Here is a 114,360-nt window from a genome sequence, read left to right as displayed (position 1 = left end):
GGGTCGGCGCGGGGGCCGACGCCGGGGCGTCGGCGCGCCCGCGGGGGCGGGCGAAGGGGTTGTCGGCGACGTGGGCTCGGGGCTGCTGCGGCTGCGGGTTGTCCATGATGGGTCCCAACCTACCCGGTGGCCGGGACAGGACCGGAGGGGCCGCTCACCTGCGGGCGTGGCATGATGATGGTCATGTCTGACTCCCCGGCACCCGACACCTCCCCCACCGGCACCGACGACCCGCTCTCGGACGCGCAGATCCAGGAGTACCGCGCGGAGATCAACCGGCTCGACGAGGAGATCCTCGCCGCCGTCAAGCGGCGCACGCAGATCTCGCGGGCGGTGGGCAAGGCCCGCATGGGCTCGGGCGGCACCCGCCTGGTGCACACCCGCGAGGTGGCCATCATCAACCAGTTCCGCGAGGAGCTCGGCGAGGAGGGCCCGGAGCTCGCCGCCATCCTGCTGCGCCTCGGGCGCGGCCGCCTCGGCTAGGTTCCGCGGCCGGCGCCGCGGAGCCGGGGCCGAGCGGGACCGGGACCAGCCGAGGACCCGATCCCGGTGAAACCGGACTAACGGGCTAACGGGGCACCGAGATGAACTTCTCCTCGAGGTACTCGTGGATGCCCTGGAAGCCGCCCTCGCGGCCCAGTCCGGACTCCTTGACACCGCCGAAGGGGGCGGCGGGGTCGGAGAGCCCGCCCTTGTTCAGGGCGACCATGCCGGCCTCCACCCGCTCGGCCAGCGCCAGGGCGTGGGTGAGGTTCTCCGAGAAGACGTAGGCGGCCAGGCCGAAGGGGGTGGAGTTGGCCTTCTCGACGGCCTCCTCGTCGGTGGCGAAGGTGTCGACCGCGACCACGGGGCCGAAGATCTCGTTGTGCAGTATCTCGGCGTCCGCCGGCAGGTCGGTGAGCACCGTGGCCGGGTAGTAGTAGCCGCCCTCGGGCAGTCCCTCGGGCAGCTCCCCGCCGACGAGGCGACGCGCGCCCTTGTCCAGGGCGTCGTCGACGAGCCCGGAGACCGTCTCGACCTGGTCGGTGCCCGAGAGCGGGCCGTAGTCTACGCCCGCGCCGGTGCCGGGGCCGATCTTCAGCGAGCCCATCAGCTCGGCGACCTTCGCCGTGAACTCCTCGGCCACGGACTCGTGGACCAGGAAGCGGTTGGCGGCGATGCAGACCTGGCCCGCACCGCGCATCTTGGCCACGGCGACGGCCTGGGCGGCGGTGTCGAGGTCCGCGTCCTCGGCGACGATGTAGGGCGCGTTGCCGCCCAGCTCCAGCGAGACCTTCATGGAGTGGCCCGCGGCCTTGGCGGCGAGCTGCTGGCCCACGGAGGTGGAACCGGTGAACGTGAACTTGCGCACGCGCGCGTCGTCAAGCAACGCGGAGACGTTCGACGCCTTCTTGGCGGGGACGACGGCCAGCACGCCGTCGGGAAGCCCGGCCTCCTTGAGCACCTGGGCGAGGTAGAGCATCGTCAACGGCGTCTTGGACGCCGGCTTGACCAGCATGGTGCACCCGGCCGCCAGCGCCGGGGCGATCTTGCGCGCGCCCATGGCCAGCGGGAAGTTCCACGGCGTGATCGCCAGGCAGGGTCCCACGGGCTGCTCAGCGACGAGGATGCGCGAGGAGCCGTCGGGGCTGACGCGGTACTCGCCGCGCGGGCGCACGGCCTCTTCGGCGAACCAGCGGAAGAACTCGGCGCCGTAGCCGACCTCGGCGGCGGAGTCCTTCAGCGCGCGGCCCAGCTCGAGGGTCTGCAGCAGCGCCAGCTCCTCGGAGCGCTCGCCGAGCAGCTCGAAGGCGCGGCGCAGGATCTCGGAGCGCTCGCGCGGGGCGGTGGCGGCCCAGGAGTCCTGGGCGGCGCAGATCGAGTCGAGGGCGCGGCGGGCGTCGGCCTCGGAGCCGGCGGCGACCTCGGTGAGCACGGAGCCATCGGCGGGGTCGAAGACCTCGAAGGTCTCCCCGCCCTCGGCGTCGACGAACTCGCCGTCGATGAACAGCCCCTTCGGGGCCTTGTCGATCAGCTCCCGCGGGTCCACGGAGGTCGCCTGCGCGGTCCCGGCGGTGTTTTCGGTGTTCTTCTCGGTGTTGTCAGCCATGACCCCACTATGCCCCCACCGACGTGGCCTCCGCCACTGTCCGCGCCAGGTGACGGCCCCGCCACCGCCGGGCGTGGCGGGGCGGGCGAGCCGGGGCGTGGCGGGGCGGGCGAGCCGGGCGTCGCGGGGCCACACCCCAGCCCGTGCGCCCGCTCACGTGCGCGGCGCCGGGCGCGCGGCCGAACTATCGTGGTGGGGTACCACCGAACCTCCCAGATAAGGAGCGCAGATGACCGCCGACATCACGGCCACCACCGCCTGGAAGAACCTCGAGGACCGCTACGAGGCGACCCGGGAGGTGACGCTGCGCGAGCTGTTCGCCGCCGATCCCGACCGTGCCGGGAAGTTCTCCTTCGACGCCGCCGGGCTGCACGTCGACCTGTCGAAGAACCTCCTCGACGAGGAGACCCGCGACGCCCTGGTCGCCCTGGCCGAGGAGATCGGGCTGAAGGACCGCGTCGAGGCGATGTTCTCCGGCGAGCACATCAACAGCACCGAGGACCGCGCGGTGCTGCACACCGCCCTGCGCCTGCCCGCCGAGGAGCACCTGAAGGTCGACGGCCAGGACGTCGCCGCCGACGTGCACGAGGTGCTCGGCCGCATGCGCGACTTCGCCTCGAAGCTGCGCTCCGGCGAGTGGCTCGGCCACACCGGCCACACCATCAAGAAGGTCGTCAACATCGGCATCGGCGGCTCGGACCTGGGCCCGAAGATGGCCACCCTGGCGCTGCGCGCCTACGCGACCGCCGGCATCAGCGGCGAGTTCGTCTCCAACGTCGACCCGGCCGACATGGCCGCCACCCTGGACCGCCTCGACCCCGAGTCGACGCTGTTCATCATCTCCTCGAAGACCTTCACCACCCAGGAGACCCTGGCCAACGCGCACGCCGCCAAGCGCTGGCTGCTCGAGCACTTCGACGGCGACGAGGCCGCGATCGCCAAGCACTTCGTCGCGGTGTCCACCAACGCCGAGAAGGTCGCCGAGTTCGGCATCGACACGGACAACATGTTCGGCTTCTGGGACTGGGTCGGCGGCCGCTACTCCGTCGACTCCGCCATCGGGCTGTCCCTGATGTGCGTGATCGGGCCGATGGACTTCATGCGCTTCCTCGAGGGCTTCCGCGCCATGGACGTCCACTTCCGCACCGCCAAGTTCGCGGAGAACATCCCGGTGCTCATGGGCCTGCTCAACGTCTGGTACTCCAACTTCCACGGCGCCCAGACCCACGCGGTGCTGCCCTACTCGCAGGACCTCTCGCGCTTCCCGGCCTACCTGCAGCAGCTGACCATGGAGTCCAACGGTAAGTCGACCCGCCGCGACGGCGAGCGCGTCAACTACTCCACCGGCGAGATCTTCTGGGGCGAGCCCGGCACCAACGGCCAGCACGCCTTCTACCAGCTGATCCACCAGGGCACCCGCCTGATCCCGGCGGACTTCATCGGCTTCGCCCGCCCCAAGGAGGACCTGCCCACGGCCACCGGCGAGGGCTCGATGCACGACCTGCTGATGGGCAACTTCTTCGCCCAGACCAAGGTGCTCGCCTTCGGCAAGACCGCCGAGGAGATCGCCGCCGAGGGCGTCGACCCGGCGATCGTGCCGCACAAGGTCATGCCGGGCAACCGCCCGACCACCACGATCCTCGCCGAGGAGCTCACCCCGGCGGTGCTCGGCGCGCTGATCGCCCTCTACGAGCACATCACCTTCGTCGAGGGTGCGGTCTGGGACATCAACTCCTTCGACCAGTGGGGCGTGGAGCTGGGCAAGCAGCAGGCCAACGATCTGGCCCCGGCCGTCGGCGGCGAGGTCGAGCCGGACACCGGCGACGCCTCCACCGACGCCCTGATCGGCTGGTACCGCACCCACCGCGGTTAGCCCGCCGGCACGCGGCCGAGCCGGTCTCACTGAGCCGACGATGCCGCGCCGGTGACACTGAGCCGACGACGCTGAGCCGCTCCGCCTGATCCGCGACACGTGATCTTCGCCGCGCGCGAATCCCCCGCCCCGGGGATCGCGCGCGGCTAATCTTTTCCCCATGGGCGAAGCCGTCTCCACAGACACCTACACTCCCCGCCAGCGCACCGAGTACCGCCGGGCTCTGGCACACGACCTCGAGATCTTCGACCGGCACCTCCAGCACGCGGAGTTCGAGGACGCCGGCACCGTCGGCCTCGAACTCGAGCTCAACCTCGTCGACGAGGACATGGACCCGGTCACCTGCAACCGCGAGGTGCTGGCCCACCTCGACGACGAATACCAGCCGGAGCTCGGCGCCTACAACGTCGAGCTGAACAACCCGCCGGTCGACCTGACGGGCCAGGGCCTGCGCGACCTCGAGCACAGCGTGCTCGGCCGCCTGGACCGGGTGCGCGACGCCGCTGCCGAGACCGGGGCGAAGGTGGCGATGATCGGCACGCTGCCGACGCTGACCACCGAGTTCCTCGAGTCGCCGGGCTGGATGACCCCGGAGAACCGCTTCCGCGGCCTCAACAACGCGATCATGTCCAGCCGCGGCGAGATGGTCCGCATCGACCTGACCGGCCGGGAGCACTACGGCCACGACTTCGCGGACATCGCCCCGGAGTCGACGTGCACCTCGGTCCAGCTGCACCTGCAGGTCCCGCCGAACCGCTTCGCCGACGCCTGGAACGCCTCGCAGGCCATCGCCGGCGTCCAGGTCGCCCTGGGCGCGAACTCGCCGCTGTTCTGCGGGCGCAAGGTCTGGCCCGAGTCCCGTATCCCGGTCTTCCGCCAGGCCATCGACACCCGCACCCCGGAGCTCGAGGCGCAGGGCGTGCGCCCGCGCGTCTGGTTCGGCGAGCGCTGGATCACCAGCGTCTTCGACCTCTTCGAGGAGAACGTGCGCTACTTCTCCCCGCTGCTGCCCGAGGGCCGCCAGGCCTCCGGCACCCCGATGATGCAGGGCGACACCCCGGCCGTGCACTACCTCAACCTGCACAACGGCACCGTGTGGCGCTGGAACCGGCCCATCTACGCGCCCGGGTCACCCCGCGCCCACCTGCGCGTCGAAAATCGGCTCCTGCCCGCCGGGCCGACCGTGGCGGACACGATCGCCGACGCCGCGTTCTACTACGGCATGGTCAACCACCTCACCGAGGAGAACCGGCCGGTCTGGTCGCGACTGACGTTCCCGCAGGCGGAGGAGAACTTCATGAACGCCGCGCGCAACGGGCTGACCGCGCGGATGCACTGGCCCACGCTGGGCACCGTCGACGTCGCCCACCTGGTGCGCGAGCACCTGATCCCGGAGGCCCGCGCGGGCCTGGAGCGCCTCGGCGCGGACCGCGACGTCATCGACCACTACCTCGGCATCATCGAGGGCCGCGCGCGTACCCGGCAGAACGGGGCGCACTGGCAGGTGCGCACCCTCGACGCGCTCAGCCCGCGCAGCGCCGGGCCGGACACCCCGGAGCGCGCCGCAGCGATCCGGGAGATGCTCCGGCTCTACCTGGAGCACCAGGCGACCGAGGAGCCGGTGCACACCTGGAAGGTCGGGCGCTGAGCCGCCGGCTCACATCCGGACCATCGGCTCCCAGCCGGCCGGCACGTGGTCGCTGTCGACGACGCGCTTACCGAAGGGGAAGCAGGTCACCGGGATCATCTTGACGTTGGCGATCGCCAGCGGGATACCGACGATGGTGATCGCCTGCGCGGCGGCGGTGGTCAGGTGGCCGATCGCCAGCCACAGGCCGGCGACGAGGAACCAGATGACGTTGGTGACCCCGGACAGGGAACGCACGCGCCCGGTCTCGCGCACCACGGTGCGCCCGAAGGGCCACAGGGCGTAGTTGGCCATGCGGAAGCTGGCCACGCCGGCGGGGATGGTGATGATGAAGATGCAGGCGACGACGCCGAAGACGAAGTAGACGATCGCCAGCCACAGCCCGGCGAGGAAGAACCAGATCAGGTTGAGCAGAAGCTTCATGGCCCCAGGCTAGCGGGGAATCTTCTCCTTGGCCTTGCGACCGGAGCGGTTGACGAGGAGGAACACCGCCGGGCCGACGATCGGCACCAGGACGATGACGGCCGCCCACACCCACCGACGCAGCCCTGCCGCGTCACCGCGGAACAGCACGACCAAGGCGGCGCACATCAGGGCCACCCCTGCCAGGACGAGCACATAGAAGAACACGTCTACCGGGGCGGGAACCAGAGGCGACTCCTCCGATGCCAAAATCACTTCCCCTTTCATCGCCGACTCTGCCGGCAGCATACCCGGCGACGGTCAGTCCGAACCGAGCATCGGCTGGCAGTGCGGGCACCACCAGATCACGCGCTCGAGCTCCGTGGCGTCGCCCGGGGTGCGCGTGCGCCCCCGCTCGTCGCGGCGCCCGCCGCCCGGGGTGCCCGCAGGTGCCGGCGGCCCGCCGAGCCAGCCGGAGCGGATCGGGGTGCCGCAGCGCCGGCAGGGCCTGCCCGCCCGGCCGAAGACGTACGAGCTCTCCCCCGCCCGGCGCACGCCGGTGGTCACCCGGATCGGCGAGTCGCGGTTGGCGCGCATGAGCCGGTGGGTCAGCGCGAGCAGTCTGTCCACGTCCACCGCGCGCACGGGCGTGGCCGGGTGGACGCCGAGCAGGAAGCAGATCTCGGCGCGATACTCGTTGCCCACCCCGGCGAGGTTCCTCTGGTCCAGGATCGCGGTGCCCACGGGCCGGTCGGGCCGGGCGAGCAGGCGGCGACGCGCCTCCTGCGCCCCGCCGCGCGACCAGTCCGCGCCGAGCACGTCGGGGCCCAGGTGCCCCATGCGTGCGGACCACTCACGGGCCGGGAAGACCTCGACCAGCCCGAGCGAGTGGCCGACGACCTCGATGTCCGGGTTTCCCGGGGTGTCGGCCAGCCGCAGCACCACGCGCGCGGTGTGGCCGGGTTTGCGCCAGCGCTCGCCGGCGCGGTGCACGGACCAGGTGCCCTCCATCTTCAGATGGGTGTGCAGCACGTCGTCGTCGAAGAGCATGAACAGGTGCTTGCCGTAGGGCCACACGCGCCGGCAGGTGGTTCCGGTGAAGTCCGCCAGGGCGTGCCGGGGCACCCGCAGCGAGGATTCGGTGACCGTGCGTCCGGCCATGAACTGCAGGCGGCGGGCCAGCTGGAATACGGAGTCTCCCTCGGGCATGACCCCTTCATGCTACGCGGCGCCGCGGCGCCCTCCTCCGGTGCCGGCGTCCCTGCCGGGCCTCCTGAACCCTCCCACCGGTGGGGTCCACGCCGTCGCCGTGAGGCCGTGAGACCGCCGCGCCCGCGCCCCCGCCGCCTCCCCGTTCTCCCCCGGAGGCGGCCGCGGGCGCTCCCCCTGGCGACCCGTCCCGCGGTGCGCGGTCGGGGTCGACTCGCGGTGGTTCGACTCCCGTCGGCGACGGAGCTGGATCCCCTGGTGGCGCATCCTCGCCCCGCTGCACCACGGACTATAAGTGGGGTCGAACTATTTCCTCCGTACACATACGCCCACCGCGGTGGGCAGGTGTGTCAGCGGCCACGTCTCCCGCCACCGCCGCCACGTGGACCCCATCCGCCCCTGCCGCCACGGCGCCGGCGGCCGAAGCCACCCCCACGCGGGGGTTGTTCCCGGCCGCCCTCCCAGACGGTGGGGTCGGGCTCGCCGCCCCAGGGCAGCTCGTCGTCATCGTCGAAGCTGAGCTCCTCGAGCGCCTCGCCGAGGCTGCGTCCGCCGTGCGCGGGGCGTTCCGGGCGGGGCTGGTTCCCCCTCGATTGACGACGTCCCGCCCCGCCCGCGTGCGCGGTCACGCGCAGCCCCCGCGGGGTGACGCGCGCGCCTGCGGCGCGCATGGCGTCGGCCAGCGGGTGGGTCAGCGCCGGCTCGCCGTCGACGTGCTCGATGACGAAGCCGCGGGCCCGCCCGGAGGCGACGAGCTCGGCCAGGGCGCGCACGACGAGCCCGGCGAGCTCCTCCTCGCCGACGCCGAGGCCGGCCGGGAGGCTGCCGGTGAACAGGCTCAACCGGCGTCCGCCGCGGGTGACATGCGCCAGCAGCAGGCCGTCGACGAGCACGACGAGCGCGCCGGCCGAGCGGGTCGGCCCCTTGCGCGGCCAGGGCAGGGCCGCGCCGTAGGGGTTGGCCGGGTCGCAGGCGGCCAGCACGTGGACCTTCGGCTCACGGGTCCCCGAGGGCCAGCCCTCCAGGTCCGGGGTGTCGGCGTAGCCGCGCAGGCGGTCGATGATCGCCGGGGCGGAGAACTGGGCCGCGCCCAGGCCCTCGACGAGGTAGCCGCGCAGGGCCCGGCCGTTCTCCTCGAATCTGGAGAGCACCTTGTATGCCAGGGCGAAGCCGCCGGTGACCCCCTCGTCGACGACGCTGCCGCGGGTGAGCACGCCGTAGCGGTCCAGCCAGGCCTCGCCGAGGGCCACCGAGCGGGTGGTCGCGTCCTCGGTCGGGGCGACCGCGAGCGCCCAGCGCCCGCGCATGTCCGGCGGGACGCGGCTGCCGCCGGAGTTGCCGAAGGCCCCGGCGCGCTGGGACTGCGCGAAGCTGGTGCGTCCCATGCGCAGGCGGGTGCGCCCCGGGGTGCGCTTGGCGCGGTGGGCCGAGCCGGAGGCCGGCCCGGAGGCGGCGAGCCGGGCGCGCAGCGGGGCGAAGCTCTCGGGGGCGACCCGGCCGGCCTCGACCAGGCCCCAGATCGCCTCGCGCAGCTCCTCAGGGGTGACCTGGCCGGTGACCAGGCCGAGGTCCTCGCCGGTGACCTCGGCGAGCAGGTCGGTGAACAGGAACGCCCCTCCCCTGCCGAGGACGCCGAGCACGGACTCCTGCAGGCCGCTGAACGTGGCGACGGCTTCGCCGTCGCCACCGTCCTTCTGCCTCGTGGTGCCGACGAAGTCGGTGCCATCCGCGAGCTGGGCCGCGTAGTCGGCGGGCAGGAGCGTGATCCACGGGTCGCGGGCCCCGGCGGTGCCGGCGCCGCGGATGAGCACCTCGCCGGAGGTGGTCAGCTCGTCGAGCCAGCGCGGCTCGTAGCCGTCGACGCGCGCCGGCAGCACCAGCGACTCCCACGCGGAGGCCGGCAGCCGCACCCCGGCGAGCTGCTCGACGACGGCGAAGACCCCGTCGACGCCGTGCAGGCCCGGCCGCTCGCCGACGGCCGCGACCTGCTGCCACTCGGGCAGGAAGCGGCCGAAGGCGGACTGGCTGACCGGGCGGGACTCCCGGCGCGCGGCGGCCAGGCAGCGCCGCCGGATCACGCCGAGGACCTCGGCGTCGCAGTACTCGGCGGTCTCCACGCCCTGGCGGAAGCGGCCCTCGACGACCTTGCCTGCCCGCGCGGCGGTCTCGAGCACGGAGTGCGCGGCCGACACCGACAACCCGAAGGCGCCGGCGAGGTCGCGCAGGGTGAACGGGCCGCGGGTGCGCGCCCAGCGGGCCACCAGCTGGTCGAGGGCGTCGACGACGGTGTCCACCTGGGCCGGCACGCCCGGCGGGACGGGCACGCCCAGGCCGTCGCGCAGCAACGCGGCGTCGGGAATCTGGGCGAGGTGCTCGCGCCCGGCGAAGCGCACGGACATCACGCGCCCGGCAAGCTCGGCGCGCGCGACGCCGGCGGGGTCGGCGAAGTCGCAGTGGTCGCCCAGCTCCTCGACGGGCACGGGACCGAGCAGGCGCAGCACGTCGGCGAGCTCCTCGGGCCCGCGCGCGCGGCGGCCGTCGGCGGTGCGCTGCAGCTGGGCGTGGGTCTCGGCGATGATCTCGGGGTCGAGCAGCTCGCGCAGCTCGACGGTGCCCAGCAGCTTGGCCAGAAGCGCCGGGTCCAGGGCGAGGGCGGCGGCGCGCTTCTCGGCGGCCGGGGTGTCGCCCTCGTACATGAAGGCGCCGGTGTAGTTGAACAGCAGCGAGGAGGCGAAGGGGCTGGGCTGCTCGGTGGTGACCTCGGCGATGCGCACGCGGCGCAGCGCGACCGCCCGCAGCACCTCCTCCAGGGCCGGCAGGTCGTAGACGTCCTGAAGGCACTCGCGGACGGTCTCCAGGATGATCGGGAAGGACGGGTAGCGCCGCGCGACGTCGAGAAGCTGCTCGGCGCGCTGGCGCTGCTGCCACAGCGGGGCGCGTCGGCCGGGGTTGCGCCGCGGCAGCAGCAGGGCGCGGGCGGCGCACTCGCGGAAGCGGGCGGCGAAGAGCGCGGAGTCGCCGACGCGGGCGGCCACGGTCTCGCCGACCTCGTCGGGGTCGAGGGCGAACAGCGCGCCGGAGGGCTCGGCGTCGGCGTCCGGTAGGCGCAGCACGATGCCGTCGTCGCCGGCGACGGCCTGGGCGTCCATGCCGAGGGTCTCCTCGACGGCCGCGCCGACGGCCAGGGCCCAGGCGGCGTTGACTCCCCTGCCGAACGGCGAGTGCAGCACCACGCGCCAGTCGCCGAGCTCGTCGCGGAAGCGCTCGAGGACCAGGGTGCGCTCGTCGGGCACCACGCCGGTCGCGTCGCGCTGGTCGCGCAGGTACGCGACCAGGTTGGCCCGCGCGTCGTCGTCAAGCCCGGCGGTGCGCAGGCGCTCCTCGGCGCCGCCCGCGCCGACGGTGACGCCCACGCCGGCGTCGGTATCGGCGCCCGCGCCGGGGTCGGTCGAGTCGGCCTCGGCGAGGATCTCGCGGCGGAAGGCGCCGAGCGCGCGGCCGAGCTCGGCGGGGCGGCCCACCGCGCCGCCGTTCCAGAAGGGCAGGCGCCCGGTGTGGCCGGGTGCGGGGGTGACCAGGACCTGGTCGCGGGTGATGTCCTCGATGCGCCAGCTCGTCGCGCCCAGGGTGAACACGTCGCCCACGCGCGACTCGTAGACCATCTCCTCGTCGAGCTCGCCGACACGCCGCGGGGCACCGTTCTCGCCGCCGCCCTGCAGGAAGACGCCGAACATGCCGCGGTCCGGGATGGTCCCGCCGCTGGTGACGGCCACCCGGCGCGCCCCGGGGCGTGCGGAGAGCACGCCGGTGGTGCGGTCGTAGACCACCCGCGGCTTCAGCTCGGCGAAGTCGGCCGAGGGGTAGACGCCGCTGACCAGGTCGAGCACGGCGTCGAAGACCTCGCGCGGCAGCTCGCGGTAGGGGTGGGCGCGGCGCACGGTGGCGAACCAGTCCTCGACGTCGAGGTCGGCGGCCGCCACGGCGGCCACGGTCTGCTGGGTGAGTACGTCCAGCGGGTTCTTCGGCGGGTGGATCTCCTCGATCGAGCCGGTGCGCATGCGCTCGACCGTCACGGCCGTCTGCACCAGGTCTGCGCGGTGCTTCGGGTAGAAGGAGCCGTGCGAGACCGCGCCGACTGTGTGCCCGGCGCGGCCCACGCGCTGCAGGCCGGAGGCGACCGAGGGCGGCGACTCGACCTGGACGACCAGCTCGATGGCGCCCATGTCGATGCCCAGCTCCAGCGAGGAGGTGGCCACCACGGCCTTGAGCGTGCCCTCTTTCAGCATCCGCTCGGTGGCGGCGCGCTCGTCCTTGGACACCGAGCCGTGGTGGGCCCGCGCGATGACGGGCGCGGCGGAGCCGGCGGTGTCGACCGACTTCATCAGCTGCGCGGGGTCGCGCCGGGTGGGCGCGGCCAGCGACTCCGGGTCGTGCTCGGCGGCCCACAGCTCGTTGAGTCGGCTGGTCAGCCGCTCGGCGGTGCGCCGGGAGTTGACGAAGACGAGCGTGGAGCGCGCGGCGGTGATCTCGGCGTAGAGCTCGCGCTCGATGAACAGCCAGATGGACTTCTGCGCCGGCAGGGCGGACTCCTCGGGCACCCCGCCGGTCACGCCCACGGTGTCGTCGACGACGGCCGCGCCGATGGTCGAGCCCTCCTCGGGCACGGGCAGGTCCGCCATGTCCTCCACCGGCACGTGGACCTTGAGGTCCCAGCGCTTCGGGGCGGCCGGGGCGATGATCTCCACCGGGCGGTCGCCGCCGAGGAAGTCGGCGACCGCGTCCAGCGGGCGCACCGTCGCCGACAGCCCGATGCGCTGCGGGTCGCGGCCGGTCAGCCGGGAGAGCCGCTCCAGCGAGAGCGCGAGGTGCGCGCCGCGCTTGGTGCCGGCCAGGGCGTGGATCTCGTCGACGATGACGGTGTCGACGTCCCGGAGGATCCCGGCCGCCTTCGAGGTGAGCATCAGGTAGGCCGACTCGGGGGTGGTAATCAGGATGTCCGGCGGGCGGCGCAGCTGACGGGCGCGCTCGGCCTGTGGGGTATCTCCCGAGCGCACGCCGACGGTGATGTTCGGCACCGCCTGTCCGGTGCGCTCGGCGACGCGGGCGATGCCGGTCAGCGGGGCGCGCAGGTTGCGCTCCACGTCCACACCCAGGGCCTTCAGCGGGGAGATGTAGAGCACCTTGACCCCGTGGCCCTTCTCCGCCGCACTCATCTCGCGCGCGCCCTCGCCCGGGGCCGTGAGCACCGCCTGGCCGGCCGGTTCGACCAGCGAGTCGAGCGCCCAGAGGAAGGCCGCGAGCGTCTTGCCGGAGCCCGTGGGCGCGACGACCAGGGCGTTTTCGCCCCGGGAAATGGTCGCCCAGGCCTCTTCCTGCACTTTCGTGGGCTTCTCGTAGACCTCCCGGAACCACTGCGCCACCTGAGGGCGGAAGTCGTCGAGGATGCGGGAGGCCATGCCTCGATCTAACCAAACGGATAGAGTGGTCACCATGACAGCTGAGCTTTCCGACGCCCGCCTCACCAAGAGGCTGGCACAGGGCACCGGTGAAATTCTCAAGGGCGTGCGCAACGTCGGCCTGCTGCGCGGACGAAACCTCGGCGACGCCGGCGACGAGCTCGCGCAGAGCTGGATCGCCCGCGTGCTCGAGCAGCACCGCCCCGACGACGGCTTCCTCTCCGAGGAGGCCGCGGACAACCCGGACCGCCTGGGCAAGGACCGGGTCTGGATCATCGACCCGCTCGACGGCACCAAGGAGTTCGCTACGGGCCGCCAGGACTGGGCCGTGCACATCGCGCTGGTCGAGAACGGCCGCCCGACCCACGCCGCCGTCGGCCTGCCCGACCTCGGCGTGGTCTTCCACACCGGCGACGTCCGCGCGGTCACCGGCCCCTACTCGATGAAGATCACCATCTCGCACAACCGCCCGCCGGCCGTGACCGAGTACATCGCCGAGAAGATGGGCCGTACCACCGTGCCGCTGGGCTCAGCCGGCGCGAAGGCCATGAACGTGCTGCTCGGCGACTCGGACGCCTACATCCACGCCGGCGGCCAGTACGAGTGGGACTCCGCCGCCCCGATCGGCGTGTGCCGCGCAGCCGGGCTGCACTGCTCGCGTCTCGACGGCAACGAGCCCACCTACAACCACAAGGACACCTACCTGCCGGACATCCTGATCTGCCGCCCGGAGCTGGCCGACGAGATCATGGAGCACGCCGCGACCTTCCTCGAGGAGAACGGCAGCTACCTGTGACGTCCCGCCACCGGTGACGTCAGGTGGCCCGGCCCCGCGGTAGGGTGACGCCCATGAGTGCAGCACCGGTTGAGACCCCCTACGAGGACCTGCTGCGCCGGATCATCGAGACCGGCGCACACAAGGACGACCGCACCGGGACGGGCACGACCAGCCTGTTCGGCGCGCAGATGCGCTTCGACCTCGCCGAGTCCTTCCCCCTGCTGACCACCAAGAAGGTCTACTTCCGCGGGGTCGTCGGCGAGCTGCTGTGGTTCCTGCGCGGCGACTCCAACGTGCACTGGCTGCAGGACAACCGGATCAGGATCTGGAACGAGTGGGCCGACGAGGACGGCGAGCTGGGCCCGATCTACGGGGTGCAGTGGCGCAGCTGGCCCACCCCAGACGGGCGCCACATCGACCAGATGCAGCGCGCCCTCGACCTGCTGCGCGAGGACCCTAACTCCCGGCGCAACATCGTCAGCGCCTGGAACGTCGGCGAGCTTGAGAATATGGCGCTGCCGCCGTGCCACCTGCTGTTCCAGTTCTACGTCGCCGACGGCAAACTCAGCCTGCAGCTCTACCAGCGCAGCGCGGACATGTTCCTCGGCGTGCCGTTCAACATCGCCTCCTACTCGCTGCTGACCCACATGGTCGCCCAGCAGGTCGGGCTGGAGGTCGGCGAGTTCATCTGGACCGGCGGCGACTGCCACGTCTACGACAACCACCGCGAGCAGGTCGCCGAGCAGCTCTCGCGCACCCCGCGGCCGTACCCGCAGCTGAAGCTGCGCAAGGCCGCCTCGCTCTTCGACTACGACTTCGACGACGTCGAGCTGGTCGGCTACGACCCGCACCCGACGATCAAGGCCCCGGTGGCGGTCTGATGCTCGGCGCGATCTGGGCGCAGTCGGTCGACGGGGTCATCGGCGACGGCGAGACGATGCCCTGGCACCTGCCCGAGGACCTGGCCCACTTCAAGGAGACCACCCTGCGCTTCCCCGTGATCATGGGGCGGCGCACCTGGGAGTCGCTGCCGGCGAAGAACCGCCCGCTGCCGGGCCGGGAGAACATCGTCGTCTCCTCTCGCGAGCCCGGCGAGTGGTCCGCCGGCGCGGAGGTGGTCAGCTCCCTTCCGGACCTGACCGGCTTCACCGGCCTGCCCGGCCGCGTCGGCCGCCAGGGCCTGGTCGGCCACGAGCAGCGCGAGGGCCACGACGGCTGGATCATCGGCGGCGCGCGCCTCTACGCGCGTGCCGTCGAGGTGGTCGACCGCATCGAGGTGACGCTTGTCGACGCCGTGCTGCTCCCCGTGCTGCGCGAACGTGCGGTCTCCGCGCCGGACGTGCCCGAGGACTTCTCGCAGGTCTCCGACAGCGGCTGGCTGGCCTCCGAGCGCGGGCGCCTGACCGTGGGCGTCAGCGAGATGCCGCTGCGCTACCGGTTCCTCAGCTACGAGCGCAAGCGCCTGGCCTGAGCGCCTGGCCTGAGCGCCGGGGTCTGCGGGGCGTCCGCGGCCGGGAGGACCGGGGCCTGCCGCCCTGCGGCCCGGCATTACCGGCAGGACCGGGAGGGTTTACGGGCGCCCGCGCCGGTGCGGTACCCTGGTCGGGTGCCCGCCTGAGGCGGGCGCCGGCCCCAGTAGCTCAGGGGATAGAGCACCGCTCTCCTAAAGCGGGTGTCGAAGGTTCGAATCCTTTCTGGGGCACCCCGTGAAAACCCGGGCCACCGTCTCTTCGGTGGCCCGGGTTTTCCGCGTCTCCGGGCTCGCTTGAGCAGAGGTCCCACTTCCACAGATCAGCTCGACTTGATTGCGGAAGACAAGAAAACCGCCACGCCAGGCAAGTGCGTAACTCCACACACGCCAAAACACGAAAAGCCACCAGATCCGCATAGGAAGCGGATCGGGTGGCCTAGCCTCCGGGGCGACTCTGCTGGCCCCTTTCGACGTCTCTACCGAACCTTTATCTGGGCATACGCATTCGGATCGGACGTATCCTCCACTTCAAGGTCTGTCGGCTGCTTCTCGCTCGGCATTATAGAGACCCATGTCATCTTCTGGGTCTCACCTGGTTTGAGATGATCCTCGCAGGACGGGTTACCTGGCACCCGCTCCAGGTACCCAACGTTGCCCCACGACTCGCCGTTGGAAAAAATACGGACGTCCAGGTCGAATCCGCAGGCAAGGTCGATCTCCTTCGCGCCATTGTTGGTCACATCGGCAGACACAGAAACCTGCTTCATCCCGTCGTAATCGGGCATCTCGACTTCCGCGATTTCCGAGGGGTCCCCGAGATCAGTCACATGAATCGTGAAATCGCCGACTTCGCCCGTGAAACGATCCGCCGCTTCCACCCCGGAAGAGCCCGACCCGTCAGCGCTCGCCCCCGACCGCTCATCGTTCTGGCCCGAGCATGCAGCCAAAGCCAAACATGGAATCATCACCATGAATGCAAGTCTTTTCTTCATAACGGCAACACTAGCAGTTAGCCGATTTTCCCTCCTGGCCCAGCTAAAACCGCATCAACCCCGCTACCCCCTCCGTGCGACACATACGTAAATAGATCTCTTTTCCAGAGAGTGGCCTCCAGCCCCAACGACGTTCGCTCGATTGCCAATCCATCCAACAGACCCCGAAAGCCCCTCAGTGCGCAACCGTCAACAGACCGCCACGCACTCGACCGCGCGCACATCTCGGTGAAAGCATGACGCCCCGCAACCGACGTGTCCGCCGAAGCCGGAACCCATGGCATCTATCCCGAAGGTGGGCAAAGGGCGACAACGCACGGCACACCGCCGTCCGGCCCTCCCGACACCTTGCTGTTATAGTTACGCTTGTTACTCGTGTGACTACTGGGATTGTTGGTGTCCGGCTCGGACTTACGCTTCCTACACCGTCCGCCACCTGCCTTCCCTCCCAAGGAGCGACCATGAACCTGAACTCCCCGATGAACCGCCGCAGTCTCTTCCGCGTCGCCGGCGCGGCCCTCGCCCTCGGCGCCGGCGCCGCCGTGCTGCCGCAGGCCAACGCGCAGGGCCGCTCGCTCGGCACCGTCCTCGACTACTCCGGCGGCGTGCCGAGCGCCCAGGCGATCAAGAGCGCCGGGCACCTCGGCGCGATCCGCTACATCTCCGAGCCCCGCGAGGCCTGGATGAAGGGCAAGCCCGTCAAGATCGAGGAGACCAAGGCCCTGGCCGCCGCGGGCCTGGCGACCGCTTCCGTCTACCAGTACGGCAAGGACCGCACCGCCGACTGGCGCGAAGGTGCCGCCGGTGCCGCCAAGCACGCGCCGAAGGCCATCGCCCTGCACGCCGCCGCGGGCGGCCCGACCGGCAAGCCGATCTACGTCGCCATCGACGACAACCCCACCCGCAACGAGTACGAGACGCTGATCAAGCCGTACCTCAAGGGCTTCTCGGCCGCGCTGGCCGCCGCCGGACTCAAGACCGGTGTCTACGCCAACTACCCGACCATGGACTGGCTGATCGCCGACGGCATCGGCGAGTACTTCTGGCAGCACGGCTGGGGCTCCAACGGCAAGATCCACCCGCGCGCCAACGTCTACCAGCGCCCCGGTGTCACCGCCCGCGTCGGCGGGGTCGACGTCGACATCAACGACGTCTACACCCGCGACTGGGGCCAGTGGACCCCGGGCACCACCTCCCTGCCGGCGCTGCAGCCGAGCGGCACGAACGCCGAGCCGAGCGGCGGCAACGGCCGGACCGGGAACGCCGGCGGCACCGGTAACGGCAGCAATGCCGGCAACGGTGGAAACGGCGGCGGCCAGGGCGGCACCCGCGGCAACGGCGGCGGCCAGGGCGGAGGGCTACCGCTGGGCAGCACCGAGAACTTCACCCTGCCGAGCCTGGACAAGGTGACCATCAACCTGCCCGGCGGCATCTCCGTCAACGGCGCGCAGCTGCGCTCGATCGCCGAGCAGGCCGCCCGACTGTCCAGCTAGCTCCAGCTGGCGGCCATTTCCCCGCAGGCGGCAACTCCCCCCGCCGGCGGCCACTCCCCCGCCGGCGGCTACCTCTCGCCCTTCTTCGCCGAGGGCTCGGCGGAGGACTTCTCCGGGGATTTCTTCTCCCCGGACCGGCCGGAGGACCTGTCATTCGACTTGTCCTCCGGCTTCTTGCCGTCCTGGGACTTCTTCTCGTCGGGCTTCTCCTCGTCGCGCTTCTCGCCCGACTTCTTGTCGTCCGACTTGTCGCCGGACTTCTTCCCGGATTCCCCGGAGGACTTCTCGGCGGACTTGTCCCCGGACTTGTCATTCGACTTGTCCGCGTCGATGTGGTCGACCGCGTCGTCGCCGATCCAGGAGCCCATGCCCTTGATCCGGTCCTCGACGAGCTCGGTGAGATCCTCGCTCGAGCCGGTCACCGCGGCGGCGACGACGAAGTTCTCGCTGAAGGAGACCGAGGAGTGCAGCTCCTTGTCATTCGACCAGCCCCACTTCGTGCCGATCGTGCCAGGCAGCAACGCCGTGCCCCAGTTCTGCTCGTAGCCGTCCTCGGCCACGTCCGCCGCCCGGGCCATCGCGACCAGGATCGGCGAGGTCGGGTCAGCGTCGAGCACGCGCGCAACGAAGGTCGCCACGTCATAGGTGGAGGTCAGCGCGTAGCCCCAGTCCTCGCCCGAGCGGGTCGACTCGAGCCCGTACTTCTCCGCGGTCGCGTCGATCGAGTCCGGGTAGGCGGTGTAGAGGTCCTTGGCCGCGGCATCCGAGGAGTCCGAGATCATGTTGATCGCCTCCCACCGCTGCGAGACCGTCCCGTGGTCGAGCACGTAGTCCGCGATGTAGAGCTTGGCCAGGCTCAACGCCGGACGCGCATAGCGCTCCGAGGCCGTTCCGCGACGCTTGCCGTCGCTCAGCCGGATCACGCTGACCTGCGCGGCCGTGGCGTTCTCCACCGGCCCGCCGTGCAGCCCGTCCTGGACCACTCCCCCGTCGCCGACGACTCCCTCGCCCGAGGCGGCCTCCCCGCCGCCGGGGCGCGAGAGGTTGACGAAGGCAATGACGAGCACGAGCACGGCCACGGCGAGCACCGCGCAGATTCCGACGAGGACCCGGTTGACCGTGGCCACCCCGTCACGGCCGGAGGATTCAGACATGCGCAAGATCCTAGTACCGGCGCCGCGCAGGCGGCGCCGCGGAGGCGGCGAGGGGGCACCAGACGGGCGACGCCCGCCCCTGGGTGATGGGGCGGGCGTCGGAAATCTCGGTGCGGGGTGCCGGTCAGTGGCTGACCGGGGCCTCCACGCCGACGCCGGTCAGGGAGCGGACCTCCATCTCGTCGGCGAGGTCGTCGAGGTTGTCCGGCTTGCCCAGGTAGGTGCCGATGATCGCGGCCAGGAATCCCAGCGGGATCGAGACCAGGCCGGGGCTGGTCAGCGGGAACCAGGAGAAGTCGACGCCCGAGAACATCGAGGTCGGGGTGCCCGAGACCGCCGGCGAGAAGAAGATCAGCAGCAGGGCGCTGCCCAGGCCGGTGTACATCGAGGCCACGGCACCGGTGGTGTTGAAGCGGCGCCAGTACAGCGAGAACAGGATCGTCGGCAGGTTCGCGCTCGCCGCGATGGCGAAGGCCAGCGAGACCAGGAAGGCGACGTTCTGCTGCATGGCCAGGATGCCCAGGACGATCGCGACGATGCCGAGCACCACCACCGTGATGCGCGAGACGCGGACCTGCTCCTCCTCGGTGGCCTGGCCGTCGCGCAGCACCGCGTGGTAGATGTCGTGCGCGATCGAGGCCGAGGCGGTGATCGCCAGGCCCGCGACCACCGCGAGCACCGTGGCGAAGGCGACCGCGGAGACGACGGCCATGAACAGCGGGCCGGCCAGCTCCAGGGCCAGCAGCGGCGCCGCGGAGTTCGCCCCGCCCGGCGCGTCGAGCACCTTGTCCGGGCCGACGAGCGCGGCGGCGCCGTAGCCCAGGATCAGGGTGATCAGGTAGAAGGAGCCGATCAGCACGATCGCCCAGGTCACGGACTTGCGCGCCTCGGTGGCCGTGGGCACGGTGTAGAAGCGCATCAGCACGTGCGGCAGGCCGCCGACGCCCAGGACCAGCGAGAGGCCCAGGGAGAGGAAGTCGAGCTGGCTGACGAAGTCGGCGCCGTACTTCAGGCCCGGCTTCATCACGTCCTCGGCGGCGTAGCCGGCCTCGGCGCGCGCCTCGGAGTCGCGATGCATCTCGATCGCCCGGTCGAAGAGCTCGGAGGCCCCGCCGCGCACGGCGACGAAGACCATCACGGTCATGAGGACCACCGCGCCGATGAGCAGCACGGCCTTGATCATCTGCACGTAGGTGGTGCCCTTCATGCCGCCGATGAGCACGTAGGCGATCATGACCAGGCCGACCACGCCGACGACGCCGGCCTGGACGGTGGTGTCGTGGATGTTCAGCAGCACCGAGACCAGCGAGCCGGCACCGGCCATCTGGGCGATGAGGTAGAACAGCGAGACGAACAGCGTGCCGAAGGCGGCCGCGGTGCGCACCGGCTTCTGGCGCAGGCGGAACGAGAGCACGTCCGCCATGGTGAAGCGGCCGACGTTACGCATCGGCTCGGCGACCAGCAGCAGGGCCACCAGCCAGGCGACGAAGAAGCCGATCGAGTAGAGGAAGCCGTCGTAGCCGCTCAGCGCGATGGCGCCGACGATGCCGAGGAACGACGCGGCCGACAGGTAGTCGCCCGAGATGGCCAGGCCGTTCTGGGCGCCGGAGAAGGAGGCGCCGCCGGTGTAGAAGTCCGAGGCCTCCTTGGTGGTCTTGCCGGCGCGCATGACGATCGCCATGGTCACGACGATGAAGGCGACGAAGACCGAGATGTTCAGGATCGGGTTGCCGACGTCCGCGCTCGAGTCCTGCGCCAGGATCTGGGTGGTGTTCAACGAGTCCATGGTGTGGGCCTACCCTTCCATCTCGGTGCGGATCGCGGCCGCGCGCGGCTCGATGTTCTTGTTGGCGTAGCGCACGTACACCCAGGTGATGATGAACGTCGTGACGAACTGCAGCACACCGAGGACGATGCCCAGGTTGACGCTGCCGTAGACGTTGACGGCCATCAGGTCGGGGAAGAACGTCGCCGCGACGACGTAGGCGATGTACCAGAGGAAGAAGGCGACGGACATCGGGAAGTTGAAGGAGCGGTACTTGCTGCGCAGCTCCTGGAACCGGGCTCCGGCGCGTACCTCCCGGAAGTCTTCGGCCGTCGGTTCCCGGCGTACCGGGCGCTCGGCGACGGCCGCGGGCTCTGCGGTGCTCATGGCGGGTGTCCTCTCTGTTTCGCGCCGTGGGGATCGCGTCGGAGGGGACGGGGTCCCACGGCGTGGTCAGCTCAGCGCGTGGACGTCAGGTGGAACACCAGTACCCGGGGATCACCGGATCCCTGGGAGCACGCCACGCTTGCGTGCTAGAAGTTACCTGTTTCACAGCGATTGCGGATAGTGAATGGGGAGACTTGTTTATAACCAATACGAATTCCACCCCCGAAGCCGCCCTGACCTGGGGTGGTCGGGCGGCCCGCGTTACCCCCGGTGGCCCTTCCGAGGGTCCCACCGGCCCCCGAGACACGAAAAAGCGCGGCCGTGAAGACCGCGCCAGGGTACGGGCTCGCTGCGGAGCACCCGCCGTAGATGGCCAGGCCCACCACGAGCCCGCCCGCTGCAACTTCGCCGGCAGGTCACCCCGCCTCCGCCGACGGGTGATCCCACCTCCACCGGCGGGCCACCCCGCCGGGGACGTCACTCGGCGACCGCGATGAGGTCGATGACGAAGACGAGCGTGCGACCCGAGAGCGGGTGGCCGCCGCCGGCCGGGCCGTAGGCCTTCTCCGGCGGGCAGATCAGGCGACGACGTCCGCCGGCGCGCATGCCGGGGATGCCCTCCTTCCAGCCGTCGATCAGCCGGTCGAGGGGGAACTCGATGCTCTGCTTGCGGTCCCAGGAGGAGTCGAACTCCTCGCCGGTCTCGAAGTCGACCCCCACGTAGTGCACCTCCACGGTGTCGCCGGCCTGGGCCTGCGCGCCGTCACCGACCGTGACGTCCTCGATGACCAGGTCCTCCGGTGCCGGACCCTCGGGCACGTTCACGTCGGGCTTCTCCATGGGTGATGCATTCTCCTTCATCGGGGACAGTGTCCGGCCGCTCGACGCCGCGGGGAACGCGGCGGAGGGCCATCGGCGTGCATTATATGCGAAACGATAGATCATGCGCCTGTCTGGCGAGCCTAACTTGCGTCCCGCCCGGCGCGAAAACCGCGGGGCGAACGCCGCGGCCGACACCCCACGCCGCGGCCGACATCCCACCCCGCACCACCCGCCCACGCGAAAGCCGCGCCACCCGGGGCGGGTGGCGCGGCCGTCGGAAATCTCAGGGCGGTGTCAGCCGCCCGCCGCAACTAGCGCTGGTCGCGCGGGGTGACCTTGCGCAGGGTGTGGCCGGTGTAGATCTGACGCGGGCGGTTGATCTTGGAGTTCATCTGCAGCTGCTCGCGGTAGTGGGCGATCCAGCCGGGCAGACGGCCGATGGCGAACAGGACGGTGAAGAAGTCCGTCGGGAAGCCCATGGCGCGGTAGATCAGGCCGGTGTAGAAGTCCACGTTCGGGTAGAGCTTGCGGGAGATGAAGTAGTCGTCCTTGAGGGCGATGTCCTCGAGCTCCATGGCCAGGTCCAGCAGGTCGTCGCCGCCGAGGTGCTCGAGCACCTCGTGGGCGGTCTCCTTGACGATGGCGGCGCGCGGGTCGTAGTTCTTGTACACCCGGTGGCCGAAGCCCATCAGGCGGACGCCCTTCTCCTTGTTCTTCACGCGGTTCATGAAGTCGGTCGCGTCGCCGCCGTTGTTGTTCTTGATGTCCTCGAGCATCTCGAGGACGGCCTGGTTGGCGCCGCCGTGCAGCGGGCCGGACAGGGCGTTGATGCCGCCGGCGATGGCGACGAAGAGGTTGGCCTGGGCGGAGCCGACCATGCGCACGGTCGAGGTGGAGCAGTTCTGCTCGTGGTCGGCGTGCAGGATGAGCAGCTTGTCGAGGGCCTTGACCATGACCGGGTCGACCTCGTAGGGCTCGGTCGGGTAGCCGAACATCATGCGCAGGAAGTTCTCGCGGGCGTTCAGCGAGTTGTCCGGGTACATGTACGGCGCACCCTTGGAGGCGCGGTAGGCGTAGGCCGCCAGCATCGGGACCTTGGCCATCAGGCGCACGGTCGCCTTGTCCAGCTGCGCCTCGTCGAGCGGGTCGAGCTGGTCCTGGTAGTAGGTCGACAGGATGTTGACCGAGGAAGCCAGCACGGCCATCGGGTGGGCGTTGCGCGGGAAGACGTTGAACTGGGCCTTGAAGTCCTCGTCCAGCAGCGTGTGGTGGCGGATCTCGTTGGAGAAGTTGCGCAGCTGCTCCTCGTTCGGCAGCTCACCCTTGATCAGGAGGTAGGAGACCTCGTTGAAGGTGGCGTTCTCGGCGAGGTCGGCGATGTCGTAGCCGCGGTAGCGCAGGATGCCGTTGGCGCCGTCGATGTAGGTGATCTTCGACTCGGTGGAGCCAGTGGAGACGTAGCCGGGGTCAAAGGTGGTGAAGCCGGTCTCGCTGAGCATCTTGCCCAGCTCGATGCCCGAGTTACCCTCGGTGGCCTGCTTGATGCTCATCTCGTACTCCCCGCCGGGGTAGTGGAGCACGGCCTTGTCGTTTTCAGTAGCCACTGTGAACCTTTCTCGGTTTTGTCGTTGACCTTCACGGACCCGTCACCGGGCCTTCTGGCGGAACTTCAGCGGTGTCCGCCACGGCGCCCCGGCCGGGAGCTGGACCCGACCGTGAGGCACCGTCACCGTCACGTCCCACCCTAAAGGCGGGGTGTCGCGTGGACCACCGTCGCGGCCCCGCTGAGGGCTGGGCGACTGTAACGGCCTCACCCGAAACAGTACACGCGTACCGCGGCGCACACCCGGGGTCGGGGGCGTCCCGGACCACGGTGCTCGACCGTCGTCCCGGCACACCCGAAGGCACCCCGGAGATCGGGGTGCGGACCTGTGATGAGCGCACCCACAGTGTACGTATCGCTGTGACAGACACAATATTTCCGAGCGTGCCGGGGGTGGCGCACTCCCCCCGTTTTCGGGGCCCGCGCCGTCGTCGTCCACTCCCCCGCCGCCGGTCACGCCCACCGCCGTCCCCCTCGCGGGAGGCGGGGCGATACAGTGAGATCCCCGGGAGCCTCCCCGGCCGAGAAGGAAAAAGCCCAGAGCACACCCAGAGAAAAGGTGACCTCAATGTCCGAGACCCCGTTCACGCTCGCCCCCGAGCTCATCCCCTCCGACGGCCGCTTCGGCTGCGGCCCGTCGAAGGTCCGCCAGGAACAGATCCAGGCGATCGTCGACGGCGCGAGCACCGTGATCGGCACCTCCCACCGCAAGCCCGGCGTCAAGGATGTCGTCGGCTCCGTCCGCTCCGGGCTGGCCGACCTGTTCTCGCTGCCCGAGGGCTACGAGATCGTGCTCTCGCTCGGTGGCGCGACCGCCTTCTGGGACGCCGCGACCTTCGGGCTGATCGAGAAGAAGTCCGGTCACCTCTCCTTCGGTGAGTTCTCCGGCAAGTTCGCCAAGGCCTCCGCCCAGGCGCCGTGGCTCGACGAGCCCGCGGTCCTCGAGGCCGAGCCGGGCACCGCCCCGACCCCGCAGGCCTTCGAGGGCGCCGACGTCATCGCCTGGGCCCACAACGAGACCTCCACCGGCGCGATGGTGCCGGTCACCCGCCCCGAGGGCTCCGAGGACTCGCTGGTCGTCGTCGACGCCACCTCCGGCGCCGGCGGCCTGCCGGTCGAGATGGACCAGGCCGACGTCTACTACTTCTCGCCGCAGAAGTGCTTCGCCTCCGACGGCGGCCTGTGGCTGGCCGCGATGAGCCCGGCCGCCCTCGAGCGCATCGAGCGCATCAACGCCTCGGACCGCTTCATCCCGGCCTTCCTGAACCTGCAGACCGCGGTGAACAACTCGCGCAAGAACCAGACCTACAACACCCCGGCCGTGGCCACCCTGCTGATGCTGGACAACCAGATCCGGTGGATGAACGCCAACGGCGGCCTGGCCGGCATGGTCGAGCGCACCACCGCCAACTCCTCGGTCATCTACGACTGGGCCGAGTCCCGCCCGGAGGCCACCCCGTTCGTGACCGACCCGGCCGCCCGCTCACTGGTCGTGTGCACCGTCGACCTCGACGACTCGGTCGACGCCGGCGAGGTGGCCAAGGTGCTGCGCGCCAACGGCATCCTGGACACCGAGTCCTACCGCAAGCTCGGCCGCAACCAGCTGCGCATCGGCGCCTTCCCGGCCATCGAGAAGGACGACATGGTCACCCTGACCCGCGCCCTGGACGCCGTGCTCGACGCGGGCGTGGCCGCCGCGAAGTAGCCGCCGACCCCACCCGCCGCGGGGACTGCCCCGCTAACACACCGGCGCGCCGTGACCTCCCAGGTTGCGGCGCGCCGCTGCGTTACAGTGGAAAAGGACATCCTGGCCCCGTCAAAGGAGAGCGCATGCGCGAGCTGTACCTCGTTCCCGGTGAGTCCTCGGACACCTCCCTGGTGCTGTCCGACGCCCCGGAGCAGTCGGAGGAGGCCGCCCGCTTCCGGGTGACCGTCACCGACGAGCTGCGCGCGCTCCTGCACCCCGACGGCGCCGACGACGCGATTGACGACGCCGCGCCGGCCGACGCCGGCGAGAACGGCACCGCGGGTGCGTCCCCCGCCACCCCGCTCTTCGCCGCCGCCGGGGACGCCGACGACGACCCCGCCGCGGAGACGGACGGGCCCGCCCACGACGGCGCCGCAGGCGCCGGCGAGCCCGCCCACCGTGCGGGACACGCGACGGTGAGCGACGGGGCGTCGGCAAGCAGCCGCGGCAAGGAGCCGGACCCGCGCCTGTCCGCGCCGCTGACCATGCGCCCGCGCGAGATCCAGGACCGCGTGCGCGGCGGCGCGACGATCACCGCGCTGGCCGACGAGATGGGCGTGGCCGAGTCCCGCGTCGAGCCCTTCGCCCACCCGGTGCTCCTCGAGCGCGCCCGCATCGCGGAGCTCGCCCGCGGCTCGCACCCGGTGCGCGACGACGGCCCGGCCAAGCTGTCGCTGGCCGAGGTGCTGGCCACCGCCTTCGCCGCCCGCGACATCGACCCCTCCGGCGCGGTGTGGGACGCGCTGCGCGACCACGACGGCCAGTGGGTCGTGACCGTGTCCTGGCAGACCGGCATGACCGACCACCGCGCCGAGTGGACCCTGCAGGACCACATGACCAGCTCCTCGACGACGGTCGCGCGCAACGCCACCGCCGCCGAGCTGACCGACCCTGAGTCCGCCCGCCCGGTGCGCACGCTGACCCCGCTCGACGGCGGGGCCGCCGACCAGGACTTCGACGACCACGAGGACGCCGGCGACGCCCCGGAGGCCCGCGGTGCGCGCGACGCCCGCCCGGCCGACGACGCCGAGGGCGCGGAGGACGGGCCCGCGGAGGCCGAGGGCGAGGAGGACTCCTTCCTGCGCCACCCCGACGCCGAGGACAAGCCGAGTAAGCGGCGCCGCCGTGCCGTGACCCCGCACTGGGAGGACGTGCTGCTCGGCGTGCGCACCAACACCAAGCGGCCCCGGAAGTAGACCGGGCCGGGACCACGGGACAGGCGGAAACCACGATGACGATGTTCGGAGTAACCCCCGGGGATCCCGGGGACGGCTACGCCGAGGCCGGCGGCGACCGCTACGCCGGATTCTTCGACCAGAAACCCATCAGCGCGGCGGTGACCCTGTGGTTCGTCGCCGAGGCGGAGCCCGGCCACGTCGCCCGCGTGCTCGCCCCCGAGCCCAAGGCCGACCGCGGCTTCGGGCGCAAGTACCTCGCCCAGCTGCGGCCCTCCTGGCCCGTGACCTCGATCGGGCGCTTCCCGCTGCACCGCTCGGCGCCCGCCGGCCGCGGCGAGTTCTACATCGCCGCCTTCCCCGGGGTCACCGTGGTCCAGACGCTTCTCGACGGCGTGCAGAAGATCTCCGCCGTCGACCCCGAGCTGCGCGCCAGCCGGCCCGCCCGCGACATCTACGCCTTCGCGCGCAACGCGGACGCCGACTTCGGCGGCTTCGCCCACTGGCGCGACGGTGAGATCGTGCGCGCCTTCTCCGCGCTGCGCGAGGGCGTCATCGAGGACATCGGGCTGCCCGAGCCCTTCGAGGGGCCCTTCTGGGCCGGCGAGCACGGCGAGCAGCTCGGCGGCATCGCGTTGCCCTTCGACCCGGTCGAGCTGGCCGACGCCGCCGAGAGCGCCTGGCTGGGCGTCGACTTCGGGCCCGGCGGGCCGGACGTCAACGTCGCGGCCTTCGCCGTGGACGGGCGCAAGGAGCCCCGCGTCGACGAGGAGCCCGCGCCCCGGCGGCGCACCCACGGCGAGCTGGCCCACGAGGCCGCGACCGCGCTGAACCTGGGGCCCGAGGTCTCCTACGACGACTACGAGGACCACTCCGAGGAGCCCAGCCAGGGCGAGGAGTTCGCCCGGCTCGCGGAGGCCGCGGCCGCCGCCGGTCGGCGGGTGGGCCGGAGCATCCGGCGTAGGGCGCGCAACTGGGGCTCCCGGATCAACGAGGCGATCCGCCACTCCGACCGCGGATAGGGGCGGGTGGCACCCGGGGCGCGTCCGCCCGAACCGGCGCCCCTCAGCCGCGCCGCACGCCGGGGAAGCCGAGCGAGCGGTCGCGCTCGTAGAAGGCGACGGCCGCCGAGGTCGCCACGTTCAGCGAGTCGGTGCCCGGCGCCATCGGGATGCGGGCCCGCACGTCGGTCGCACGCATCGCGTGCTCGGTGAGCCCGGGTCCTTCCGCACCGACCAGGAGGGCCACGCGCTCGTAGGCGTCGCCCGCGGCGTCGGCAAGCGCCTCCGGCAGGACCACCGCGCCCGGGTCCGGGGTCAGCGAGACCAGGCGGAAGCCGGCCGAGCGCAGCTCCTCTAGGCGGCGCTGCCAGGTGGTGTGGGTGCCGCCGAGGTGCACGAACGGGGTGCGCAGCACGTGCCCCATGCTCACGCGCACGCTGCGCCGGTAGAGCGGGTCGGCGCAGCCGTTGCCGAAGATCACGGCGTCGACCCCCATGCCGGCGGCGTTGCGGAAGATCGCGCCGATGTTCTCGTGGTCACCCACGCCCTCGAGCACGACGACGGTGCGCGCGCCGTCGAGGGCCTCCTCGAGGCCGGGTTCGGGCGCACGGTCGGCGGCGGCGAGCAGCCCGCGGTGCATGTCGAAGCCGGCGACTTCGCGCAGCGTCTCGCGGGTGACCTCGTAGACGGGCAGGTCTTCCGGCAGCCCGGGGTGGTCGGCGAGGAAGCCGGCGAGCCGGTCGGGGAAGCCGACGAGGCAGCGGGCCGGGAAGCGGCTGGCCAGCAGGCGCTCGCAGACCAGCGGCCCCTCGGCGATGACGAGGCCCTTGCCGCCGGGCAGGTCGGGGCGGGAGTCGGAGTGGTTGAGGTCGCGGACGTCGTCGAGACGCGCGTCCGCGGGGTCGTCGATGCGCACGGGGGTGGGGCCAGTCATGGCGCCCAAGATACCCCGGGAGCTTTGCGACACCGCGCGTTCCCCGACGAGTTTGTTGCCACCCGTTGACGGACTGTTGGGTTTATGCAACACTTTGAGTCATGTCCCCAAGGAAAAGGGCCGAACGGCCAATCTACAACCGGATGCGGGTGCTGCGCGCAGAACGGGACATGACGCGCGCCGATCTCGCGAAGCTGGTCGAGGTCAACCCTCAGACCGTCGGCGCGCTCGAGCGCGGGGACCACTACCCCAGCCTCGATCTCGCCTTCCGGATCTGCGAGGTCTTCGACCTGCCCGTCGAGGCGGTCTTCTCCCGCAAGGAATTCAGCTACCTGTCCCACGACGTCTACGGAAGGTGAGAGCCATGTCCCACCCCACGCAACCGTCCCAGTCCCAGTCCCAGCACCAGTCCCCGTACCAGCAGCCGTCCATCGGGGCGACCGCCACCGCGACCCCGCCGGACCCGCGCGCGGCCCGCCACGCCGAGCGCGAGCGCCGCCGCGTCGAGCGCTGGCGCCGCAAGGTCGAGCGCAGCCGGAGCTTCGAGAGGTTCCGCAACCCCCCGCTCGACGCGGATGCTCCTCGCGATCTACCTCGGCAGTATGGCCGTCGCGTTCGCCGCGATGCCGCTGTTCCTGGTCTTCTCCCGCTTCGGTGGGCCCGACGGCTTCTTCTGGCCCTACGTGATCAGCGTCCTCATCAGCTGCACCGCCTGGAGCATCCTGCGCTGCACGATCGACATCAAGGACGCCGCGCCGGACGCCGCCCTGGACGAGTACGAGGCCGAGGTGCTCGCGCGCTGGCGCCGGATCGGCTTCCAGGCCCTCCAGTGGACCACCCTGGTGGCCGGCTTCGGCATGGCGATCATCGGTGGCTGGTTCCCCGCGGTCTTCCCCTTCGACACCGCCCTGATCATCATCGGCATCGCGCTGACCCTGGTCGTCACCGTCTGCTCGACGCTGCCGGCCGTCGGCTACGCGCTGACCTTCAACGCCTCCGCGGACGCGGCGCCGGAGCCGGAGCCGGTCGACTAGCACCGGCGCCCGGGACGATCCACGCCCCGTGACATCCCCCCGCACCCAGCCCGTGCCCTGCGCGGTTTCGGCGGGGTTCGGCGCGGTTTCGGCGCCGTTTCGCGGAGGCTGCCACCGCCCCGTAATGTTGGCCGCCGAAGACACCGATGCCCCGACAAAACAACACCTCCAGCCCCACGAGACGACCGGAAAGACCGTGAGCACCCTAGAGATAGACAGCCTGACCAAGCGCTACGGCGACAACCTCGCCCTGGACAACCTCAGCTTCACCGTGCCCGCCGGCAGCCTCTACGGCTTCGTCGGCTCCAACGGCGCAGGCAAGTCGACCTGCATGCGCATCGCCCTCGGCGTGCTCGAGGCCGACTCCGGCGAGGTCCGCGTCGACGGCCGCCCCGTCGACGACGCGGTGCGCCGCACCATCGGCTACATGCCCGAGGAGCGCGGCCTCTACGACAAGGAGCCCATCGGCGAGCAACTCGCCTACCTCGCGCGCCTGCACGGCGTCGGAAAGCAGGCCGCACAGGCCAACACGGAGGCCCTCCTCGAGCGTCTCGGCCTGGCCGAGCGCGCCGGCGACAAGCTCAACACGCTCTCGCTGGGCAACCAGCAGCGCGTGCAGCTGGCGGCCGCGCTCGTGCACGACCCGGAGATCCTCGTGCTCGACGAGCCGTTCTCCGGCCTCGACCCCGTCGCCGTCGACGTGATGGCCGAGCTGCTGCGCGAGTACGCCGAGCGCGGCGCCCCCGTCGTGTTCTCCTCGCACCAACTCGACCTGGTCCAGCGCCTGTGCGACCGCATCGTCATCATCACCGACGGCCGCCGCCGCGCCGAAGGCACCGTCGCCGAGCTGCGCGACGCCGGCCCGGTGCTCTTCGAGGTCACCGTGGGTGCGCCCCCGATTGCCGACGCCGCGCCCGCCCCCGAAGGCGGTTCCGTCCCGGTGGGCGCCGCCGCGCCCGGGGCCGCGGAGCCGGAGTGGCTGCCGGAGGGCTGCCGCCTGGTCGAGCGCCACGGCGACACGTTGCTGGTGGAGGCCGACTCCGCCGCGCGCGACCAGGAGATCCTGCGCGCCGCGCTGGGCGCCGGGCCCGTGCACTCGTTCACCCGGCACCGCCCCGACCTGACCGAACTGTTCCGAGAGGTGGTGGCGTAGGCCATGAGCTACTCCCCCATGAACGCGGTGACCACCGTCGCCGCCCGAGAAGTACGCACCACCATGCGCAGCAAGGCGATCCTGATCTCGCTGGCGGTGATCCTCGTGGTCACCGTCGCGGGCATCGGCTTCGGCGCCTGGTTCATGAACAGCTCCGACGGGGACACCGTCGACGTCGCCGTGACCGGTGAGGTGGAGCCGGACGCCTTCGCGGCGGCCGACGAGGACGTCAACGCCTCAGCCGCGGCCGACCGGGACGCCGCGGCCGCCGCGGTGGAGGACGGCGAGGTCGACGCCGCCTTCGTGCTCAACCCCGACGGCTCCGGCGAGCTGATCGCCGAGGGCACCCCGCCGGCCGGGCTGAGCCAGACCGCGAGCGCCTTCCTCGAGCAGCACGCGCTGGGCCAGGCGCTCGAGGCCTCCGGGGCGGACCAGCAGGCCTTCGCCCAGGCCTTCCAGCCCGGCGCGCTCGAGGTCACCGACGTCGACGCCGACGCCCTCGGCACGGACCCCTCGATGCTGGTGACCGTGATGCTCGGCGTCGTGGTCATCATCTTCCTGGTCTTCCTCTTCGCCGGCATCCTCGGCGGGCGCGTGACCGAGGAGAAGGCCTCGCGCATCGTCGAGATCATGCTGGCCACTGTCCGCCCGATCGAGCTGCTGGCCGGCAAGCTGCTGGGCAACCTCATCGTGGGCGTCATCGGCGCGGTACTCTTCCTCGCCGCCGGCGGCGTCGCCCTGGCGGTGACGGGCCTGGCCGAGGACTTCGACTTCGACTGGTCGGTGCTGCCGATGCTGATCGTCTGCTTCATCCTCGGCATGCTCTTCTTCGGCAGCCTCTACGCCGCGGCCGGCTCGCTGGTCGCGCGCAGCGAGGACATCCAGAGCACGCAGATGCCGATCATGCTGCTGATGTACGTCGCGATCTTCGCGCCCACCTTCGGGCTGAACAACCTGGACTCGACGCTGATGCAGGTGCTCTCCTGGATCCCGCCGTCCTCGCTGACGGTCGCCCCGCTGCAGCTGGCCGCGGGCAACTGGTCGGGCTGGCAGGTCGCGGCCTCGCTGGCGGTCTCCGCGGTGGTCACCGCGGGGATCCTCGCGCTGGTCGCGCGCATCTACCGCAACGCGATCCTGCGCAACGGTCAGAAGGTCTCCTGGACGGCCGCGATCAAGGGTTAGGCCCCGCAGTCTCACCGCGAGGTGGTCAGCCGCCCGGAGGCGGAGGGCCCGCATCGGTCCCCGCGCACGAGAAGAGGGCCCCGGCGATGTGCCGGGGCCCTCTTTTCGTGTCCGGCGCGTCCCGGGGCGCGGGGTGAGTCCCGCACCGGTCGGCCCGCGCCGGGGTCACGCGCCGGTCGGCCCGCGCCGGGGACACGCGCCGATCAGGCGATGGCGCTCATGATCGGGTCGATGCCGAAGTAGGCGATGAAGAGCACGGAGACCAGCCACATGATCCAGTGGACCTCACGGGCCTTGCCGCGGGCGACGGCCATGAGGGTGAACATGATGAAGCCCACGCCGATGCCGTTGGCGATCGAGTAGGTGTAGGGCATCACGACGATGGTCAGGAAGGCCGGCAGCGCGATGTCGAAGCGCGACCACGGGATGTCGGTGACCTGGGCCATCATCATCGCTCCGACGATGACGAGCACCGGGGCGGCCGCCTCGATCGGCACGACCTCGTAGAGCGGGGTCAGGAACATCGCGGCCAGGAAGACGAGGCCGGTGACCACGTTGGCCAGGCCGGTGCGCGCGCCGTCGCCCACGCCGGCGGCCGAGTCCGCGAAGACGGTGTTCGAGCTCGCCGAGCACGCGCCGCCGACGATGGCGCCGGTGCCCTCGACGACCAGGGCCTTCTTCAGGCCCGGCAGGTTGCCGTGCTCGTCGACCAGGTTGCCCTGCTTGCCCAGGGCGGTCATGGTGCCCATGGCGTCGAAGAAGTTGGCCAGCACCAGGGTGAAGACCAGCAGCGTGGCGGCCAGCGCGCCGACGCGGGTGAAGGCGCCGACCGGGTCGACGTCCCCGACGATCGACAGGTCCGGCAGCCCGCCCAGCGAGTCCGGGATTCCGGGCACGGCCAGCGACCAGCCACCCTCGTTCTCCGCCGAGGAGCCCGCGCCGACGACCGCCTCGACGACCATGGCCAGCACGGTCGTGGCGACGATGCCGATGAACAGCCCGCCGCGGACGTTGCGCACCACCAGCGCGCCGCAGATGATCACGCCGATGACGAAGACGAGCGTCGGGAAGGTGCCCACGGAGCCGCCGTCGCCGAGCGAGACCGGCACCGTCGTGTGCGCGGCGTCGGGAACCCTGGTGACGAAGCCGGCGTCGACCAGGCCGATCATCGCGATGAACGCGCCAATGCCCACGCCGATGGCGGCCTTCATCGGCGCCGGGATGGCGTTGAAGACCGCCTCGCGGAAGCCGGAGATGGCCAGCAGGACGATGACCACGCCGTCGACGACGACCAGGCCCATGGCCTCCGGCCAGGTCAGACCCTCGCCGGCGACGAGGGTGACGGCGACCATCGTGTTGATGCCCAGGCCCGCGGCGATGCCGAACGGGTAGCGGGCGATCAGGCCGAAGGCGATGGTCATCACGCCGGCGGCCAGCGCGGTGGCGGCGGCGACCTGCGGCACGCCCAGGGTCGTGCCCTCGATGTCCTCGGTGGTGCCGAGGATCAGCGGGTTGAGCACGATGATGTAGGCCATCGCGAAGAAGGTGACCACACCGGCGCGGACCTCGGTGCCGATGGTCGAGCCGCGCTCGGAGATGTGGAAGTACCGGTCGAGGAAGCCTGCGGCCCCGCCGGTGTTCGGCGGGGCCGTCTCGCCGGCGGGGGATGCCGTGGAGCTCATGGAGTAGCCATCCATTTCTCAAGAATTCAGCGTTTTGACAGAGTCAGGGTGTCACTGAAATCGGCTCCGGCGCAAATGAGCCCGCCCCAGGCCACGCGGCCGCGGCGCGCCCGCGCCGCCGGCGGGGCGTGCGGGCGGGAACCGCGCACGGCGAGGGGCGCGGCGTCGGCAAGCGTCAGTAGACGGGACGCTCGTCGTCGAAGGCGGGCATGCCCGCGGTGTGGTCGCCGCCGGCCGGCGGGGTCTCGGAGTGGGCGCCGCAGCCCGCGGCGGCGTGCACGAGGTGGCCGTCGGCGGCGAACTCGTTGGTGCAGGCGCCGAAGTTCTCCAGCGGCTCGCCGCAGGGCACGTAGAAGGCGCAGGTGCGGCAGTGCAGGTGCGCCTCGCGGGCGAAGTCGCCGTCCGGGCCGAAGTCCCCGGCGCGCCAGCGGGCGGTCGCACCGGCCAGCCCCTCGCGCGAGAGCCAGTGACGGCGGCCCTTGGCGGCGCGGCCGCGGGCGTCGTCGGAGCCACGGGTCGCCGAGCGCGCGGGGTCCTCGGTCAGGCGGGGGTCCCCGGGCTCCGGCGGCATCACGGTGCCGGGCTCGAGGTCGCCGGGGCGCACGCGCTCGGCCCACGGCACCCACTCCGGGGCCTGCAGGGCGTCGCCGGACTGCGAGGGCACCAGGGAGACCTCGTTGACGGTCACGTAGGTCGAACCGGCCGCGCAGGCCACCACGGCCTGCCACTCCCAGCCGGAGTAGCCGGGGACGTCCGCGGCGAACCGGTGCACGGCCACGTGTCCGTCGCCCGCCTCGGCCAGCCGGTGGGCGCCCAGATGCGCCCCGACGCGGCCGGCCTCCATCTCCTCGACGGCGTCCCGGGCGACGTCACGGGCCACCCGACTCAGGGTCGGGTCCGTGCCGGCGCCCCTTCCGCCGCCGCGACCGTTCTTCTGTCCGTTCCTGTAGTGACCCACCTGTCCCATTATCCCCGGGCTGGTGCATGATGGACAACATGGCTCACCGCTTCACCCGCCGCCTCGTGCGGACCGCCGCCGTCCTGACCAGCCTGACCGCCCTGGCAGCGGGCACCGCCGCCTGCTCCGACGACGTCGAGACCCCGCTGGCGGCCAACACCGGCCCCGAGCACCTGCGCGCCGAGGTCGTCGACGTGCTGCCCTTCGACGAGGATTCATTCACCCAGGGCCTCGAGGTCGACTCGCGCGGCCACCTGCTGGTGAGCACCGGCCTGCAGGGCCAGTCGAGGATCTACCGCCGCGAGCTCGACGGCGACGAGGTGCAGTCGGTGGACCTCGACCCGGAGTTCTTCGGCGAGGGCATCACCCAGTCCGGCACTAATCTTTGGCAGCTGACCTGGCACGACGGCGTGGCCATCCGGCGCGACGCGCAGACCCTCGAGGAGACCGGCCGCTTCGACTGGCCCGGCGAGGGCTGGGGCATCTGCTCGCTCGACGACCAGACCCTGGTCGCCTCCGACGGCAGCTCCCGGGTCCGCCTGCTCGACTCGCGCGACCTGACCGAGGTGGGCCACGCCACGGTCGGCGGCGACGACCCGGTCGAGGGGCTCAACGAGCTCGAGTGCGTCGAGGGCGAGGTCTACGCCAACGTCTTCCAGACCGACCGGATCGTCGGCTTCGACCCGCACACCGGCAGCCTGACCGCGGACATCGACGCCTCCGGCCTGCCCAACAACGCGGAGCCCAACGTCGACAACGTGCTCAACGGCATCGCGCACAAGCCGGCCTCGGACCACTTCTACCTGGCCGGCAAGCGGTGGCCGGACCTGTACGAGGTGCGGTTCGTGCCGCAGGATTCTTAAGGGTCGGTGAGTTCGCGGGGCTCGGGGGCGGGTTCGGGTTCTGGGACCGGGTTCTGGAGCTGGGTTCCGGGGCTCGGGGCTGAGTTCGGGGGCCGGGTTCCGGGTCTCGGGGCGGGTTTCCGGGCTGAGTTCGGGGACCGGGTTCCGGGTCTCGGGGCGGGTTTCCGCTCCTTCCGGGCCCCGTGGCGCCCGGTTTTACCGACCCCTGGTCGGTAGCCGATTTTCGCCACTTCGCTGACCTGCGACGACGCAGGACCGATTTCGCGGTTACCGACCCACACCCGGTAAAACCCGTCGCCGGGCCGCCCCGGCACCCGTCACCGGGCCGCCCGGGCACCCGCTCAACCCGCCCGACACCCGCTCAACCCGCCCCGGCATCCGTCCAGCGCCACCCCGGCACCCGACCGACTCTGGCGTCATCCGGGAACCACCCCGCCACCGGCCTTCGCTCCCCGGCATCGCAGCCTCCCCCGGCCGGCGACCGCCCCGCCGGTAGGATGAGGCCTCATGGCCACCCGCAAAGAAGCGAAACGTCGCAGCCTCCTGCAGTTTTTGGTGCTGATCGTCGCCGTGGTGATCGTGCTCGTCGGCGTCTACCTGGGCCAGCGCTGGTGGAACTCGCGTCCCGGCCCGGAGCCGCAGGACGTCACGGTGACCGCGACCGTCGGCGACACGGAGACCGAGGTCTCCCCCTACGCCGTCTGCGAGCTCGACCAGGACGACTGCCCCGAGGGCGAGATCGCGCGCGTGCCCGTCCCCGCCGATGGCGAGGTGCGTCTGGAGATCCCGAAGGCGATCCACGACCACAACTGGCAGCTGCTGCAGATTTACGACGACCCCGCGGCCAACGAGGAGCGCAGCTTCGGCGCCTACGACGAGGAATCCGTGACCGTGCAGGGCTCGGTCGACCCCGTCGAGGAGGGCGATGACGCCCCGCGGCCGAAGCTGACCGTCCTCGAGATCCACTCGGTGATGATCGGCACCGACGACTCCGGCGAGGAGACCCCGAAGGCGACCGTCTGGTCGCTGGACACCACCGCCGAGTAGGCGGCACGTCCCCCGCTCACGAACGCCGCCCCGGGCGGAACCATCCGACCGGGGCGGCGTCGTCTACTCTGCGTGACCTCTCAACCGTCGAGCTCGTCGGCGACCGCGCGCAGGATGCCCGCGACCTGCCGGCCGGTCTTACGCTCCGGGTAGCGCCCCGAGCGCAGGCCGGGCTGCACGCCCTCGAGCAGGGTGATCAGGTCAGAGACCATGCTGCCCAGCTCCTCGGCGGAGCGGCGGTGGCGGCGGACCTTCGGCGGGTCGAGCAGCGCCACGCGCAGCGCCTGCGGGCCACGGCGACCCGAGGCGACGTCGAACTCGATGCGCTGGCCCTTGTGCAGCTCCTCGACGCCCTCGGGCAGGACGTGACTGCTCACGTAGACGTCCTCGTAGCCCGGATTCGACGCGAAGCCGAATCCCTTGTCCGCGTCATACCACTTGACCTTGCCCACCGGCATGTCGTTGACCTCCCTGTCTCCTCCGGTCGCGGCGGCGGGCATCCCCCGGCCGCGGCACCGGCGCCCCGTGCGTGGGGCCTGTCTGAACCGCCCGATTTTACACCTCCCGGAGCGCATGTCCCACCCCGAGCCGGGGCGTGATCTTTCCGCCGCCGCCCGGCGCGACCACCTCCCCAGAGCCTGGGCGACTCCGCAGCGGCACCCCGGCCGGCCTCCACGACCCCGCGAGTGACATAGCTCATACATCGCGCGGATCACGCCACTGACCTGGATCTGCGACAGATGTTGTCGTCTCACAGGCCCCAGAAGAGTCACGGATCGGCCAATAACGTGACACAAACGTTACAAACCGTTACTCTCTTGAGTCATGCACCGCACGACGCGGTTCCCCCGTTCCATCTGAACCCTGTCCGGACGGGAAACCCCACTCGTGCCCGGCCCGACGCTCACAGGAGCATCGAGGTCAGCGTGCACCATGAACTTGGACCCGATTCACCGAGGACAATCTCATCGACGGACAGGGCCCGCCCACGGGCGACCGGGACACCGGGCGCGGGGCGGGACGATGGACGACGAGAGGATACATCGAATTCATGGGACGCCACTCCAAGAACTCCACCTCCCTGTTCACCAAGCTCGCCGCCGGCACCGTCGCCGTGGGCGCCGCCGGCGCGATCCTGGCGCCGAGCGCCTCCGCCGCCCCGGACTCCGACTGGGACCGTCTGGCCCAGTGCGAGTCCGGTGGCAACTGGTCCATCAACACCGGTAACGGCTACCACGGGGGTCTGCAGTTCAACCCGGGCACCTGGGCCGCCCACGGTGGCACCGAGTACGCCGCCACGGCCGACCAGGCCACCCGCGAGCAGCAGATCGTCGTCGCCGAGCGCGTGCTGGCCTCCCAGGGCTGGGGCGCCTGGCCCGCCTGCTCCGCGAAGCTCGGCCTGAACTCCGCGCCGACCGACCGCACCGCCCCGGCCGCGAACCCGCAGCCGGCCGCCGCTGCCGCCGACTCCTCCTCCGACGAGCTGGCCGTCGACGCCCTGTACAACCAGATGGTGTCGACCCTGTCCTCCTACGGCATCGCCGTCCCGGAGCAGGTCCACGCCCTGTACCAGGCCAACCGCCACGACTTCCAGGCCTTCTACTCCGCCAACGCGGAGACGATCGCCCAGATCAACGCCGTCGCCGGCACCAACCTCTAAGAGGTTCCCGGCCTCGATTTCCGACGGGCCCCGCACCATCACCGGTGCGGGGCCCGTCGCCGTGTGCGCGCCGCCGCGCCCTGGCGGGCGCGCCACACTTGTGCGGGCACGCTCCCCGGAGAGAACCGTTCGGCTCCTGCCGGTGTCCGCACACAGCGAAACGCCGCGGCCCGCCGGATGCGGGCCGCGGCGTCGCAGCACGAAGTCGCCGCGCGGGGTCTCACCCGCGCGGCGGACGCGAATGTGTCAGCGGTTGATCCGCGTGTAGGGGTGCACGTAGCCGATCTCCTCGGCCGGGCGCGGGAGCACGAGATCGTCGCCGAAGGGGCTGGACGCGCCCGCGACCTGGGAGATCAGCTCGGTGACCGGGTGGTCTTCCTCGTGGGCGAGCTCGGGCCAGGAGGGGTTGACGTGCGCCTTCTTCTCAACGTTAGCCATGTGACCCATTCTGCCACGTCAGATGCGTAGGGGGTTAGCCCGAGCGGCGATTATGATGGTCAGGACGATGAATCCATCCGAAAGTTCGCCCACGTCCGCCACACCCGCCGAGCGCTTCGGTGACTGGTTGGCCGGTCTCGACGACGCCGCGCTCACCCGCCTGCTCGAGCTGCGCCCCGACGCCGCGGTGCCGCCCCCGCCGAACACCCAGGCGCTGGCCACCCGGCTGCGCATCACCGGCTCGGTCGCGCGCGCCGTCGCCGAGCGCACCGCACTCGAGCTCGCCGTCTGCGAGTCGGCGGCCGCACTCGGCGCCGCCACCGCGCCCGTGGCCGCCGCGGCCGTCCTCGCCCCGCTTCCCGACGCCGCCGTGGCCGCCCGTGCGCTGGAGACGTTGCGCTCCGCCGGGCTGATGTGGGGCCCCGACGAGGCCGTGCGGCTGCTGCCCGAGGTGCCGGCCGCGCTGCCGGACGGGCTGAGCCTGCTCGAGGAGGCCCACTCCCCCGCCGACCCGCAGGCCGTGCACGAGGCGCTGGAGACACTGCCCGACTCCGCGCGCGCCGTGCTGGACACCCTCGCCCGCACCGGCGGGGTGGGGCTGACCCGCGACGCCGCCCCGGACGCGGACCCGGCCCGCCCGGTGCCCCGGCTGCTGGCCGCCGGGCTGCTCTCCCGGGTCGACGCGCGCACCGTGCGCATGCCCCGGGTGGTGCGCGACGCGCTGCGCGAGCGCCCGCACACCGCGGTGCCGCTGACCGACCCGCTGGCCGGGCTGCGCGCCACCGACGCCGCTGACGATGCCTCCGGCACGCCAGGCGCCGACAGCGCGGTTGACACCCCGACCGACGCCGCGGCCCACTCCGCCGACACGGCAGCCACCACCGCGTCAACCACAGACCACACCGACCGCGCCGACCGCGAGGCCACCGGCCAGGGGCTGGAGGCCGTGCGCCTGATGGACCGCCTCATCGAGGTCCTCGGCGCCGAACCCGGCGAACTGATCCGCTCCGGCGGGCTGGCCGTGCGCGAGCTGCGCCGCCTGTGCGCCGCGCTCGACTGCGAGCAGGACGCCCTGATCCGCCTGGCCGGCACCGGCGTCAGCGCAGGCCTGCTCGCCTGCGCGCGCCCCGACCGCGACGACGACGCCGCGGACCCCGCCGAGCCCGCCGCCCCGGTCTTCGCGCCGACCCCGCTCGCCGAGGAGTGGGCCGAGGAGGGGCTGGCCGCCCGCTGGGCCCGCCTGGTCACCGGCTGGCGCGGCGCCACCCTGGCGCCCTGGACGGTCACCGGCCCGGTGCACCTCTTCGAGGAGGCCTCGCACGCACCGGGGCTGCCGGCGGCCCGCCGCCTCGTGCTCGCCCCGTACGCCGAGGTCGCAGGCGACACCGCGCTGAGCCCGCGGACCGCCTGGGCCGCCGCCGTCTTCGACGCCCCGCTGGCCGCCCTGCGGGTGCCCGACGCCGCCCGCGACGAGGTGCTCGCCGGCGCCCGCTTCCTCGGCCTGCTCGCCCGCTCAGGCGACGACGACCGCACCGCCGGCCTCGGCCGCGTGGCGCTGACCGGCGCCGACGCCGAGGAGCTCACCGAGGCCGCCACGGATCTTGTCCCGGACACCGTCGAGGCCGTCATCGTGCAGGCCGACATGACCGTGCTGGCCCCGGGCCCGCTGCCGGCGAGACTGGCCAACCGGCTGGCCCGCTTCGCCGACCTCGAGTCGCCGGGCCTGGCCGCCGTCTACCGGCTCAGCGCCGACAGCATCCGCCGCGCGCTCGACGCCGGCGACTCGGCCCAGGACATCGCCGCCTTCTTCACCGACCACGCCCTCGGCGAGGTCCCCCAGGGCGTGCGCGTGCTCGTCGAGGACGTCGCCCGCTCCCACGGGCACCTGCGCGGCGGCCCGGCCGGCTGCTACCTGCGCTGCGACGACCCCGACCAGCTCGCCGCGGCCGCCGGCACCGACGCCGCCCGTACGGCCGGCCTGCGCCTCATCGCGCCCACGGTCGCGGTCTCCCCGCGCCCGCTCATCGAGGTCATCGGCGCCCTCCAGGCCACCGGCGTGCACGCCGTGGCCGAGGACGCCGTCGGCCGCTCGGTCGACATCCGCCCCGACCCCGTGCGCGTCACCCCACCGCGCAAGCGCCGCACCCGCCGCCGCTCCCCCGCCCCCGCGTCCGCGGGCAACAACGTGGACCGCACCGCTCGCGCCGAGGCCGCCGTCGCCGCCCTGCGCCGCGCCGAAGGCACCGGTACCGCCTCCACTTCGCTTGACGACGCCGCGCGTGCCGACACCGCGCGCACCGGCGCCGCAGGCGCCGGCACCGCACACGGGGCGGGTGGCGCCGAGGGCGAGGGGCGCGACGTCGGCAATCGAGTCGACCCGGTCGCCGCGCTGAAGACGGCCGCACGCGCCGGGCGCACCGTCACCGTCGGGCTCGTGGACAAGCACGGGCGGGCCAACCCGCGCCGGCTGCGGCCGCTGCGCGTGGAGGGCGGGCAGGTCTACGCCGTTGAACCGGCGGCCGGCGACGCGGTACTGCGTTTCGCCCTGCACCGGGTCACCGGCGTCGATGACGCCTAGACCGGGCTGCTAGCCTGCCCGTGAAGACCGGAAGATGAGGAGCGTGATGCCACGGTGGGGCTCGGCGACGGACCGTTGATCGTGCAGTCGGACAAGACCGTCCTGCTGGAGACGGCGCACCCGGCCGCGGACGAGGCGCGCGCCGCGCTGTCGCCCTTCGCGGAGCTCGAGCGCGCGCCCGAGCACGTGCACACCTACCGCATCACCCCGCTGGCGCTGTGGAACGCGCGCGCCGCCGGCCACGACGCCGAACAGGCCGTCGACGTCCTCGAGCGCTACTCGCGCTTCCCGGTGCCGCAGGCGCTGCTCATCGACGTCGCCGAGACCATGGCGCGCTACGGGCGGGTGCGCCTGCAGAAGAACCCCGCGCACGGGCTGACGCTCGACACCGAGGAGCCGGCGGTGCTCGAGGAGATCGTGCGGCACAAGAAGATCCGCCCGATGCTCGGCGAGCGGCTCGACCCGGGCACGGTCGTGGTGCACCCCTCCGAGCGCGGCCGGCTCAAGCAGGAGCTGACGAAGATCGGCTGGCCGGCCGAGGACCTGGCCGGCTACGTCGACGGCGAGGCGCACCCCATCGAGCTGACGGCCGTGGGCGCAGAGGGCACAGAGGGCACCGAGAGCGCTGAGGGCGCCGACGCCTCGGGCGGCTGGCGCCTGCGGGATTACCAGCGCTGGGCCACCGACTCGTTTTTCGAGGGCGGCTCCGGCGTCGTCGTCCTGCCGTGCGGGGCGGGCAAGACGATCGTCGGCGCCGCCGCCATGGCGCGCGCCAAGGCGACCACGCTGATCCTGGTGACCAACACCGTCTCCGCCCGCCAGTGGCGCGCCGAGCTGCTGCGCCGCACCACGCTCACCGACGACGAGATCGGCGAGTACTCCGGGGAGAAGAAGGAGATCCGCCCGGTGACCATCGCCACCTACCAGGTGGTCACCCGCAAGACGAAGGGCGAGTACCGCGCCCTGGAGCTCTTCGACTCCCGGGACTGGGGCCTGATCATCTACGACGAGGTCCACCTCCTGCCCGCGCCCGTCTTCCGGCTCACCAGCGACCTGCAGTCCCGGCGTCGACTCGGCCTGACCGCCACCCTGGTGCGCGAGGACGGCCGCGAGAGCGACGTGTTCTCGCTGATCGGCCCGAAGCGCTACGACGCGCCGTGGAAGGAACTGGAGGCCGCCAGCTACATCGCCACCGCCGAATGCACCGAGGTGCGCGTCACCCTCGACGAGGCCGGCCGGATGGCCTACGCCACCGCCGAGTCGCGTGAGCGCTACCGGCTGGCGGCCTGCGCGCCGGCGAAGCTGCGCGTCGTCGAGCAGATCCTCACACGCCACGAGGGCCGGCCCACGCTGATCATCGGCGCCTACCTGGACCAGCTCGAGGAGATCGCCGAACGCCTGGGCCTGCCGCTGGTCGACGGCAAGACGAGCAACAGGCGCCGCGAGCGGGCCTTCGCGGACTTCCGGGCCGGGGAGATCTCCACCCTGGCCGTCTCCAAGGTGGCCAACTTCTCCGTCGACCTGCCGGAGGCCGCCGTGGCCGTGCAGGTCTCGGGTACCTTCGGCTCGCGCCAGGAGGAGGCCCAGCGCCTCGGCCGGCTGCTGCGGCCCAAGGCCGGCGGCGGGCAGGCCCACTTCTACACCGTGGTCACCCGCGATACCCTGGACTCCGAGTACGCCGCGCACCGCCAGCGCTTCCTCGCCGAGCAGGGCTACGCCTACCGCATCATCGACGCCGCGGACCTTGCCGCGGCCGGCGGGGAGATTTCCGACGTCCCGGAGGGCGCCGACGGCGCGCAGCGCGGCGTCGGCACGCACGACGAGGAGAGGTAAAAGGAAGATGCAGAACTTCCGGTTCGACGTCGACGAGGCGTGGGCCAAGGCCCACAACGAGATGCTGCGCGACACCCGCCGGCTGCGCTCGAGCGCGATCGTGATGGGCGTCATCGCGCTGATCGTCGGCGTGCTGTGCTTCCTGGTGCTCGACCCGTCCGGGCCGTGGCGCGTGATCGTGCCGGTGCTGTGCGCGACGGTGACCGTCGTCGCGGTGGCCGTGGGCGTGGCCGCCCCGCGCGCGGTCGGCAGCGCGCAGCGCCTCTACGACGACTACCCGCTGGTCCCGGCCGTCATCGCCGAGGTCAAGCCGCGCACCGTGCAGCTGCTGGCCCTGGTCAACGTCAATGTGGACCAGACTCAGCCGCCGCGCTGGGCGCTGGCGCTCCGCCCGGTCAGCGCCATCGACGGCCACCACCGCAAGCGCGGCACGCAGGTGCCCTCCGTGGCCGTGAGCGGTAGGCGCAGCGCGCGCTCGCAGGACACCTGGGACGAGATCACCCCGATGCCGATCGCCTGGGGAACCCCGGACACCGACGTCATCGAGGCCGCGCGCAAGGCGATCCCGCACGAGCTGTGGGAGAAGCTGGAGAAAAACCGCAAGCGCCTCGAGGACGTCAAGAAGACGAAGCTGAACCTCCTGGTCCTGGACTAGCGGCCGAGGGGGTTCGCGCTCGGGGTGTCTCGGGCCCGGGGGTCTCGGGCCCGGGGGTTTCTGAGGCGGGCCGGCGGTGGCCGGGGGCGGGTCCGGCGGGATCCGGCGGGCGCAGAGTGCAACGCGGGTAACATGCACGGCAAACGTCCGCCGAGCCTGTCAGGAGGCTTCCGTGACCGTCGAGCGCCTGCGTCCCTTCGCAGAGACCGTCTTCGCCACCATGACCGCCAAGGCGGTCGAGTTCGAGGCGGTGAACCTCGGCCAGGGCTTCCCGGACACCGGCGGGCCTGCCGCGATGCTCGAGCGTGCCCAGCGCGAGATCGCCTCGGGAAACAACCAGTACGCCCCCGGCCGGGGTGTCGCGGACCTGCGCCGGGCGATCGCCGCGCAGCGCGCGCGTGACTACGGCCAGCGCTTCGACCCGGACACCGAGGTGCTCGTCACCGTCGGAGCCACCGAGGCGATCGCCGCGAGCGTGCTCGGGCTGGTGGAGCCGGGCAGCGAGGTCATCGTCCTCGACCCCTCCTACGACGCCTACGGGGCGGCCGTCGCGCTCGCCGGCGCACACCTGGTCTCTGTGCCCCTCGTGGCCGACGGAGCCTCCTGGCGCATCGACGAAAACGCCCTGGAGGCGGCGGTCACCGACCGCACCGCGATGGTGATCGTGAATTCACCGCACAATCCCACCGGCGCGCAGCTGGACCTCGCCGGCGTGGCACGGGTGTGCGTGCGCCACGATCTGCTCGCGCTCTCCGACGAGGTCTACGAGCATTTGCTTTACGACGCTCGCGTACACCGCCCCCTCGCGCTCGAGGCCGGTATGCGGGAGCGCACGGTGACCGTCTCCTCGGCGGCGAAGACCTTCAGCGCGACCGGGTGGAAAACGGGCTGGGCGATGGCTCCTGCCCCGCTGCTGGACGGCGTGCACAAGGCAAAGCAGTTCATGACGTTCGTCGGCGCCACCCCCTTCCAGCCAGCCGTGGCCTACGCACTCGACAACGAGGACGAGTGGGTGCGCGGACAGGCCGAGTCACTGGGCAGACGGCGCACAATGCTCGCTAACGGGCTGGAGGAGGCCGGATTCCGTGTCCATGACAGCCACGGCACCTACTTCCTCGTCGCCGAACTGCCCGAGGCGTACCCGGGCGACGGCGTGGAGTTCTGCCTGGCACTGCCGGAGAAGGCCGGCGTGGCCGCGATCCCGGTCCAGGTCTTCTGCGCCGACCAGGCGCCGTGGAGCCGTCTGGTGCGCTTCGCTTTCTGCCGCAGGGAAGAGGCGCTGCGCGAAGCCGTCAAGCGGTTGAAGGCCGTGGACTTCGCGCAGATGTAATTCAACGCCTGAAGGCGCGATGACGCCGAATAGTGAAAAGGCGCCCAAAAGTGAAGAGGCGCCGAAAAGTGAGAAGGCGCAGATCCGCAAGATCACCCACGCCGGCGCCCCGTCGAGTGGGTACACCAAAAAGCCCGTCGAGTAGGTAGACCAAAAAAGCACCCGTCGCCGGTGGGCCCGGCGGCGGGTGCTCTTCATCTTGTTCATTTGTTGAGTTGTGGTGTCGGCGGTGACTTACTCTCCCACACCCTCCCGAGTGCAGTACCATCAGCGTTGGCGGGCTTAGCTTCCGGGTTCGGAATGGGACCGGGCGTTTCCCCGCCACTATAACCACCGACACGACCTGTAACCGGCGGGCCGAAACCAGTGGCCCGTGTGGCGTGTCAGATACCGGAGAGTGGGACGCGAGCAACAGGATCACCTGTCATTGTGTTTGTGTTTGTTCGGCGGATTAGTACCGGTCACCTCCACACCTTACGATGCTTCCAGATCCGGCCTATCAACCCCGTCATCTACAGGGAACCTCAAATGAAACCTCATCTTGGAACAGGCTTCCCGCTTAGATGCTTTCAGCGGTTATCCTTCCCGTACGTAGCCAACCAGCCATGCCCCGGGCGGGACAACTGGCACACCAGAGGTACGTCCGTCCCGGTCCTCTCGTACTAGGGACAGCCTTCCATCAAGTTTCCACGCGCGCGGCGGATAGAGACCGAACTGTCTCACGACGTTCTAAACCCAGCTCGCGTGCCGCTTTAATGGGCGAACAGCCCAACCCTTGGGACCTGCTCCAGCCCCAGGATGCGACGAGCCGACATCGAGGTGCCAAACCATCCCGTCGATATGGACTCTTGGGGAAGATCAGCCTGTTATCCCCGGGGTACCTTTTATCCGTTGAGCGACACCACATCCACAAGTAGGTGCCGGATCACTAGTCCCGACTTTCGTCCCTGCTCGAGAAGTCCCTCTCGCAGTCAAGCTCCCTTGTGCACTTACACTCTAAAACCTGGTTACCGACCAGGCTGAGGGAACCTTTGGGCGCCTCCGTTACCATTTAGGAGGCAACCGCCCCAGTTAAACTACCCACCAGGCACTGTCCCCGACCCAGATCATGGGCCAAGGTTCAAGGTGGCCAACCCGGTCAGAGTGGTATTTCACATTACGACTCCCCGACACCTGGCGATGCCGGATCACAATCTCCCACCTATTCTACACAAACCGGACCGGACACCAATGCCAAGCTATAGTGAAGGTCCCGGGGTCTTTTCGTCCTGCCGCGCGTAACGAGCATCTTTACTCGTAGTGCAATTTCACCGGGCCTGTAGTTGAGACAGCAGGGAAGTCGTTACGCCATTCGTGCAGGTCGGAACTTACCCGACAAGGAATTTCGCTACCTTAGGATGGTTATAGTTACCACCGCCGTTTACTGGGGCTTAAATTCTCCGCTTCGACCCCAAAGGGTCTAACAGGTCCTCTTAACCTTCCAGCACCGGGCAGGCGTCAGTCCGTATACATCAACTTAAAAGTCTTCGCACGGACCTGTGTTTTTAGTAAACAGTCGCTTCCCTCTTGTCACTGCGGCCACACCAACCAAGGTGTGGCCCCCCTTCTCCCGAAGTTACGGGGGCAATTTGCCGAATTCCTTAACTACAGTTCACCCGAACGCCTTAGTATCCTCTACCTGACCACCAGTGTCGGTTTAGGGTACGGGCCGAATGTGCACTCGCTAGAGGCTTTTCTCGGCAGCATGAGCACACCACCATCAACACTTTATGTGTCTACGCTTCACGGCCCAAGGTTATCCTCCGGCGGGATTTACCTCACCGGAGCCTCTCACCGCTTACACCGCGCAATCCAACAACACGGCGTGGCTGCCCTCCTGCGTCACCCCATCACTTGGCTACTACGGATCAGGCCCCACGCGACCGGTACCACGCCACAACACCCGAAGGCGAAGTGGACAAAAAGGCACCGACCGGATGGTTAGTATCCCCGGCTCACCACTGGGCGCGCACACTCGGGTACGGGAATATCAACCCGTTTACCATCGACTACGCCTGTCGGCCTCGCCTTAGGTCCCGACTCACCCTGGGAAGACGAACTTGACCCAGGAACCCTTGGTCATCCGGCGGGCAGGATTCTCACCTGCCAGATTCGTTACTCATGCCTGCATTCTCACTCGCACACACTCCACGACACGGTCACCCGGACGCTTCAACGCGTGCACGACGCTCCCCTACCCAGACAAAAAAGTCTGCCGCGGTTTCGGCGGTGTACTTGAGCCCCACTGAATTGTCGGCGCAGGACCACTCGACCAGTGAGCTATTACGCACTCTTTCAAGGATGGCTGCTTCTAAGCCAACCTCCTGGCTGTCTTCGCGATCCCACATCCTTTTCCACTGAGCACACCCTTAGGGGCCTTAACCGGCGATCTGGGCTGTTTCCCTCTCGACCAATGGAGCTTATCCCCCACGGTCTCACTGCCGAAGAACACGTACACCGGCATTCGGAGTTTGGCTGATGTTGCTAAGACGATAATCCCGCTCAACCAACCAGTAGCTCTACCTCCGGCACGCTCACTTCGACGCTGCACCTAAATGCATTTCGGGGAGAACCAGCTATCACGGAGTTTGATTGGCCTTTCACCCCTACCCACAGCTCATCCCCTCAGTTTTCAACCTAAGTGGGTGCGCGCCTCCACGACGTCTTACCGTCGCTTCACACTGGCCATGGGTAGATCACCCCGCTTCGGGTCCAGGACACGCCACTAAACGCCCATAAAAACTCGCTTTCGCTACGACTACCCCACAACGGGTTAACCTCGCGACGTGCCGCTGACTCGCAGGCTCATTCTTCAAAAGGCACGCCATCACCCCCTAAAGGGCTCTGACGGCTTGACAGCGCACGGTTTCAGGAACTATTTCACTCCCCTCCCGGGGTACTTTTCACCATTCCCTCACGGTACTATCCACTATCGGTCACACTGGGTATTCAGGCTTACCGGGTGGTCCCGGCAGATTCACAGCAGATTCCACGAGCCCGCTGCTACTCGGGCAAACAAGAACAAGACAACACATGCGGCATTCACGTACAGGACTCTCACCTACTCCGGTCGACCATTCCAAGCCGGTTCCGCTTACCACACACATCCATCCGCCGGCGGTTACCGCACCGACACGTTCAAAGCCCACAACCCCTGCCACGCAACCCCGGAAACGGTGTCACACGCGGACAGGTTTAGCCAAAAATCCACTTTCGTTCGCCACTACTCACGGAATCACAATTGTTTTCTTCTCCAACGGGTACTGAGATGTTTCACTTCCCCGCCTTACCTCCCAACCGGCTATACATTCACCGGCAGGTGACCGCCAACAACGACGGCCGGGTTTCCCCATTCGGACATCCTCGGATCAACGCTTAGTTGACAACTCCCCGAGGCTTAACGCAGCCTCACACGTCCTTCATCGGCCCAGCATGCCAAGGCATCCACCGTGCGCCACTAGACAAACACGAATCGAATAACCAAAAAGGCAAAAAATTCGAACAACAACAAGAAAAATAAGATGCTCGCGTCCACTCTCCAGTTCTCACACACCACACACGGCAGCGACCAGACCAAGGAACGAATCGTCCCGGCCGGCGTCACCGTGCCGCACACGAACCACGCGACACCAGACGAACTGGTGTGTGCGGTGTCGTGCCAGACACCCGACAGTGCGTTGATGACCTGCCGCCCACCCCGTACCGGAACGGTGTGGGCCCTCATGGTGGTCTCTAACTTAGTGGCCTGCTCCGCCGCCAATGTGGCGTGCGTCCACCCGGATTCAAAAAAATATAAGAAATACTCCTTAGAAAGGAGGTGATCCAGCCGCACCTTCCGGTACGGCTACCTTGTTACGACTTCGTCCCAATCGCCGATCCCACCTTCGACCACTCCCCCCTTAAAAGGTTGGGCCGTGGGCTTCGGGTGTTACCGACTTTCATGACGTGACGGGCGGTGTGTACAAGGCCCGGGAACGTATTCACCGCAGCAATGCTGATCTGCGATTACTAGCGACTCCGACTTCATGGGGTCGAGTTGCAGACCCCAATCCGAACTGAGGCCGGCTTTAAAAGGATTAGCTCCACCTCACGGTATCGCAACCTGTTGTACCGACCATTGTAGCATGTGTGAAGCCCTGGACATAAGGGGCATGATGATTTGACGTCATCCCCACCTTCCTCCGAGTTCACCCCGGCAGTCTCCCGTGAGTCCCCACCACAACGTGCTGGCAACACAGGACAAGGGTTGCGCTCGTTGCGGGACTTAACCCAACATCTCACGACACGAGCTGACGACAACCATGCACCACCTGTACACCGACCACAAAGGGAAACCCCGTCTCCGGGGCGATCCGGTGTATGTCAAACCCAGGTAAGGTTCTTCGCGTTGCATCGAATTAATCCACATGCTCCGCCGCTTGTGCGGGCCCCCGTCAATTCCTTTGAGTTTTAGCCTTGCGGCCGTACTCCCCAGGCGGGGCGCTTAAAACGTTAGCTACGGCACAAAACCCGTGGAAGGGTCTCACACCTAGCGCCCACCGTTGACAGCATGGACTACCAGGGTATCTAATCCTGTTCGCTACCCATGCTTTCGCTCCTCAGCGTCAGTAACTGCCCAGTAACCTGCCTTCGCCATCGGTGTTCCTCCTGATATCTGCGCATTCCACCGCTACACCAGGAATTCCAGTTACCCCTGCAGTACTCAAGTTATGCCCGTATCGCCTGCACGCCCGGAGTTGAGCCCCGGAATTTCACAGACGACGCGACAAACCACCTACGAGCCCTTTACGCCCAGTAAATCCGGACAACGCTCGCACCCTACGTATTACCGCGGCTGCTGGCACGTAGTTAGCCGGTGCTTCTTCTACCGCTACCGTCACCAAAGGCTTCGTCACGGTCGAAAGAGGTTTACAACCCGAAGGCCGTCATCCCCCACGCGGCGTCGCTGCATCAGGCTTGCGCCCATTGTGCAATATTCCCCACTGCTGCCTCCCGTAGGAGTCTGGGCCGTATCTCAGTCCCAATGTGACCGTACACCCTCTCAGGCCGGCTACCCGTCGCCGCCTTGGTAGGCCATTACCCCACCAACAAGCTGATAGGCCGCGAGCTCATCCCCAACCGCTGCAAAACGCTTTCCACCACACCATCCACGATGTGGTCCTATCCAGTATTAGACCCAGTTTCCCAGGCTTATCCCGGAGTTGAGGGCAGATCACCCACGTGTTACTCACCCGTTCGCCACTCGAGTACCAGTGCAAGCACTGGCCTTTCCGTTCGACTTGCATGTGTTAAGCACGCCGCCAGCGTTCGTCCTGAGCCAGGATCAAACTCTCCACAAAAAAATTCGCAAAAAACGAGCCGTGAAAAGCCCGAAACCTGACAAACAAAAAACTGACAAGAAAAAACTCAAAAGTACAAAAAATGCACTCCAAGCAACCTGCCACCGGTAAAAACCAATCATTCGGACCAAAGTCCAGGGAGGTCAACCCCCACCGGCACACACCAACACCACCCAAAGGCATACAACCTAAGGCAGTGCCGGCGGACAAGCCACAAGAAACGCACCACAAAAAGTACATCAACACACTATCGAGTTCTCACACAACACAAGCACACCAGGACCACCACCAAAAACGGCGATGACCCCCGGAAGCTTGGTTCCACCGAGGTTAACACCCAGGCCGACTTGCGTCAACCCCGCGTTAACCCGCGGTACCTGCCACCGTCTACAGACCCTGTACAAGGCCGGTTCTCGGCCCGACAGCCAGTGCCTCTCTCGGCGACGAGGAGATAAGTTACGCGTTCCCCCGCACGCTGACAAATCGCCTGCACACCGCGTATTTTTGGGCGCCCTTTTTCGCGACCCACACCGGTGGTCGAATCTTTCCGGTGCCCCGGGAAGGATGCCCCGGAGGCGAGAGCCCCCGACCTGACGTCGCCCCCCGACTCCCGGCACCTAGTGGTAGCAGGCCAGCAGACCCCACGGTCCGTCGATGACCTCGATGTCGGTGCCGAAGATCTCCGAGAGCTTCTCGGATTCCATGACCTCGGCCACCGGACCGAACTCCACGATCGCCCCGTCCTTGACGGCGCACACGTAGTCCGCGTAGCGCGCGGCGAAGTTGATGTCGTGCAGCACGACGATGATCGTGCGCCCGAACTCCCGGGCCGCGCGGTGCAGGTGCTTCATCATCTGCACGGAGTGGGCGATGTCGAGGTTGTTCAGCGGCTCGTCGAGGAGCACGTAGTCGGTCTCCTGACACAGCACCATCGCCACGTAGGCGCGCTGGCGCTGGCCACCGGAAAGCTGCTCGAGGTAGCGGTCCTCCAGCTCGGTGAGGTTGAGGAAGTCGAGGTAGCGGTCGATGATCTCCTCGTCCTCGGCCGTCAGCCGGCCGTGCGAGTACGGGAAGCGGCCGAACCCGACCAGCTGACGCACCGTGAGCTTCGTGATGAAGTGGTTCTCCTGGCGCAGCACCGAGATGATCTTGGCCAGGTCCTTCGACTTGGTCTTGGCCACGTCGAAGTGGGCGACCTCGATGGAGCCCTCGTCCATGTCGAGCAACCGGCCGATCATGGTCAGCAGCGTCGACTTGCCCGCGCCGTTCGGCCCGACCAGCGCCGTGATCCCGCCGTCGGGGATCTCCAGGTCGACCGGTCCGACGTTGACCTCGTCGTTGTAGTTCTTGCGAACGTGGCTGAGCTTGATCACAGGCGCCCCTTCCGGAGAATGACGAACAGGAACATCGTGCCGCCGACGAGCTCGATGACGATGGAGACCACACCCTGCGCGTAGAAGACGTGGTTCATCAGGAAGTAGGCGCCGGTGAGCACCACGTACCCGATCAGGGCGGCCATGGGGATGATGTAGCGGTGGTCGTAGGTGTCGGCGAACTGGTAGGCCAACGTGGCCACCAGAAAGCCGAGGAAGGTCATCGGCCCGACCAGCGCCGTGGAGACGGCCATGAGCACCGAGACCAGGATGAGCACGTAGACCGTGTTGGCCTTGTGGTGCACGCCGATGTTGGTCGCCTGGGCCTTGCCCAGCGCGACGACGTTGAGGGTGCGCGCGTTGAGCATCATCAGCGCCGTCGCGATGAGCACGAGCGGGACGGCCACCGGGTAGTAGTCCGGGTCCGCGTTGTTGACGGAGCCGAAGAGCCGCGCGGTGAGCACGTCGAACTCACTCGGTGTCAGCAGGCGCTGCATGAAGGTCGCCAGCGAGCCGAGGCCGCCGCCGATGACGATGCCGACCAGCAGCATCACGTGGATGTTGCCGCGGTCGCCGGTGAGCAGCCAGCTGTAGAGCAGCAGCGACATGCCGACCATGATCACCAGCTGCAGGATGAAGTTGCCCGTCGTGTAGCCGGCCGTGAGCCCCGCCGCACCGAAGAAGAAGACGGTGCTGGTGTGGATGAGCTTGTAGAGCGACTCGAAGCCCATGATCGACGGCGTGATGATGCGGTTGCTCGTCACCGTCTGGAAGGCGACGGTGGCCACCGCCTGGGCGAGCGCCACCAGCGCCATCGCGATCACGGAGTCCGCGCGCCTCTTGGCGATCAGCCAGAACCGGGGGTCCCCGAAGGGGATCGGGTTGCCGTAGGCGAGCAGCCCGGCGGTGAAGACCACCGCGAGCACCACGGCCACGGCGAGGATGATCCAGTACTTGCGCCGCGACTTCGCGTCCGCGAAGGAGCCCGAGCGCCGGGAGCGTCCGCGACCGCGGCCCAGTCCCCTCCCCCGACGGCGCCTTCCGCGGCCGTCGAGCGCCTCGCGGTCGACCCGCGTGGCGGCGCCGGCGGCGCCGTCCGCGCCCTCGGTGAGGTCGGTCGCCTGCGTGGCGTGCACGCGGGCGTCGGAAATCGTGTCAGCCATTGCGCTTGCGCCCCCTGAGGATCAGTGCAACGAAGACCACGGCGCCGACGATGCCGAGCACCACCGAGACCGGCACCTCGAAGGGCGCGATGACGGTGCGCGCGAAGAGGTCGCAGACGGTGACCACGGCCACGCCGACGAGGACGACCCACGGCAGGTTGCTGCGCAGGTCGTCGCCGCGGAAGAGCGAGACGATGTTCGGCACGATCAGGCCGAGGAACGGCAGCTGGCCGATGACCACGGTGACCACGCCGCTGGCCACGGCGATCAGGCCGGTGCCCAGGATCATGATCTGGTTGTAGTTCAGGCCGACGTTGGTGGCGATGTCCTCGCCGAGGCCGGCGACGGTGAGCCGGTCGGCGAAGACCCACACGATCGCCAGCACCACGAGCACGACCCAGAGCACCTCCCACTGGCCCTCGAAGACCGAGGTGAAGTTGCCGGCGAACCAGATCGTCAACGACTGCAGCATGTCGGTCTGCAGCGCGAAGAACGTCGAGATCGAGCTGACCACGGCGCCCAGCATGATGCCGATGATCGGCACCACCAGCGAGGAGCGCAGCGAGACCCGACGCAGGAAGAGGAAGAAGACCATCGTGCCGATGAACGCGAAGATCACCGCGCCGACCATGCGGGTGAACACCGTGGCGCCGGGGATGAGGAACATCGTCAGCAGCAGGCCCAGGCCCGCCCACTCGGTGGTGCCGGTGGTCGTCGGCTCGACGAAGCGGTTCTGCGTCAGCAGCTGCATGACCAGGCCGGACATCGCCATGGCGGCGCCGGCGAGCACGAGCGCGATGGTGCGCGGCACGCGGGTCTTGCCGAACATCTCCCAGCCGTCCTCGGCGTGGATGATGTCGTAGACTCCGGTGAACAGCGACGCCGCCAGCAGCGCGGCGACGAGCAGGACGCCGATGAGCAGCGCCCAGCCGTGGCGCCCGCGACGTTTTCCGGCCCGTTCGCGTCGGCGCGTGTCGCCGGGCTCGTCCGTCCCGGCGGGTCGGCCGGGTCGGCCGGCCTGGCGCGCGGTTGCGGTACTCAAGAAGTGTCTCCCATCCGCCTCTCGGCGAAAGATGTGCGGGGACGCGCCGGAGGCCGGGCGTCCTCTGGTCTCCCATGCAGCCTAGCTTAGGCTTGCCGACGTCGCGAAGCTGCAGCGTATGCCGTTAATTGCCGCCCGGCGCATGGTTGCCCTGGACATGAGTGCGGGCCGCCCCGCCCGGAGGCGGTGCGGCCCGTCGTCACCCGTCACGCCCGGTGCGGTGCCCGGGCGCCGGCCGTGCTACTTCTGCGCGGCCTCGAGCTGATCGGCGATGCCGTTCAGGATCTCGGTGTAGGTGATGATGTTCTCGTTGGTGTAGGTGTCCTCCGGGGCGTAGTAGACGTGCCCGTCCTTGACGGCGGTCACACCCTCGAGCGGGGTGGACTCCTCGATCACGGTCTTGGCGGGCTTGGAGCCCTCACCGGAGCTGATCGCGGCGTCGCGGTCGAGCACCAGCATGAAGTCCGGGTTCGAGTCGGCGATGGCCTCGACGGAGATGTCGTCGCCCTTGTGGTCGGAGGAGGCGTGCTCGATCTGCAGGGCCGGCTTGAAGCCGATCAGGTCGAACAGCGGGCCGTAGGTGCGGCCGACGTGCGGGGCGACGTATCCGATGTCGCCGCCGGAGACGTTGACGGCCATGACGGTGGACTCGCCGTCGTAGGCGTCCTTGGCGCGCTGCAGCGCCTTGTTGAAGTCGTCGACCAGCTTCTGGGCCTCGTCCTCCTTGTCGAAGATCTTGCCCAGGTTCTCGACGTGGCGGGTCAGCTCCTCGTCGAGCGGCTTGTCCTCGCGCGGCTCGAACTCGACCAGGGTGGCCTGGGGGTTCATCTGCTCGATCTGCTCGTCGTACTTCTGGAAGCGCTGGCCGGAGACGATCAGCTGCGGGTCACCCGCGACGATCTGCTCCAGGTCGGGCTCCTTGTGGTTTCCGACGTCGAGGATGCTCTCGTCGTTCTTCAGGTCCGGAAGGGTGGACGGCACCAGCTTGCGGGCGGCGACGGTGATCGGCACGTCCCACTGGTCGAGGATCTCGAAGGAGCGGTTGTCCAGGACGGCGACGCTCTCGATCGGCTTCTCGATGGTCTTCTCACCCTCGTTGTCCTCCACGGTCACCGACTCGGCGGCGGTGCTCTCGGTGGCGGAGCCGTCCGCGGCGGCGGAGGTGGAGGAGCCGGAGCCCTCACCGTCGCTGGAGCAGCCGGTCAGCACGAGCGCGGCGCCGGCGACGAGGGCGGTCAGGGTGTGGCGGATCTTGGCCATCTGTCTCTCTTCCTGAGGTGGTTCTCGGGCCTGCCGGAAAGCGCAGGCCGGAAGGGCAATCTGCCGTAGCTAAGGCTACGGTAACCTTCTGTCCGGAGACGATAACCGAGCTGTGCAACTTTGGCCAGGCTAACCCCAACTACTTGACGGTAACCTCCAAAAATCCCGGTCAGCCACAGTGTCAGTGATCAGATCACCACCCCCGACCCCTACCCCCTGTCCGAATATCTTTACTTCGCGTTAACTCGAATCGAGTCGGGAGTTCACCACGGGTGCGGTGCGCCGCCACCCGCCGTGCGGCGCAGCGGATGCGCCGACGGGCTCGCGGACATGAACGAAGCCCCCGGCCGAAACGGCCGGGGGCTTCCGCGGTGGAGCTGCCGGGACTCGAACCCGGGTCCTTCGCCACCTCGCCAGGGCTTCTCCGTGCGCAGTTCGCGCGGAGTCTCTGCTCGGCCCTCCGGATCAGGCGAACACGTCCGGATGACGGGCCCAGTCAGCGGTGGAAGTCCCGCCGGGCCCCGCTGACGCGACCCGGCGGCAAGTCCCTTAGTCGATGCCAGACTCCGGATCAGGGACGTATCCGGGCTGACAGACACGCGCTCGCTTTAGGCAGCGAGGGCGTAGTCGCGCTGAGTGTTCTCGGCGCTTATCAGGTTGCTGCGACGCTTACGGTGGTCTCCAGCCTGCACCGGCACGCTTCCCCTGGCTCAATCGACGAAGTCGAAACCAATAATCAGCCCCTCATCGAAGCCTGTGGACGGGAGGTGTGCCACCTTCCACAGGAGATTCAACTGTACGCCCACCCGGCCGCCGACCGCAAGCACCGCCCGGCCGCACGGGGACGGCGCACGCGGACCCGACGGGACGTCGGCAATCGCACCCCACCCCCGCACGGATGGCCGCCGCCTGGGGTTTCGACCCCTTTTCCCCCGCGCGCACCCGTCGGGCGATATTGTGGCTGCCGACACACCCGCGCGGCGGTGCCTCCGACGCCACCCCGGGGATGTCCGCCCGAGGTGTCCATCACCGACCTGAGACGACTGACCCCGACCCGGGGACGGCGCCCGCCGTGCCCACCGTGAGGAGCGCCCATGCCGGCACACCCCGTAGACAAGAACGGCCGCCGCGGCGACGCCGACCTGAAGGACGGCGAGCTGAAGGACGGCGAGCTGAAGGACGCCGCGGAGATCGAGCGCGACGAGGAACGCCGCGCCGCAGGCGAGGAACACCACGAGGACGACGAGCACCGCCCCGGCGGCTTCCTCGGACTGGTCGAGCGCGTGGGCAACAAGCTGCCCGACCCGTTCTGGCTCTTCGTCATCCTCTCCGCGGTCGTGCTGGTCAGCTCGTGGATCGGCCACAAGATCGGCATGCGCGCCGAGAACCCCTCCGACGGCGAGACCGTCGAGGTGACCAACCTGCTCTCCGCGGAGGGGCTGCAGAAGATGGTCTCGGAGGCCGTGGAGAACTTCATCACCTTCCCGCCGCTGGGCGTCATCCTCATCGTGATGCTCGGCATCGCCGTCGCCGAGCACTCCGGCCTGCTCGGCGCCGCCATGCGCGGGGCCGTCGGCCGGGTGCGCCACCCGATGGTGCTCACCTTCGTCGTCGCGCTGACCGCGGTGACCGGCTCGATCGCCTCCGACGCGGTCTACGTGATCATGATCCCGCTGGGCGCGGCCGCCTTCAGCGCCGTGGGCCGCTCCCCCATCGTCGGCGCGATGGTCGCCTTCGCCTCCTCCTCGGGCGGATTCAACGCCTCGCTGCTGCTGAACATCACCGACCTGCTGCTGGCCGGCATCTCGACCTCGGCGGCGAGCTTCGTCGACGAGGCCTACAAGGTCTCCCCGCTGGCGAACTACTTCTTCGTCATCCCCTCGGCGATCGTGCTCGCGCTCCTGATCACCGCCGTGACCGAGCTGTTCATCAACGACAAGGCGCGCGACCTGGTCAACCACGACCACGTCGACGACGACGCCGCCAGCTTCACCACCCCGGAGCACATCGACACCCCGGACGACGAGGGCCTCAAGCTGGCCGCCGAGGAGATCCGCGGGCTGAAGGTCACCGGCCTGTTCATCCTGGCGATGCTCGCGGCCTACTTCGCGCTGCTGTTCATCCCCGGCTCGCCGTTCCTCGGCGCGGACAACTCCGCGATGGACTCGGTGCTGATCGCCGACATCGGCGCCGTGATCGGCGTGATGTTCTTCGCGGCCGGCCTCGTCTACGGGCTGGTGACCCGCTCGATCACCTCCGGCGGCGACGTGCCGCGCTTCATGGCCAAGGGCCTGGAGACCCTGGTGCCGATGATGGTGCTCTTCTTCGCGGTCTCGCAGTTCCTGGCCTACTTCGAGTGGTCGAACCTCGGTCAGTGGACCGCCATCAAGGGCTCCGAGGCCCTGACGGCCATCGACATGCCCAAGCCGCTGCTCTTCGCGCTGTTCGTGCTCCTGGTCGCGGGCATCAACCTGCTGATCACCTCCGGCTCGGCGCAGTGGGCGCTCATGGCGCCGGTGGTGGTGCCGATGTTCATGCTCGTCGGCATCGCCCCCGAGGTCACCCAGATGCTCTACCGCATCGGCGATTCCCCGGCGAACATCATCACCCCGATGAGCCCCTACTTCGCCCTGGCCCTGATGTTCCTGCAGAAGTACTACCGCAAGGCCGGCCTGGGCACCCTGATGAGCCTCTCACTGCCCTACGCGATCACCATGATGGTCGGCTGGTTCCTGTTCTTCCTGGCCTGGTACTACACCGGCCTGCCGCTCGGCCCCGGCACCCCGATGGAGTACCCGGCCGGCTAGGCGTGGTCGCGGATCCAGTCCGCGAGCACGACCGCGTGGTTGTGCTCGCGGTCGTGGGCCGCGTACAGCAGGCTCACGTCGCCGGAACCGGCCAGCTTCAGCAGCTTCGCCACGTCTTTGCGGGCGTCGTCCTGCGTCTCGGTGTCCGTGCACGCCGCGTCGAGCTCGGCACGGTAGCGGCGGGTGAACTCCTCGAACTTCTCCGGGTCGTGGTCGAACCAGGTGCGCAGCCCCTTCGAGGGCGCGGCGGCCTTGAGCCACTCGTCGTGGCCGAGGTCCTCCTTGGCCACCCCGCGCGGCCAGATCCGGTCGACCAGGACCGTGGTGCCCGGCGCCTCGGCCGAGCCGTCGAGCAGGTCGTGGACCTTCACCACATGAACCGTCATGCCGTCATTCCCTTCACCTTGCGGCCGAGCTCGCGCGTGATCTCGCGCTCCTCGGTGCGCCGGCGGATCGCCTGGCGCTTGTCGTAGTCCTGTTTGCCTTCGGCCAGGCCGAGCTCGACCTTGACCAGGCCGTTCTTCAGGTAGAGCCGCAGCGGTACCAGCGTGCGGCGCCCGTCGCGGACCTTACCCTCGATCGAGTCGATCTCGCGGCGGTGCAGCAGCAGCTTGCGGGTGCGCCGCGGCGAGTGGTTGGTCCAGGAGCCCATGGAGTACTCGGGGATGTGCAGCTGGCGCAGCCACACCTGGCCGTCGTCGACGGTGGCGAAGGCCTCCACCAGGGAGGCCTTGCCCTCGCGCAGCGACTTGATCTCGGTGCCGACGAGCTGCACGCCGGCCTCGTACGTCTCGAGGATGTTGTAGTCGTGGCGGGCGCGCCGGTTGGTCGCGATGACCCCGGGGCCGGCCTTCGACGACTTCTTCTTTTTATTGCCCATAACGGCGTCCCAGTCTACGCGAACGGGCGCGGGGTGGACCCCGCGCCCGATTTCCGATGCCGCGTGCGCCGCACCCTCCGCTACTTGCGCACGTAGGCGCGCAGCGTGACCTGCGCGGTCAGTGCGGCGAAGAGGATGCCGACGACGGCGACGACCGGCATGACCAGCCAGATGTCGGCCGTGGTCACCGGGGCGATCAGCTGGGCCTCGTAGAGGCCGCGCAGCGCCTTGTCGATGACCAGGCCCTTGCCCAGCAGCAACCCGCCGGTGGCCAGGGCCGCGCCGATGATCGTGGCGAAGACGGCCTCGAGGACGAAGGGCGCCTGGGTGTACCAGCGCGAGGCGCCGACCATGCGCATGATGGACATCTCGTCGCGGCGGTTGTAGGCGGCGATCTGGACCATGTTGGCGATCAGGAAGATCGCCGCGACGGCCTGGATCGCGGCCAGCAGGAAGGTCGCGTTGCGCACGGCGTCGAGGTTGTCGGTGGCCCCGCGCAGGTCGTCGACCTGGTCGACGACCTCGGCGACGTGGTCCATGTCGCGGACCGGGTCGAGCGGGGTGGTGTCCAGCGGATCGGCCAGGCGCACGTGCACGGCGGCCGGCAGCGCGTCCGGGGAGGTCTCCTCCACCAGCCGCGGGTCGGACTCGCCGAAGACCTCGACGAAGCGCTGATAGGACTGCTCGCGCGAGCGGAAGGTCACCTCGTCGACGCCGTCGGCGCCCTCGAGCTCCTCGAAGACCGCACGGCAGGCCTCGCTCGAGCAGTCGGTGTCCTGCCCAGAGATCTCGTCGTCGAACTGGACCATGACCTCGACGCGGTCGAGGTAGATCTCCTTGGTGTCGGAGGTCATGCCGGTGACCAGGAAGCCGGTGGCCAGCAGGGCCAGCGAGATCGCCGTGGTGATGATCAGGGCGACGGTCATGGTGACGTTGCGGCCCAGGCCCTTGACGGCCTCGCGCAGGACGTATCCGAATTTCACGTCTGGATGCTCCTTAGTTCTCAGCCGGGCCGGTCAGTTGACCGTGCCGTAGACGCCGTGCTCGTCGTCGCGCACCAGGTCGCCGAGGTGCAGCTCGATGACGCGGCGGCGCATGTCGTTGACCGCGCGGGCGTTGTGGGTGGACATGACGACGGTGGTGCCGGTGCGGTTGATCTGCGAGAGCAGGGTCAGGATCTCGTCGGAGGTCTCCGGGTCGAGGTTGCCCGTCGGCTCGTCGGCCAGCAGCACCAGGGGGCGGTTGACGAAGGCCCTGGCGATGGCGACGCGCTGCTGCTCACCGCCGGAGAGCTCGCCGGGCATGCGGGTCGACTTGGCGGCCAGGCCGACCATCTCGAGAATCTCCGGGACCGCCTTGTCGATCCGTTCGCGGCGGGTCCCGATGACCTCGAGCGCGAACTTCACGTTGTCGTAGACGTTGAGCTTGGGCAGCAGGCGGAAGTCCTGGAAGACGTAGCCGATGCGGCGGCGCAGCTGGTTGACCTGCTTGCCGCGCAGCTTGTTGACGTGGAAGTCGCCCAGGTAGATGTCGCCGGAGCTGACGTTCTCCTCGCGGATCATCAGCTGCAGGAAGGTCGACTTGCCCGAGCCGGACGGTCCGATGAGGAAGACGAACTCGCCCTTGTCGATCTCGATGGAGACGTTGTTGAGGGCGGGGCGCGTCGAGGTCGGGTACACCTTGGTGACGTTGTCGAACGTGATCACAACGACCGACTCTAGCGAACACGCCTCACAGATGTGACAGCAGTGCCCAGAATATACGTGAGTTAACAGTTGTTACATATGTTGCAACGTCATCAGTTCTCGTCGGCGGCCTGCTGCTCGGCCATGCGCCAGCGGATGCCGGCGTCCAGGAAGCCGTCGATGTCGCCGTCGAGCACCTTCTGCGGGTCGCCGACCTCGTAGTTGGTGCGCAGGTCCTTGACCATCTGGTACGGGTGCAACACGTAGGAGCGCATCTGGTTGCCCCAGGAGGCGTTGCCGCCGGCGCCCAGGGCGTCGAGCTCGGCGCGCTCCTCCTGACGCTTGCGCTCGAGCAGCTTGGCCTGCAGCACGCGCATGGCGGAGGCCTTGTTCTGGATCTGCGACTTCTCGTTCTGGCAGCTGACCACCAGGCCGGTCGGGATGTGGGTCAGGCGCACCGCCGAGTCGGTGGTGTTGACCGACTGGCCGCCCGGGCCCGAGGAGCGGTAGACGTCCACGCGGACCTCGGAGTCCGGCACGTCGATGTGGTCGGTCTGCTCGACGACGGGCAGCACCTCGACCTCGGCGAAGGAGGTCTGGCGGCGGCCCTGGTTGTCGAAGGGGCTGATGCGCACCAGGCGGTGCGCGCCCTGCTCGACGGAGAGGTGACCGTACATGTACTCGCCGTGGATGACGAAGGTCGTCGACTTGATGCCGGCCTCCTCCGCGTAGGAGATGTCATAGACGTCGACCTTGTGGCCGTGCGACTCCGCCCAGCGGGTGTACATGCGCATCAGCATCTCGGCCCAGTCCGCCGCGTCGACGCCGCCGGCGCCGGAGCGGATGTTGATCAGGGCCTCGCGCTCGTCGTACTGGCCCGACAGCATCGTCTTGACCTCGAGGGAGTCGACGGCGTCGGCGACCTGGGCCAGCTCCTCGTCGGCCGGCTCGGTGCCCTCGCCCTCCTCCTCGGCGAGCTCGTACATCACCGGCAGGTCCTCCAACCGGGAGCGCAGCTCGCGCAGCCGGCGCAACTTGGCCTGCACGCTCGAGAGCTCCGAGGTGACCTGCTGGGCGTGGTCCGGGTCGTCCCACAGGCTCGGGTCGGCGGCCTGGGCCTCGAGCTCGCGTTCCCGGGAGGACAGCTCCTCGGGGTCCATGACCTTCTCGATGGTGGTCATGCGGGACTCGAGGTCCTGCAGGGCTTGTGAGGTATCCGGTCGCATGGCGACGATCTTAGCGCCCGGGCGCCCACCGGCCCTCCCCCGCCCGGTGTACAGGCGGCACGCGCGACGGCACAATGACTGGCATGACTTCCACGTCCCCGACGAGCTCGCACGAAACCCCCTCCGACAACGGCGCCGGCCAGGCCGGCTCCCCCGCGCACTCCATGTCCGAGATGGTCGACGCCCTGGTCTCGACCTTCGCCGTCGCCCACGACGGCGACTCCGACGGGCGCCTGGCCCAGACCCTGGTCTTCAATGCGGGACGCCTGGCCTGGCGCATGCGCGAGCAGGGCGTGACCACCGAGCGAAAGACCTCGGTCTCCGACGTGGTCACCGACGCCGACCGGGCCGCCGAGCGCCTGGTCTCCGGCGTACTGGCGAAGCTGCGCCCCGAAGACGGCGTGCTCGGCGAGGAGGGCGCCAGCCGCACGGGCACCAGCGGGCGGACCTGGGTGATCGACCCGGTCGACGGCACCTACAACTTCACCTCCGGATCGGACTACTACTGCTCCGCGCTCGCCCTGGTCGAGGGACCGGCCGACGAGCCCGAGCGCCTCATCCTCGGTGCAGTGCACCGCCCGGCGATGGGCTACACCTGGTTCGGTGGCCCGGACACCGCCCCCGTGCGCGACGGAAAGCCGCTGGCGCGCCTCGAGGAGCGCCCGCTCGCCGAGCTGAGCCTGGCGACCTACATCCACCCGACCTGGCTTGCCGACGCCGCGGTGCGCGACGTCTGGCTGTCCGTGGCCGGTGCGCCGGCCACCCTGCGGATGCTGGGCGCCGGTTCCGTGGACCTGGCCGGGGTGGCCGAGGGTCGCGTGGGTGCCTGGCTACAGCACTCGGTCCCGGCCTGGGACTGGCTGCCGGGCAAGGCCCTCGTCGAGGGCGTGGGCGGGGCCGCCCGCCAGGTCGAGGCCGGCGGCGTGGTCTGGTCCGTCGCGGGCAACCGGCGCGTCGTCGATGAGATCGAGGAGCTGCTGCGCGGCGCGCGGTGACCCCGGGCACCTAGAATCGGGAGTCATGAGCAGTTACGCAGACGATCTCGCCCTGGCCCTCGAGCTTGCGGACCTGGCCGACGGCATCACCCTGGAGCGGTTCGAGGCCGCGGACCTGTCGGTGAAGTCCAAGCCCGACATGACCCCGGTCTCCGACGCCGACCTGGCCTGCGAGGAGGCGCTGCGCGAGCGGCTGACCGAGGCGCGGCCGGCCGACGCGCTGCTCGGCGAGGAGTTCGGCGGCACCCCGGAGATGACCGGCCGCCAGTGGGTGATCGACCCGATCGACGGCACGAAGAACTACGTGCGCGGCGTGCCCGTGTGGGCCACGCTCATCGCGCTGCTCGAGGACGGCGAGCCGGTCGTCGGCGTCGTCTCCGCCCCCGCGCTGGTGCGCCGCTGGTACGCCTCGGCCGGCTCCGGCGCGTGGCGCAGCGTCAACGCTGGCTCCCCGAAGCGCCTTGCGGTCTCGGGCGTCGAGTCGCTGACGGACGCCTCTCTTTCATTCTCCTCGCTCAGCGGCTGGCACGAGCGCGGCCTGCGCGAGAAGTTCGTCGCGCTGACCGACGAGGTCTGGCGCCTGCGCGGCTACGGCGACTTCTTCAGCTACTGCCTGGTCGCCGAGGGCGCGGTCGACCTCGCCGCCGAGCCGGAGGTCTCCCTGTGGGACCTCGCCGCGCTCAGCGTCGTGGTCACCGAGGCCGGCGGCACCTTCACCGCCCTCGACGGCACCGCCGGTCCGCACGGCGGCGACGCGCTGGCCTCCAACGGCCTGCTGCACCGCGACGCGCTCGACGCCCTGGGCACGGCTAGCTAGGCGCCGTTCCCTAACGGCGGTAGGCGGTGAAGCCGGCGCCGGGGCGCGAGGCGTCGGTGCGGTTGAGCGAGTCGACGGCCGGGGCGATCGGGCTGACCAGCGTCGGCATGAACAGCGGGCCCTGCAGCGGGGTGCGGCAGGAGATCTCGTAGAAGGGCAGCATCCCGCCGGTCACCGAGCCGACCACGCGGCCGTCCTGGAGCACCGGGGCGCCGGAGTCGCCAGCGCCGGCGCAGACCTGGGTGATCGCGAAGCCGGGCTGGGCGTACCAGGTCATCCCGCAGGTGTAGCCGGTGGCCACGCCCTGCTTGCACAGCTGGGTGCCCGGGCCCGCGCTCATGCCGCCGACACCGTTGACCTTGACCCCGCCGTAGTTGTCGGTCAGCTCGGCGTTCGAGCCGAGCTCGACGACGGCGTAGTCGTACTCGGGGTCCTTGGCGACCACGGTGCCGGCCGCGCCCACGCCCCGCGCGTCGGCGGAGTAGACGGGCTCGCCGACCTCGCCGCAGTGCCCGGCGGTCAGGCCGACCTTGCGGCCCTGCGCGTCGGTGCCCACCGCCGTCAGGGTGCACATCGAGTCGTCGCCGACGTAGATCGGGGTGCCCGCGCCCATCAGCGCGTGGCCGCGCTCCGCCGCGGCGACGGCCTCCGGCGGGACCGGGGCGGCGTCGAAGTAGCTGCCCGGCGCGCGGTGCAGCACCGGCCCGGAGCCGGGGAGCTTGCCGGCGAGCACCTGGTCGACCGGGTCGTTGGACCAGTGGTAGTTCGGGCCCTCGCCGTGCGGGTCCGGGATCAGCTCGTAGGCCAGGCCCGGGGCGGGCACCCCGGGGAAACCGGCGTCCGCGGCGGCGTCGGAGATACCTGCCACGGCGCCCGCCGCGGCGTCGTCAATCGCGCCGCGTGCCTGCTCGCCGGCGGCCTGCGCATCGGAGGCGGCGGCGTCAAAACCGGCGGTGGCCTGCTCGCCGGCGGCCTGCGCGTCGGCGACGGCACCGTCCACCGCGGCCGCCACGGCCGGGTCCAGGGGCGCGGTGGCAACGCCGCGCTCGGCGAGGGCGGTCCGTGCCTGCTCGACCGCGCCCGGCTGCTCCGCGGCCTGCGCGGTGGGGAGCAGGCCCCCGACGGTGATCAGGGCCGCGGTGGCGGCGGACAGGGCACGGACGGCGGGACGCATGGGCACACTCCTGGCTGAAACGGGGCTGGGTGGCCCCGGAAATTTTTCTGACTGACCTCATAGTGCCACCGCCGCGTGACGCTCCGGTGCGGTAGGTCGCGCGGCGGCGCCGGTGTGGCCGGATCGTTATCAGGCGCTCCCCCAGCCACCCCCGAAGGGGCCGGGCGAGGGCGGCGCCGCCCGGGCACTACGGGGCCAGCAGCACCGCCGGGTCCGTGCCGGTGGCCAGCGCCACCGCGAGCAGGATGCGGGCCTGACCTGCGCGGAAGAACCCGGAGGAGAGCACCCCGGCGGCGAAGAGCGTGGCCGCTCCCCCGGCGCCGCCGTAGACGCCAGCGACCGGGCCGGCGGGCACGCGGGTGGTCAGCACGACGGCCACGCCGCGCCCGACCGCGTCCGTGATGCCGGCGGCCAGATCCGTGCCGACGTTGCCGGCGCCCATGCCCTCGACCACGACGCCGCGGGCGCCGTCGGCCACGGCGGCGTCGATGAGGACACGCGGGGCGCCGGGGTAGGCGGCGACGGTGCGCACGTCGACACCGGCGAGCGGGGCCGGCGCGAGGGCCGCGGGTCGGGGCGCACCGGCCGGGGCGTTGGTGGCGAAGCCGGCGGCGGCCTCGGTGTGGCGCTTGTATGCGCCGCGGGCCGCGATCAGCTCGCCGCCGAAGCTGATGAACGCCCCGCGCGAGCGGTTGGCCGGATCGGCGGCGGCCGTGACGGCATCGGCCAGGTTGGCCGGCCCGTCCGGGTCCGGGTCGTCGAAGGGGCGCATCGCGCCGGTGAGGACGACCGGGCGGGCGTCGGCGAGGAAGGCGTCGACGGCCACGGCGGTCTCCTCCATCGAGTCGGTGCCGTGGGTGACCACCACCCCGGCGGCGTCCCCGGCCAGGGCCTCGGCCACGGCGGCGAGCACCGCGTCGGTCTCGGCCAGCGTCATCGACGAGGAGTCGAGCTCGGCGACCTGGCGCACGTCGAGTGTGACGCCGGCGGGCACGCGCTCGCGCACCGACGCGACGAGCTGGGGCCCGGAGACGGTGGGCACGAGGGCTCCGGCGGCGTCGTGGGTGCAGGCGATGGTCCCGCCGGTGGTCAGCACGACCACGCGGCGTCCGCCCGGGCCGGGCGGGGTCGCGGAATGTGTCCCGGTCATTGGTCGAGCACCTCCAGCAGCGCGTCGATGAGGTCGTGGCGCCAGCATGCCAGGTCGTGGCCGCCGTCCCAGACACGCACCCGCGCGTCCCAGCCGCGCGCCGCCATGACGTGCGCGAGGGTGTGCGTCTTGGGCAGCATCAGCCCCTCCCTGGTGCCCACGCCGAGCACCACCCGTGCGGTCTGCGGTTCGGCGGCGGTGAAGCGGGCGGCCAGCCAGTCGACGCGGTGGGCGTCGAGGTCGCGCGGGCTGCAGGCCCGACCGGGCCACCACCACACCGACGGCGACTGCGCGATCACCGCGTCGACCGCACCGGGGCGTTCGAGTAGCGCCAGCAGCGCGGAGAGCCCGCCGAGCGACTGGCCGGCGACGATGAGGGGCACGGCGGGGTCCTTGTCGGCGACCGTCGCGTCGAGCACGGCGGTGAGGAAGTCCGTGTTGCCGCGCAGCGTGCGCATGCGGGTCTCCCGGTCGCGGTGGCCGACGCCGATCACCTCGACGTCCAGGCCCGCCACGGCCAGGGCGCGCGGCAGGTCGAGGCGCAGGAACCAGTCCTCGGCGTCGAAGAGGAGCAGCCGCGCCTCGGGCCGGCTGCCCGGGTGGTGGCGGAAGAGCGGCACCCCGGCGATCTCGCCGTCGGGTTCGATTGCCGACGCCCCGGTGGTCGCCGCCGGGTGCACCGCCTCCGGGTGGTGCGTGGCCGGGGTGGACGGGACCGGACCGTCCCACTCCGGGGCCGCGGGTGCGAGCGGACCGGAGAAGACGGAATGTCCGGTGCGCACCGCGGGACGGGCACCCGGCCGACCGGCCGACGCTGCGGGCGCCACCGGCTCATACGGGATGACGGGGCCGGCGCCGTGCGGGTCGGCGAGGACCGGCGGCATTCCCTCGCCCGGGATGAGCGGCCTCGCCTCGGCGGGGTCGGTGTACTCGACGAACCCGTAGGAGGCGCGCAGCGTCGGCGCCAGCTCGAGGGTCCGGATCCACCAGCCGGTCTGACCGACCCGGCGCATCAACCCGCGCTCGAAGTCGTCCTTCTCGGTGACGCGGTTGACGCGCAGGTGGACCGCCTGCACCTCGGGGCGCGCCCGCCAGAGGAAGGTCGCCCGGCAGGTCCGCGGGTCATACAGCGGGGTGCCGCCGCGTGCGGCCCGCTCGAGCAGGTCCGCCACATCGGTCGCACCCGTCTCGGCCGCCTCGAGGACCGCGGCCTCGTCGATTCTCACGCCGGGGTCTCCTTCCGATCGCTGTGGGATCAGCCTATCTTTCCGCCGGTCCGCTCCCCAGCCCGCGAGCCGGGCACCCCGATCCTGCGGAGGTTATGCTTCGGGTATGAAAACCGCGTGGGTGTTCTGGGACTTCGGCTCGGCCGCGTTCAACGCGGTGCTGGTGACCTTCATCTTCTCGGTCTACCTGACCGACTCGGTGGGCACCCAGATCGACGCCGGGCAGACCCCGTCGTTCTACTACAGCATCGCCCTGGCCGTCGCCGGCGCGGCGATCGCGCTCGTGGCCCCGGTGATGGGCCAGCGTGCCGACGCCCACGGCACCCGCCGCCGCTCCCTGGTGGTCTGGACGCTGGTCACCATCGCCCTCATGGCCTGCCTCTTTTTGGTGCGCAACGACGCCCCGGTGTGGTTCTGGGTGGGCATCACCGTCATGGCGGTCGCCTCGATCACCTTCGAGTTCGCCGAGGTCAACTACTTCGCGATGCTCAACCAGATCGCCACCCGCGCCACCGTCGGCCGCATCTCGGGCATCGGCTGGGCACTCGGCTACGTCGGCGGGATCGTGGTGCTGCTGGTGTGCTTCGTGCTCTTCGTCTCCGGCGAGGGCGGGGTCTTCGGCCTGCCCACCGACGGCGGGCTGAACATCCGCCTGGTCGCGCTCTTCGCCGCGGCCTGGTTCCTCGCCTCCGCAGTCCCGCTGTTCCTCCTCGCCCCGAAGGCCCCGGCCACCGGCGAGAGGCTGAGCTGGGCGGGCTCCTACCGCAAGCTGTGGACGACGCTGAAGCGGCTGTGGGGCCACGAGCGCAACACCGCGTACTTCTTCATCGCCTCCGCGGTCTTCCGCGACGGCCTGGCGGGCGTGTTCACCTACGGCGCGATCCTCGCCGTCGCCGTCTACGGGCTCTCCTCCGGTGACGTGCTGATCTTCGGGGTGGCCGCCAACGTCGTGGCCGCCGCGGGCGCGGCCGCCGGCGGCTGGCTCGACGACCGGGTGGGCCCGAAGCCGGTGATCATGGGCTCGCTGCTGGCGATGATCGTCGTCGCCGCCGTGCTGCTGATCGGTGACGGCCCGACGGTCTTCTGGATCTTCGGGCTGCTGCTGTGCCTCTTCGTCGGCCCGGCGCAGTCCTCGTCGCGCGCGTTCCTGGCCAGGCTCACCGATGAGCGGCACTCCGGCGAGATCTTCGGTCTCTATGCCACGACGGGGCGTGCGGTCAGTTGGCTGGCGCCGCTGATGTTCATGGTCTTCACCGCCATCGGCGGCGACCGTCTCGGCATCGTGGGCATCGCCGTGGTGCTCGCCGCCGGCGCGCTGCTGCTCGTCCCGGTCAAGCAACCGACCCCGCACCGGGAGCCGCAGCCGGCCGGCGTCTGACCCGGCGCGCTACTCCTCCGGGCCGATGGCCTCGCCGGCCGCGCGCAGTTCCTTGCCGACGTCGCGTTGGCGCCGCGCCGCCGATTCCCCGCGGGGTGGCACGCGGATCACCGCCTCCGAGTCCAGGCCGGCCTCGAGCTCCCGGGCGCGGGCGACCTCGGCGTCGAGACTCAGGCCCACCATGAGCACGATGTTGTAGATCCACAGGGCGATGAGGAAGGCCACCACCGCGCCGACGGCGCTGAGCAGGGACATGCGGGTGAACACACGCAGGTAGGCCGTCAGCCCGACGTAGACGAGCACGCCGCCGAGCACCGCGACCACGGTGCCCACACTCAGCCAGCGGAACCGCGGGTAGCGCACGTTGGGCGTGAAGTTGTAGAGCAGCGCGACGAGCACCATGCCCAGCAGCACGGCGACGGGCAGGCGCACCCACCGCCACACCGGCATGACGGCGCCGGCCAGCCACTCGACCGCGGTCTCGAGGCCCAACGGCTCGGCGACGGGCTCGAAGACGTCACGCACGACGATCTCGTTGAGCAGCAGACTCGCCGCCAGCAGCACCGCGCCCAGGACCACCACGAAGGTCAGCGCCCACATCGCCAGCACGGTGCGCACCGGGTGGCGGCCCTCCTCGCGGCCGTAGATCGCGTTGGCGTTGCGGGCGAAGGCCCGCACGTAGGCCGAGGAGGAGAACAGGGCGACGAGGATACTGACCACGAGCACCCAGACGTGGTCGCCCGCCTGCTGGACGATCTCGAGGATGATGTCGGTCGCGGTCTCCTCGGCCTCGGGCGGGACGTAGTCGCGGATGAGCTGGGTGATCAGCCTGTTGGTGGCGGCGGTGTCGTTGGCCAGCAGCAGCGTCGCTATCGAGTAGGCACCGACGACGGTGGGCGCGAAGGTGAGCAGGGAGAAGAAGGTCAGCAGCGCGCCCTTGTCCATCATCGCGCGGGCGAAGAACTCGCGCGTCACACGGCGCAGCACCAGCTTCCAGGACTCCCCGCCGAGCCACCGGTGGCCGCGGATGATCTCCGCGTACTCCTCGTCGGTGGGGGTGTCCACCAGGTCCTCGCGGCGGAACGGCAGGATCTGCGGCCGCTTGCCGACGGCGCGTGCCACGGCGCCGTCGGCGCCGGAGCGCGAGGTCGTCATGGCTCCAGGATATGTGGTGGTCCCGCGGCCGGCGCGGGCGGCCGTCAGCGCAGCAGGTACATCAGGCCGCCGTAGGTGTTCTTCTCGAAGGTGACCATGGCGCCATTGCCGCTCTCCCGGCAGTCCGCGGCCCGCGTGGGCCGAGGACCACCACTCTCCCGATTCTTCTCGCTGCCCGACCCCTCGGCGGAGTCCGAGCCGTCGTCGGCCCCGCTATCTGCGACCGCACCTGATTGCGTCGGAACCTGATGTCAACGGCGGAGGTATAGCAGGCTCCCATTACCGAATTTGTCAAAGCCGACGAGTGCGCCGTTGCCGCCGCTGCACACTCCGCTCCCTGCGGCAGTGCCCACGGCGCATTCCATGGTGTAAGCCTCGCCGGTCGCGGGGCTCGTCGCAGTCACTGTGGTCTGTGCCGCGGGCGGAGTCACCGTCGGGTCCGGGGGTACGCCCGGATCCCAGGTGCCCGGGATCAGAGCCTGCCGGGCCACGGCCATCGCAAAGCCACACGTGGTCTGGCGGTTCGCGGCCGTGACGTCCACACCGTCGACCGTGCCGCAGAGCGTGTCCGTCGCATCGGCGGAAGCGTTGTCGGCCTGGGGCAGGTTGCCTGCGGCGCCGCCGGAGCCACCTGAGTGACCGGCGCCGCCGGAGCCGCCATGTGCCCCGGGACCGCTACCGCCCGACTGAGCATCTGCCGCCCGCGTCGGCTTCGGCCCCTTGCCGCCCTGACCGCCCTTGTCCTTGTCGGCGTCCTTCTTGTTCGTCCCCGAAGCGCCGGAGTCTGCGCCGCCGGTGCTCCCCTGCGCGCCGTCCGTCCCAGAAGCTTCCGCGCCTTCGGAGGCACTGTCGGCGGCACCGTCACCCACGGCGCCGGCGTCCTCGGAGTCACCGCCGCAGGCCACCAGACTGACCGCCAGAAGGCCCGCGGCCGCGGCCGCACCGGACTTCCTGGAGAAGTGGTTGCGCATCGTCTCGCCCTTCCGGTTATCGGTGGTCACCGCCCGACACAGTCCGGCGATCCCCGGCTGTGACCGTCCTCTCTCCCGGGGCTCACGAAAGCACGCTACCGGACCTGCCCAGCGGCACCACGCCGTCTGGGGAATACTCCCCCGACGGCACCGGGCACTCCGTCGCCTGACCCCGCCCCAGAGACAGGCGGAACCCACGGGCAGGCACGCACATCAGCCCGTCGTGCACTCCTATCCTGCGACGGCAGCCTTCACCGCCTCGACGGCGTCGTCGAGGGCCGCTCGTGCGTTGCGCCACACGCCGGTCGAGTTCACGAACGGATGGACGAGTCCACGGTGGCGCCGGCAGGTCACAGGCACCCCGGCGGCCTCGAGTTTTTCGGCGTAGGCCTCGCCCTCATCGCGCAGTGGGTCGAACCCGGCCACGGCCACATAGGCGGGGGCAACGCCCGAGACATCCTCCGCGAGCAACGGCGACACCAGAGGGTCGGCGGCAGCCTCCGCCGATCCGACGTAGTGGTTGCGGTACCACTCCATCTGTTTGCGCGTGAGGAACAGCCCGTCGGCGAATTCCCGGTGGCTGTCGGTGGAGAACTCCGCGAGGTTCGTCGCGGGCACGAAAAGCATCTGGAGCAGCGGCTGCGGCAGTCCCTCCTGCTTGAACTTGAGGCACACGGCGGCAGACAGATTGCCGCCCGCCGAGTCCCCCGCGATCACCACGCGCTGTGGATCCACGCCTGGTACCGCCTCCGTGGTCATCGCGGCGCGCAGCACGGTGGCGGCATCCTCCAGACCGGCGGGGAAGGGAGCCTCCGGGGCCAGCCGGTAATCCACGGAGATCACCGACACCCCCGCGCGGTTGCACAACCAGCGACAGGTGCTGTCGTGGGAATCCAGCGACCCCAGGACCCATCCGCCGCCGTGCAGGTACACGACGGCCGGCAGCACGCGGTCGGTGGACTCGAACCCGCGTGGCCGGTACTGGCGCACGGGAACTCCTCCGATCGTCTGTGCAACGACGCTGCCGACGTCCATCGTCTTCCCGGCTCCGAGGTAGGCCTCCTCGTCGATCATCGCGCGCCCCTCACCCACCGGCAGGTCGGCGAAGTCCTTGCCGTGGATGATCTCGAGTGCTCTCAGCGACGCCGCCACGTCCCCGTCCAACTCGTCCCCGGAGGAGTTGATCCGGGTGCCGAGGAGGCGGAGGATCGCGGGCGGCAGTGACGTCAGCGCCCAGCCCGCCCTCGCCGACGCCTTCGTCGAAAGCGAGTACCGGGGCGCGGGAACGTGCTGCGGCGCCGAAGTGGTGAGTTCGGGTTCACTAGTATCCATGAACTGGTTTTACCAAGCTGGATGCCCTCGCCGCGGCTAGTTCACCTTCCGACTCCGCGATTTCTGTGGCTCCGGCAGGAGTGCTGGTCCCGGGCCGGCGCGAGCCGCCGTCAGCGCAGCAGGTACATCAGCCCGCCGTAGGTGTTCTTCTCGAAGATGACGTTCGCACCATTTCCGCCTTTACACCCGACCGCGTTGTGCGCGGTGCCGGAGCTGCAGTCCAGGGCGTAGGTCTCGCCGGTCGCCGGGCCGGTGGCGGTGACCGTCGTGGCTCCCCACGGGCGGGTCACAGTCGGGTCCGGGGCGACACCCGGCCCCCAGGTCCCCGGGACCAGGGCCTGTTGACCGACGGCCATGGCGAACCCGCACGAGGTAGGCCCGTATGCCGTCACCTTCGCCCCGTCGACCGTGCCGCAGACTGTGTCGGTCGCGTCGGCGAAGGCGTAGTCGACCTGGGGCAGGTTGCCGGCGGCACCGCCCGACACAGTCCGGCACCGCGGCTGTGACCGTCATCGTTTTCCGGTGCTCACCGGTGAACGCTACCGGACCTGATCAACGGTGCACGGCCGTCCAGGGAAGAACCCCCACCCTCTTGTCACGCCCCTCCGTTAACGTGATTGACCCACGCCGTGGGATTCGCTACGGCGGACCGCTGCGCAGCCCGGCCGGGTCGAGGACAGGCGCATTGGTGCAGCGAGAGGACTCGACCCCGACCACCGAACCGTGAGGACGACACGATGATCCTGATGAAGGAGACCATGAGAAAGGCCTACGACGCGGCGGGAGTCGACGTCAGTGACGAGGAACTCGACCAGATATACGAACAGATGACCGAGCAGTGGGAGGACTACTGGCTGGATAACACCATCATGCTGGAGAAGCGGTGGCAGCAGGCGAACAACCGGCGGATGGTGCCGGCACTGGAGCGCAGGAAGATTCTGCTGACAGCCAGGCAGATGGCGGACGACGAGATCAAAGATCAGTGGCTCGATCCACTGACCCAGACGATCATCGAGAACGACCTGGAGGCATAGCAGCACCCGGGGCGGAACCGCTGTAGCCGCGGATCTGCCCCGGAATCAGTCCCAACTCATCGACGCAAGATTTCCTCGTCACGACAATCAGGGAGACGACATGATCACCGGAACGAACTTCCTCACCGACGGTGCCGGCTCATTCAACTTCATCACCTGGGGATTCATCGCAATCGGAGTGTTCACCCTGTTCTCGGTCATCCGTCAAGGCGCGGTGATCGGGCCGCTGTTCAGGGGAATCTCCCTGTGCATCGCCTGGCTCCCGTTAGCACTGGTGCTCTCGATCTTCGGTTTCGTGTTCGGACTGGCGGGCGACTCCTGGGAGACCAAGAACGCTGAGCGGGAGGACAGGGAGGTCCGGCTCTACGACGGCGAGACCACCCCCACCCCGGAGGACACCCCTTTCCCCACCGTGCCGATGGTCACCGGGGTCCCCGGCCAGGCCAGGTGACAAGCGAGCGAATGGGGCGGCAGCCCGGCCCCGTCCGTGTGCTCCCCCGACCTGACGACCGAACACCCCACCCCGGGCACAGACAAAGCGCCGACCACAAGCTTCTCGCTTGCGGCCGGCGCTTCAAGTGGTAGCGGGGGCAGGATTCGAACCTACGACCTCTGGGTTATGAGCCCAGCGAGCTACCGAGCTGCTCCACCCCGCGTCACGTATCCGTTCCGGATACCGTGCCTTGCGGCAACGGATACATACTTTAACCAGAACCCCGCCACAGTCCAAATCCCCTGCGCAGCCCGTGAAAACGACGCCACAAAGAGACACACGTGCGCCACTTCTCACGCGAAAGCCCCCGCACGGACCCCGCCGGGCTCCCGGCTCCCGGCACCCGGCACCCGCACGCACACGGAGCGCGGCACGCACACGAAGCGCCCCACGGTGACCGCGGGCGCGGTCGCCGTGGGGCGCGACGTCGGCAAGCGGGCTAGTTGCCCTCGGCCTGGCGGTAGGCCTCCACCGCCTTGTCCAGCTCGTCGAGAGCCTTGCCGTACTCCTCGTGGGAGCCGCCCCGGGCCTTCTCCAGGCCGTTGAGGGCGTCGTTGATGCGCTGGATGGCGTCGCCCTCGGCACCCGAGCCGCCGGCCGGCGCGGACGGGCCGGTCGTCTCCTCGGTGTCCTTGTCGGCCTCGCCGGACTTCTGGTCCTCGGCGTCGCCGCCGGCCTCGCCGTCGCCGTCACCCTCGATCTCGGTGATGTCCTGGGCGGCCTTCGGGTTGATGCCGACCTGCTGCAGCGCCTCGGAGATCGTCGGCGCGTAGCCGACCTGGCCCTTGTAGGAGACCAGCACGCGCAGCAGCTTCGGGAACGCGGACTCCTGGCCCTTGCGCTGCGAGTAGACCGGCTCGACGTAGAGGATCTCGCCGCCGCCGACCGGCAGGGTCAGCAGGTTGCCGTTGTGCAGGTCCGTGGTGTTCTGCCACAGCGTGCGGTCACGGGCGATCTCGTCGGAGGACATCATCGTGTCCTGCGCCTGCTTCGGGCCCTGCGTCTGCGTGTTCGTCGGCAGCACGCGCACGGTGATCTCGCCGTAGTTGTCGGGGTCCGAGGTCACCGTCATGTGCGCGGAGAGGAACTCACGGTTCAGGCCGCGGAACGGGGTGATCAGCTGGAAGGACGCCTCGCCGTTCTCGTCGCGCGGGTCGCGCGCGGTGACGTAGTACGGCGGCTGGGCCAGGCTCTGGTTCTCCTCGGCGGCCGTCGGGTCGCCGGGCACGGACCAGAACGCGTCGTTGGTGAAGAACACCGTCGGGTCGTCGACGTGGTAGCGGGTGAGCAGCTCACGCTGGACCTTGAAGAGGTCCTCCGGGTAGCGCAGGTGCTCGCGCAGCTCGTCGGAGATCTCGCTCTTCGGCTTGACGGTGTCCGGGAAGATGCCCTCCCAGGCCTTGAGCACCGGGTCCTCGGAGTCGAACTCGTAGAGCTCCACGGTGCCGTCGTAGGCGTCGACGGTGGCCTTGACCGAGTTACGGATGTAGCCGACCTCGTCGTAGACCAGGCGCTGGCTGGTGCCGTCCGGGTTCAGCGCGTCCTCGGTCGCACCCTGCAGCGAGGTCTGCGTCGAGTACGGCAGCGAGTCCAGCGTGGTGTAGCCGTCCACGATCCACTTCACGCGCCCGTCGACGACGGCCGGGTAGGTCTTGGAGTCCGTGGTCAGCCAGGGGGCGACCTTCTCCACGCGGGTGCGCGGGTCGCGGTCGAAGATGATCTTGGAGTCCCCGCCGACGCGGTCGGACAGGATCAGGTTCATCTCCTGGTACTTGCCGGCGAAGGCCAGGCGGTTGATCCAGTTGCCGATGCCCACGCCGCCCGAGCCGGTGTAGGTGTAGCTCGAGTTGTCCGTGTCGTACTCGACGGGCTCCTCGGTGTCGGCGCCGACGATCGCGTAGTCCGCGCCGTCGTTGGCCGAGGCGATGACCGGGCCGAAGTAGATGCGCGGCTGGTCGACCTTGATGCCGAGCTCCTCGGTGGCCTCCTTCTCGCGGGCGACCTCGTTGCTCTGCAGGTCCGAGACCGTGTAGACGGGGTAGCCGCCGCGGGTGGAGCCGACGTCGCGGGCGACCTCGTCGACCTGGTTGCCCGGCGCGGCGATGAAGCCGTTGCCGTGGGTGTAGACGGTGTGGCGGTTGATCCAGTCCTGCTGGTTCTCGCGCAGCGCGTTCGGGTCGAGCTCACGGGCGGCGACCACGAAGTCGCGGGTCTCGCCGTCGACCTCGTAGCGGTCCACCGCCAGGGTGTCCGGGAAGCCGTAGAAGTTGCGCAGCTGCTGTTGCTGGGTGAACGTCGGCGAGAGGATCTCCGGGTCCAGCAGGCGGATGTTGGAGATGGTCTCCTCGTCGTTGGCGACCTTCTCGTTGCTCGCGCCGTCCGCGCCCCAGTTGTCCAGGTAGGTGACCTTGTCGTCGGTCAGCCCGTAGGCCTCGCGCGTCGCCTCGATGTTGCGGGCGATGAACTCGGCCTCCTTCTGCTGGCGGTTCGGGTTGACCGAGAAGCGCTCCAGCATCAGCGGCCAGGCGGCGCCGACAACGAGCGCGGAGACGACCATGAGCACGGTGGCCAGGGCCGGCACGCGCAGGTCCTTGAGCACCACGGCGGAGAAGAAGGCGAAGGCGACGACCAGGCCGATGACCATCAGGATGATCTTGGCCGGCAGCTGGGCGTGCACGTCGGTGTAGCTGGCGCCGGTGAAGGTCTGGTTCTCGTTGATCAGCAGGCCGAAGCGGTCGAGCCAGTACTGGAAGACCTTGACCAGCATCCACAGCCCGGCGGTGACCATCAGCTGGATGCGCGCCGGCCGGCTGACGGTGCCGCGCACGCCGGTGGCCTGGTTGCCCACGCGGATGCCGCCGAGCAGGTAGTAGCCCACCAGCGCGATGAGGAAGGCGACGATGAGGATCGTCGACAGCGACGAGGCGACGAGCTCCAGGAACGGCAGCTGGAAGGCGTAGAAGCCGAGGTCCTTGCCGAACTGCGCGTCCGCGGAGCCGAAGTCCTGCCGGTTGAGGAACATCATCACGGTCCGCCAGGTCGACTGGCCGAAGACGCCGGCGAACAGCCCGACGATGACCGGCACGCCGATCAGCAGCAGGCGCACGGAGCGCTCGATGACCATGCGGTACTGGTGCACCGGCGAGTTCAGGTCGGTGTCACCGAGTTCCCGGGGCCGGTTGCGCCAGGTCAAGAAGCCCGCGGCGAAGGCGATCGCCCCGGCGAGCAGCGCGAACACCACGAAGAGGATGATGCGCACGACCACGACCTTGGTGAACACGCCCCTGAAGTCCACCTCCCCGAACCAGAGCCAGTCGGTGTAGACCCCGATGAGCACCGGGGCCAGGATCACCAGCACGGCGATCACCGCGATGGTGGTGCTGATCGCCTTGTTCGGGCGCCGCATCGGGGCGGCGGGGGTCCTTAATCCGTTCGCCAAGACGTCTCCTCAAGTGTTGCGTTGGCGGTAACAAGCGGTACTTCCCGCCCGCAGACGGGTGTACGTTCCACCATACGAATTTAACGGGACTCCAAGCCAAATGCACCGTCCCGTTCAGCTCGCTTTCCGACGCCGTGCGCCACTGCCCCGACCGCCGGCGTGTGCGGCGTGTGGTGCGTGGTGCGTCGCTTTCCGACGCCGCGCCGCCCGCCGTCGCCGGCGTGTGCGGCGCGGCGCGTGGCGCCCGCGCCCCGGTGCCGGCCGCGCCCGGGGCACAATATGGGGCAGAGACACGGGGAGCGAGAACCGAGAGGAAGGCACAGAAGAAGTGAACGATCCCGCACAGAGCCACCAGGCGCTCAACCGCGCGATGCTCGAGGCCGTCGACTTCGTCCACGCGGAGGGCTGGGACGCGCAGCCGACGCTGTTCGGGCTGGTGCCCTCCCGGCTGCTGGCGGACCAGGTCGCCGACGTCGAGGAGGACCCGCTGACCCTGGTCGTCCAGGAGGGCCTGCCCGAGGGCATCACGCCCGGCTCCGGTGAGCTGCTCGACTACCTCGGCCGCATCGCCTGGCCCGGCGAGGTCGCCGGCGCGGTGCTCGCCCAGGAGATCGTCTTCCGCGACTCCTCGGCCGGCGCGGAGTCCGAGACCTACCGCGCGCGCCTCTTCTCCGGGGTGCTGCGCTCGGGCGCGGAGCTGACCCTGCTGCAGCGCCGCCCCACCGAGGCCGAGCTCGAGGAGCGCGGCCCCTTCGCCGAGGACGAGATCGACCTGCGCGGCGGGCCCGGCGTGGCCCCCGGGGTCATCGCGCTGCTGCGCCAGGGCCTCGAGCAGGACCCGACCTTCGGCGAGGGCTAGCACCGGGAGAGCCCTCAGGACCCCCGTGTGCCCGCCTGCGGTTACGATGGACGGGCGTAAAACCCCCGGCCGAAGAAAGGTGTCCCGCCGTGACCGCTAACGCCCGCCTCCGCCTCGTCCGCCGAGGCCTGCCTCTGGCGGCCGCGGCCGCGCTGACGCTCACGCTCACCGCGTGCGGCACCGACGACGCCGAGCCGGAACCGGCCACGGAGACCAGCGCGACGTCGGAAAGCGTGCCCGAGGAGACCACGGACACCTCCGAGTCGAGCAGCGCGAGCACCACCGCCAGCGAGGAGGAGCGCGAGCTGGCCAAGACCCGTGAGCGGTTCTCCGGCCTGGTGCCCGACGAGCTGTTCGACCAGTTCGACTCTTGCACGCCCAACGGGCTGGAGGACTCCGTGGAGTGCTCGGGCAGCGAGGTCGGCCAGTTCCAGTTCTTCGCCTCGGAGTCGAAGGCCGCCTCGACGACCCAGGTGCTCACCGAGCTGCGCAGCTCGCGCGTGGTCGAGGACAAGAAGGACCGCGTCGTCGGCTGGTCCACGCTGGGCAACACCGCGATCCTGACCGTGGTGGACAACGAGCGCGGCCTCGTGGTCCAGCAGATGGCCTCGACCGACCAGATCGACCCCGAGGACCGCATCTACGAGCTCGGCCTGGCCGAGCCGCCGGAGGACTGGACCGCCCCGGAGCACCCCGACCGCTCCGGTGACCGCGAGCCGAGCGAGCGCGACCGCGGCGACGACCGCGGGTCCGAGACCGGCGCGGCGTCGAGCAGCGAGCCGAGCGAGTCGGCCACCGCCGCGCGCAGGTAGGCCCCGCGGCGTCAGTCGCAGGTGGTGACCTCGCGGCCGGCGGCGAAGTCGTCCATCGCGTCGATCGCGTCGTCCAGGTCGGCGACCTTGGCCACCGTCATGTCGCCGGTGTCCTGGCCGGCCAGCGCGGAGCAGTTGCCCGCGGGCGCGAGGAAGAGCTCGGCGCCCAGGTCGCGGGCGGCACGCACCTTGTGCTCGATGCCGCCGATCTCGCCGACGGAGCCGTCCTCGTCGATGGTGCCGGTGCCGGCCACGAAGTGCCCGCCGGTCAGCGCGCCCGGGGTCAGCTTGTCGATGACGGCCAGCGAGAAGATCATGCCCGCGCTCGGGCCGCCGATGTCCTGCAGGTTGTAGTCGACCTGGATGCCGTCGGCCGAGGCCGCGCCCATCAGCACGCCCAGCAGCGGGCGCTCGGGGTCCTCGGGGCTCTCGCCGAGGGTGATCGTCTCCTCGCGCTCCTCCCCGCCGCGCGAGAGCGTCAGGGTGACCTCGTCGCCGGGTTCGTGCTCCAGCACCGCGTCGCGCACCGCGCCGGGGCGCTCCACCTTCTTCCCGTCGACGGCGAGCAGCCGGTCGCCCTCCTCGACCACGCCGGAGGCCGAGGTGTCGTCGAGCACGCCGGCGACCTCCACGACCAGGGGGCGGTCCAGATGCGTCAGCGCGGCGGTGGTGGCCGCGGCCTCGGAGGAGGAGAAGGCCACCTGGTTGGAGCGGTCGATCTCCTCGCGCGTCATGTCCGAGGGGAAGACCTGCTCGGCGGGCACCAGCGTGTCGTCGCTGAACAGCCAGCGGCCCAGCGCCTGGGCGAGGGTGAGCTGCGAGCGCACCGCGACGGTGGTCATGTTGAGCTGGCCGCCGGTGTCCTCCTCCTCGACGCCCTCGAGGGCGATGACCTCCTCGCCGTCGACCTCGCCGAGGGTGTCGAAGCTGGGCCCGGGGCCCTCCGCGACGTAGGGCACGGTCAGCGAGTAGTCGGTGCCCGGGACATGGTCCAGCGAGACCAGGGCGGCCAGTGCCACGACGGGCACGGCGCCCCAGACGACGGTTCGAAGGCGGCGATTCACCCCCACCACGCTACAGGGGCGTGTTCGCTGACAGCGTTGCCGGGACCGTGGTCGCCGTCCCGGCCTGCCGGTAGTTTGGAGGCATGACTTCAGGCGGATTCGGTTTTACCTTCGGCAACAACGACGATGACGACGACAACGACCGCGACAAGCGCGGCGACCAGAACCCCTTCGGCGCCTTCTTCCCCGGCGCCGGGGCGGGCGGCGCCGGTGCGGGCGGTTTAGGCGACATCCTCAACCAGTTCGGGCAGATGCTCTCCGGGATGGGCTCGTCGATGAACTCGCCGGAGGGCGCCGGCCCCGTCAACTACGAGATGGCCATGCGCATCGCCCGCCAGGAGCTGACCGGCAAGTCCGGCGGCGTGCGCGAGCAGGACACCACGGCCGTCGAGGAGTCCGTGCGGCTGGCCGAGCTGTGGCTTGACGACGCCACGACGCTCCCGGCCTCCGGTTCCCGCCCCGTGGCGTGGACGCCCGAGAACTGGCTCGAGGGCACCCTGCCGATGTGGAAGCGCATGGTCACCCCGGTCGCCGAGCACATGAACGAGGCCCAGCTGGAGTCCCTGCCCGAGGAGGCCCGCCAGATGATCGGGCCGATGGCGCAGATGATGCAGCAGATGTCCGGGATGAACTTCGGCATGCAGCTCGGCCACGCCCTCGGCGAGCTCGCCGGCCAGGCGCTGACCGGCTCGGACCTCGGCCTGCCCGTCGCACCGGAGGGCACCACCGCGCTGCTGCCGGGCAACATCCACGCCATCGCCGCCGACCTGGACGTGCCCGCCCAGGAGGTGCTCGTCTACATCGCCGCGCGCGAGGCCGCCCGCCAGCGCCTCTTCCGCCACGTGCCCTGGCTGGTCGAGCGGCTGGTCTCCTCCGTCGAGGAGTACGCCGCCGGCCTGGTCATCGACACCTCCCACATCGAGGAGGCCGCCCGCGGGCTGAACCTGGAGTCCGGCGACCCGCAGGCCATCCAGGAGGCCATGCAGCAGCTGCAGAACATGGACCTCTCCCCGCGCATCAGCTCGCGCAACGCCGCGGCGGTCTCGCGGCTGGAGACGCTGCTGGCCCTGGTCGAGGGCTGGGTCGAGCAGGTGGTCACCAACGCCATGGGCGAGCGCATCCCCTCGACGGCCGCGATGAACGAGGCGTGGCGCCGCCGCCGGGCCACCGGTGGCTCGGCGGAGAAGGCCTTCGCCAAGGTCGTCGGCATCGAGTTCGGCGCGCCGAAGGTCTCCGAGGCCATGGAGCTGTGGCGCCGCGCGGAGGTCGCCGTGGGCGTCGAGCGCCGCGACGCCGTGTGGAACCACCCCGACTTCCTGCCGACGGCCGAGGACCTGGACAACTCCGCGGAGTTCATCGACGGCCTGCTCGACGACAGCGGCGCCGAGGGCTTCGACCCGATCAGCGAGATCGAGGAGCTCGAGCGCCGGCTGGCAGAGGAGGAGGAGAAGAACCGCGGCGAGGCCGACGCCGACGGGAACACCTCCGACGGTGACGGCGCCGACGAGGACGACTCGAACGGCAAGAGCGACAACGGCGACGGTGCGGACGGCGCGGATGGCAAGGGCGACAAGCCCGCCGAGTAGTCCGCCGGACAGCCCGCCGGAGAATCCTCCCGGCGGTCCGCCGAAGTGAGAGCGGCACCGCGACGACGCGGTGCCGCTTTCGTGTGTCCCGGGCCCTACTCCCCCGCGCCGGCCGCGGTACCCGGGCCGAAGCGCTGGTAGGCCTCGAGGAAACCGCGGGCCCGCTCCAGGTGCGGCGCCCGGTCGGCCCACTCGTGGAACTGCGCGGTGTGCCCGCCGGGCACGAAGGTGTGCGCCAGCTCGTGAACGAGCACCGCGTCGAGCACGTAGTCCGGCACCTGCCGCAGCCGGTCGCTGATGCGCACCGCCCCCGTCGCCTGGGTGCACGAGCCCCAGCGCGTGTTCTGGTTGCTCACCCACCGCACCGAGCTGTACCGGGCGCGGCCCTCCAGGTGTGCCTCGTTGAGCCGGTCCGCACGGGCGGCCAACGCGGCGTCGGAAAGCGGCGCCGAACCGGAACGCCGCCGCAACTTCGCCACGATGCCCTCGACGGCCTCGGCCTCCTCGGCCGGCGTCATGGCCGCGGGCACGCGCACCTCGACCACGCCGTCGCGCCACCGCGCCTGCACGGTGCGGCGGCGCCGCGCCGAACGGATCACGCGCACCTCGGGCTGACTCGACATGACAGCCCACGATACCTGTGCTGCAATGGCGCCTGAAGACACGTCCTTCGGGGGAAGGGGGATCCGTGACGCCCGCCGTGCTGCGCCTCGCGCCCACCGCGCACGCCTTCGTGCGCGACCGCCGCCGCGTGCAGTTCGGCCTCGACGCGCGCTCGGCCGGGATCGCCGAGGTGCCCCGCCCGGCCGCCGCGGTCACCGCCGTGCTCGCCCTCCACGAGCCGCACTCCCCCGCCGAGGCCGTCGAGCGGCTCGCCGCGGCCGGGTTGGCCGAGCCCGCGGCCGCCGCCCTCGTCGACGACATGCTCGCCCGCGGCCTGCTCGTCGCCGTGCCACGCCGCCGGCCGACGGTGGTGGTGCTCGGCCGCGGCAACCTCGCCGAGGCGACAGCGGGGCTCCTCGCCGCCGCCGGGGCGCAGGTGCGTCGGCCCCTGCGCGGTGAGTCAGACACCGCCTACTTGGCCGCGGCACCCGCCGCCCCCGAGGTGCCCGTGCTCGCCGTCGACCGGCTCGCCCACGCCCGTGCGCTCGCCCCGGCGCTGATCCGCGAGGCGCCGACCTTCCTGCCGGTCGCGCTCGTCGACGACTGCGGCTGGGTCGGCCCCGCCCACATCGACGGCGAGGGCCCGTGCCCGTTGTGCGTCGACCTGCACCGCGCCGGGCGGGACCCGCGCTGGGCGCAGGTGGTGGCCCAGTTTCCGACGGGCCCGCCCCACCCCGATGCGGTACTGGCCGCCGCCACCGCGGCGCACGCCGCGCGCGTGGCGCTGTCGTTGGCTGACGCCGTGGCGCCCGGCGCCGCCGGCACGGGTGCTCACCCGCACGGTGCGGCAGGCGCCGACGCGCACGCACACGGTGCGGCAGGCGCGGGCGTCGGCAAGCGGGAGGGCACGCACGTCGCGGGGACCGCACCCGGTGAGTTCGCACGCGTGCGTCCCGGGCTCGCACCGGAGACGGCCGTGTGGCCGCGGCACCGGCGCTGCCCGGTGTGCTGGGCGGTCAGTTCCGGTCGTATCCGGCGATCACGCTCAGCAGGTCTTCCCCGAAGCGCTGCACCTTGACCGGGCCCACACCGGAGATGTCCAGCAGCTCGGTGACGGTGCGCGGCATCGCCTCGGCGATGGCGATCAGGGTGGCGTCGGTGAAGATGATGTAGGCCGGCACGTCGTGCTCGCGGGCCTGGGCGGAGCGCCACTCGCGCAGGCCCTCGAAGACGGCGTCGTCCATGTCGGAGGGGCACTCCTCGTGGCGGCCGAGCACCTTCTCGGTGCTCGTGTGCAGCGGGCGGCCGCAAACCCGGCAGCGGTGCGGTCGCGAGCCCTTGCGGGAGCGTCCCGCCGGAGCGGAGTCGGCGGTCTCCGGCAGCACCCCGTCGAGGAAGCGGGTGCGCTTGCGCGAGGCGCGCCCGCCTTCCTGGCGGGCCTGCGCCCAGGACAGGTGCAGGTGCTCGCGCGCACGCGTGATGCCGACGTAGAACAGGCGGCGCTCCTCCTCGATCTGGTGGTCGCCGGCCTTGATCGCGTGGCTGATCGGCAGGGTCTTCTCCACCAGGCCGACCAGGAAGACCGCGTCCCACTCCAGGCCCTTGGCCGCGTGCAGGCTGGCCAGGGTCACCCCCTCCACCGTCGGGGGCTGGCGGGACTCGGCACGCCGGCGCAGCTCGGCGAGCAGGCCGGGGAACTTCAGCTCCGGGTCGGTGGCGGCCAGCTGGTCGGCCAGGTCCGCGAGTGCCCCCAGCAGCTGCCAGCGCTCGCGGGCCTGCGCGCCGGCGGGCTCGGTGGGCGTCAGGCCCAGCGGGGCGAGCACGTGGCGCACCGCCTGGCCCAGCGGCACGGCGTCGAGCTGGGCGGCGGCGTCCGAGTTGGCCGCGCGCACCAGGGCCGTGACCGCCTGGCGGATCTCCGGGCGCTGGAAGAAACCCTCCCCGCCGCGGACCTGGTAGACGATGCCGGCGTCGGAGAGCGCCTGCTCGAACTCGGCGGACTGGGCGTTGACGCGGTAGAGCACCGCGATCTCGGAGGCGGGCACCCCGCGGTCGAGCAGCGTCAGGATCTGGCCGGCGACCTCGCGGGCCTCGGTGGGCTCGTCGGGGTACTCGTGGAACTCCGGCTCGGGGCCGGGCTCGCGCATGCCGCGCAGCTCCAGGCGGGTGCCGGCCATCCGGCCGTGGGCCCGGGAGATGACCGTGTTGGCCAGGTCCACCACCTGCGGGGTGGAGCGGTAGTCGCGCTGCAGCTTGACCACCGTGGCCTCGGGGTAGTCCCGGGAGAAGTTCAGCAGGTAGTCGGGGCTGGCGCCGGTGAACGAGTAGATCGTCTGGTTCGCGTCGCCGACCACGGTCAGGTCGTCGCGGTCGCCGAGCCAGGCCTTGAGCACCCGCTGCTGCAGCGGGGTGACGTCCTGGTACTCGTCGACGACGAAGCTGCGGTACTGCTCGCGGAACTCCTCGGCCACCGCCGCGGAGTTCTCCAGGGCGGCGGCGGTGTGGAGCAGCAGGTCCTCGAAGTCGAGCAGCATGCCGTCGGGGCGGTTCTTCATCTCCTCGTAGCGGCGGTAGACCTCGGCGACCTTCTTCGCCGGCGCCGGCGGGGTGCGGTCGGAGCCCTCGATCTCCTCGGCGTAGGCGTCCGGGGTCAGCAGGCAGGACTTAGCCCACTCGATCTCGCCGAGCAGGTCGCGCACCGTCTCGGTGGTCGTCTGCAGGCCGACCGCGCGGGCGGCGCGGCCCATCAGCGGGAACTTGTTGTCGATCAGCTTCCAGGGCAGCTCGCCGGCGACCTGGGGCCAGAAGTAGCGCAACTGGCGCAGCGCAGCGGCGTGGAAGGTGCGCGCCTGCACCCCGCCGACGCCCATGGTGGCCAGGCGGTCGCGCATCTCGCCGGCGGCGCGCTGGGTGAAGGTCACGGCCAGCACGCGGGTGGGGCTGACGAAGCCGGAGTCGATGAGGTGGGCGATGCGGTAGGTGATCGTGCGGGTCTTGCCGGTGCCGGCGCCGGCGAGGATGCACACGGGCCCGCGCGGGGCGGTCGCGGCGACGCGCTGGTCCTCGTCCAGGGCGGAGAGGTCGATCGTCATGCCAGCTCCCCGGCGGCGAAGGCGTCGAGCATGCGCAGCGCGATGGAGCCGGGGGCGGGCAGGGTCAGCTCGCCCAGCTGTGCGCGGGTGGCCCACCGGACGTCGAAGACCTCGCCGTCGCCGGCGGCCACGGCCTCGCGGTCGTCGGTGTGGGCGACCATGCCGACCATCAGGGAGCCGGAGACGGGCCAGGGCTGCGAGCCCCAGTAGCGCACGTCGCGCACGCGCCGGCCGGTCTCCTCGTGGACCTCGCGGGCGAAGGCGGCCTCGAGGGTCTCGCCGGCCTCGACGTAGCCGGCGATCAGCGAGTGGTAGCCGGGCCGGAGCCGGTTCTGGGCGACGAGCACCGCCGGCTCCCCGTCCGCGCCGGTGTGGATGACCGCGCCGATGACGGCGGGGCTGATGCGCGGGAAGACCTCGTGGCCGCCGGCCCCGGTGCCCACGCGGCCCTCGGGGTCGGCGTAGGTCAGCTCGGAGCCGTCGAGCGGGTCGAAGCGGACGCGCTCGCGGTTGCGCAGCAGAGCCAGGGCGCGGCCGACGACGGGGTCGGCGGCGAAGGAGCGCGCGGTGCCGGCGCTCACGCCGGGGCGGGTCATCTCCGCGGCGACCGCGTCGGCGTCGGCGCGGAAGGCGACGACCTCGCCGGGGCGCACGCCGGCGGCGAGCCAGCCGGCGCGGTGGTGGTCGACGACCTCGGGGGCGGTGAAGTAGACGGGTCTGCCGGCGGCCACCGGGAAGCGGCCGTCGGGGTCGACGGGCAGGTAGACGATCACTGGGCGGCGGTGTCCTCTCCGGTCACGCGGCGCACGTAGAGCAGGCGGTCGCCGGGCTCCACGCTGTCCGCCTCGGGCGAGTCGATGCGGTAGAGCTCCCCGGAGCGCACCACACCGAGCACGATGTCGGCGAGGTTGCGGGGGCTCGCGCCCACCTCGTCCTCGGCGACGGGGCGCTCGGCCACCGAGAAGCCCTCGTCGGGGCTGAGCAGGTCCTCCATCATCTCCACGACCGAGGGGGTCACGGTGGCCAGGCCGAGCATGCGCCCGGCGGTCTCAGAGGAGATGACCACCGAGTCGGCGCCGGACTGCTCGAGCAGGTGCTGGTTCTCGCTCTCGCGCACGCTGGCGACGATCATCGCCGAGGGCGCCATCTCGCGCACGGACAGGGTGACCAGCACGGCCGTGTCGTCGAGGTTCGGGGCGACGACGACGGCGCGCGCCCGGGTGACGCCGGCGATCTTGAGCACGTCGGACTTGGTGGCCGAGCCGTGGACGGTGACCAGGCCGCGGTGCTCGGCGCGGGCCAGCGCCTGGCGGTCGGTGTCGATGACCACGATCTGCGAGGCGGGCAGGCCGTCGGCGAGCAGCGCGGCCACGGCGGAGCGGCCCTTGGTGCCGTAGCCGATGACGATGGTGTGGTTGCGCACGCGGTTCCTCCAGCGTTGGATCTTCAGCGACCGCCGCGACTCCTCCGTGAGCACCGACAGGGTGGTGCCGACCAGGAGGATCAGGAAGGCGATCCGCATGGGGGTGATGAAGACGATGTTGACCAGGCGGGCGGACTCGGTCACCGGGGTGATGTCGCCGTAGCCGGTGGTCGACAGGGAGACGGCCGAGTAGTACAGCGCGTCGATGAAGGTCAGGTCCTCGGAGTAGCCGTCCGAGTCCAGCCAGACGACCAGTGCGACCAGGCAGATCAGGATGAGCGCGTAGAGCATGCGCCGGGTGATCAGCGCCCACGGGCTGGGGTTCTTGCGCTCCGCGTCGGGCACGGTGATGACACCCAGAAGGGAGTGCACGGGCAGCTCGGAGAGCTCCCCGTCCGAGCGCAGCCGCTCGCGCAACCTCTTGGCCACGTTGCTCCTTGCCGCTCGGCGCCGCGCGCCGCCCCGGGGTCGTCTCCGGGGCGGCGCGCGGGCCTCGCATGGTCCGGTCCTGTTGGTCTGTCCCCCACACCCTAGTCCGCGCCCGTGACGGGCGGGCCGCCACCGGGGCGCCGGCGGCCGGCGGCTCAGTCGACGTCGAGGAGGGCCTCCAGTTCGGCGCGCCCGGGCAGGTCCGCCGGCTCCAGCGTGTAGCCGGCGGCGACGTAGTGGAAGGCCGCGCGCACCGGCTCGTCGCCGCGCCCGCGGGCGGCCAGCAGCTCGCGGAAGGCCTCCCGGTAGACGGCCAGCTGCACGGCGGCGGCGCGCAGGTCCGCCCCGCGCGGCGGCGCGCCGGTCTTCCAGTCGACGATGATCCAGCCGCCCTCGGGGTCGCGGAAGACGGCGTCCATGCGCCCGCGCACCACCGAGCCGCCGACCGCGAGCTCGAAGGGGTGCTCGACGAGCTGCGGAGTGCGCTCGGCCCAGGCGCTCTCGAGGAAGCGCTCCTTGAGGTGGGCCAGCTCCGCCGGGGCGACCTCCTCCTCGCCGAGGCCCGGCAGCTGGTCCTCGTCGATCAGGCTCTGGCCGCCGAAGCGTTCCTCGAGCCAGGAGTGGAAGGCGGTGCCGCGCTTGGCGTACGAGTTCGGCTTGAACGGCACCGGCCGACGCTGGCGCCGGGCGAAGGCGTCCGGGTCGCGCCCCAGGTTGACCAGGTCGCTGGCGGTCAGCCTCCCGGAGAGCTCCACCTCGACGTCGGGGGCGTCGAGTGCCCGTCGCTCCTCGATCAGCGCGGTGGCGTCGGCCTCCCACTGGGTCGACAGCTCGTCGTCGGCGGCCGCGGGCAGCTCCCCGCGGGCGGCGCGCACCTGCTCGGCGCCGGCGCGCACGGCGGCGTCGGCGTCGACGGCCGGGAAGAGCGCCGGGGCCTCGCTTGCCGACGTCCCGTCGCCCGGCGTCGCCTCCTGCGTCGCCGTGGTGCGGTTCGCCGCGGCCTGCGCCGCGGCGGCGTCCCCGGTGGCTGCGGCGGCGCCGTCGGTGTCTGCAGCGGTGCCGTCGGTGTCCCCGGCGGGTTCCGCGGCCGGGTCGAACCAGGTCTCGACGGCGTCGGGGGCGTGCCCGGCGAGCAGCTCGAGCATCCCGTAGGCGGCCGCGGGCCTGCTCGCGGTGTCGTTGAGCGCGGAGCCGGTGACCGTCAGCGTGCGCTCGGCGCGGGTGACCGCGACGTAGAACAGGCGGGTCGCCTCCTGGGCCTCGGTGGCGCGCACCTCCTCGATGAAGGCCTTCGCGCCGGTCTCGAACTCCTTGCGGTTCTCGGCGTCCGGGGCGAACTGGACGGTCTCGTCGGCGTCGCCGCGCAGCTCCGGGGGCAGGGTGTGCGGGCGGGTCAGGAAGGTCTCCGGGGTCGCCTTCCACGTGCGGTCGTCGGCGTGCACCACGGCGACGTGGCGCCACTCCAGTCCCTTAGCCTTGTGCACGGTGAGGATCTGGACGCGGTCGGCGCGCACGGAGACCTCGCCCGGCGCCAGGCCGGCCTCGTGGTCGCGGGCGAGCCGGAAGTAGTCCAGCAGGCGGGGCAGGGTGGCCCCGGGCACGGCGGCGAAGGCGGCGACCTCCGCGCCGAGCCGGTCGAGGTGGGCGGTGCCCGGCGCGCCGTCGGCACCCGGGTCCTCGCGGGCGAGCGCCTCGGTGCGCACCCCGGTGGCGGACTCGATGTCGGCGAAGAGCTCCGGCAGGGGCTTGCCCAGCGAGCGGGTGCGCAGGGCGCGCAGGGTGGCGGAGAGCCGGGCGAGCCGCCGGGCGCCCTCCTCGCTGAGCCCCGCGCCCTCGCCGAGGTCGGCGACGGCGTCGGCCAGGCCGACGACCTGCTCGGCGTCCGGGGGCAGCGCCTCGTCGATCTCGGCGAGCAGGTCGGCCCAGGCCGCGCTCGAGGCAGGCGTCGTGGAGTCCCCGGTGGCGGCCGCGGCGACGTCCGAGGTACCGGTCCCGCCGGCGTCCGAGGTACCAGTGACGTCCGGGGTCCCGGCGGTCTCCGTGGACTCCTCCCCCGCCGGGGCCGGCCGGGAGCGCCGCGCCAGCTGGCGGGCGCGGCCGTCGAGGGCCTGCAGGTCCTTGACGGAGAGCCCGACCATCGGCCCGGAGAGCACGCGCAGGGCCGCGGCGTTGTCCTCGGGGCGCACCAGCATCGTCGCCACGGCGACGACGTCGGCGACCTCCGGGACGTCGAGAAGCCCGCCCACGCCGACGATCTCCACGGGCACCCCGCGCGCCTCCAGCTCGGCGGCGATGGGCGCGGCCTGGGCGTTCTTGCGCACGAGCACCGCGCCGGTGAACCGCTCGCTGGCGTCGGCTGCGGCGCGGTAGTGCGCGGCGAGCTTCTCCGCGACGGCGGCGCGCTCCTCGGCGATCGTCTCGTACCAGCCCAGGGACACCCCGCCGGGCTCGTCGCCGAAGGGCTCGAGCGGGGCGACGGGGCGCTCGGTGGCCTCGGCGGAGCCGAGCACGCTGTCGGAGACGGCGTTGGCGGCGGCGAGCACGCGGGCGGGGTTGCGGAAGCTGACGGTCAGCTCGGCCTTCGGGGCGGGCCGGGTGCCCTCGGGGAAGTCCTCGCGGAAGGCCAGCAGGTTGGCGGCGGTCGCGCCGCGCCAGCCGTAGATGGCCTGCATCGGGTCGCCGACGGCGTCGACGGTCAGCGCCGGGGCCTGCGGGGCCGGGGCCGGCGAGGAGGCGTCGGGCGCGGTGGCGTCCGGACCCGCGACTGGGGCATCGGCCGGGCCTGTGACGGGAACGGGCGCCTGGGCGGGCTCCGCGGCCGGGTCGGCGCCGAAGAGGGAGCGCAGCAGCACGCGCTGGGAGTGCGAGGTGTCCTGGTACTCGTCGAGCATGACCACCCGGTAGCGGCGGCGCAACGCGGCGCGGACCTTCGGGCGGGTGGCCGCCAGGCGCGCCGCCTGGCTCATCTGCTGCGGGAAGGTCGTCAGCGAGCGCTCGCGCAGCTCGGCGCGCAGTGCGGTCACCAGCGGCAGCAAGTCGATGCGCATGCGCTGGGCGTCGACCCACTTCTGCATGTCCTTGTTCAACGCGTCGCGCTGGCGCGGGGCCTTGGGCAGGTCGGTGACGTTGGCGATGAAGGCGCGCGCCTCGTCCGCGACGTCCTCCGGGTCCGCCTGGTGGTTGTCCATCTCGGCGTTGAGGGCGAGCACGCGCTCGACGACCTCACCGGTGCTCACCGTCGTCTCGAGCACCCCGGTGTAGTCCTCGACGAGCTGCGAGGCGATCGTGAACAATTCCGTCTTGCCGATGATGCGCGCGGTCGGCTCGACCGGCAGCAGGAGCCCGAACTCGCGGATGATGGAACCCGCGAAAGAGTCGTAGGTGCTGGCCGTGGGCGCAGCGTCGGCCAGCCGGTCGGCGAGCCTCCCGCTCGGGTCGACCTCGCGCAACCGGGGGCTGCCGGCGAGCTCGGCGAGCTGGCCGCGGATCTTGTGGCCGAGCTGCTGGGCGGCCTTGCGGGTGAAGGTCAGGCCGAGGACCTGGTCGGGTTCGGCCAGGCCGTTGGCCACCAGCCAGACGACACGGGCGGCCATGGTGGCCGTCTTGCCCGCACCGGCGCCGGCGACGACGAGCAGCGGGCCGGGGCCCGCGCCGGTCACCGCGGCCTGCTGGGGCGTGGGCGAGGGCTGGCCGAGCAGGGCGGCCAGGGTCTTCGGGCTGATCCGGTTCTGCGTGCTGGACTCAGGCATCGGTGACGCTCCTCCCCCGCGGCTGGGCCGGGCAGACCGGGGCCAGCCGGCAGGTCGAACAGTGCGGGTTGAGGTGGGCGGCCAGGCGCGGCCCGCGGCGGGCCTCCGCCAGGGCCGGCAGCTCGGCGGCGAAGGCCTCGAGCTCCTCGGCGGACTTGGCGGACTGCTCGCGGGTGGCCACGCTCTTGGTGTCCGTTCCCGGGAAGACGAGCACGGCGCCGCCGATCGCCGGGTGCGGCTCACCCGCGCCCACGCGCGCGGCTGCGGGGTCGTCCGGGGCGGGGACGACGCGCCCGCGGGAGAGCGCGAGCTGGTAGGCGCGCAGCTGGTCCTGCTCCTCGGCGTCCTTCTTCGAGACCGCGTTGCGGCCGGTCTTGAGGTCGACGACGAAGTGCTCGCCGCTGTCGCGCTCGCACTCGAGGCGGTCGATGCGCCCGCGGATGACCACGTCCTCGGCCACCGGCACCTCCACCTCGGTCTCGACGCCGACCAGGTCGAAGCGGGCGTCACGCCCGGCGATCCAGGAGGCCGTGCGGTCGAGCAGGCGCCCCCAGTCCGCCAGCGCGTTCTCCCGGGCCCAGGAGGGCACCGCGAGGGTGTCCTCGAAGGCCTCGGTGACCACACGGCGTGCCTCGGCGGCATCGACGCCGCGGGCGACGGCCTCGGCGAAGGCGTGCACCAGGGAACCGCGGGTCAGCTGCGGGGCGGTCTCGGTGCCCTCGACGAGGCGCTCGAGCCCGGCGCGCAGCGGGCACTCGGCGAGCTTCTCGATCTGCGAGGGCGAGAGGTTGACCGGTCCGGGGGCCACCAGCTCGCGGGTGTCGCTGGGCTCGCGGGCGGACCACCAGCGCTCCGGGTCGGCGCCGGGGACCCCGGCCTCGGCCAGGCGTGCCAGCTGGCGGGCGGCCTGGCGGCGCCGCGGCTCCGCGGCCTGCGGGTCGCAGACGGCGCGGCGCAGCTCGGCGACGAGGTCCGGCACGGAGAGCACGGCGAAGCGCCCGCCGCCCTCGGCGACCCCGGCCGCCGAGTCGTCCCCGGCGGCTCCGGCCTCCGCGTCGTCCGACGCAGGGGCGGCCCCCGCATCAGCCGCGCCGGCGGCACCGGCGTCTGCGGCACCGGCGCCGGCATCACTTGAGTCCCGGGCGACCGGCTCCCCGGCGAGCGGCCGCGAGACGCGCTCGACGCGCACGGCCCCGTCGCTCTCCCGGGCGTACTCCCCGAGGAACCGGCTGGGCTCGGTCGGCTCGTCGGCGTCCGGGGCGTCGACGGCCGTGACCGTCAGCCGCTCCGTGGCACGTGTCATGGCGACCTCGCGGAAGAGCCGGCGCTCCTCGGCGAGCTTCTCGCTGCGTCCGGCGGGCGCCTCCGGGTCGACCGGCAGGTCCGGGTCGACGCCCCGGTCGACCAGGTCGACGAACTCCTCCTGCTCGAACAGCGAGCCGGTCTCGCCGAGGGCCGGCCAGCGGTCGTCCTGCACCCCGGTGACCACGACCCGGCGCCACTCGCGCCCGGCCGTGGCGTGCGCGGTGAGCACCTGCACGGCCTGCGGGGTGTCCGCGCGCCGGTCGCGCACGCCGGTGGGCAGCTCCTGCTCGGCGACGTGGCGCACGAAGGACTCGACGCCCGCCGTCGGGCGGCGCTCGACGAAGTCGCCGGCGGCGTCGAAGAGGGCCATCATCGCGTCCAGGTCGCGGTCCGCCTGGGAGCCGGCGGCCCCGCCGCGCAGCGCGACCGCGGAGAGGTGCTCAGCCAGGCCCGTGGCCTGCCACAGCGCCCAGAGCACCTCCTCGACCGAGCCGTGGGACTCGAGCGCGGCGTGTCCGGCGACGAGGACGTCGCGGATGCGCCCGAGCACGGCCAGCTCGCGTTCGGTGAGCACCTCGGAGAGCCGCGCCGTCTCCTCCTCGTCCGGGGCGGTCGTCGGGTCGATCAGGCGGGCGAGCGTGTCGACGGCGCGGGTGTCCATGTCGAAGCGGCGCAGCCCGCGCAGCAGGCGGCGCAGGGTGACCGGGTCCGCGCCGCCGACGGGGCCGAGCACCAGCTCGTGCAGCTCGCCGGGGGTCAGCTCCTCGGAGAGCGCGCGCACGCCGAGGATCATGCCGGCGACGATGGGTTGCTCGGCGAGCACGAGGTCGGTGGCGCTGATGTGCACCGGTACCCCGGCGGCGAGCAGCACGCGGCGCACCGGCTCGATCTGGCCGGCCTGGCGGACCACCACGGCGATCTCGTTCCAGTCCACGCGATCGATCAGGTGGGCACGGCGCACGGTGTCGGCGAGCACGGCGTTCTCCGTGGCCGCGGTGTCCGCGACCAGGAAGTGCGTCTCCGGGCGCCGGCGGGTCCCCGGCAGTTCGAGGGCGTGGTCCACGGCGGTGTCGGCCAGGAAGGCCGGGGAGGCGCCGCGGAAGCGGAAGATCGACTGGCGCGGGTCGCCGGCGAGCACGCCGAGCCCGCCAGGGGTCGCCCGGGCGTGCTCGAGCAGGAGGCCCACCAGGTCGCAGGAGCGCGGGTCGAGGTGCTGGGCGTCGTCGACGAGCACCGTGTGCAGCCCGGCGCGCTCGATGACCTCCGGGCGCTCGGTGACCAGTTTCAGCGCCTGGGCGACCAGCTCCGAGGCGCTGAGCCGGCGCGTGCCGGCCAGGTTCATGGTGCGGCGGTACTCGCGCAGGAAGTCCCCGGCCCCGGTCCAGGCGGGGCGGCCGTGGCGTGCGCCGAGCGCCTCGAGGTCCTCCTCGCCGAGGCCACGCTCGGCGGCGCGCAGCAGGAAGTCGCGCAGCTGGCGGGCGAAGCCGAGGTAGGTCAGCGCCGGGCGCAGGTCCTCGGGCCACGCGCCCGTGCCGTCCTCGGCCTGGCCCATGAGCAGCTCGCGGATGACGGCGTCCTGCTCGGCGCCGGTGATCAGGCGGATCTCCTCGTCGACGCCGGCGCGCAGCAGCGCAAAGGCCACCGAGTGCACGGGGCGCACCAGGGTGGCGTCGGAGACGTACGGGGTGCCGGGGCGGTCGACGAGGCGCCGGCCGATCATGTCGCGCACCCGGGCGGCGGCGTCCTTGGCGGCGGTGATCACGAGCACGCCCGCGGGGTCGGCGCCGGCGTCGAGGCGCTGCAACGCGGTGTCCACCAGCAGGCTGGTCACCCCGGAGCCGGCCGAGCCGGTGACCCGCCACAGGCCCGACTCCGGCAGGCCGTGCGCCAGGTGCGACCAGTCGCGCGGGGCGTCCGCGGCCGCGCGGCGCACCAGCCGCACGCGCGGCGTGGAGAAGTCAGTGGGTTCGCTCATGCCTCACAGCGTGCCACCCGGGCGCGACAGGAGCAGATCGACGACCTCCGCCAGGGCCGCGGAGGCGGCGGGCTCGGGTCTGCTGAGCAGCACGTGCACCCACACGCGGTAGGCCGCGGCGCGCACCAACAGCTGGTGGAGATCCGGCACGTGGCGGAAGCGGGCGATCACCCCGGCGTCGACCGCGCCGGCGAGCAGGCCGTCGACGATGACCTGCGCGGCGGTGTAGCCGCGCGGGTGCATCACGCCGACCAGGTCGGTCAGCGCCGGCGGGTTGCCCGGCGCGTAGACGGTGGTGGCCAGCATGTCCGCGTGGCAGGGCACCGCCGGGCCCGCCAGGGGCCCCATCGCGGCGCGCAGCTTGAGCAGCAGGTCGCGGTGCAGGCCGTCCTCGACGCCGGCGAGCACCCGCGGCTCGTGGGTCGACCAGGCCGCGCGGTCGGCGGCGCAGAAGACGTCCTCGGGGTCCGACTCGGGCAGCGGCAGGCCGTCGTCGAGGCCCGCGACGAGCGCGGCCTCGAGGCGCAGGGCGGCCGCGGCCGTCTCGTCGACGCGCGCGCCCGGCTCCCCCTCGACGAACTGACTGGCCCGCCAGCCGGCGGCGAGGAAGCGGCCGTCGGTGGCGCGCACCGGACGCACCACGCGCAGCCCGTCGACCTCCACGCGTTCGCGTACCCGCGCCGACCAGGTGGTGTGCGGACCGACGGCGCGCGAGAGCGCGACGGTGCCCAGACGCCAGCCGTTGTCCCAGGCCGCGCCCAGCGGCACGGCGGGCTGCCGGTCGTCGGCCTGGAAGGCCGCCGCCACGTGGGCGGGCACCCCCGCCGCAGCCGCCGCGGGGACCTGGTCCGCGCCCGCATCGCGGGCGTCGTCAATCTCTGCGTCGGTCCGCCGGGCGCCGCGCGCCTCGGAGATGTCGTGGACCGTGCCGTCCCGGCCGGGGTCGTTGCGCGGCGTCACGGCTGCACCTTCGGGTAGGGCCACGGGTTGTAGCGGCAGGTCTCGTCGACGTCCGGGTAGACCTCCTCCGGGTCGAAGGAGTGCAGCTCGGCGTTGTTCAGGCTCAGGGTCTGCTGCATCATCACCGGGGCCAGCTCGCCGTCACCGCCGCAGGGCTGGTGGGCGGCGAAGCCGATGCCGTGGCCGACCTCGTGGTTGATCAGGTACTGGCGGTAGGAGCCGATGTCGCCCTTGAAGGGCGTCGCACCGCGCACCCAACGGGCCTCGTTGATGACCAGGCGATTGCCGTCGCTGTAGAAGCAGCTGGTCTCCATGGCCAGGTCGTGGCCGCAGGTCTCGTGGGTCGTGCCCACGCTGGTCAGCTGGATGCGCATGTTCGGGTCGTCGTCGGGGCCGACGTGCTCGAAGCGGAAGCGCTCGTCGTGGGTCCACCCGGCCGGGTTGGTCAGGGTGGCGTCGATCATGTGCGCCAGGGCGTCGTCGCCGCCCGTCGACGAGGTGTCCACGCCCTTCTCGACCTCGATGACGTAGCGCACCGTCTTCTCGGTGCCCTGGCCGGCCTCGGCGCCCGGCTTGCCGATCAGGCGGTATTCACCGGTGCTCTCCGTGGCGTAGGGCCCGCCGGCCGGCAGCTCGTCGGCGGCGATGTGCGGGTCGGGCTGGTCGGCCGGGTTCGGGCCGGTCTCCAGGGTGGAGGACTCGGCGGCCTGGTCCGGGGTCTCGTCGGAGTTGGGCATGCCGGACCCGGTGAAGACGTCGATGAGCACCCACACGGTGATCACGGCGAGGACCGGGATGGCGTAGGCGCGCCAGCCGAAGGACCGCGCGAAGCGGACGTACCAGGGTTCGTGAGACATCAGCCAACCAGGGGTCGAGGAAGTGGGCGGGGTGTGTCCGGCGCGCGCCCGGGGCCTTCAGGGCCCGTGAGGGGCGACGCCGGTGGGCGGGGTCAGGCCCCGGCGAAGCCGACGGTGCGCGGGGTGTCCGCGCCGACGGCGGCGTAGGCGACCTCGGAGACGCGGAGGAGGTAGCGCTGGCCGCGCTGGTCCTCCAGCTCCAGGATCCCCTCGCCGCGCTCGAGGGCCGAGCGCACCTCGCCGGAGACGGCCCCGGCGTCGCCCTTGGCGTCGATCACGAGTTCACGCGGAGTGTCCTTGAAGCCGATCTTGAGTTCCATGCTGCTGAAACAGAGCTCGCTTTCCTTGGTCTCGGGGTTCGTGCTCCCCACCCTGGAAAGGGCCCGCCCGTCGCACGGCCGGGCCCCGGGTCGAGGCATGGGGCCCATCATAGCCCGCGCCCGATAGTATCTAGGTGTGTCTGCCGTCAGTACCAGTCCCACATTCGCCGAACTCGGCGTCGCCGCCGAGATCACCGAGGCCCTCATGGCCGCCGGGATCACCCGCACCTTCGCCATCCAGGAGCTCACGCTGCCGATCGCGCTCGACGGCCGCGACCTGATCGGCCAGGCGCGCACCGGCATGGGCAAGACGCTCGGCTACGGCGTGCCGCTGCTCGACCGCGTCTTCGACTCCGCCGACGTCGAGGAGCTCGACGGCACCCCGCGCGCCCTGGTGGTCGCCCCGACCCGCGAGCTGGCCGACCAGGTCGGCGACGACCTGACCACGGCCGCGGAGAACCTGCCGGTGCGCGTGACCACCATCTACGGCGGACGCCCCTACGAGGAGCAGATCGACGCGCTGCACGCCGGTGTGGACGTCGTCGTCGGCACCCCGGGCCGCCTGCTGGACCTGCACCAGCGCGGCGAGCTGCGCCTCGACCGCGTGGCGGTGCTCGTCCTCGACGAGGCCGACGAGATGCTCGACCTGGGCTTTTTGCCCGACATCGAGAAGATCCTGGCCACCCTGACCCACCAGCACCAGACGATGCTGTTCTCCGCGACGATGCCGGGGCCGATCCTGGCGCTGGCGCGCAGCTTCATGAACCGCCCGGTGCACATCCGCGCCGAGGCCACCGAGTCGGGGCTGACCCACGCCTCGACCCGGCAGGTCGCCTTCCTGTCGCACCGCATGGACAAGCCGGCGGTGCTGGCCCGGATCCTGCAGTCCGACGGGCGCGGGCGCACCATCATCTTCACCCGCACCAAGCGCACCGCGGCCCGGGTGGCCGAGGACCTCGCCGGCCGCGGCTTCACCGTCGCCTCGGTGCACGGTGACCTGGGCCAGGGTGCCCGCGAGAAGTCGCTGAACGCCTTCCGCGACGGCACCGTGGAGATCCTCGTGGCCACCGACGTCGCCGCCCGCGGCATCGACGTCGACGACGTGACCCACGTGATCAACTACCAGACCCCCGACGACCCGATGACCTACATCCACCGCATCGGCCGCACCGGCCGCGCCGGCCACTCCGGCACCGCGGTGACGCTGATCGGCTACGACGAGGCCGCGAAGTGGTCCGCGATCAACGACGAGGTCGGCCTCGACATGGCCGAGCCGCCGCGCTGGTTCTCCACCTCCCCGGAGCTGGGCGAGGCCCTGGACATCCCCGACGACGCCCCCGACCGCGTGGGCCCGGCGCGCCGCGTCTTCGGGCTGCCCGCCCCCGGTGAGGACCGCGGCGGCCGTGGCGACCACGGTCGCGGCCACAGCGGCCGTGGCCACGGCGGCCGCGCGCGCGGCGGGCGCGGTGACCGGCACGGCGACCGGGGCCGCGGACGCCGGCGCGACGAGCGCGGGCGCGGGCGCGGAAAGAACCGCCGTTGAGCGGGGCCGGCGCGCCGCTGCGGCGCACCCGCGGTGACCTGATCGCCACCGCCGTCATCGCCGTCGTCGCGGTGGCGGCGGTGCTCGGCGTGGTCGCCACGGCCCCGGTGCGCGAGGTCGACCACACCGTCGCCGAGGGCACCGCCGCGATCCCCGCCGAGCCCGCCTCCGCCCCCACCGCCGTCGAGGCCGACTGGTCCGAGCCCGCGCTCAGCCTCGCCGGCGCCGGCCGCCCGATCGTCATCGAGGGCGTGACCGTGGTGCCCGGCGAGCACGGCGCCCGCGGCCTGGCCCCCGACGGCACACAGCTGTGGTCCTACACCCGCGCCGACCGTGAGCTGTGCGCCGCCGGTGCGGCGTGGGCCACGGCCGTGCTCGTCTTCCGCGACCCCGCCGCCGACGCCGGCTGCGGCGACGCCGTCTCCCTCGACGCCGCCGACGGCTCCTACTCGGCGACCCGCTCGGCCCCGGCGCCCGAGAAGGTCGCCTCGGTGGCCTCCAACAGCCGGGTCGGCATCGCCTCCCCCGAGCGCGTCGAGCTGTGGCGCTCGGACCTGGTGCGCACCGTCGAGTACGGCGACGTGCCCGCCAAGCAGGAGCCGGACCAGCAGCCCCACGAGGAGTGCGCGATCAACTCCGCGCTCACCCGCACCGAGCTGCTCGCCGTCACCGAGGACTGCCCCGACGACCCCGGGCACACCTGGCTGCGCTTCCAGGCGACCACCCCGGAGGACTCGCGCGCCCCGGAGATGGCCGGCGAGGTCGCGCTCACCGCGGGCTCGCGCCTGGTGGCCGTCGGCCAGGACGGCGCGGCCGTCTTCGAGCCCGGTCCCACCCCGCGCCTGCGCAGCTTCTCCAGGGAGGGCACCGAGCGGCTCTCCCGCGACGTCGCCGCGGCCCCCGCGATCGACGCGGCCGGCGACACCGGGGCCGCCGCCGATGACCGCGCACCGGAGGGCCTCTTCCTGCCGCAAACCGCGGATCTGCCGCACCACATGAGCTGGTTCGACGGCGAGCGCCTCTACCTGATGCACCCGGACAACCTCGAGGTCGCCCACGTGATCGAGGACGCCACGGGCACCGGCGTGGCCGTCGGCGGCCGCCTGGTCTACCCCACCGCCGAGGGCCTGGCCGTGGCCGACTGGGACACCGGGAAGGTCGAGCACACCATCCCCGTCGACCGGGCAGGCTACACCGGCGAGGTGGACCTGGCCCTGGCCGGCGACCGCGTCATCGAGCGCCGCGGCGACGAGCTGGCCGCCCTGCGCGTGCTCTGAAGCCCCCCGCAGCGCGATGACCCCCGCGCACCCGTTCCCGGGTGTGCGGGGGTCTCCCGTTCAATTGACGACGTCGCGTCCCTCGCCGCGGGCGCGCACCGTCAGCGGCGCTGCTCGGGGCCGGCGGTGTCGAAGGCCGCGGCGGCCCAGTGCACGGCGGCCGGGCTGAACAGCAGGACCAGGATGGCCAAGGCGCTGACCAGGGTGACCACGCCGAGAGGCCAGGCACCGGCGCCGAACATGCTGAAGGAGATCGGCAGGAAGATGATCTGCAGGATGATCACCGGGCCACGCCCCCAGCGGTGGGTGCCGCGGGCCAGCCCGAGACCGCCGGCGAAGACGCCGCCGAAGACGATCAGCAGGAAGACGGCGGTGCCGGTGGCGACCCAGCCGGCGTTGCCGCCGGGCTCGCTGACGATGTCGGCGCCGCGCTCGCCGAGGACCTGCCGGGCGAGCAGCAGGACGGCGTAGGCGATGCCGGCCACGGCCTGCACGCAGGCGATGATCCCGGCGTAGCGCACGGTGGCGGGCACGGGGGCGCGCCCGCCCGCGCGGGCCGGGGTCGCGGCGGGTGCTCTTTTCGGGCTGGGGCTGGTCTTGTTCACGGCCCTGATCCTATCGGGCGGGGCCTCCCGGGCGACCGGGACGGGGGCAATTTGACGCGGCCGCGGCCCGTGTACTCAGTCGGGCCGGACGGTTTCCGCTGGCCAACCGTTTTACTAAGGGTCCCCTCAGTCTATTTTCAGGCCCGGTTTCGCCCCCGATCGTGCCGAAAGCCAAATTTCGCCTGTGACTTCTGGCACATTTTCGGTGTAACTCTAGCCAAGAGTGTGTGACCGTGCAATGATCAACAATCAGCAAAAGCAACCGGTTGGAAAACCGGCCCTTAACCCGGAAGCGCCAGCGGGTTAACGCCGAGTGAACCGTTGCGGAGTGAGCCGGGGGTCCGTTCCCCGCGCAGTCCTGCCCCGCACGCACTCGCCCGAAAGCTTGGACATGATGCGCATCCCCGCGAGCGGGCGGGGATGTGTCTCTGGTGCGCCCAGTCCCGTTCACCGATCGTTTCCCACTGCATTTTCTTAACCCCGAGACTTCCTAAGGAGACTGACCCGAAATGGATTGGCGTCACAAGGCCGTCTGCCGCGACGAGGACCCCGAACTGTTCTTCCCCGTGGGCAACTCCGGGCCCGCCCTGGCCCAGATCGCCAAGGCGAAGCTCGTCTGCAACCGCTGCCCCGTCACCTCCCAGTGCCTGGCCTGGGCCCTGGAGACCGGCCAGGACGCCGGCGTGTGGGGCGGCCTGTCCGAGGAGGAGCGCCGCGCGCTCAAGCGCCGCAACAAGCGCGGCCGCCGCACCCGCGTCGCCGTCTAGGACGCACCCGCTCCCCTCACCCGGAGCCGCCTGAGCGGCCGACCCCGATTACCGCGGTCGCGTCCGCCGGCACTACAGTGTGAGCGACAAAGAAACCCAACCGCCCAGCAAGGAAGGTGCCCCATGAGCAAGCGCGGACGCAAGCGCAAGGACCGCCGCAAGAAGAAGTCGAACCACGGCAAGCGGCCCAACTGCTAGCTTGATCGACCGCCCCCGCTAGGCGGAGCGAAGTCGAAGGTGGCGCGGCCGGGATCCCCAGAGGATCCCGGCCGCGCCTTCGTCTTGCCGGGTGGTTCCGCTTTTATCGGATGGGCTGCAAAGCCGCGCCGCGGCGCGGCCGTCGCAGCTAGTTGAACCGCCGCACCGTGGTGACGCGCAGCTGGTAGGTCACCCGCTCGCGCAGCCGGCTCGGCGCGTGGTCCGCCCCGCAGCAGGTCCGCAGCAGCTTGCGCAGCGCCTCCTCGAGCTCGAGCCCCGCCGCGCACTCGGGGCACGCGGTGATCTCCGCGCGCAGCTGCGCGCACTCGGCGGCGGTCAGCTCGTCGTCGAGGAGTGCGGCGAGCTTGCGCTCGACGCTGTCACAGTCACAGGTGCACCCTTCGCCGTGCACGTCGTGTCCGGACGTCATCGCTCACGCCTCCTGCTTCTTCGTCTTCGTGCGGTTGTGCGCCGGCTCGGCCATGTCGGGGTGGTCGAGCCCGATGCCGTGCTCGTGTGCCACCCCCTTCAACAAACCGCGCAGCTGTTTTCTTCCCCGGTGCAGCCGGCTCATCACCGTGCCGAGCGGGGAGCCCATGATCTCCGCGATCTCCTTGTAGGCCAGCCCCTCGACGTCGGCGTAGTAGACGACCATGCGGTAGTCGTCCGACAGCGAGTTCAGCGCGTCGACGATCTCCTGGTCCGGGATGTTCTTCAGCGCCGCGACCTCCGCGGACTCCAGCCCGGAGGAGTCGTGCGAGGAGGTCGTGTACAGCTGGTGGTCGGTCATCTCGTCGGCCGAGGTCTGCTGCGGACGCCGCTGCTTCTTGCGGTAGGTGTTGATGTAGGCGTTGGTCATGATCCGGTACAGCCACGCCTTGAGGTTGGTGCCCGGTCTGAAGGATCCGAAGGCCTGGAAGGCCTTCATGTAGGTCTCCTGGACCAGGTCCTCCGCGTCGGCCGGGTTGCGCGTCATCTTCAGCGCACCGCCGTAGAGCTGGTCGAGCAACGGCAGCGCCTCGCTCTCGAAGCGCTCGCGCAGCCGCGTGTCGTCCTCGACGTCACTGTCCGCCATCTGCCGGGCCACCGTCCTTTCCACGGTCGGGGTCGGGGAACCATTCTAGGCCCGGGTACCGCTACTCCGCCCCGACGGTGTCGAGGAGCCCGGGAAAGTCGTTGGCCACATTGCCGACGTCGCGTCGCACCGGGCGGGCGCCGAGGTGCGCGCGCAGCGTGGGCGCCGCAGGCGCCAGCATCTCCGTGGCGGACCCGGCCGAGCCGGTGCACCAGGCGGCGGCGGACGCAGCGTCGAGAAGCAACGGCATGCGGTCGTGCAGCCACTCCAACGGCTCGGCGGAGGCGGTGGTCACGATGGTGCAGGACAGCTGGTCCAGGCCGGTGTCCCACAGCCCGGCGGCCCACAGCAGCCCGCCGTCGTCGCGGCTGATGAAGTGCGGCACCTTCTCGTGCCACTCGTAGTAGCCGTCCATGGGGATCACGCAGCGGCGCTTGGCGAAGGCGTCGCGGAAGGAGGGCTTCTCGGCGACGGTCTCGGAGCGGGCGTTGAACAGGGTCGGGCCCTTCTCGTCGCGCTTCCAGTGCGGCAGCAGGCCCCAGCGCGCCGGCTCCACCAGCGCCTCGGAGTGGGCCTCGCCGCCGAGGCGGACGACGGGGGCGATCTGGGTCGGGGCGATGTTGTAGCGCGCCGGCGGGGTGTCGCGCGGCGCACGCACCTCGGTGACGCCCGGCAGGGTGCCGACGGCGTCGAGGAGGCGCTCCCCGGTGGTGAACAGGACGAACCTTCCGCACATGCTCTCTATTATGGGGGTGTGAGTAAAAATGTCCCGCCCTGGCCCGCCCCCGCCGCCCGCGGCCCGGTCCGCTGGCGCCAACATGTACCCGGTTCGAAGTCCATCACGAACCGGGCGCTCGTGCTGTCCGCCCTCGCCTCCGGCCCCTCGGAGATCGCCGGCGCCCTGCACTCCCGCGACACCCACCTGATGGCCGAGGCCCTGCGCGCCATCGGCGCGCGGATCCACTCCGACGAGCCCGGTCACGGCACCGCCTCGACGACGGTGAACGTCGACCCCGGTCCGCTGCGCGGCGGCACCGTCGAGTGCGGCCTGGCCGGCACGGTGATGCGCTTCGTGCCCCCGATCGCCGCGCTGACCCCGGAGGGCGCCTCCGTAGTCTTCGACGGCGACGCCCAGGCGCGCCGCCGCCCGATGGGCACGATCCTCGACGCCCTGCGCGACCTCGGCGTGGAGGTCCACGGCGACGCCCTGCCGTGCACGGTGCGCGGCGGCGCAGCCCGCGGCGGCGAGGTCACCGTCGACGCCTCCGGCTCCTCGCAGTTCGTCTCCGGGCTGCTGCTGGCCGGCGCCTGCTTCGAGGAGGGCGTCACCGTCCGCCACGAGGGCGGGCGGCTGCCCTCGGTGCCGCACATCGAGATGACCGTCGACATGCTGCGCACCGCGGGCGTGCTCGTCGACGTCGACGAGGACGCGCAGACCTGGCGCGTGCACCCCGGCCCCATCGCCGGGCGGCGCTGGGCCGTCGAGCCGGACCTGTCCAACGCCGCACCGTTCCTCTCGGCGGCGGCCGTCACCGGCGGCACCGTGCGCGTCTTCGACTGGCCGGAGCGGACCACCCAGGCCGGCGACGCCGTCCGCGGCGTGCTCGAGGCCATGGGCTGCACGGTCGAGCTGGTGCCCAGCGAGTCCGGCGGGCCGCACCCGCACGACCTCGAGGTCACCGGCCCGGCCGGCGGGCACCTGAAGGGCATCGAGCTCGACATGTCCGACTTCGGCGAGCTGGCCCCCACCGTGGCGGCGCTGGCGGCCCTGGCCCAGTCCGAGAGCCGCCTGACCGGCATCGCGCACCTGCGCGGCCACGAGACCGACCGGCTGACCGCGCTGAGCACCGAGATCAACCGGCTCGGCGGCGACTGCAGCGAGCTCGACGACGGCCTGCTCATCCGCCCGGCGTTCCTGCACGGCGGGGTCTGGCGCTCGTACGCCGACCACCGCATGGCCACCGCCGGCGCAGTGCTCGGCCTGCGCGTCCACGGCGTCGAGGTCGAGGACGTGCAGACCACCGCCAAGACCCTGCCCGGCTTCCAGATGATGTGGCAGACGATGGTCGACGAGGGGTGCCGTGCCTAGGCGCCACTACGACGAGTCCGACGTGCACGTGCGGCCCGGCAAGGGGTCGCGTCCGCGCACGAAGAAGCGGCCCGCGCACAAGGACGCCCTCTTCGGCATGGTGGTCACCAAGGACCGCGGCCGCTGGGGCGTGGTGCTCGACCGGGACCGCGACGCCGACGACCCCGTGCGCGTGGTGTGCATGCGCGCCCGCGAACTGGGGCGCACCCCCGTCGAGGTCGGCGACCGCGTCGGCGTGGTCGGCGACACCTCCGGGCGGGAGGGCACCCTGGCGCGCATCGTCAAGCTCGACGAGCGGACCAGCGTGCTGCGGCGCACCGCCGACGACACCGACTCCTACGAGCGCACCGTGGTCGCCAACGCGGAGCTGCTGCTCATCGTCTCCGCGGTGGCCGATCCCCCGCCGCGCTCCGGGTTCGTGGAGCGCTCCCTGGTCGCCGCCTTCGTCGGCGGCATCGAGCCGGTGATCGTGCTGACCAAGTCGGATCTGGCCGACCCGAGCGTGTTCGCCGCGGAGTTCGCGGACCTGGACGTGCCCGTGGTCGTCTGCGGCGTCGAGGACCCCCTCGACCCGCTGCTCGAGCGGATCTCCGGTCGGGTCTCCGCCCTGATCGGCCACTCCGGGGTGGGCAAGTCAACGCTGGTCAACCGGCTGGTGCCCGAGGCCGACCGCGCCACCGGGGAGGTCTCCGGGGTGGGCAAGGGCCAGCACACCTCCACCCAGTCGGTCGCGCTGCGCCTGCCGCGCGAGACCGGCGGCGGATGGATCATCGACACCCCCGGCATCCGCTCCTTCGGCCTGGCGCACGTCTCCCCCGACGACGTCATCGCGGCCTTCGAGGACCTCGCGGCCGCCGCGGAGGACTGCCCGCGCGGCTGCACGCACCTGGGCCCGCCGGCCGACCCGGAGTGTGCCCTCGACGAGCTGACCGGGGCGGGCGCGCGCCGCGTGGCGGCCGTGCGCCGGCTACTGGAGGCGCTGCACTCCAACGTCGACTGGGAGTGATGCGCGGGCTAGAGCAGCTCGATGAGGACCGGCAGCTCGGAGGGGTCGTAGAAGGCGAGCCAGTTGTCCTGGGCGTCGCCCACGGTCAGCTCCGCGTCCTCGTCGCCGAGGTCGGCGGCGTCGATGGCGGTCACCGCCTTCGCGGTGGCCTCCTCGGCGTCCGGCACGTCGACGTGGATGGCGGCGACGTCGTCGAGCTCGACCGCGGCCGGCTCGAGGCGCACCACGGACTCGCCGTTGTCCGGCACCGGGGTGACGTGGGCGTCGTCGACGTCGGCCGAGACCACCACGCGGCGGTGCGGGAACTTCTCCACGTCGCCGACGGCGAGCAGCCGCAGGCTGGCCAGCGCGGCCTGGTCGAAGGCGACGTCGGAGAGCTCCTCCTCGTCGCCCGAGGTGTAGAACTCGCGCAGGGCGTCGGTGACGGCGAAGGCCCAGCCGCTGCGGGCGTGGATGACGCCGGACTCGTTGAGTTCGGTCAGGGAGTTGAAGGTCGCGGGCAGGTAGACGCGCATCGGTTACCTAGAACTCGCCGTCGATGTCGAACAGGCCGGTGATCTCCACGACGGCCCGGTCGAAGGTCTGGTACATCACGCCGACCAGGCCGGACTCGACGGCGGCGCGCACGTTGACGATGGAGTCGTCGACGAAGACGCAGTCCTGCATCGGCAGCTCGAGGGCGTCGGCGGCGGCCTGGAAGGCCTCCTCGGCGGGCTTGCCCACGCCGATCTCCCCGGAGAGCAGCACCGCGTCGACGATCCCGCGGTACTCCCACTCGCGGATCGGCTCGGCGCCCTGGCCGCCCGGGTCGTTGGACAGGATGGCGGTGGCCACCCCGTTGGCCCGCGCCGCGGCGAAGAGGTTGCGCCAGCGACGCTGCTCCTCCTCGTCGCCGTCCAGCACGCCCACGTAGTCGACGATCAGTCCTCGCACGCTCTCACAACCCCTTCCGGTGGTGGTCTCGCCGGCCGCCGGCGTCGCGCGCCCGGCCGCTTTTCGTGTCACAATGATACCCAGCCCACCCCCGCCCCGCCGCCCGGGTCGCCCGCGCGACGAGGAGACAGACCACCATGTCCGCCGACACCGGCGCGCTGGTGCCCCTGCCGGGCACCGCCGTGCTCATGATGCTCGACCCGCAAGCGGCCCCGCCCCGGCCACCCGGGCCCCGCGCCGCCCGCGAGACCGACGGGGTCCACCCTCCCGACGGCGGCCGCTCCCCCGACGGGGACCGGGGCGGGCCCGGCTCCTCGGGGCGGCACCGGCCGAAGGCCGTGCGCGGCAGACCGGGGCCCACCGCCCCGCGCCGCCTGGCCCTGGCACGCGTCACCCGCGCCCTGCACGTCATCTTCGGGGTGTGCGGGCCGCGGGCCCTGGAATCGGCCGCCTACGGCCGCCAGGTGCGCCTGCACGCCGCCGCCCGCCGCGCCGAACGCGCCGCCGCCCGCCGCACGGGACGCGCCGGCGTGGACCGTACCGGACCGGGCGCAGCCGCCGCCTGGCCCACCGCACCCCGCGCCGCCACGGAGGTGCGCGTCCTCTCGCTGCACCTGCGCCCGGCACCCGCGCCCGGCCACGGGCGCACCAACGCGCGCACGCCGGGCCGCGAAGACGGCGACGCCCCCGCACCCGGGCGGGGTGCGGGGGCGTCGGAAATCGACGGGCGCGTGGAGGTCTTCGGCTCCTGCCGCGTCGACGGGCGTGTGCACGCCTTCGTCGCCTGCCTCGACGGTGGGCGCCTCGACGTGTTGCGCGTCGGCTGACACCCGGACGGGCACGGCCGGGCGCGGTCGAGGGCCCGTCGAGGTCAGTCGCGCGCGGCCGGGCCCTCGGTCTTGGCTGCGGCCTCGGCCGGGGCCGACTCGTTGGCGCCGGACTGGTCAGCAGCCTGCGTCTCCTGCTGCTCGAACTGCTTGCGCAGCAGGAACAGCTGGCGGACGGTCTCCTCCTTGATCGCGTCGTTCATCGCGTTGAAGAGGTCACCGCCCTCCTTCTGGTACTCGACCAGCGGGTCGCGCTGCGCCATCGCGCGCAGGCCGATGCCCTCCTTGAGGTAATCCATCTCGTAGAGGTGCTCGCGCCACTTCTGGTCGATGACCGGCAGCAGCACCATGCGCTCGACGGCGCGCATACGGCCCTCGCCGCCGAGGTCCTCGACCTTGGCCTCCAGCGAGTCGTACTGGGCGTTGACGTCGGCCAGCACGGCCTCGCGCAGCTGCTCGGCGGTCAGCTCGCCGGCCGGGCCGTACTCGTCGCCGTCGATGAGGCTCTGGTAGCTCATCGTCGGCCCGTACAGGGACTCCAGGGCGTGCCAGAGGCTCTCCAGGTCCCAGTCCTCGACGAAGCCGGTGGCGGTGGCGCCGTTGACGTAGGCCGAGACGGTCTCGTCGATCATCTTGCGGATGTAGGTCGAGATGTCCGCGGCCTCGAGCACCTCGTGGCGCTCGCGGTAGATGACCTTGCGCTGCTCGTTGAGCACCTCGTCGTACTTCAGGACGTTCTTGCGCATCTCGAAGTTCTGGTTCTCCACCTGCGCCTGCGCGCCCTTGATGGAGTTGGAGACCATCTTCGCCTCGATCGGCACGTCGTCCGGGACGTTGAGGCGGTTCATCATGTTCTCCATGGCCTGGCCGGAGAAGCGGACCATCAGGTCGTCGCGCATCGACAGGTAGAAGCGGGTCTCGCCCGGGTCACCCTGACGGCCGGAACGGCCGCGCAGCTGGTTGTCGATGCGGCGCGACTCGTGGCGCTCGGTGCCCAGCACGTAGAGGCCGCCGGCCTCGCGCACCTTGTCGCCGAGCTTCTTGGAGCGCTCCTGGGCGGCGGGCAGCTCCGCGTCCCAGGCCTCCTGGTAGGCCTCCTCGTCCTCGACGGGGTCGAGGCCGCGCTCGCGCAGCTTGATGTCGAGCAGGATGTCCGGGTTGCCGCCGAGCACGATGTCGGTGCCGCGGCCGGCCATGTTGGTGGCCACCGTGACGTTGCCGGGCAGGCCGGCCTGCGCGATGATCTGCGCCTCCTGCTCGTGGAACTTCGCGTTGAGCACGTTGTGGCGGATGCCGCGGTGCTGCAGCAGCTGCGAGAGGTACTCGGAGCGCTCGACGGAGGTGGTGCCCACCAGGACCGGCTGGCCGGCCTCCTGGCGCTCGGCGATGTCGTCGGCGACGGCGGCGAACTTGGCCTCCTGCGTCTTGTAGACGCGGTCGGAGTGGTCGACGCGCTGCTTCGGCTTGTTGGTGGGGACCTTGACCACGTTGAGCTTGTAGATCTGGTTGAGCTCGGCGGCCTCGGTCTCGGCGGTGCCGGTCATGCCGGCCAGCTTGTCGTAGAGGCGGAAGTAGTTCTGCAGGGTCACCGTGGCCAGGGTCTGGTTCTCGTTCTTGATCTCCACCCCCTCCTTGGCCTCGATGGCCTGGTGCATGCCCTCGTTGTAGCGGCGGCCGGCCAGGATGCGGCCGGTGAAGCTGTCGACGATGAGCACCTCGCCGTTGCGGACGATGTAGTCCTTGTCGCGCTCGAAGAGCTCCTTGGCCTTCAGCGCGTTGTTGAGGTAGCTGACCAGCTGGGAGTTCTCCGGGGCGTAGAGGTTGTCGATGCCGAGCTGGTCCTCGACGAACTCGACGCCGGCCTCGAGCACGCCGACGGTGCGCTTGCGGCGGTCCACCTCGTAGTGGACGTCGAGCTGCATGCGCGGGGCCAGCTGCGCGAAGACGGTGTAGTACTGCGAGGAGCCCTCGGCCGGACCGGAGATGATCAGCGGGGTGCGCGCCTCGTCGATGAGGATCGAGTCGACCTCGTCGACGATGGCGTAGTGGTGGCCGCGCTGCACGCAGTCGTCGAGGCTGCGGACCATGTTGTCGCGCAGGTAGTCGAAGCCGAGCTCGTTGTTGGTGCCGTAGGTGATGTCGGAGTCGTAGGCGGCCTTGCGGTCCTTGCGGTCGAGCTCCGGCAGGATCACGCCGACGGTCAGGCCCAGCCAGCGGTGCACACGGCCCATCCACTCGGCGTCGCGCTTGGCCAGGTAGTCGTTGACGGTGACCACGTGGACGCCCTTGCCCTCGAGGGCGTTGAGGTAGACCGGCAGCACCGAGGTCAGGGTCTTGCCCTCACCGGTGGCCATCTCGGCGACGTTGCCGAAGTGCAGGGCCGCGCCGCCCATGATCTGGACGTGGTAGTGCTTCTGCCCGAGCACGCGCCAGGAGGCCTCGCGGGCGGTGGCGAAGGCCTCGAGGAAGATGTCGTCGAGGCTCTCGCCGTCGGCCACGCGACGCTTGAACTCGTCGGTCTTGGCCTTGAGCTCGTCGTCGCTGAGGGCGGCGTACTCGTCCTCGAGGGCGACGACGTCGTCGGCGATCTTCGACAGGCGCTTCACTGTCCGGCCTTCGCCGGCGCGCAGAAGCTTGGACAGTCCAAACACGTCTACAGGTCCTTCGCTACATGGAATCTTCCGTTGTGCGTCCCAACATTGTACGCACGCGGCGGCGCGAGCCCTTCCGCGTCCGCCGAGTCTAACGGCTGCCCCGCCCGCGCACACAACGGGCGGCTGTGGGTTTCATGCACGGTGACCATGAGATTAACGACGCCGCACGCGTCGCGCGTGCCGGCCGGGTGCGGCCGGGGCGGCGTCGGCGGGGCGCAGGCGGGGTGCGGCCGGGTGCGGGCGCCGCGCCCGCGGACGGGTGCGGTCGGGCGCGTGCCGTGCCCGCGGCGGGGTACGGACGCACGAAGGCCGGGACCCGCCCGGGTGGGCGGGCCCCGGCCGGTGGGGCCACGGCGCGGTGCCGGCGGGCGCCGCGGGGCGCCGCCCGGTGTCACCGCGCCGGGTGACTCACTCCTCCTCGGTGAGGGTGATCAGGCCGTAGTCGAAGGCGTGGCGGCGGTACACCACGGACGGCCGGTTGTCCTCGGAGTTGACGAAGAGGAAGAAGTCGTGGCCGACGAGCTCCATCTCACTGAGCGCGTCGTCGACGGTCATCGGGTTGGCCGGGTGCTCCTTGGTGCGCACCACGCGGCCGGGCAGGATCTCCTCGACCTCGTCGGCGTACGGGTCGACGTCGTACTTGCCCTGCTGCTGCTTGGCCTTGTTCGCCTCGGCGACGAGGTCGGCCGCGATCTGACCGGTGCCCTTCGGGGCGCGGTGGCCCGACTGGGCGATGGAGCGACGCGCCTTGACCTTGCGCAGGGAGCGCTCCATCTTCGCCAGGGCGGTCTCCAGGGCCGCGTAGAAGCTGTCCTCCTTGGCCTCGGCGCGGGCGATGTGGCCCTTACCGGTCGCCGTGATCTGGATGCGATCGCACTCGGCTTCCCGCCGCGGGTTGGGCTCGTACTGCAGCTCAACGTGGAAGAAAGTCAGGGTGGGATCGAGACGCTCGATCTTGGCGAGCTTGGAGTTGACCCGTTCCGCGAAGTGCTCGGGCACCTCTACGTTGCGCCCGGTGATGGTCACCTGGGCGTCGGGGCCGAGAGCCTCGGTGGTGTTCTCGGCGCTGTCAGCAGAGTTCGACATCTGCTTTCCTCCCTCAGAATAGGCGGGACTGTAGGTCACCTCCCATGCTACCTTTGACGCGCGCAACAGTGTCCGGGCCCCCTCCCCCACCACGGCCCCGTCCAGGACCGATGCGGACACATTCACACATCCCCGGGGCCCGACTACCCCCTACGGAGGGTGGCCCCCGGTCCACCCCGGTGCACCCGGCGTCGCCTACGCCGCCGCGAAGGCGAGCGCACCGCGCACGTGCGCCCCGGCGACGGTGAGCTTCGCGCAGGCCGCCGCGAGCGTGGCCCCGGTGGTCACCACGTCGTCGACGAGCACCAGCTCGCCTGCCGGGACCGGCCCGCGCAGGCGCACCCGCCCGGCGAGGTTCGCCCGGCGCGCCGCCGGGGACAGGCCCACCGAGTCGCGCACCCCGCGGGCGTGGACGAGCACCGCGGCGGTGGGCAGCCCCGTGGCGCGGCAGGCGTCGGCGACCGGGTCCCCGCCGCGCAGGCGGGCCGAGCGCGCGGCCGTGGGCGCGGGCACCAGCACGGGGTGCTCACCGACCTCGCCGCGGGCGGTCAGGGTCGCCACCGCGGCGGCGAGCACCGCACCGACCCAGCGGCGCACGGTGCGGTCGCCGCGCTCCTTCATCGCCAGGATCACCGAGCGGCGCGTCTCCGAGTAGGGCCCGAGCGCCCACACCGGCACCCCGGGTTCCACCCGCGGCGAGACCCGGTGGGGCGGGGCGGCCAGTTCGGTGCGGCAGCGCGCGCAGAGCACCTCGCCCGGCGCGCCGCAGCCGGCGCAGCGCCGCGGCAGCAGCAGCTCCAGTTCCGGCAGCAAGCACTCCCCCTCTCCCCGTGGGCGGCCCCGGGCGGGCACCGGTCCACCGGCCCCGGGCGGGTGCCGGCCCGCGCAGTCCCCCGGCGGCGGGCGTGGGCCCGCCGCCCCTCGCCTGCGGAATCTACCGCAGCCGGGGCGTCAGTGCGCGACGACCGGGGCGGAGCGCACGCCCTGCAGGCCGGGCACCTCGCGCCAGAAGGCGCTGTCGGAGGTGCCGTTGGCGGGCAGCTGGCGGATGGCCAGGGCGTCGGTGAGGTAGAGCGTGTTCTGCCCGGAGGCGACGGCCACCACGGGCGCGGTGACGTTGCCGGAGGGCAGCGAGACCAGCGAGGAACCGTCCTGCTCGACGCGCCACAGCGGCGACTCGGCCGAGGAGGTGCCCACCACCAGCGAGCCGTCGGCCTGCCAGTCGAGCGAGACGGCCGTTCCGTCGAGCTGCGCGGCGATCTCGGTGACGTTGACCACGCTGCGCTCGCCGTTGGGGCGCTGCGCGACGACGCCGAGGTAGACGTGGCCGTCGACGATCATGGCCACACGCACGCCGGTGCGCGACAGCTGCAGCACGGAGATCTCCTCGTCGGCGCTCTCGGTGTCGTCGAGGCCGTCGATGCGGACGGAGGTGCGCGCGACCGCGCCGGTGGAGTTGGAGCGCACCAGGCGCACCACGTCGTGGCCGTCGACGACCGTCCAGGCGCCGGCGGCCTCGGGCTCGATGGTCGGCCGGGTCAGCGTCTGGCCGCTCAGCTGGCGGGTCAGCCCGTTCTCGGTGCCGCCCATCCACAGCTCGTTGATGTTGCCGCGGCGGCGCACCACGGCCGCGACGTCGTCGACGGAGACGTCGGCCGAGGCGATGTCCCCGGCCGTGCCCAGCTCGCCGGGCACGGGGTCGGCGCCGGCGCCGGAGACCTTCAGCAGGTTGCCGTCAGAGAGCGCGTAGAGCGGGGCGACGGCCGCAGAGCCGGTCTCCGGGTTGAAGGCGGCGAAGTCGTCGGTGGTCAGCTCGCGGTAGCCCTCGGCCAGCGGGGCGCCGTCGGCCTCGATGGTGTACGGGCCGGGGATGTCGGCCTCGGCCAGGGTCCAGACGAGCTGGGCGGCGAAGGCGATGCGCTGCTCCGGGCTCATCGAGCCCATGCCGGCGAAGCGGTAGACGCCGTCCTCGGTGCCGAGGAAGCTGGCCTCCTCGGGCAGGTCGTGGCGCACGCCGGGCTCCAGGCCGGCGGCCGGGCCCTGCACGAGCAGGTTGATCAGCGCGGCGTCCTGCGCGCGCTCGCCGGAGTAGACCCAACGGCGGTCGCCGACGAGCACGCGCCCGGCGGGGTCGAAGAAGAAGATGCGGTGCGGCTCGTAGTTGTTGCGCAGCTCGGTGCGTTCGAAGACCACGCCGTCGGGCAGCGCGGTGATGCGCCACTGGCCGTCGTCCTGGCGGCGCAGCGTCACGCTGGCCTCGTAGGTGCCGTTGTCCGGGCTGTAGGCACCGTCGGAGTCGAGCCGGCCGATGACGGTGCCGCGCACGTCGAAGGTGCGCTCGTCGGCGTTGGCGCCGGCCTGGGTGTTGATGTCGATGCGGTCGACCACCAGCGTGGACTCCTGCGGGGTCCAGCGCTGGGAGATGCCGCCGGCCAGGTAGCCGCGCGCGGCCTGGTAGTCCTGCGTCGGGCGCGCGGCGGCGGTGTAGAACTCGCGCAGCAGCAGGTCCGGCTCCTGGTCCGGGGTGGGGCCCAGGTCCGGTTCGGTGCGCTCGTTGGGCGCGAAGGGGCGCAGCGCGTTCGGCTCGGAGTTGCGCGGCAGCGAGCTGCACGAGGCGAGCATGCCCGCGCAGGTCACCACGGCCACAGCGGCGCGCAGTCGGGTTCGGCGGTTTCGCACTCAGTCCTCCTCGTTGCTTTCCGACGCCCCGCCCGCCGGCGTCTCCGGTTCCGTTTCGCCCGGGGCGGCGGCGCCCCGCTGGGCGTCTCGCCCGGCGGAGGCGGGCGTGTCCCGCTCCGGGTCCACGGTGCGCTCGGCGCGCTCCTCGGCGGTGGGCGCCGGCGCTTCCGGAGCCTCCGGCATATCCGGCGTATCCGGCGTTTCCGGCGCGGGCGCCGCCGGCGCCTGCGCGCCCGACGGCGCGGCGACCGCGACGGTGCCCGACGCGGCGTCGTCAATCTCTTCGGCGGGCCGCCCGCAGGAGCCGGGGGCGATGAGCGGCAGCGGGTCCTCGGTGTACTCGGCCAGCGGGGTCAGCGGCAGCACGAGGCGGAACTGGGAGCCCACGCCCTCGGTGCCGGCGGCGTCGATGTGCCCGCCGTGCAGGTGGGCGTCCTCCTGGGCGATGGCCAGGCCGAGGCCGGTGCCGCCCGAGTGGCGCACGCGCGAGGGGTCCGCGCGCCAGAAGCGGTTGAACACCAGCTCCTCCTGGCCCTCCTTCAGGCCCACACCGTGGTCGGTGACGGTGACCGCGAGCGCCTCGTCGTTGGCGGCCCAGTCGACCTCGACCGGCTGGGACTCGGAGTGGTCCACGGCGTTGGCCAGCAGGTTGCGCAGGATGCGCTCGACGCGGCGCGAGTCGCCCGTGACGCGGATCGGCTCGGCGGGGCCGAGCAGGCGGATCTCGGTGCCGACCTGCTCGGCGATGGGCTCGACCTGGCGGACGGCCTCGTCGACGCTCATGCGGATGTCGAAGAGCGACTCGTTGAGGTCGGCCACGCCGGCGTCGTGGCGCGAGATCTCCAGCAGGTCGGAGAGCAGGTCCTCGAAGCGGTCGAGCTCGCCGGTCAAAAGCTCGGAGGCGCGCTTGGTCGCCGGGTTGAACTCGTCGTTGTGCATGGCGATCATGTCCGCGGCCATGCGCACGGTGGTCAACGGGGTGCGCAGCTCGTGGGAGACGTCCGAGGTGAACTGGCGCTGCAGGTCGCCGTACTCCTTGAGCTGGCGGATCTGCTTCGACAGCGACTCGGCCATGGAGTTGAAGCTCATGGCCAGGCGGGCCATCTCGTCCTCGCCCTCGACCGACATGCGCTCGCGCAGGTGGCCGGCGGCCAGACGCTCGGCGATGCGGCTGGCCGAGCGGACCGGGGTGATCACCTGCTGGGCGAGCAGCCAGGCGATGCCGACGAGCAGGACGATGAGCACCACGGCGGCCGCGGAGATCAGCCCGCGCATCAGCGCCATCGTCTCCTGGTCGTTCTCCATGCTCATCACCAGGTAGACCTGCAGGCCCGGGATGTCGGCGTCGGTGGGCGTGCCGATGACCAGGGCCGAGTAGGTCGAGCCGTCGGAGCGGTTGACCTCGGTGAACTGGTAGGAGATCTGGTTCTGGTCGACGTAGTAGCGCAGCCGTTCCGGGATCCGGTAGCCCTCCGGGGAGGTCGTCACGGTGCCGTCCTGGTTGGCCACGAGCAGCACCGGTTCGTAGAGGGCGGCCGGCTCGTCCTGGGAGGCGCGGTTGGTCAGCGCGGCGCGCGCGGAGTTCAGCCGCGACTGCACCGAGCTGCTCGCGCCGGTGGCCGAGATCTGCTCCTCGACGGCGAGGCGGGCGCGGTCGATGTCCGAGTTGGCCGTGTCGATCTTCGCGTCGACCAGCTGCTGGGTGACCACGGAGACCATGGACAGACCGAGCACGATCATCACCACGGTCGTGGCGACCACGATGGAGCCGATGACGCGGACCTGCAGCGAGGTGCGCCACGACTCGGCGACCGTGGCGCGCAGGGAGGCGAGTTTCTCCCGCAAGAGGCGCTACTCCCCCACGCCGCCGGTCTTGTAGCCCACGCCCCGCACGGTCAGCACGATCTGCGGGTTCTCCGGGTCCTTCTCGATCTTCGAGCGCAGCCGCTGGACGTGCACGTTGACCAGGCGGGTGTCCGAGGCGTGGCGGTAGCCCCAGACCTTCTCCAGCAGCTCCTCACGCGAGAAGACCTCGGTGGGACGCCGCGCCATCTCGACGAGCAGGTCGAACTCGAGCGGGGTCAGGTTGATCTCCTGCTCGCCGCGGCGCACGGTGTGGCGCGGGACGTCGATGACCAGGTCGCCGACCTCGATGGACTCGGAGGGGTGGTCGTCGCTGCGGCGCAGGCGCGCGCGG

The 114,360-nt window shown here is 71.1% G+C and carries 94 protein-coding genes, 2 tRNA genes, 3 rRNA genes and 1 other RNA gene (2 of these 100 only partly in view); 39 read left to right on the top strand and 61 right to left on the bottom strand.

Annotated elements, in window-relative coordinates; translation table 11 throughout:
* Window positions 1–106: the 5' end (the start) of a DNA helicase PcrA gene (gene pcrA / locus CFRA_RS03440; RefSeq protein WP_075663469.1), read on the bottom strand. Its footprint begins 2,441 nt before the window's first position; the window shows 106 of its 2,547 coding nt (coding positions 1–106); its start codon is at window positions 104–106; the stop codon falls past the left edge of the window.
* A gap of 77 nt (window positions 107–183) precedes the next feature.
* Here pcrA and CFRA_RS03435 point away from each other — a divergent pair, with 77 nt between their 5' ends.
* Complete coding sequence (locus tag CFRA_RS03435) at window positions 184–483, top strand: chorismate mutase (protein ID WP_075664838.1); 300 nt, start codon at window positions 184–186, stop codon at window positions 481–483.
* Window positions 484–568: 85 nt separating this feature from the next.
* On the opposite strand, the gene CFRA_RS03430 is transcribed toward CFRA_RS03435, so the two are convergent.
* Entirely contained in the window at window positions 569–2,089 is a 1,521-nt protein-coding gene (locus CFRA_RS03430; RefSeq protein ID WP_083666806.1) for an NAD-dependent succinate-semialdehyde dehydrogenase, read from the bottom strand.
* Window positions 2,090–2,318: 229 nt separating this feature from the next.
* On the opposite strand from CFRA_RS03430, the gene pgi reads away from it, so the two are divergent.
* Both pgi and CFRA_RS03420 read left to right on the top strand, forming a co-directional pair.
* Window positions 2,319–3,962 (top strand): glucose-6-phosphate isomerase, encoded by a 1,644-nt coding sequence (gene pgi, locus CFRA_RS03425; RefSeq protein ID WP_075663468.1) that lies wholly within the window; start codon window positions 2,319–2,321, stop codon window positions 3,960–3,962.
* 160 nt (window positions 3,963–4,122) lie between these two features.
* Window positions 4,123–5,610, top strand: a complete 1,488-nt coding sequence (locus tag CFRA_RS03420; RefSeq protein ID WP_075663467.1) for a glutamate-cysteine ligase family protein — start codon at window positions 4,123–4,125, stop codon at window positions 5,608–5,610.
* A gap of 9 nt (window positions 5,611–5,619) precedes the next feature.
* Here the strand turns inward: CFRA_RS03420 and CFRA_RS03415 are convergent, their stop codons facing one another.
* The 4 genes from CFRA_RS03415 to CFRA_RS03400 all read right to left on the bottom strand — a co-directional run bounded on the left by CFRA_RS03415 (window position 5,620) and on the right by CFRA_RS03400 (window position 12,677).
* The gene (locus CFRA_RS03415) at window positions 5,620–6,033 is read right to left on the bottom strand and encodes a YccF domain-containing protein (protein WP_075663466.1); all 414 of its coding nucleotides are present in this window, start codon (window positions 6,031–6,033) and stop codon (window positions 5,620–5,622) included.
* 9 nt (window positions 6,034–6,042) lie between these two features.
* The gene (locus CFRA_RS03410) at window positions 6,043–6,321 is read right to left on the bottom strand and encodes a PLD nuclease N-terminal domain-containing protein (protein ID WP_083666805.1); all 279 of its coding nucleotides are present in this window, start codon (window positions 6,319–6,321) and stop codon (window positions 6,043–6,045) included.
* Between the two features lie 12 nt (window positions 6,322–6,333).
* Window positions 6,334–7,221 (bottom strand): DNA-formamidopyrimidine glycosylase family protein, encoded by an 888-nt coding sequence (locus tag CFRA_RS03405; RefSeq protein WP_075663464.1) that lies wholly within the window; start codon window positions 7,219–7,221, stop codon window positions 6,334–6,336.
* A 350-nt stretch (window positions 7,222–7,571) separates the two neighbouring features.
* On the bottom strand, window positions 7,572–12,677 hold the full coding sequence (locus CFRA_RS03400; protein ID WP_075663463.1) for an ATP-dependent helicase: 5,106 nt from the start codon (window positions 12,675–12,677) through the stop codon (window positions 7,572–7,574).
* Window positions 12,678–12,711: 34 nt separating this feature from the next.
* Here CFRA_RS03400 and CFRA_RS03395 point away from each other — a divergent pair, with 34 nt between their 5' ends.
* The 4 genes from CFRA_RS03395 (at window position 12,712) to CFRA_RS03380 (ending at window position 15,157) form a co-directional block, all read left to right on the top strand.
* Entirely contained in the window at window positions 12,712–13,473 is a 762-nt protein-coding gene (locus CFRA_RS03395; RefSeq protein ID WP_075664836.1) for a 3'(2'),5'-bisphosphate nucleotidase CysQ, read from the top strand.
* Window positions 13,474–13,526: 53 nt separating this feature from the next.
* Window positions 13,527–14,336 carry a thymidylate synthase gene (locus CFRA_RS03390; RefSeq protein WP_075663462.1) on the top strand — a complete coding sequence of 270 codons (810 nt, stop codon included), beginning with the start codon at window positions 13,527–13,529 and terminating at the stop codon, window positions 14,334–14,336.
* The gene (locus tag CFRA_RS03385) at window positions 14,336–14,926 is read left to right on the top strand and encodes a dihydrofolate reductase (protein ID WP_075663461.1); all 591 of its coding nucleotides are present in this window, start codon (window positions 14,336–14,338) and stop codon (window positions 14,924–14,926) included. The genes CFRA_RS03390 and CFRA_RS03385 overlap by 1 nt, the downstream gene beginning before the upstream one ends.
* Window positions 14,927–15,084: 158 nt before the next feature.
* Window positions 15,085–15,157, top strand: a tRNA-Arg gene (locus tag CFRA_RS03380).
* Window positions 15,158–15,402: 245 nt separating this feature from the next.
* On the opposite strand, the gene CFRA_RS03375 is transcribed toward CFRA_RS03380, so the two are convergent.
* Window positions 15,403–15,918, bottom strand: coding sequence for a DUF4352 domain-containing protein (locus tag CFRA_RS03375; RefSeq protein WP_156887953.1), 516 nt, complete (start codon window positions 15,916–15,918; stop codon window positions 15,403–15,405).
* 461 nt (window positions 15,919–16,379) lie between these two features.
* Here CFRA_RS03375 and CFRA_RS03370 point away from each other — a divergent pair, with 461 nt between their 5' ends.
* On the top strand, window positions 16,380–17,411 hold the full coding sequence (locus CFRA_RS03370; RefSeq protein ID WP_075663459.1) for a DUF1906 domain-containing protein: 1,032 nt from the start codon (window positions 16,380–16,382) through the stop codon (window positions 17,409–17,411).
* Window positions 17,412–17,479: 68 nt separating this feature from the next.
* On the opposite strand, the gene CFRA_RS03365 is transcribed toward CFRA_RS03370, so the two are convergent.
* The 5 genes from CFRA_RS03365 to CFRA_RS03345 form a co-directional block, all read right to left on the bottom strand.
* Window positions 17,480–18,565, bottom strand: coding sequence for a hypothetical protein (locus CFRA_RS03365; protein WP_075663458.1), 1,086 nt, complete (start codon window positions 18,563–18,565; stop codon window positions 17,480–17,482).
* A gap of 124 nt (window positions 18,566–18,689) precedes the next feature.
* A complete protein-coding gene (locus tag CFRA_RS03360; protein ID WP_075663457.1) occupies window positions 18,690–20,351 on the bottom strand; it encodes a solute symporter family protein in 1,662 nt (553 codons plus the stop codon).
* Between the two features lie 9 nt (window positions 20,352–20,360).
* Complete coding sequence (locus CFRA_RS03355; protein ID WP_075663456.1) at window positions 20,361–20,717, bottom strand: DUF485 domain-containing protein; 357 nt, start codon at window positions 20,715–20,717, stop codon at window positions 20,361–20,363.
* Window positions 20,718–21,194: 477 nt separating this feature from the next.
* On the bottom strand, window positions 21,195–21,557 hold the full coding sequence (locus tag CFRA_RS03350; protein ID WP_075663455.1) for an FKBP-type peptidyl-prolyl cis-trans isomerase: 363 nt from the start codon (window positions 21,555–21,557) through the stop codon (window positions 21,195–21,197).
* A gap of 293 nt (window positions 21,558–21,850) precedes the next feature.
* Complete coding sequence (locus CFRA_RS03345; RefSeq protein ID WP_075663454.1) at window positions 21,851–23,143, bottom strand: citrate synthase; 1,293 nt, start codon at window positions 23,141–23,143, stop codon at window positions 21,851–21,853.
* Between the two features lie 567 nt (window positions 23,144–23,710).
* Here CFRA_RS03345 and serC point away from each other — a divergent pair.
* The 3 genes from serC to CFRA_RS03330 all read left to right on the top strand — a co-directional run bounded on the left by serC (window position 23,711) and on the right by CFRA_RS03330 (window position 27,086).
* Window positions 23,711–24,847, top strand: coding sequence for a phosphoserine transaminase (gene serC, locus CFRA_RS03340; protein WP_075663453.1), 1,137 nt, complete (start codon window positions 23,711–23,713; stop codon window positions 24,845–24,847).
* Between the two features lie 125 nt (window positions 24,848–24,972).
* Window positions 24,973–26,085: a septation protein SepH gene (gene sepH / locus CFRA_RS03335; RefSeq protein WP_075663452.1), complete on the top strand. Its 1,113-nt coding sequence runs from the start codon at window positions 24,973–24,975 to the stop codon at window positions 26,083–26,085.
* A gap of 35 nt (window positions 26,086–26,120) precedes the next feature.
* Window positions 26,121–27,086 (top strand): DUF6928 family protein, encoded by a 966-nt coding sequence (locus tag CFRA_RS03330; protein WP_245797655.1) that lies wholly within the window; start codon window positions 26,121–26,123, stop codon window positions 27,084–27,086.
* A 43-nt stretch (window positions 27,087–27,129) separates the two neighbouring features.
* Here the strand turns inward: CFRA_RS03330 and CFRA_RS03325 are convergent, their stop codons facing one another.
* Complete coding sequence (locus CFRA_RS03325) at window positions 27,130–27,999, bottom strand: TrmH family RNA methyltransferase (protein WP_075663451.1); 870 nt, start codon at window positions 27,997–27,999, stop codon at window positions 27,130–27,132.
* A 101-nt stretch (window positions 28,000–28,100) separates the two neighbouring features.
* Here CFRA_RS03325 and CFRA_RS03320 point away from each other — a divergent pair, with 101 nt between their 5' ends.
* The 4 genes from CFRA_RS03320 to CFRA_RS03305 all read left to right on the top strand — a co-directional run bounded on the left by CFRA_RS03320 (window position 28,101) and on the right by CFRA_RS03305 (window position 31,368).
* Window positions 28,101–28,358: a helix-turn-helix transcriptional regulator gene (locus CFRA_RS03320; RefSeq protein WP_075663450.1), complete on the top strand. Its 258-nt coding sequence runs from the start codon at window positions 28,101–28,103 to the stop codon at window positions 28,356–28,358.
* A gap of 216 nt (window positions 28,359–28,574) precedes the next feature.
* On the top strand, window positions 28,575–29,033 hold the full coding sequence (locus CFRA_RS03315; protein WP_075663449.1) for a hypothetical protein: 459 nt from the start codon (window positions 28,575–28,577) through the stop codon (window positions 29,031–29,033).
* A gap of 196 nt (window positions 29,034–29,229) precedes the next feature.
* Window positions 29,230–30,186, top strand: a complete 957-nt coding sequence (locus CFRA_RS03310) for an ABC transporter ATP-binding protein (protein WP_075663448.1) — start codon at window positions 29,230–29,232, stop codon at window positions 30,184–30,186.
* Window positions 30,187–30,189: 3 nt separating this feature from the next.
* Complete coding sequence (locus tag CFRA_RS03305; protein ID WP_075663447.1) at window positions 30,190–31,368, top strand: ABC transporter permease; 1,179 nt, start codon at window positions 30,190–30,192, stop codon at window positions 31,366–31,368.
* A 203-nt stretch (window positions 31,369–31,571) separates the two neighbouring features.
* Here CFRA_RS03305 and CFRA_RS03300 read toward each other — a convergent pair whose 3' ends face one another.
* The gene (locus CFRA_RS03300) at window positions 31,572–33,050 is read right to left on the bottom strand and encodes an NCS2 family permease (protein ID WP_075663446.1); all 1,479 of its coding nucleotides are present in this window, start codon (window positions 33,048–33,050) and stop codon (window positions 31,572–31,574) included.
* A 175-nt stretch (window positions 33,051–33,225) separates the two neighbouring features.
* Window positions 33,226–33,930 (bottom strand): DUF3027 domain-containing protein, encoded by a 705-nt coding sequence (locus tag CFRA_RS03295; protein WP_245797654.1) that lies wholly within the window; start codon window positions 33,928–33,930, stop codon window positions 33,226–33,228.
* Window positions 33,931–34,046: 116 nt separating this feature from the next.
* Here CFRA_RS03295 and CFRA_RS03290 point away from each other — a divergent pair, with 116 nt between their 5' ends.
* The gene (locus CFRA_RS03290; RefSeq protein WP_156887952.1) at window positions 34,047–34,871 is read left to right on the top strand and encodes a glutaminyl-peptide cyclotransferase; all 825 of its coding nucleotides are present in this window, start codon (window positions 34,047–34,049) and stop codon (window positions 34,869–34,871) included.
* Between the two features lie 507 nt (window positions 34,872–35,378).
* The gene (locus tag CFRA_RS03285; protein WP_075663444.1) at window positions 35,379–35,918 is read left to right on the top strand and encodes a DUF2771 domain-containing protein; all 540 of its coding nucleotides are present in this window, start codon (window positions 35,379–35,381) and stop codon (window positions 35,916–35,918) included.
* 80 nt (window positions 35,919–35,998) lie between these two features.
* Here CFRA_RS03285 and CFRA_RS03280 read toward each other — a convergent pair whose 3' ends face one another.
* Complete coding sequence (locus CFRA_RS03280; RefSeq protein ID WP_075664833.1) at window positions 35,999–36,376, bottom strand: cold-shock protein; 378 nt, start codon at window positions 36,374–36,376, stop codon at window positions 35,999–36,001.
* A 593-nt stretch (window positions 36,377–36,969) separates the two neighbouring features.
* Here CFRA_RS03280 and CFRA_RS03275 point away from each other — a divergent pair.
* A complete protein-coding gene (locus tag CFRA_RS03275; RefSeq protein ID WP_075663443.1) occupies window positions 36,970–37,578 on the top strand; it encodes a resuscitation-promoting factor Rpf1 domain-containing protein in 609 nt (202 codons plus the stop codon).
* A gap of 246 nt (window positions 37,579–37,824) precedes the next feature.
* Here the strand turns inward: CFRA_RS03275 and CFRA_RS03270 are convergent, their stop codons facing one another.
* The gene (locus CFRA_RS03270; protein ID WP_156887951.1) at window positions 37,825–38,016 is read right to left on the bottom strand and encodes a hypothetical protein; all 192 of its coding nucleotides are present in this window, start codon (window positions 38,014–38,016) and stop codon (window positions 37,825–37,827) included.
* Between the two features lie 67 nt (window positions 38,017–38,083).
* On the opposite strand from CFRA_RS03270, the gene CFRA_RS03265 reads away from it, so the two are divergent.
* The 4 genes from CFRA_RS03265 to CFRA_RS03250 all read left to right on the top strand — a co-directional run bounded on the left by CFRA_RS03265 (window position 38,084) and on the right by CFRA_RS03250 (window position 44,412).
* Entirely contained in the window at window positions 38,084–40,594 is a 2,511-nt protein-coding gene (locus CFRA_RS03265) for a helicase-associated domain-containing protein (RefSeq protein ID WP_075663441.1), read from the top strand.
* A gap of 54 nt (window positions 40,595–40,648) precedes the next feature.
* Window positions 40,649–42,427 (top strand): DNA repair helicase XPB, encoded by a 1,779-nt coding sequence (locus CFRA_RS03260; RefSeq protein ID WP_083666802.1) that lies wholly within the window; start codon window positions 40,649–40,651, stop codon window positions 42,425–42,427.
* A 7-nt stretch (window positions 42,428–42,434) separates the two neighbouring features.
* Window positions 42,435–43,082 carry a DUF3239 domain-containing protein gene (locus CFRA_RS03255; protein WP_075663440.1) on the top strand — a complete coding sequence of 216 codons (648 nt, stop codon included), beginning with the start codon at window positions 42,435–42,437 and terminating at the stop codon, window positions 43,080–43,082.
* A gap of 172 nt (window positions 43,083–43,254) precedes the next feature.
* A complete protein-coding gene (locus tag CFRA_RS03250) occupies window positions 43,255–44,412 on the top strand; it encodes a pyridoxal phosphate-dependent aminotransferase (protein WP_075663439.1) in 1,158 nt (385 codons plus the stop codon).
* Window positions 44,413–44,633: 221 nt separating this feature from the next.
* On the opposite strand, the gene rrf is transcribed toward CFRA_RS03250, so the two are convergent.
* From rrf to ssrA, 8 genes are all read right to left on the bottom strand, one after another.
* Window positions 44,634–44,750, bottom strand: a 5S ribosomal RNA gene (rrf, locus tag CFRA_RS03245).
* Window positions 44,751–44,843: 93 nt separating this feature from the next.
* A 23S ribosomal RNA gene (locus CFRA_RS03240) occupies window positions 44,844–47,922 on the bottom strand.
* Between the two features lie 339 nt (window positions 47,923–48,261).
* Window positions 48,262–49,790, bottom strand: a 16S ribosomal RNA gene (locus CFRA_RS03235).
* Together the 16S, 23S and 5S rRNA genes form the textbook arrangement of a ribosomal RNA operon.
* A gap of 617 nt (window positions 49,791–50,407) precedes the next feature.
* Window positions 50,408–51,163, bottom strand: a complete 756-nt coding sequence (locus tag CFRA_RS03230; RefSeq protein ID WP_075663438.1) for an iron ABC transporter ATP-binding protein — start codon at window positions 51,161–51,163, stop codon at window positions 50,408–50,410.
* Window positions 51,160–52,326, bottom strand: coding sequence for an iron chelate uptake ABC transporter family permease subunit (locus CFRA_RS03225; RefSeq protein WP_083666801.1), 1,167 nt, complete (start codon window positions 52,324–52,326; stop codon window positions 51,160–51,162). The genes CFRA_RS03230 and CFRA_RS03225 overlap by 4 nt, the downstream gene beginning before the upstream one ends.
* Window positions 52,319–53,368 (bottom strand): ABC transporter permease, encoded by a 1,050-nt coding sequence (locus CFRA_RS03220; protein WP_083666800.1) that lies wholly within the window; start codon window positions 53,366–53,368, stop codon window positions 52,319–52,321. Before CFRA_RS03220 ends, CFRA_RS03225 begins: the two co-directional genes overlap by 8 nt.
* A 240-nt stretch (window positions 53,369–53,608) precedes the next feature.
* Window positions 53,609–54,628, bottom strand: coding sequence for a siderophore ABC transporter substrate-binding protein (locus tag CFRA_RS03215; protein ID WP_075663437.1), 1,020 nt, complete (start codon window positions 54,626–54,628; stop codon window positions 53,609–53,611).
* 369 nt (window positions 54,629–54,997) lie between these two features.
* Window positions 54,998–55,372: a transfer-messenger RNA gene (gene ssrA, locus CFRA_RS03210) on the bottom strand.
* 350 nt (window positions 55,373–55,722) lie between these two features.
* Between ssrA and CFRA_RS03205 the strand changes: the two genes are divergently transcribed.
* On the top strand, window positions 55,723–57,435 hold the full coding sequence (locus CFRA_RS03205; protein ID WP_083666799.1) for an AbgT family transporter: 1,713 nt from the start codon (window positions 55,723–55,725) through the stop codon (window positions 57,433–57,435).
* Here CFRA_RS03205 and CFRA_RS03200 read toward each other — a convergent pair.
* The 5 genes from CFRA_RS03200 to prfB form a co-directional block, all read right to left on the bottom strand.
* The gene (locus tag CFRA_RS03200) at window positions 57,432–57,821 is read right to left on the bottom strand and encodes a DUF488 domain-containing protein (RefSeq protein ID WP_075663436.1); all 390 of its coding nucleotides are present in this window, start codon (window positions 57,819–57,821) and stop codon (window positions 57,432–57,434) included. The two genes, CFRA_RS03205 and CFRA_RS03200, sit on opposite strands and share 4 nt — an antisense overlap.
* Window positions 57,818–58,315 (bottom strand): SsrA-binding protein SmpB, encoded by a 498-nt coding sequence (smpB, locus tag CFRA_RS03195; RefSeq protein ID WP_075663435.1) that lies wholly within the window; start codon window positions 58,313–58,315, stop codon window positions 57,818–57,820. The genes CFRA_RS03200 and smpB overlap by 4 nt, the downstream gene beginning before the upstream one ends.
* Window positions 58,316–58,395: 80 nt before the next feature.
* Window positions 58,396–59,298 carry a permease-like cell division protein FtsX gene (gene ftsX, locus CFRA_RS03190; protein ID WP_075663434.1) on the bottom strand — a complete coding sequence of 301 codons (903 nt, stop codon included), beginning with the start codon at window positions 59,296–59,298 and terminating at the stop codon, window positions 58,396–58,398.
* A gap of 33 nt (window positions 59,299–59,331) precedes the next feature.
* Window positions 59,332–60,021 carry a cell division ATP-binding protein FtsE gene (ftsE, locus tag CFRA_RS03185; protein ID WP_075663433.1) on the bottom strand — a complete coding sequence of 230 codons (690 nt, stop codon included), beginning with the start codon at window positions 60,019–60,021 and terminating at the stop codon, window positions 59,332–59,334.
* Window positions 60,022–60,113: 92 nt separating this feature from the next.
* The gene (gene prfB / locus CFRA_RS03180; protein WP_075663432.1) at window positions 60,114–61,226 is read right to left on the bottom strand and encodes a peptide chain release factor 2; all 1,113 of its coding nucleotides are present in this window, start codon (window positions 61,224–61,226) and stop codon (window positions 60,114–60,116) included.
* Window positions 61,227–61,390: 164 nt separating this feature from the next.
* Here prfB and CFRA_RS03175 point away from each other — a divergent pair, with 164 nt between their 5' ends.
* Window positions 61,391–62,221, top strand: coding sequence for an inositol monophosphatase family protein (locus CFRA_RS03175; RefSeq protein ID WP_415684516.1), 831 nt, complete (start codon window positions 61,391–61,393; stop codon window positions 62,219–62,221).
* A gap of 25 nt (window positions 62,222–62,246) precedes the next feature.
* Window positions 62,247–63,038 (top strand): histidinol-phosphatase, encoded by a 792-nt coding sequence (gene hisN / locus CFRA_RS03170; protein WP_075663430.1) that lies wholly within the window; start codon window positions 62,247–62,249, stop codon window positions 63,036–63,038.
* A gap of 10 nt (window positions 63,039–63,048) precedes the next feature.
* Here hisN and CFRA_RS03165 read toward each other — a convergent pair whose 3' ends face one another.
* From CFRA_RS03165 to CFRA_RS03155, 3 genes are all read right to left on the bottom strand, one after another.
* The gene (locus CFRA_RS03165; protein ID WP_075663429.1) at window positions 63,049–64,212 is read right to left on the bottom strand and encodes a S1 family peptidase; all 1,164 of its coding nucleotides are present in this window, start codon (window positions 64,210–64,212) and stop codon (window positions 63,049–63,051) included.
* A 187-nt stretch (window positions 64,213–64,399) separates the two neighbouring features.
* Window positions 64,400–65,362, bottom strand: a complete 963-nt coding sequence (locus CFRA_RS03160; RefSeq protein WP_075663428.1) for an asparaginase domain-containing protein — start codon at window positions 65,360–65,362, stop codon at window positions 64,400–64,402.
* On the bottom strand, window positions 65,359–66,588 hold the full coding sequence (locus tag CFRA_RS03155) for an alpha/beta hydrolase-fold protein (protein WP_075663427.1): 1,230 nt from the start codon (window positions 66,586–66,588) through the stop codon (window positions 65,359–65,361). Before CFRA_RS03155 ends, CFRA_RS03160 begins: the two co-directional genes overlap by 4 nt.
* Window positions 66,589–66,694: 106 nt before the next feature.
* Here CFRA_RS03155 and CFRA_RS03150 point away from each other — a divergent pair, with 106 nt between their 5' ends.
* Complete coding sequence (locus CFRA_RS03150) at window positions 66,695–67,966, top strand: MFS transporter (RefSeq protein WP_075663426.1); 1,272 nt, start codon at window positions 66,695–66,697, stop codon at window positions 67,964–67,966.
* 9 nt (window positions 67,967–67,975) lie between these two features.
* Here the strand turns inward: CFRA_RS03150 and CFRA_RS03145 are convergent, their stop codons facing one another.
* The 4 genes from CFRA_RS03145 to CFRA_RS03130 form a co-directional block, all read right to left on the bottom strand.
* Window positions 67,976–69,121: a YihY/virulence factor BrkB family protein gene (locus tag CFRA_RS03145; RefSeq protein ID WP_075663425.1), complete on the bottom strand. Its 1,146-nt coding sequence runs from the start codon at window positions 69,119–69,121 to the stop codon at window positions 67,976–67,978.
* Window positions 69,122–69,372: 251 nt separating this feature from the next.
* Complete coding sequence (locus CFRA_RS03140; protein ID WP_075663424.1) at window positions 69,373–70,122, bottom strand: hypothetical protein; 750 nt, start codon at window positions 70,120–70,122, stop codon at window positions 69,373–69,375.
* Window positions 70,123–70,323: 201 nt separating this feature from the next.
* On the bottom strand, window positions 70,324–71,424 hold the full coding sequence (locus tag CFRA_RS03135) for an alpha/beta hydrolase (RefSeq protein WP_075663423.1): 1,101 nt from the start codon (window positions 71,422–71,424) through the stop codon (window positions 70,324–70,326).
* Between the two features lie 110 nt (window positions 71,425–71,534).
* Window positions 71,535–71,909 carry a hypothetical protein gene (locus tag CFRA_RS03130; RefSeq protein WP_075663422.1) on the bottom strand — a complete coding sequence of 125 codons (375 nt, stop codon included), beginning with the start codon at window positions 71,907–71,909 and terminating at the stop codon, window positions 71,535–71,537.
* 252 nt (window positions 71,910–72,161) lie between these two features.
* Between CFRA_RS03130 and CFRA_RS03125 the strand changes: the two genes are divergently transcribed.
* Together CFRA_RS03125 and CFRA_RS03120 are read left to right on the top strand one after the other, a co-directional pair.
* Window positions 72,162–72,458 carry a hypothetical protein gene (locus CFRA_RS03125; RefSeq protein ID WP_075663421.1) on the top strand — a complete coding sequence of 99 codons (297 nt, stop codon included), beginning with the start codon at window positions 72,162–72,164 and terminating at the stop codon, window positions 72,456–72,458.
* Between the two features lie 100 nt (window positions 72,459–72,558).
* Window positions 72,559–72,909, top strand: a complete 351-nt coding sequence (locus CFRA_RS03120; protein WP_075663420.1) for a hypothetical protein — start codon at window positions 72,559–72,561, stop codon at window positions 72,907–72,909.
* 128 nt (window positions 72,910–73,037) lie between these two features.
* Here the strand turns inward: CFRA_RS03120 and CFRA_RS03115 are convergent.
* Both CFRA_RS03115 and CFRA_RS03110 read right to left on the bottom strand, forming a co-directional pair.
* Window positions 73,038–73,114, bottom strand: a tRNA-Met gene (locus CFRA_RS03115).
* A 276-nt stretch (window positions 73,115–73,390) separates the two neighbouring features.
* Window positions 73,391–76,357, bottom strand: a complete 2,967-nt coding sequence (locus tag CFRA_RS03110; protein WP_083666798.1) for a UPF0182 family protein — start codon at window positions 76,355–76,357, stop codon at window positions 73,391–73,393.
* A 403-nt stretch (window positions 76,358–76,760) separates the two neighbouring features.
* On the opposite strand from CFRA_RS03110, the gene CFRA_RS03105 reads away from it, so the two are divergent.
* Entirely contained in the window at window positions 76,761–77,249 is a 489-nt protein-coding gene (locus CFRA_RS03105; protein WP_169842207.1) for a PPA1309 family protein, read from the top strand.
* An 89-nt stretch (window positions 77,250–77,338) separates the two neighbouring features.
* Window positions 77,339–78,061 carry a hypothetical protein gene (locus CFRA_RS03100; protein ID WP_075663417.1) on the top strand — a complete coding sequence of 241 codons (723 nt, stop codon included), beginning with the start codon at window positions 77,339–77,341 and terminating at the stop codon, window positions 78,059–78,061.
* Between the two features lie 11 nt (window positions 78,062–78,072).
* Here CFRA_RS03100 and CFRA_RS03095 read toward each other — a convergent pair whose 3' ends face one another.
* A complete protein-coding gene (locus CFRA_RS03095; protein ID WP_245797652.1) occupies window positions 78,073–79,089 on the bottom strand; it encodes a YlbL family protein in 1,017 nt (338 codons plus the stop codon).
* Window positions 79,090–79,208: 119 nt separating this feature from the next.
* On the opposite strand from CFRA_RS03095, the gene CFRA_RS03090 reads away from it, so the two are divergent.
* Window positions 79,209–80,711, top strand: a complete 1,503-nt coding sequence (locus CFRA_RS03090; protein ID WP_075663415.1) for a zinc-dependent metalloprotease — start codon at window positions 79,209–79,211, stop codon at window positions 80,709–80,711.
* Between the two features lie 95 nt (window positions 80,712–80,806).
* Here the strand turns inward: CFRA_RS03090 and CFRA_RS03085 are convergent, their stop codons facing one another.
* Window positions 80,807–81,334, bottom strand: coding sequence for a M48 metallopeptidase family protein (locus CFRA_RS03085; RefSeq protein ID WP_075663414.1), 528 nt, complete (start codon window positions 81,332–81,334; stop codon window positions 80,807–80,809).
* A 65-nt stretch (window positions 81,335–81,399) separates the two neighbouring features.
* On the opposite strand from CFRA_RS03085, the gene CFRA_RS11565 reads away from it, so the two are divergent.
* Window positions 81,400–82,392, top strand: a complete 993-nt coding sequence (locus tag CFRA_RS11565) for a hypothetical protein (protein ID WP_075663413.1) — start codon at window positions 81,400–81,402, stop codon at window positions 82,390–82,392.
* Here CFRA_RS11565 and CFRA_RS03075 read toward each other — a convergent pair.
* From CFRA_RS03075 to CFRA_RS03040, 8 genes are all read right to left on the bottom strand, one after another.
* Entirely contained in the window at window positions 82,331–84,406 is a 2,076-nt protein-coding gene (locus tag CFRA_RS03075; protein WP_075663412.1) for an ATP-dependent DNA helicase UvrD2, read from the bottom strand. The two genes, CFRA_RS11565 and CFRA_RS03075, sit on opposite strands and share 62 nt — an antisense overlap.
* Window positions 84,403–85,179, bottom strand: coding sequence for an NAD(+) diphosphatase (locus CFRA_RS03070; RefSeq protein ID WP_245797650.1), 777 nt, complete (start codon window positions 85,177–85,179; stop codon window positions 84,403–84,405). The genes CFRA_RS03075 and CFRA_RS03070 overlap by 4 nt, the downstream gene beginning before the upstream one ends.
* On the bottom strand, window positions 85,176–86,258 hold the full coding sequence (locus CFRA_RS03065) for a potassium channel family protein (protein ID WP_083666796.1): 1,083 nt from the start codon (window positions 86,256–86,258) through the stop codon (window positions 85,176–85,178). The genes CFRA_RS03070 and CFRA_RS03065 overlap by 4 nt, the downstream gene beginning before the upstream one ends.
* A 155-nt stretch (window positions 86,259–86,413) precedes the next feature.
* On the bottom strand, window positions 86,414–90,007 hold the full coding sequence (locus CFRA_RS03060) for an ATP-dependent helicase (protein WP_245797648.1): 3,594 nt from the start codon (window positions 90,005–90,007) through the stop codon (window positions 86,414–86,416).
* Window positions 90,000–93,287 (bottom strand): ATP-dependent DNA helicase, encoded by a 3,288-nt coding sequence (locus CFRA_RS11835; RefSeq protein ID WP_245797647.1) that lies wholly within the window; start codon window positions 93,285–93,287, stop codon window positions 90,000–90,002. The genes CFRA_RS03060 and CFRA_RS11835 overlap by 8 nt, the downstream gene beginning before the upstream one ends.
* Window positions 93,288–93,290: 3 nt before the next feature.
* Window positions 93,291–94,247: a TIGR02569 family protein gene (locus tag CFRA_RS03050; RefSeq protein ID WP_169842162.1), complete on the bottom strand. Its 957-nt coding sequence runs from the start codon at window positions 94,245–94,247 to the stop codon at window positions 93,291–93,293.
* Complete coding sequence (locus tag CFRA_RS03045; RefSeq protein ID WP_075663409.1) at window positions 94,244–95,104, bottom strand: DUF3152 domain-containing protein; 861 nt, start codon at window positions 95,102–95,104, stop codon at window positions 94,244–94,246. Before CFRA_RS03045 ends, CFRA_RS03050 begins: the two co-directional genes overlap by 4 nt.
* Window positions 95,105–95,196: 92 nt before the next feature.
* On the bottom strand, window positions 95,197–95,424 hold the full coding sequence (locus CFRA_RS03040) for a DUF3107 domain-containing protein (protein ID WP_075663408.1): 228 nt from the start codon (window positions 95,422–95,424) through the stop codon (window positions 95,197–95,199).
* 136 nt (window positions 95,425–95,560) lie between these two features.
* On the opposite strand from CFRA_RS03040, the gene CFRA_RS03035 reads away from it, so the two are divergent.
* Both CFRA_RS03035 and CFRA_RS03030 read left to right on the top strand, forming a co-directional pair.
* On the top strand, window positions 95,561–96,967 hold the full coding sequence (locus CFRA_RS03035) for a DEAD/DEAH box helicase (RefSeq protein WP_075663407.1): 1,407 nt from the start codon (window positions 95,561–95,563) through the stop codon (window positions 96,965–96,967).
* Entirely contained in the window at window positions 96,964–98,244 is a 1,281-nt protein-coding gene (locus tag CFRA_RS03030) for an Rv3212 family protein (RefSeq protein ID WP_075663406.1), read from the top strand. The genes CFRA_RS03035 and CFRA_RS03030 overlap by 4 nt, the downstream gene beginning before the upstream one ends.
* 101 nt (window positions 98,245–98,345) lie before the next feature.
* Here CFRA_RS03030 and CFRA_RS03025 read toward each other — a convergent pair whose 3' ends face one another.
* Window positions 98,346–98,849, bottom strand: a complete 504-nt coding sequence (locus CFRA_RS03025) for a hypothetical protein (protein WP_245797645.1) — start codon at window positions 98,847–98,849, stop codon at window positions 98,346–98,348.
* Between the two features lie 509 nt (window positions 98,850–99,358).
* On the opposite strand from CFRA_RS03025, the gene CFRA_RS03020 reads away from it, so the two are divergent.
* Together CFRA_RS03020 and CFRA_RS12015 are read left to right on the top strand one after the other, a co-directional pair.
* Window positions 99,359–99,616 (top strand): WhiB family transcriptional regulator, encoded by a 258-nt coding sequence (locus CFRA_RS03020; RefSeq protein WP_075663404.1) that lies wholly within the window; start codon window positions 99,359–99,361, stop codon window positions 99,614–99,616.
* 123 nt (window positions 99,617–99,739) lie between these two features.
* Window positions 99,740–99,814 (top strand): 50S ribosomal protein bL37, encoded by a 75-nt coding sequence (locus tag CFRA_RS12015; RefSeq protein WP_415684509.1) that lies wholly within the window; start codon window positions 99,740–99,742, stop codon window positions 99,812–99,814.
* 148 nt (window positions 99,815–99,962) lie between these two features.
* Here CFRA_RS12015 and rsrA read toward each other — a convergent pair whose 3' ends face one another.
* From rsrA to CFRA_RS03005, 3 genes are all read right to left on the bottom strand, one after another.
* Complete coding sequence (rsrA, locus tag CFRA_RS03015) at window positions 99,963–100,244, bottom strand: mycothiol system anti-sigma-R factor (protein ID WP_075663403.1); 282 nt, start codon at window positions 100,242–100,244, stop codon at window positions 99,963–99,965.
* 3 nt (window positions 100,245–100,247) lie between these two features.
* On the bottom strand, window positions 100,248–100,889 hold the full coding sequence (locus CFRA_RS03010; protein ID WP_075663402.1) for a sigma-70 family RNA polymerase sigma factor: 642 nt from the start codon (window positions 100,887–100,889) through the stop codon (window positions 100,248–100,250).
* A 61-nt stretch (window positions 100,890–100,950) separates the two neighbouring features.
* Window positions 100,951–101,625, bottom strand: a complete 675-nt coding sequence (locus CFRA_RS03005) for an SOS response-associated peptidase (protein ID WP_075663401.1) — start codon at window positions 101,623–101,625, stop codon at window positions 100,951–100,953.
* 18 nt (window positions 101,626–101,643) lie between these two features.
* On the opposite strand from CFRA_RS03005, the gene aroA reads away from it, so the two are divergent.
* Entirely contained in the window at window positions 101,644–102,978 is a 1,335-nt protein-coding gene (gene aroA / locus CFRA_RS03000; protein ID WP_075663400.1) for a 3-phosphoshikimate 1-carboxyvinyltransferase, read from the top strand.
* Window positions 102,971–103,984 carry a ribosome small subunit-dependent GTPase A gene (gene rsgA / locus CFRA_RS02995; protein ID WP_075663399.1) on the top strand — a complete coding sequence of 338 codons (1,014 nt, stop codon included), beginning with the start codon at window positions 102,971–102,973 and terminating at the stop codon, window positions 103,982–103,984. Before aroA ends, rsgA begins: the two co-directional genes overlap by 8 nt.
* 8 nt (window positions 103,985–103,992) lie before the next feature.
* Here the strand turns inward: rsgA and CFRA_RS02990 are convergent, their stop codons facing one another.
* Window positions 103,993–104,499, bottom strand: coding sequence for a DUF6912 family protein (locus CFRA_RS02990; RefSeq protein ID WP_075663398.1), 507 nt, complete (start codon window positions 104,497–104,499; stop codon window positions 103,993–103,995).
* A 7-nt stretch (window positions 104,500–104,506) separates the two neighbouring features.
* On the bottom strand, window positions 104,507–104,917 hold the full coding sequence (locus CFRA_RS02985) for an HAD-IA family hydrolase (RefSeq protein ID WP_075663397.1): 411 nt from the start codon (window positions 104,915–104,917) through the stop codon (window positions 104,507–104,509).
* A 137-nt stretch (window positions 104,918–105,054) separates the two neighbouring features.
* On the opposite strand from CFRA_RS02985, the gene CFRA_RS02980 reads away from it, so the two are divergent.
* Window positions 105,055–105,744 carry a hypothetical protein gene (locus CFRA_RS02980; protein WP_075663396.1) on the top strand — a complete coding sequence of 230 codons (690 nt, stop codon included), beginning with the start codon at window positions 105,055–105,057 and terminating at the stop codon, window positions 105,742–105,744.
* Between the two features lie 44 nt (window positions 105,745–105,788).
* Here the strand turns inward: CFRA_RS02980 and secA are convergent, their stop codons facing one another.
* The 6 genes from secA to mtrA all read right to left on the bottom strand — a co-directional run.
* Window positions 105,789–108,395 carry a preprotein translocase subunit SecA gene (secA, locus tag CFRA_RS02975; protein ID WP_075663395.1) on the bottom strand — a complete coding sequence of 869 codons (2,607 nt, stop codon included), beginning with the start codon at window positions 108,393–108,395 and terminating at the stop codon, window positions 105,789–105,791.
* 411 nt (window positions 108,396–108,806) lie between these two features.
* The gene (gene hpf / locus CFRA_RS02970; protein WP_075663394.1) at window positions 108,807–109,484 is read right to left on the bottom strand and encodes a ribosome hibernation-promoting factor, HPF/YfiA family; all 678 of its coding nucleotides are present in this window, start codon (window positions 109,482–109,484) and stop codon (window positions 108,807–108,809) included.
* 195 nt (window positions 109,485–109,679) lie between these two features.
* Window positions 109,680–110,297 (bottom strand): ComF family protein, encoded by a 618-nt coding sequence (locus CFRA_RS02965; RefSeq protein WP_342743166.1) that lies wholly within the window; start codon window positions 110,295–110,297, stop codon window positions 109,680–109,682.
* Between the two features lie 138 nt (window positions 110,298–110,435).
* Complete coding sequence (lpqB, locus tag CFRA_RS02960) at window positions 110,436–112,163, bottom strand: MtrAB system accessory lipoprotein LpqB (protein WP_075663393.1); 1,728 nt, start codon at window positions 112,161–112,163, stop codon at window positions 110,436–110,438.
* A complete protein-coding gene (gene mtrB, locus CFRA_RS02955) occupies window positions 112,164–114,008 on the bottom strand; it encodes an MtrAB system histidine kinase MtrB (RefSeq protein WP_281247468.1) in 1,845 nt (614 codons plus the stop codon).
* Between the two features lie 6 nt (window positions 114,009–114,014).
* A protein-coding gene (gene mtrA, locus CFRA_RS02950; protein ID WP_075663392.1) for an MtrAB system response regulator MtrA crosses the window boundary here: on the bottom strand, window positions 114,015–114,360 show its 3' portion. 335 nt of this gene lie beyond the right edge of the window; 346 of the gene's 681 nt are visible here — the last part of the coding sequence; the start codon falls outside the window, past its right edge; its stop codon occupies window positions 114,015–114,017.

Source organism: Corynebacterium frankenforstense DSM 45800 (assembly GCF_001941485.1).
Lineage (GTDB): Bacteria > Actinomycetota > Actinomycetes > Mycobacteriales > Mycobacteriaceae > Corynebacterium > Corynebacterium frankenforstense.
The sequence above is the reverse complement of the archived record's forward strand: the minus strand, read 5'-3'. Positions and strand labels throughout refer to the sequence as shown.

What these genes read in the sequence shown, in the direction of transcription:
- CFRA_RS03270 (WP_156887951.1), bottom strand. Translation starts at nt 38,016, where the DNA reads ATGGCTAACGTTGAGAAGAAGGCGCACGTCAACCCCTCCTGGCCCGAG.
- CFRA_RS03390 (WP_075663462.1), top strand. Translation starts at nt 13,527, where the DNA reads ATGAGTGCAGCACCGGTTGAGACCCCCTACGAGGACCTGCTGCGCCGG.
- CFRA_RS03360 (WP_075663457.1), bottom strand. Translation starts at nt 20,351, where the DNA reads ATGGACTCGTTGAACACCACCCAGATCCTGGCGCAGGACTCGAGCGCG.
- smpB (WP_075663435.1), bottom strand. Translation starts at nt 58,315, where the DNA reads ATGGGCAATAAAAAGAAGAAGTCGTCGAAGGCCGGCCCCGGGGTCATC.
- CFRA_RS03275 (WP_075663443.1), top strand. Translation starts at nt 36,970, where the DNA reads ATGGGACGCCACTCCAAGAACTCCACCTCCCTGTTCACCAAGCTCGCC.
- CFRA_RS03355 (WP_075663456.1), bottom strand. Translation starts at nt 20,717, where the DNA reads ATGAGCACCGCAGAGCCCGCGGCCGTCGCCGAGCGCCCGGTACGCCGG.
- CFRA_RS03045 (WP_075663409.1), bottom strand. Translation starts at nt 95,104, where the DNA reads ATGTCTCACGAACCCTGGTACGTCCGCTTCGCGCGGTCCTTCGGCTGG.
- CFRA_RS03305 (WP_075663447.1), top strand. Translation starts at nt 30,190, where the DNA reads ATGAGCTACTCCCCCATGAACGCGGTGACCACCGTCGCCGCCCGAGAA.
- CFRA_RS03020 (WP_075663404.1), top strand. Translation starts at nt 99,359, where the DNA reads ATGGATTGGCGTCACAAGGCCGTCTGCCGCGACGAGGACCCCGAACTG.
- CFRA_RS03200 (WP_075663436.1), bottom strand. Translation starts at nt 57,821, where the DNA reads ATGACGGTTCATGTGGTGAAGGTCCACGACCTGCTCGACGGCTCGGCC.
- CFRA_RS03160 (WP_075663428.1), bottom strand. Translation starts at nt 65,362, where the DNA reads ATGACCGGGACACATTCCGCGACCCCGCCCGGCCCGGGCGGACGCCGC.
- CFRA_RS03125 (WP_075663421.1), top strand. Translation starts at nt 72,162, where the DNA reads ATGATCCTGATGAAGGAGACCATGAGAAAGGCCTACGACGCGGCGGGA.
- CFRA_RS03370 (WP_075663459.1), top strand. Translation starts at nt 16,380, where the DNA reads ATGAACCTGAACTCCCCGATGAACCGCCGCAGTCTCTTCCGCGTCGCC.
- CFRA_RS03090 (WP_075663415.1), top strand. Translation starts at nt 79,209, where the DNA reads ATGACTTCAGGCGGATTCGGTTTTACCTTCGGCAACAACGACGATGAC.
- CFRA_RS03110 (WP_083666798.1), bottom strand. Translation starts at nt 76,357, where the DNA reads ATGCGGCGCCCGAACAAGGCGATCAGCACCACCATCGCGGTGATCGCC.
- CFRA_RS03265 (WP_075663441.1), top strand. Translation starts at nt 38,084, where the DNA reads ATGAATCCATCCGAAAGTTCGCCCACGTCCGCCACACCCGCCGAGCGC.
- CFRA_RS03350 (WP_075663455.1), bottom strand. Translation starts at nt 21,557, where the DNA reads ATGGAGAAGCCCGACGTGAACGTGCCCGAGGGTCCGGCACCGGAGGAC.
- CFRA_RS02990 (WP_075663398.1), bottom strand. Translation starts at nt 104,499, where the DNA reads ATGCGCGTCTACCTGCCCGCGACCTTCAACTCCCTGACCGAACTCAAC.
- CFRA_RS03135 (WP_075663423.1), bottom strand. Translation starts at nt 71,424, where the DNA reads ATGGATACTAGTGAACCCGAACTCACCACTTCGGCGCCGCAGCACGTT.
- CFRA_RS03325 (WP_075663451.1), bottom strand. Translation starts at nt 27,999, where the DNA reads ATGACTGGCCCCACCCCCGTGCGCATCGACGACCCCGCGGACGCGCGT.
- CFRA_RS03420 (WP_075663467.1), top strand. Translation starts at nt 4,123, where the DNA reads ATGGGCGAAGCCGTCTCCACAGACACCTACACTCCCCGCCAGCGCACC.
- CFRA_RS03280 (WP_075664833.1), bottom strand. Translation starts at nt 36,376, where the DNA reads ATGCCGGTGGGCAAGGTCAAGTGGTATGACGCGGACAAGGGATTCGGC.
- CFRA_RS11835 (WP_245797647.1), bottom strand. Translation starts at nt 93,287, where the DNA reads ATGAGCGAACCCACTGACTTCTCCACGCCGCGCGTGCGGCTGGTGCGC.
- CFRA_RS03320 (WP_075663450.1), top strand. Translation starts at nt 28,101, where the DNA reads ATGTCCCCAAGGAAAAGGGCCGAACGGCCAATCTACAACCGGATGCGG.
- CFRA_RS03415 (WP_075663466.1), bottom strand. Translation starts at nt 6,033, where the DNA reads ATGAAGCTTCTGCTCAACCTGATCTGGTTCTTCCTCGCCGGGCTGTGG.
- CFRA_RS03315 (WP_075663449.1), top strand. Translation starts at nt 28,575, where the DNA reads ATGCTCCTCGCGATCTACCTCGGCAGTATGGCCGTCGCGTTCGCCGCG.
- pgi (WP_075663468.1), top strand. Translation starts at nt 2,319, where the DNA reads ATGACCGCCGACATCACGGCCACCACCGCCTGGAAGAACCTCGAGGAC.
- CFRA_RS03005 (WP_075663401.1), bottom strand. Translation starts at nt 101,625, where the DNA reads ATGTGCGGAAGGTTCGTCCTGTTCACCACCGGGGAGCGCCTCCTCGAC.
- CFRA_RS03105 (WP_169842207.1), top strand. Translation starts at nt 76,761, where the DNA reads ATGCTCGAGGCCGTCGACTTCGTCCACGCGGAGGGCTGGGACGCGCAG.
- hisN (WP_075663430.1), top strand. Translation starts at nt 62,247, where the DNA reads ATGAGCAGTTACGCAGACGATCTCGCCCTGGCCCTCGAGCTTGCGGAC.
- CFRA_RS03330 (WP_245797655.1), top strand. Translation starts at nt 26,121, where the DNA reads ATGACGATGTTCGGAGTAACCCCCGGGGATCCCGGGGACGGCTACGCC.
- CFRA_RS03430 (WP_083666806.1), bottom strand. Translation starts at nt 2,089, where the DNA reads ATGGCTGACAACACCGAGAAGAACACCGAAAACACCGCCGGGACCGCG.
- rsrA (WP_075663403.1), bottom strand. Translation starts at nt 100,244, where the DNA reads ATGACGTCCGGACACGACGTGCACGGCGAAGGGTGCACCTGTGACTGT.
- CFRA_RS03375 (WP_156887953.1), bottom strand. Translation starts at nt 15,918, where the DNA reads ATGAAGAAAAGACTTGCATTCATGGTGATGATTCCATGTTTGGCTTTG.
- CFRA_RS03145 (WP_075663425.1), bottom strand. Translation starts at nt 69,121, where the DNA reads ATGACGACCTCGCGCTCCGGCGCCGACGGCGCCGTGGCACGCGCCGTC.
- CFRA_RS03365 (WP_075663458.1), bottom strand. Translation starts at nt 18,565, where the DNA reads ATGTCTGAATCCTCCGGCCGTGACGGGGTGGCCACGGTCAACCGGGTC.
- CFRA_RS03120 (WP_075663420.1), top strand. Translation starts at nt 72,559, where the DNA reads ATGATCACCGGAACGAACTTCCTCACCGACGGTGCCGGCTCATTCAAC.
- CFRA_RS03150 (WP_075663426.1), top strand. Translation starts at nt 66,695, where the DNA reads ATGAAAACCGCGTGGGTGTTCTGGGACTTCGGCTCGGCCGCGTTCAAC.
- CFRA_RS03255 (WP_075663440.1), top strand. Translation starts at nt 42,435, where the DNA reads ATGCAGAACTTCCGGTTCGACGTCGACGAGGCGTGGGCCAAGGCCCAC.
- CFRA_RS03435 (WP_075664838.1), top strand. Translation starts at nt 184, where the DNA reads ATGTCTGACTCCCCGGCACCCGACACCTCCCCCACCGGCACCGACGAC.
- CFRA_RS03410 (WP_083666805.1), bottom strand. Translation starts at nt 6,321, where the DNA reads ATGCTGCCGGCAGAGTCGGCGATGAAAGGGGAAGTGATTTTGGCATCG.
- CFRA_RS03300 (WP_075663446.1), bottom strand. Translation starts at nt 33,050, where the DNA reads ATGAGCTCCACGGCATCCCCCGCCGGCGAGACGGCCCCGCCGAACACC.
- CFRA_RS03225 (WP_083666801.1), bottom strand. Translation starts at nt 52,326, where the DNA reads ATGGCTGACACGATTTCCGACGCCCGCGTGCACGCCACGCAGGCGACC.
- CFRA_RS03060 (WP_245797648.1), bottom strand. Translation starts at nt 90,007, where the DNA reads ATGCCTGAGTCCAGCACGCAGAACCGGATCAGCCCGAAGACCCTGGCC.
- CFRA_RS03385 (WP_075663461.1), top strand. Translation starts at nt 14,336, where the DNA reads ATGCTCGGCGCGATCTGGGCGCAGTCGGTCGACGGGGTCATCGGCGAC.
- sepH (WP_075663452.1), top strand. Translation starts at nt 24,973, where the DNA reads ATGCGCGAGCTGTACCTCGTTCCCGGTGAGTCCTCGGACACCTCCCTG.
- CFRA_RS03215 (WP_075663437.1), bottom strand. Translation starts at nt 54,628, where the DNA reads ATGGCCAAGATCCGCCACACCCTGACCGCCCTCGTCGCCGGCGCCGCG.
- CFRA_RS03085 (WP_075663414.1), bottom strand. Translation starts at nt 81,334, where the DNA reads ATGTCGAGTCAGCCCGAGGTGCGCGTGATCCGTTCGGCGCGGCGCCGC.
- CFRA_RS03010 (WP_075663402.1), bottom strand. Translation starts at nt 100,889, where the DNA reads ATGGCGGACAGTGACGTCGAGGACGACACGCGGCTGCGCGAGCGCTTC.
- serC (WP_075663453.1), top strand. Translation starts at nt 23,711, where the DNA reads ATGTCCGAGACCCCGTTCACGCTCGCCCCCGAGCTCATCCCCTCCGAC.
- CFRA_RS03205 (WP_083666799.1), top strand. Translation starts at nt 55,723, where the DNA reads ATGCCGGCACACCCCGTAGACAAGAACGGCCGCCGCGGCGACGCCGAC.
- CFRA_RS03075 (WP_075663412.1), bottom strand. Translation starts at nt 84,406, where the DNA reads ATGACGATCGACCTCTCCGCCCTGGACGAGGACCAGCGCGTCGCCGCG.
- CFRA_RS03040 (WP_075663408.1), bottom strand. Translation starts at nt 95,424, where the DNA reads ATGGAACTCAAGATCGGCTTCAAGGACACTCCGCGTGAACTCGTGATC.
- CFRA_RS03165 (WP_075663429.1), bottom strand. Translation starts at nt 64,212, where the DNA reads ATGCGTCCCGCCGTCCGTGCCCTGTCCGCCGCCACCGCGGCCCTGATC.
- hpf (WP_075663394.1), bottom strand. Translation starts at nt 109,484, where the DNA reads ATGTCGAACTCTGCTGACAGCGCCGAGAACACCACCGAGGCTCTCGGC.
- CFRA_RS03175 (WP_415684516.1), top strand. Translation starts at nt 61,391, where the DNA reads ATGTCCGAGATGGTCGACGCCCTGGTCTCGACCTTCGCCGTCGCCCAC.
- CFRA_RS03395 (WP_075664836.1), top strand. Translation starts at nt 12,712, where the DNA reads ATGACAGCTGAGCTTTCCGACGCCCGCCTCACCAAGAGGCTGGCACAG.
- CFRA_RS03285 (WP_075663444.1), top strand. Translation starts at nt 35,379, where the DNA reads ATGGCCACCCGCAAAGAAGCGAAACGTCGCAGCCTCCTGCAGTTTTTG.
- prfB (WP_075663432.1), bottom strand. Translation starts at nt 61,226, where the DNA reads ATGCGACCGGATACCTCACAAGCCCTGCAGGACCTCGAGTCCCGCATG.
- CFRA_RS02980 (WP_075663396.1), top strand. Translation starts at nt 105,055, where the DNA reads ATGTCCGCCGACACCGGCGCGCTGGTGCCCCTGCCGGGCACCGCCGTG.
- CFRA_RS03290 (WP_156887952.1), top strand. Translation starts at nt 34,047, where the DNA reads ATGGCTCACCGCTTCACCCGCCGCCTCGTGCGGACCGCCGCCGTCCTG.
- CFRA_RS03400 (WP_075663463.1), bottom strand. Translation starts at nt 12,677, where the DNA reads ATGGCCTCCCGCATCCTCGACGACTTCCGCCCTCAGGTGGCGCAGTGG.
- CFRA_RS03405 (WP_075663464.1), bottom strand. Translation starts at nt 7,221, where the DNA reads ATGCCCGAGGGAGACTCCGTATTCCAGCTGGCCCGCCGCCTGCAGTTC.